Raw genomic sequence first — 115,343 nt, 5'->3', positions numbered from 1 at the left:
TCGGCCATGCGACGTAAAGGCTGGGGCAACCTCAGCGAAGAAGATTATCAACATTTCGTCCGCATCATGGATTCGATTTATACGAATATTAGTCAAGAATAAATGAGCGAAAGAGCGAAAAGTCATCCGGGAAATTCTCTCTTTCACCGCTCCGGCGGCCCGGTCATTCACTCTTTCGCTCTTTAAAAACATGTACGGTATTTTCAGTTATGACATCGGCTCGCCCCGCGTTGGGTTTAAACACGGCGATTATGTACTCGATCTCGACGTAGTGGCATTGCTGGGCTATTTCGCTGATGTTTCCGTCGATACGTCCATTTTTGCCCAGCCGTTTCTGAACGATTTTATAGCTTTAGGAGAACCCATCCATCAAGCCGTCTGGCAACGTATCACTACGTTACTAACTGACGAACAGGGTTTTGCCGAAGTACGTGATCAGGTTTTTATTCATAACTCCCGCGTGCAGATGCATTTGCCGATACGTATCGGCGATTACACCGATTTCTACGCAGGTATCCATCACGCCGAAAACGTAGGGCGTATGTTCCGGCCCGACGGCGACCCATTATTGCCAAATTACCGACATATGCCCGTTGCCTATCATGGTCGAGCGTCGTCCATTGTTGTGTCTGGAATGCCAATTCGTCGGCCAGAGGGGCAGTTTTTGGGACCAGATAAACAACCCGTTTTCGGACCGTCTCAGGCGTTGGATTTTGAACTGGAATTGGGGTTGATAATTGGTAAAAGCAGTACGTTGGGAGAACCAATTTCGGTTGAAGAAGCTGAGGATTATATTTTTGGCGTTACGTTGTTCAACGACTGGTCGGCGCGTGATATTCAGCGTTGGGAGTATCAGCCACTGGGGCCTTTTCTGGGAAAAAACTTCGCATCAAGTATATCAGCCTGGGTACTGCCGTTCGAAGCACTAGAGCCGTTTCGGATTAAAGGCCCAGTGCAGGAGCCAGTTCCCCTACCCTATCTGCAAGTTCAGGAGCCCGGTCATTTCTACCTGGCCTTGGAAGTCTGGCTGGAAACGGAGAACGGAGAACGCGTTTGCATCAGCACATCCAACGCACGGCATCTGTATTGGAATTTCGCCCAAATGATTGCCCATCACACCGTCAACGGCTGTAACCTGAACATTGGCGACGTAGTGGCGACTGGTACGATTTCGGGTACGGAACCTGATACGTTCGGTTCGTTGCTGGAACTTAGCTGGAACGGGCAACGTCCTTTGAACGTATCACCCACAGAAATACGAACGTTTCTGAACGACGGCGATACGATAACGCTACGTGGTTACGGCCTCAAAAATGGAGTTCGCACTGAGCTTGGCGACGTAACAGGAACGATTTATACAAAGAGCGAAAGCGCGAATTTGTGAAGGCTGCTCTTTCACTCATTCACTCGTTCACTCGTTCGCTCATTTACTCTTTCGCTTATTGAATGAAAACCGTCAATCCACAGGATTTACAGCCCAACGAGTTTTATCGGTACATGATTGGCAGCATCGGTCCGCGTCCGATAGCCTTTGCCAGTACGATTGATGCTCAGGGAATTGTAAATCTAAGTCCGTTTAGTTTTTTCAATATTGCCGGATACAACCCGCCCACCCTCATTTTCACGCCAACCATTAACCGACATGGGCAAAAAAAACACAGCCTGCTGAATCTGGAAGAAGTAGGCGAAGTGGTCATCAATATTGTGAACTACTCGATGGTGCAGCAGATGTCGCTGGCGAGCGCCGAATTTGAACGGGGGGTCAACGAGTTTGAAAAAGCGGGTTTCACAGCCGTACCTTCCGATCGTATTAAGCCGCCAAGAGTCGCCGAATCGCCCGCAGCGTATGAGTGCGTGGTGAAGCAAATTATCGCGACTAATACCACCAGTTTGGATTCGCCAGGCGCGGGCCATTTGGTCATTTGTGAGATCGTAATGGCGCATTTCCGTGATGATATTTTCGATACGTCTGGCGTGATTGACCCACATAAAATCGACCTCGTTGCTCGTATGGGAGCCGATTGGTACTGTCACGCCCAAGGCGATGCTTTGTTTGAAGTACCCCGGCCCCGCATTGGTATTGGTGTGGATCAGATTCCTGCCAACATTCGAAACAGCGCCATTTTAACCGGCAACGATTTAGGAAAACTAGGAAGTATTACTACGTTGCCAACTCTCGACGAAATCCGTGATTTTCGGACTTCGGGTGTACTCGATACGTTGTTTGAAGAAGCTGAGTACGGCTGTCAATACCTCCCCGATTTGCTGCACCTTCGCGCCAAGCAGTTACTAGCCGAAAACAACGTTCACGACGCCTGGTTAACGCTACTTCAGTCGGGAACGTAGCGGCCCTAACGTAGTGATAACCTGTCTTTCAGAACAAGGGTGGCCCGTTTGGGTTTCATATACATAACACAACAAACCTGTGGTATGAAAACCTATCTCCCCTCAGCGATTCTACTTATTGGTCTAATTTTCGCGGCTGGCTGTTCATCGAAAGACAGTACTGAAAACGCCAACAAGATCAATGAGGAACGTATTGATAAACAAGCAGTTGCTGTTGGCAGCGATGCCAAAGAAGAAGCGAAGGACGTAACGAAATACATGGTCATGCTGGCGAATACGAGCCTTACGGAATACGAATTCAGCAAAGTAGCGCTCAAAAAAGCCACCAACCCCGAAGTAAGAGCCCTTGCCCAGTCGACGATGAACGACCACCAGCAGGACGACCGTCAGCTTCAGACGCTGGCCAAGCAGATGAACGTAACGTTGCCCACTACCTTATCGAACAAAAGCAAAAATCATTTGGGTAAACTAACAGGCATGACAGCCGGTACAGAATTCGACATCCAGTACCTCGATTATATGGCAAGCACGAACGACGACGCCATCGATGTCGCCGACGATCTCAAAGACAGCGCCCCTACCGATGCAGCCAAAACGTTCGCCAAAAAAATTCTCGAAGACGATAAGAAGCACAAAGAACGAGCCCGAGAATTGAAGAACGTACTGAATTAAGAACCGGGATTTAGCAGATTTAGGGATTTGCCGGATTTTGTTTTTAATTATGCGCTTCAAAAAAGCGAAAACAAATCTGTTTTAATCCCTAAATCTGCTAAATCCCGGTTCTGATGACACGTATCGTTTTTCACTTGCTTCTCGTTCTTCAAACCGGATTCACAATAGCGCAAAACCGGCCAACACCCAATTTCGTACTGATTGTGGGCGACGACCATGATCGGACGGCGCTAGGCTGTTATGGGAATAAGCAAGTGAAAACGCCATATTTAGATCAGTTGGCGAAGGACGGTGTCCGGTTTACGCGGGCTTATGCCAGTACGTCGTCGTGCAGCCCGAGCCGTTCTACATTGCTGTCGGGGCGACATAACCACAATAACGGTCAGTACGGTCTTGCGCACGCTACACATCATTTTCGGTCGCATGAAGAATTGAAGTCGATGCCGGCTATGCTTCATGAGGCCGGCTACGTAACGACACGTATTGGCAAATACCACGTAGCACCCGCTACGTCCTATCCGTTCGACAATGCCCTTGACGAAGATGGTAGTAACCCTGTAAAGATGGCCAATCAATGCGCTGCTTTTCTGGAAGAAAACCGTCCGGGGAAAGCAGGAGCCAAGCCTTTTTTTCTTTATTTCTGCCCCACCGACCCACACCGGTCTGGCAACGGCGACAAACTGCCGTACAAGGCAAATCCACATGGGAATCTGCCAAACGGTCATGAGGGCGTACGCGAGACTGTCTATGGGCCAGACTCCCTCAACGTACCGTTTTTTCTACCCAATGCGCCTGAAACGAAGGCCGAACTAGCTCAATATTATCAATCCGTTTCGCGCATGGATCAGGGTATTGGTCGATTGCTGGATTTGCTGAAAGAAAAAGGGTTGGCCGAGAATACCATTGTTATCTACCTTTCCGACAACGGAATGCCCGTTCCCGGTGCCAAAACGACGCATTACGAACCCGGCGTTCGTTTGCCGCTCATCGTGCGTAATCCATTTTCCAAACAGAAAGGAACGGTTTGCAACGACTTGGTTTCGTGGGTCGACGTAGCACCGACACTTCTTGACTACGCGGGTCTAAACCCGGCAGTGTTAGCCAATTCCGAACGACCATCTGGCGGTGGTGAATTTGGCGAACGGGGTGTTACGTCGTTTTTTCACGGAAAATCCTGGAAACCCTATTTCGATGGAGCCGCGCTACGTAATGCCGATACGTTGTTTTTATCGCACACCTTTCACGAGGTCACTATGTATTATCCCATGCGGTCAATCGTAACGAAACGGTATAAGCTTATTCACAATCTGGCGCACCCACTGCCATTCCCGTTTGCTGCCGATTTATGGTCTTCCGCTACGTGGCAGGGCTTTATAAAATCAGGCAGAAGTCAGTATGGCCCACGGCCTCGTCAGGCGTATGAACACCGGCCCGCATACGAACTTTACGATTTAGAGAAAGACCCGCAGGAACGTAGCAATCTGGCGAAAAATGCTACGTATAAAACAGTTTTTGCTACGTTGCTGACTTCTCTGAAAAACGCGCAGGAAATGACGAACGACCCCTGGCGGGGGAAATGGAAACATGAATAATAGTCGATAGTCGTCAGTCGGCCGCCAGTTCGGTTCAGAAACCCTCAATATCCCCTCGCCGTATTGTCGGCTCGTGGATCGGAGGCTCCTTCGTAGGAACCATCGGGACGTATCAAAACGCAGTCCATTCGGCCTAACGTATTGGTCAGTTTTTCCAGAACATAAGAACGATTTTGTAAGGCCTGGATAGTCGCATCAGAAAAGGCTCCGTTCTCAAATATTGTTTTATCAGGTAGCCATTGGTGATGAAATTTGAGCGCATTTACAGCCTGCTGCATGGTCATGCCATGCTCGATTACGTTCAGAATGGTTTGATAAACCGACGTAATAATTGTAGAGCCGCCCGGTGTTCCGACCACCATAAAAAGTTTACCATTTTTCTCCAGAATTGTCGGCGTCATCGACGAGAGCATCCGTTTATTTGGCGCGATGGCATTTGCCTGATTTCCAATTAAGCCGAACATGTTGGGAACACCGGGCTTCACGCTGAAATCGTCCATTTCGTTGTTCATAAAAAAGCCAGCGCCACCCACAACAACCCGGCTGCCGTAGCCGCCATTCAACGTAGTGGTGATGCTAACGGCGTTCCCGTCTTTATCGACTACCGAAAAGTGAGTAGTTTCCAGACTTTCGTAGCCGGGAATGGAGCCACCTTTTACGTTACGACTGTCGGTGGCTTTAGCCCATGAAAAATCCGTCCAGCGGCTTTTCAGGTAATCAGGGCTGATGAGTTGACTGACAGGCACTTTCACAAAATCTGGATCGCCCAGAAATTTGGCACGATCGGCATAAACACGCCGTTCGGCTTCAATCATTACCTGCACCGTACTGTCGCGATTCCAACCCCAACGACGTAGTGGATACGGTTCCGTAAACCGCATCATCTGCAGCAATGCTACGCCCCCGCTGGAGGTTGGCGGCATCGTTATTACGTTGTATTCTTTGTATTTCGCCTGAATCGGTTCACGCCAGGCAGAATGGTAATTTTTTAAATCTTCCTCGGTTATCAGGCCGTTACCACGTACCATTTCTTCGGCCAGGAGTCGTGCGGTTTCGCCTTCGTAAAAACCGGCTCGTCCCTGTGACTGAATACGTTGCATCGTTTTCGCCAGATCGGCCTGTACAAACAAATCGCCTTTGTGCCAGGTGATTGTATCCGTCGGAACGGTACTTTTCAGGAAGTAGCTTTTCCCCGGATTAATCGTGTTAAGATCTGTTTTGATGCGGTTCAGGCCCAGCGCATCACGTTCGGTGAGTGCGAATCCTTTTGCCGCCAAATCGACGGCGGGTTGTACCACCTGCGCCCAGGTCAGTTTTCCAAATCGTTTATGCGCTTCCGCCATCCCATCGACCGAACCCGGTACGCCACTAGCCAGGTGCCCGCTCGTGCTCAAGCCTTGGCGAACGTTCCCTGCCGAATCGAGGTACATATTCTGGCTGGCCTTGCCCGGTGCTTTTTCCCGATAGTCGAGCGTGTAGGCTTTACCGGCATTATCGCGATAAACCATAAAACCGCCCCCGCCAATATTTCCCGCACCCGGATATACCACCGCCAACGCAAACTGTACTGCCACAGCTGCATCGACTGCATTGCCTCCTGCCTGTAAAATACTAAGCCCCACCTGAGAAGCTTCGGGATGTGCCGATGCGACCATTCCGTTACGTCCGGTAACGCCTACCCTATCGGAGAAGAACGGTTTAACGGTCGGGTCTTCATCGCGGTATTGATAAACGCCCTGGCTCTGGGTTACTGACGTACCCGACGTAGTAGGCGACTGCGTTTTACAGGCGTTGATTCCGGCAGCAAGCAGCAGAACGGAGAAGTAAAGAATAAAGCGTTGATTCATAGAAGTACATTTCAGGTAGGTGGTTGTATTTTGCTACGTACAAAAATAGCGCTATCTCGCTCATCGCCAAACCAACCACTTATCCGCCATAAACAGTCGCCCGTCCGAAAGGATTTGGCAATGAAAAGCCCATTTCGTACTTTCATAGACTAGAATTGCCGCGATAGATGCAGTTTTTTCGTCAGACTTTCGAAAGTTTCCGGTTTGCGTGGCAGGCGCTACGTTCCAATCTGCTACGTACTACGCTCTCACTCCTGGGCGTAACGGTGGGTATTTTCGCGATTATCGCCGTGTTTACGCTGGTCGATTCGCTCGAACGTAATATCAAGGATAGCCTTTCGTTCATCGGCGACAAAGTTATTTATATCCAGAAATGGCCCTGGGTATTCAGCAATGATTTTCCGTGGTGGCGGTATTTTCAGCGCCCCGTACCTACCTATAATGAATACCGTTTCCTGAGCGAGAAGCTCGAAAATGCGCAGGCAGTGGTCGCAATGGATTTCAAAGGGCGGGTTACTGTGAAATTTGCCAATAACAGCATGGCCTGTCTGATTCAGGGTACTACGTTGGACTACAACAAAATCTCGGAAGTGCCTATCGAACAGGGCCGTTACTTCACGCAGCAGGAAATCGACGTATCGCGCAACGTAGCGATTATCGGGGCCGACGTAGCAGAAAACCTGTTTCCGGGTCAGAGTCCTATTGGCGCTACGTTCAAAATCAACGGGTTAAACTTTGTGGTGATTGGCGTGCAGAAACGTAAAGGTGAAAGTATCCTTAACGTAGGCGGAAACCCCGACATCAAATGCCTGATTTCGTTTGGAGCTTTTGCCAAAATGTTTCATTCGGGCAAGCCTGATATCGATATCGCGATCAAGGGGTTCGATACTGACGAAGGACTGGGTGAATTAGAGAGCGAAGTTCGAGGTCTGCTACGTACCCGACGTGGATTACGCCCTTTGCAGGAAGATAATTTCGCCATTAACCGCCCTGAAGCCCTGGCCAAAGCCATAGGTGGTATTTTCGTTGTTCTGACCCTCGCCGGTTGGGTGATCGGTGGTTTTTCGATTCTGATTGGTGGATTTGGTATTGCCAACATCATGTTTGTCAGTGTAAAAGAACGTACCAACATTATTGGCATTCAGAAATCGCTGGGGGCGAAAAATTACTTTATCCTGTTTCAGTTTTTGTTCGAAGCCGTTCTGCTAAGCCTGGTTGGTGGGCTGGCGGGTATTTTCCTGGTTTATCTGCTGTCGTTCATGAATTTAGGTAGCCTCGATCTTCAATTATCCGCGGGAAATATCCTTCTTGGCCTGGGCGTGTCGAGCGTCATCGGTATCCTTTCCGGTATTATTCCGGCGTTCACGGCTTCCCGACTCGATCCGGTTATTGCTATCCGGGCAAAATGATTGTCTGAACCGGTTCAGACAATCATCGCTGGATAATGGCTTTGACGGGTATCTCCGAACGAACCCCTACGGTATGCTCCGAATCGACCGGTACGTTCAGGTAATCGCCCGCCTATAGTTGAACGAGTTCCCACCAATTGAGCATTCGCAGCGCCCTTCCAGAATCAGGAAACTCTCCCGTTCATCGTGATGGGCTTCGGGATCAATTTTCTGTTTCACCCAAATCAGCAGTTGTTCCACTTCGTCGTCCTGACGTAATACGTGGCCAAAAATGTTCCGATAATTGTCGGGTGGCTGGATAGGCGCAACCGTTCGCTTCCATTGTTCGGCATCAGAATAGGCGTTAATGAGTGGCAGATTATCCAGGTCGATAGCGGGCGACTCACCTAATCGATCCAGTGCGTTCATCACCCGATTTTTTAGCTGCGGACCAGGTGTAACCGGTTCAACGGTCGCATACGTAGCAAGATACTCACTTAGCCGGATCAACTCGGCACCAACAACCGGATGCACCTGAGCGATACGTTCTATCTCAGTCATTTCATCGGGACTCAGCAAACCGAGTAGGTATTGTTCGAGCTTACCCGAATTTAAATACTCTTCTAGTTACTATTAAACCAGTTTTTCGGTAAGGCCATTTGCTTTTTTGCCTATTTGAACGCTTCTTGTACGGATAACCTTTTCCTCATGGCCGAAAATCTATCGAATTCTGTTTCACCGGCAGAAAGCACCGCCGAACCGACCGAATTTAACCGTTCACTGAGTCTCCTCGACTCAACCCTTATCGTTTCCGGTTCCATGATTGGCTCCGGCGTTTTCATCGTCACCGCCGATATGGCACGTAACCTCGGCTCGTCGGGTTGGCTGCTGATGCTGTGGGTGTTAACTGGCGTCCTGACTGTAGCGGCTGCGCTCAGTTACGGCGAATTGGCGGGTATGATGCCGAAAGCAGGCGGACAATACATTTACATTCAACGAGCGTTCGGCCCGCTGACGGGTTTCGTCTACGGCTGGACCGTGTTCATGGTCATCCAAACCGGAACCATTGCGGCTGTGGCGGTTGCCTTTACCAAATATACAGCCGTTTTCATTCCGGCACTCGGCCCCGACAACGTATTGCTGGCACTCGGGCCGGTGAAAATTACGCTGGGATCGCTGTTTGCCATTTCGAGTCTGGTGCTGCTGACCTGGCTCAACAGCCGGGGCGTTCAAAGTGGAAAATTCATTCAGAACGTATTTACGTCGGCCAAACTGATTGCTTTGCTGGGCCTGATTGTCATCGGCATCACCATCGGATTAAGCACGGGCTTGCTGTCGAACAACCTGACCAACGCCTGGGAAGCCAGCACGACATCGGCTACAGGTGAGGTCATTCCGCTGGCGGGTATGGCACTGATTCTGGCGTTTGGTACGTCGATGATTGGTTCACTGTTTTCGGCCGATGCCTGGAACAACGTAACGTTCATTGCGGGCGAAATCAAAAATCCGCGACGTAATATCCCACTGGCTCTGTTCTTCGGGACGCTCATCGTTACCACGATTTACTTTTTGGCCAACGTATCGTATCTATCGTTACTTCCGCTGAAAGGCTTGCCAACCGCCACAGATATTGTTGGCCGAGGCATCCAATTTGCCGACGCTGACCGGGTGGCCACAGCCGCCGTCGAAACCGTTTTCGGGAACGTAGCAGTAGCAATTATGGCAGTGCTGATTATGGTATCGACGTTTGGCTGCAACAACGGCCTGATTCTGGCGGGGGCCCGTCTATACTACGCGATGGCCAAAGATGGCTTGTTTTTGAAACAGGCGTCGCACCTGAACGAAAATGCAGTACCGGGCCGTGCCTTATGGGTACAATGCATTTGGGCCTCAATCTTATGTCTTTCAGGACGATACGGTGATCTACTCGATTACTGTACGTTCGCGTCGCTGCTGTTTTACATGGTTACGATTGCCGGTCTGTTCCGACTCCGACGTACCGAACCGAATACGGAGCGCCCTTACCGCGCTTTCGGCTATCCCATTGTACCTGCCCTGTACATTGTTGCAGCCCTGACTATCTGCGCTATTCTCCTGTATACCAAAACCTTCAACACAGGCATGGGCCTCCTGATTGCCGGTTTAGGTATTCCTATTTATTACTTCACTAAACGGAGCCAGACGGCGTGACCTGTTACTTTCTGCAATTACTACGTCACAAACCTGTTATCTTTGTTACTAGTCAAATTACTTCGGCTTAAATGACTTATCTTCAACTATATCAGACCTTACCCCCTGCTTATCAGGCAGAAGTGGCTGATTTTGTTGAGTTTCTGATTTCTCGAAAAGTGCCGGCTACTCCCGTAGAGCGAAAGAAACCTGTCTTCGGTAGCGCTCGAGGGCAGTTCAAAATAGGCCCTGACTTTGAGGCTCCGCTAGATGACTTCGCCGATTACCAATAATGAACTTGCTCCTTGATACCCATACGCTTATCTGGTTTCTCAATGGCAATGAAACAGACTTTTCGTTAAAAGCCAGACAACTTATTACCGACCCAGCTAATATTTCTTTTGTGAGTCTTGCCTCACTGTGGGAGATGGCCATCAAAGTAAGGCTGGGGTAGTCTTACTTTCGAACCAGACTACGATAATTTGCCTTTCTTAATTGACCAGAATGGCTTTGAGTTGCTACCAGTAACGTTTCAGCATACCCGACGTTTGCTCACTTTACCCATGCATCACAGAGACCCGTTTGACCGACTTCTGATTGCTCAAAGCTTAACAGAAAATCTGACTTTCATTACTGCTGATAGAAATATTCATCTATACGACATTGATTGGGTTTGGTAAGTTGCAGGCAACGTAACACGGGCAGAAACCCGCAGTTGTAAAGCAAGAGTTGCGGATTTTCGCCCACGTTGTGTCCTCACCGAATCTGAAATCTCTTTTCTTTATACACCTGGAACGTAGTATCTGACTTATTTTGGGTAATGTCTCGGTCGAAGGGGCGGTTCAGGTTGTTACCAGCCAGATCTTCCAATCGCGATTCGATACGTAGCGTATAGTTTCCTGCCAGCCAGGGTTTTGCCGATGAGAATACAATTTTTTCTTCATCAAAACTCGTCCGCCACGTACCGCTCACCAGCGTACTATCCTCGCGACGTATACGAAATGTTTCAAGGAGCAAACTATAATCTAGTGGTTCCGGGAACGTAATAACTAACGGCTGTGACGTACCGGGCGGAGGATGGTTCATCGACCATTGCATAGGGTCAGGTGATACGCCGTCTCGCGCATCCGTCACAAAGGTTTTGCTCAATGTTTTTCCTAACGTAGCGCCTTGCGCATCAGGCCATTCCCCAGAAACCACCAGTCGATACGTAGTGCCAGCCTGCAACGGCGCACCTAATTGTTGATTTGGGTGAAGGTTACGTTTGATACGTCCGGGGTCGAGCCAGAGCGTGAGCATGGTCCGGTCGGCGTCCCATAATTCGGGCTGGAGATCAAGAAAGGTGCCTGACAACGTATCAGTGCCGTTTTTCAGCAACGTAACGTAGCGCAACGACTGACCTTCGCGCATGGGCCGGGAAAATTGCAGGTAAACTTTCAACAGATTCTCCGGCAACGTATCAGCCGACGGGTAAATACCTTTAAGAAAAGGGCGGTCTGAGTCAGCCAAAGCCGGTATCTCTATCTCGCTTAAGCGTTTGTTACGTAGCCATAACTCATACACCAGCCCTCGCGTAAAAGGGACTAATGGCTCGAACAACATCCCTTCATCGCTACGTTGAAATTGCCCCGCAATAGCCGTTTCTACGCCCTGTCGTCGCACAGACAGAAGTCTGGAGAGTGAATTGGGCGCAATACTAACAACGTAGCGTTCAGGAATAACCAGGCCCGTTGCCCGATTGTCGTTCCAGCAAATGACAAGACCGGTCTTATCGCCCGAACGACACGTAACGAGCAAACTGGCCGTAAAAAAAACCAGGCTATACAACGTGCATAGCCTGATACGTAGCAATTTGTAATTTTTAGAGATACCGTTCACTGGATGTCCACAAATCAAGGCTTCCGTTCGAACGACGCTGGAGCAATACCATCCGTGAGTCGTCCAGTTTGTCGAGCTGTATTACGTTCGTAACGGGCAACGATACGAAATCGACGCCAGCCGTCGCGAAACTTTCCGTCACTGGCGTGGTCAGTGCTCCCTGATAATCTTCCAGGCTTTTGTATTTCACCTTAAACACTGGCCGGTTCGAGTTGGCCATCAGCAGGAATGATTCGTTACCTTTCTTTAGTATCACCATATCCAGTGGCGAGTTGCCACTGCCCATCTCGGCAACAGTTCTGCCTTTCACATGTTTGCCCGCTTTCAGCTCGTCCAGTGGAAACAGTACTAATGGCGTGCAGGTATAGCTTGCCAGCAGGTATTTTTTGCCTTTTATTTCCGTCGTGGTGAAGGTTCGAATCGGCGACATGGTTTCATATTTGGCGTGGGCTGCGTGGTAAATCTCAAGCGACGCCTGATCCTGCGTATTCGTGAACGGAAACGGAATGCTACGGAACGTAGAGCCAAACTCCTGATTCGATAGCCCCGTAACCATTACTTTTCCATCGGAAAAGCCCATATCCGAAATCGAAGCTATACGTAACGATTCTCCCCGACTTCCTTTTGCATCCTCGGCGGGCGCATTCGCTAACGTAACGGTCGAAAAAGGAACTTCTTTGAGCGATACGGGCGTCAGTTTATCGCCTTCTACTTTCAGTAAAACTGGCGTACCATCACTGCTTTGAACGGCGCAATACACGTTTTTCGACTTTGGATTAACCGCAATATCCTGAATCGTAATGTTCTTTACGTCAGTGCCGAGCAGGGCCGCAATCTTCTCGTCGATGTTTTTCACTTCAACCGGACTGGCCTTTTCAACAGAATTGGCATCTTTCGTATCGACCGCAAACACAGCCGCATTTTTTCCATCGCCGATGAACAAGATGCCATCGGGTCCAAACGTCAGCGCGTTAATCGATTTGATAGCGGGTGTTCCTACTACCATTCCGTACTGATTGGCAACGGGCCGGGTTGTGGTCGCCAGCAGTGAAAGACCGGCAACGCCCAGCGCCAGCACGGCATATAGTTTTTTCATGTTATTGGAGGTTGGTTTGAAGAATACGTTGATAATCAAGTCGAATGTAGTTGTTTCATTCAGGATGTCAAAATGCTATTTATTATTGATTTATAAGTCAGTTGGTCACTCGCCTTACCTGTCAGATTCTTTGTAATTTTGAGTTATGTTTCTACTCGCTCAAAAGCCGCCCTTTGCCAATCTGCTTCCTTCGTTCGAAGGCGATTTATATTTCGATGAGTCACCCGAACACACAGCCCAGCGCGTTCTGTACGCCACCGATGCATCGGTATATCAGGAAATGCCGATTGCCGTGGCTCTTCCGAAATCGGTTGCCGATATAAAACAGTTGCTTCGATTTGCACAGCAACATAAACTGGGTTTGATTCCAAGAGCGGCTGGTACGTCGCTGGCGGGTCAGGTCGTGGGTAGCGGCATTGTGGTCGATATTTCCAAATACTTCGGACGTATTCTGGATATCAACTCTGACGAACGTTGGGTACGTGTACAACCGGGAGTGATCCGCGACGATTTGAACGCGTTTCTAAAACCCCACGGGCTGCTTTTCGGACCCGAAACATCAACGGCCAGCCGTGCTATGATTGGTGGCATGATTGGCAACAATTCCTGCGGTCTTCACTCCATCGTCTGGGGCACCACCCGCGACCATCTGCTCGAAGTGAAAGCCGTTTTGAGCGATGGCGCCGAAGTAACATTTGGCCCACTCACGCATGAACAATTCGACGCGAAGTGTCGTGGCGAGAACGTAGTAAGTCCACTCGAACAAAGGCTATACATCCAATTCCGCGACTGGCTTTCCCAGCCCTCCATCCAAAAACACATTGTCGACGGTTATCCCAAACCAACCGTCACCCGCCGAAACACCAGCTATGCGCTGGATGCGCTGGTTTCCTTTTTTGCAGGTAGTGGGGAGCAGGGAGCAAGGGGCGCGGAGCACTTCAACTTCGCCCATCTCATTGCGGGTTCTGAAGGCACATTGTGCTTTATTACGGAGGCTAAGTTGAATCTGCTGCCGCTGCCGCCTAAAGAAACGGCGTTGGTTTGCGCGCATTTCACGACAATCCGGCAATCGCTTGAGGCTAATCTGGTGGCACTCGAACATCACTGTTTTGCGTCGGAGTTGGTCGATGATTATATTCTCGAACTGACCAAAACAAATATCGAGCAAGCAAAAAACCGCACGTTTGTCGAAGGTGATCCGAAAGCCATTCTGATGGTGGAGTTTTTTGATGAAACGAGTGAACGTGTTTATCAGAAAGCGAAGGAGTTTGTTGCTGCGTTACGCCAGAAAAACCTCGGGTACGCCTACCCCATTTTGTTCGATGAGGAAACTAAAAAACCCTGGGCGCTACGTAAAGCGGGGCTGAGCATCATGTACAATATTCCCGGCGACGAAAAACCAGCGAACGTTATTGAAGATACGGCGGTCGACGTTCACGACCTGCCCGATTACATTGATGAACTTGATCAGATGGCGTGGGAGCAACACGGCTTAAAGCTTGAATATTCGGCTCATGCTGGTGCGGGCGAAATTCACGTATTGCCGCTTATCAATCTCAAATCCTCGGAAGGACGAACGAAGTTTCGGGCATTGCTGATGGACACGGCACAACTGGTTAAAAAATACGGCGGCTCGCTCTCGGGCGAACACGGCGACGGTCGACTACGTGGTGAGTGTATTGCGTTTATGCTCGGACCCGAAAATTACCAGTTGTGCAAGGAAGTCAAATCACTCTGGGACCCGAACAATACGTTCAACCCCGGCAAAGTGGTCGACACGCCACCGATGAACGAACACCTACGTAGTGAAGCCGACGTAGTGATTCCGCAGCCTAAAACCATATTTGATTTCTCAAAAGACGGTGGATTGCTCGAACTCGCAGAAAAATGCTCCGGCTCCGGCGACTGTCGGAAAACGGCCATCTCGGGCGGAACCATGTGTCCAAGCTACATGGCTACCCGGCGCGAACGCGATACGACCCGCGCACGAGCCAACATACTACGTCATTTTTACAGCCATACACAGCAACCTACCGACCACGATTACGAAACGGTGAGCGAGGTGCTCGATTTGTGTCTGTCATGCAAAGCCTGCAAAGCCGAATGTCCATCAAGCGTCGACATGACGCGCATGAAATCTGAATTTACCCAGCAGAAATATAAGGCAAACGGCATTCCGCTACGTGCCCGACTAGTCGGAAATTTCACCAAGCTGATGTCACTAGCGAGTGTCGCACCCTGGGCTTATAATGCTATTTACGACACCCCTGCGCTACGTCGGTTAGCTAACCAGACCGTTGGTTTTCATCCCGAACGTAGCATGCCTACACTCGCAAGCACTACATTACGGGCGTGGGCAAAAGGCAGAGGGCAACAAAGCAAGGGATTTGATGGTACGTCTTCCGCTACACCCTATGCCCAAACCCCTCTGCCCTCTGCTTTCTCCCCTACCCCAAACGCCTTACCCCCTACTCCTGAACCGCTATTTTTCGTGGATGAATTCACGAATTACAACGACGTAGCGGTGGGGCAGAAAGCGATTATGCTGCTGGAACGTTTAGGGTACAACGTAACGATTCCCGAACACGTAGAAAGTGGCCGGACGTATCTGTCAAAGGGACTGGTGGATGACGCCCGGAAACTTGCCATCCGGAACGTAACACTGCTTAAAGATCGTGTTTCCCTCTACACTCCACTAATTGGACTGGAGCCTTCAGCAATTCTGACCTTCCGCGACGAGTACCCTGATTTAGTACCAGCCGAGTTGAAAGATGACGCGCTACGTATCGCCCAAAATACGTTCCTGTTCGAAGAGTGGTTCGCCAGTGAAGCCGAGTCCGGACGTATCTACTCCGATTTATTTACCAAAGAAGCCCGGTTAGTGAAAGTACACGGACATTGTCATCAAAAAGCGCTGTCCTCAATGATTCCGGTAAAAAAGGCGCTGTCTCTGCCAAAAAATTACAACGTACAATTGATTCCGTCGGGTTGCTGCGGTATGGCGGGTTCATTTGGGTACGAAACCGAGCATTACGAGTTGTCGATGCAGATTGGCGAGCTTGTGCTGTTTCCGGCTGTTCGGCGAGCCGAAGAAGCAATTATTTCAGCGGCTGGGACCAGTTGCCGCCACCAGATTAAAGACGGCACAGGTCGTAAAGCCCAGCACCCCGCTGAGATTTTGTATGATGCACTGATTTAGCGCGGCCGGCCGCCAGGAAATCAGCAATAACACTTGCCCCTGGATAAGCTACGTATAACTGCCTGATTTTTAGAAGAATCATTGATGATTTCAGATAGTGCGCTGACCTTTGTATTCGTAAACCCAACTTCGTCATGAAATCCATACAAGCCATCATCGCTGCTTTTTTGCTGCTCTCGATTTTCACGTTTCAAGGCTGCAAACCCAAAGATGGTGAACCCGGCCCTGCGGGAACGGCCAATGTGCAATATTCAGACTGGATCACCGTCAACTTTACAAGTAGTATTAACGCGTATACAGCTTCGCTTACTGCTGCCCCCATTACGCAGGATGTGCTGGATAAAGCCGACATCCGGATATACTGGAAGAATGGCGATTATATCGTCGGACTGCCTTACGCCCAGAACATAAGTGGTACAGTATATACACTTCATCAGCGAATTTTTGTAGGTAAGATAGAATTAACTGCCTCGTATTCTTTAACTGCACAGCAATTCCGCTATGTGGTTATTCCCGGCGGTGCGCCAATCGGGGGTCGAAAAACGGCACTTGATCCTTCGGATTATGAGGCCGTTCGGAAGGCGTACAATATTCCCGATTAAGGTGAGATACGAGACGCCTATTTTGACAAATTCTGCGGGCATTTCCAGTGTATATGTCGAAACTATTCTTGGCTGAAACACTTTATGGTTCCCGGCAGTTTTCCATAGACCTTAAACACGTACAACAGTCATGGAAAACTCACATTCTTCAGCTCTTAGCGACGGCGCACAACAGGCGGATATGGTTTCGAACGAAAACGCAGAAACCAAATTCGGTGCCGACCAGGGCGAAACAAATATGGTTAAGCTCGTCGACGGAAAACTTACGCCAATCGGCGATACAGAAGACGACGTAGCAGATGAGCAGCTTCGCAATCGGTATAGTTCTGACGAGGAACGTACTGTGCAAGGGGAGCCTTCGCACGGAAAGACGTATGAAAATTCTGAAGCTTCGCTGCACGTAGGCACGGGCGTTGATGAAAATAACGTACCAAACGATCCGATTGCCGTAGCCGATATTACCGGAAATCCAGATGCTGGTTCGACCGTCAATACGGGCTTGCTTTCGGAAGATGAGCCGGATCAATCTAAAACCAAGTCGACGCCCACGAGTACGTTCGGAGGTTGGAATATCATTGGTAGCGCTCATCCGTCAGGCGACATGATTCCGCCGACACCCGGTACACCTGATCCGACGCAACCCGTTCCCGGCATTCCCGAAACGCCACCGACACCACCGGTTCCTGGTCCAGAAATCCCGGATTTGCCTGGAACACCCAAACCAGCCGTTCCTGAAATTCAGGAGCCAAGCGAACCCGACCGGTCACACGAGATTAATAGCCAGTTGAGTACGTTCACTACGTCCGGGCCCGGCGTAATTCCGACAAATGGGCCAAAGCCTGATGGCTACGTCCCAAACACAAACTACGAAGGTTTGGAAGAAGGATCTAAAGCCAAACCCGGTTCTGAAGAAGGCATGGAAGAGGAGCCAAATACAGGTGATTCGGCTCGTCCGTACGACGTAAACGCGAAAGATCAGGCGCAGAATCAACCCGGCGAACGTCCCGAAGAAGCACAGGAATCCCAGAAACTTCCCCGCGAGATGGCCGACGAAAGCAGTATGAAGGCGCAGGACATGATTTCTGGCCCTGACCGCTCCGACCAGAAATCGACCGAAGGACTGGATCGCAAATACAACGACCCCGAAGCCGCCCGTGAAATGGCCAGTTAGACAGGTAAACTAGCCAGACGAATAAATCAGTACATAACGCGATCGATGCTACGTTCATGCGGCAGCATTTATCGCGTTACGTTTTTTTATACCTTTACCCAAAACATTCTAAACTCTCATGAAACGATTTATTCAACTAGACGTACTAGGTCGTACATTGAAGCGATTATTTCAGATAGAAGTAGCGATCTATTTGATAGGCTTTGTTGCTTCTGGCTTCGCATTTGTATCCCCCCCTAAATGGACGTCTTTATTCGATGGCAAGACCATCAAAGGCTGGCACAGTTACCATAAAGAGGGCGTTGTAGGCTGGTACGTCGAAGATGGCGCCATGACTCCCGACGGCACCGGTGGAGATCTAGTGACTGATAAGGAATACGAAAACTTTGAGCTGGAATTTGAATTTAAAATTCCCAAAGGCAGCAACAGCGGAGTCGTCTATAAAATCATTGATAACCCGGATATTAAATCGACATATATGTCAGGGCCTGAATATCAGGTAATTGACGATAAGGGTTATATGACCGCCGATGGAAAGCCGTATAACTTAAAAGACTCGCAAATGACCGGCGCCAACTACGACATGATTGCGCCTTCGGACATGAGTGCGACAAAAGCTCCCGGCGAGTGGAACAAAGGACGTATCATCGTCAATAAGAACCACGTTGAGCACTACCTGAACGGCAAAAAAGTTGTCGATTACGAATACGGTTCCGACAACTGGAAAGCGTTGGTAGCAAAGAGCAAGTTTGCTAGCTGGCCGTATGCAACAGCACACGCTAAAGGTAAAATTGCTCTTCAGAATCACAGCCCCAAAGAGCGTGTCTGGTATAAGAATATCCAGATTCGGGAATTGTAAGGTGGAAACCTATAAAACGTAACAGCCCTGAACGTATCGTTCGTTCAGGGCTGTTACGTTTTATAGGTTTCCACCTTATTAAATCCGGCTGAAATTGTGCGGGTTTTTTGTCATTCTGAGGAACGAAGAATCTTAAACTTTCTTTATGAGATACTTTAAGATTCTTCGTTCCTCAGAATGACAAAATAATTAATTGGTGATACGTCCCGGCTCGCGAACGTTGGTACCGCTACGTCTCTGCAAATCGTCGCCCAGATCAGCGCGGGCTTCTTCGGCTAGTTTTTCCAGTTTGGTAACAATCTCCGGGTGCTGTTCCTTTACGTCGTAACGTTCGCCTGGGTCACGACGGAGGTCGTATAAACCACCTGCGATATCCTTCGTTTCAGTGCTTTGCCCTGGTTTACCGTTCTGACCGGGAAGAAATCCTTCATAGGTACGACCTGGATGCGGGAATATCAGTTTCCAATCACCTTCGCGAACCGCTTCCAGATTGTTTTTGCGGTAGTAATAGTAAAACCGATCACGAGGAGTTACAGAATTATCACCTTTTAATAAGGCAAGCCAATCAACCCCGTCGATACGTTGTTTAGGCAGACGAGCGCCACAAATTTTCGCTACGGTCGGCAAAATATCCATCGTTGTCAGGAGTTTGTTGCTAACCCGGCCAGCCGGTACAACACCCGGCCAACGTACCAGACATGGCACGCGATGGCCTCCTTCAAACGATGTTCCTTTCCCTTCCCGAAAACCACCCGACGAGCCGGCATGATCGCCATAATTCAACCAGGGGCCGTTGTCGCTGATGAAAATAACGAGCGTGTTTTTATCGACTCCCTGTTTCTTCAGTTCGCCTAAAATCTGCCCCACCGACCAATCCAGTTCCGTCATTACGTCGCCGAAAATACCGCGTCCGCTTTTACCTTTGAACGTAGCAGAAGTCGCCAGTGGTACGTGCGGCAGCGGGTGTGGTACGTAGAGAAAGAACGGTTTGCTCTTATGCCGCTGAATAAACGACACCGCTTTCTGGGTAACGATTTGAGTAATCTGGCCCGCATCGTTCAGGTCTTTGATTTCCTGCTTAGGCTCATTATTCTCAATCCAGTGCAGCGGTGGATAATGCGCCTGTGCCTGAGCCGGGTGCAAGGGCCACATGTCGTGCGAGTAGGGTACGCCGTAATACTCATCAAAACCCTGCTGAAGCGGCAAAAATTGCTTCTTGTCGCCTAAGTGCCATTTTCCAAAAATACCGGTCGCGTAACCTTTTTCTTTTAATAACTCAGCCAGCGTTTCTTCGTTTGGATTCAGTCCGACGAGCGAATTAGGCCCGAATGCGCCTGAAACACCCAGTCGGTTTGGGTAACAGCCCGTCATCAGAGCTGCCCTCGATGCACTGCATACAGCCTGAGCCGCCAGAAAATTAGAGAAACGCGACCCTTCGGCAGCCATCCGATCCAGATTAGGCGTTGCATAATCAAGTGCACCGGTAACGGACAAATCGCCATAACCCATATCATCCATAAAAAACAGGACGACATTGGGCGTAGCTGGAGCCGGTTTCTTGATCCAGGCGCTGGCCAGTAAACCCAGGCTTACCAACGTAGTAACACCAAGCAACAGGCGAAGTGAACGTTGAGAGAGACGTATCATAGAGAATGGTTTTAGAAATGTTTAGGAAACCCAGTTTGAGTTTTTTGTCATCCGTTTTTTGTCATCCTGACCGGTCCGCCGGTGCGGCAGGAAGGATCTTACGATTCCCTAATTCTCAAGTAAGGATACTTTAAGAGCCTTCCTGCCACACCGGCGGACCGGTCAGGATGACAAAAAACTACCAGCCCGGATTCTGCGAGAGTGTTGGTGTCAGATTCCGTTCTTTTTGCGGGATAGGCCAAAGATAATGACGCGATTTATCAAACGTGCGATTGACGCCAACTACCTGAAGCGTGGTTAGTTTCCCGTCTGCTGCCTTGTAGGTAATACCATAAATCGGACCGGGCAATACGGTCTCGGCGGTTTTCCAGCGACGAATATCAAACAAATGCTGCCCTTCAAAGGCCAACTCAACGGTACGTTCCCGACGAACAATTTCACGCAATTGCGCCTGATTCAACGTACTAACGATGGCTGGCTGCTTCACATCGGTACGTCCATTACGAACTGAATTGATCGCGTTGATCACGCTGGCATCGATCTGGTTCAACTCAATTTTTGCCTCCGCATACGTCAGCAGAATTTCGGCGTAACGTAGCAGGATAATATTGATACCATTATTGCCCGGATTGGCGTAATCATCGGTATTGATGTACTTTTTGAGATTGAAGCCAGTCGTAGAAGCAATGTACGTATTACCCACTGCATCAGCTGTACCGCTATTTGGCTCAGGCCGGAACGTAACACCGCTGGGTAATACGTCGCCTGTCAGGAAAATGGAAAACTTGAGTCGGGGGTCGCGGTTGGCGTATGGGGTTGCAGGATCATAACCACTGGTAGGATCAGTAATGAGCTTGCCTGCCGTGGTTTCATACGTATCGACCAGATTTTTTGTCGGAACGAACGTACTGTTGGCACTTTTCTGGCTATACGGCCCCATGTAAGCAAATACGTTGACCGGATAAGTGTCTTTAATAAACTGCCGATCCAGCAGCACTTCCTTGTTGTTTTCGGCCGCGTAGGAAAACAACTTTTCGTACGAATCATTCAATCCATAAATGCCTAGTTTTATGACCTGATCAGCCGCATCGGCAGCCTGCTGATAACGACCCGCCAGTAAATTAGCCCGCGCTCGAAGGCCAATCGCAGCGCCTTTTGTGATACGTCCTTTGTCAGCAGCGGCATAGGTTGTGGGCAACAGGCCAGCCGCATCGGTCAGCTCTTTATCCACAAAATCCCAGATCTGCGCCACCGGGGTACGTGCCAGTGCTCTGCTTTCATCCAGCGAAATAGCCGTCGTCACCAAAGGCACATCGCCAAATAAACTGGCCAGTTTCAGGTATTGATACGCCCGGAGCGCTCGTGCTTCGCCTTTAAACTGGTTGATCAGTGTCGTATTGGTCGATGACACTTTATCAATGTTTTCCAGCAAATAATTACACGCCCGAACACCCTTGTAGGCTTTGGCCCATTCGCCATATATGCGTGCGCTGGTCGCATCGTATTGCCCCTGCTCAATATACGCGTGCAGGTCGAACGGCTGGTTCACGTGGCCAATTTCGGTCAGGGCATCCCAGCTAAAAATATTGGTACTGTCGAGGTCAGTATAGAGCGAGTTCGTCGCCAGACGGGCGTCGTTTTCCGTTTTCCAGAATAACGATTCCGATAGTCGGTCGTTTGGAACCGTGTCTAACAATTCCCGGTCGCAGGACATGAGTGCCAACCCGACGGCGAGTGTCAGAAGAGTGGCTTGTATGGTATAACGAATTGATTTCATGAATTTTCTGTCTGAAAAAGACCGGATTAGAAGTTCAGATTAAGCCCAAGGGTGTACAGCGATGTTTGCGGATAATACACCGCCCGGCCCGAGCCAACTTCGGGGTCCAGATTCCACTCGTTCAATTTTGAAATGGTGAATACGTTGGTCGCCGACACATACGCCCGAATCCGATTAAGCCGAACTTTATTGGCAATCGCAACCGGTAAATTGTAGGCTAACTGAATGTTTTTCAGCCGGACATACGACCCGTCGATAATCAGTCGATCCGACGTAGCTACGTTCCGCAAGTCAAATTTCAACGGTCTGGGGAAGCGAGCATCTGTGTTAGTAGGCGTCCAGTAGTTATTGGTGTAAATCGAGTGCGTAAAGCCTTCCTGATTGCCCATTTCAGCCAGCGCACCTGCCAGACGCGTATCAACTTTGGCAGCGCCCTGGAACAGTAAATTCAACTCGAAATTCTTAAACGAGAAATTTGAATTAAGGCCAAACGTGAATTTGGGGAACGTATTACCAATGTTGGTCATGTCGTTGGCGTCGATCTTGCCATCGCCATTCGTATCGATGTATTTCACGTCACCGGGCTTGGTATTAGCTGCGTAGGTCGCTTTATAGCCATCAATCTCGGCCTGCGACTGAAATAATCCGGCGGTTTTATAGCCCCACAACGCATTGATCGGTAAGCCCACCGCAATGATATACCGTGGATCAATATCCGACCCAATGAGGTAAGGGCCCGTTCCTTTCAGATCGACAACTTTGTTTTCATTGATGCTAAAATTACCGCCCAGATTATACTGAAATCCGGACGAACTTTTTGCCCCCCGGTAGTTCAGACTAAACTCCCAGCCTTTGTTTTCGACCGAACCGGCATTTTGTGGAGAAGCGATCAGGCCAACCGTAGCCGGAATATCCAGATTCAGGAGAATGTCACTGGTCAGCTTCCGGTAATAATCGAGAGTCAGATTCAGGCGCCCGCGCAGGAAGGACGCGTCCAGCCCTAAATCCAGTTGCGTCGTCGATTCCCAACCCAGGTTGGTATTGGCCAGATTTGTTTGTCGATACCCCTGCACAGCCGCGCCATTGAAATCATACCCACTAGCCCTCAACGACGCATAATAGCTATACAGATCAACCGACTGGTTACCCGTTATGCCCCAGGAACCGCGCAGTTTCAGGTCACTAACTGTTGACTGTAAACCCTCCCAGAACGTTTCTTTCGATAGTCGCCAGCCCGCCGAAAACGAGGGGAAAAAGCTATACACTTTGTCACCCGTAAACTTGGACGAACCATCGTAACGCCCGTTTACCTCAACCAGATACTTACCATTGTAATCGTAGTTGATACGTCCGAAATACGACCGTAAACCATATACTGCGTCATTTCCAGAATTGCTTTTGGTACCATCGTTTGCGCCCTGTCCAATCGATTGAATATCGTTGTTAAAGAAACGTTCACGGTAGGCGGTAAGGAAGTTTTGTGTATTCCCAATCTGAGAATACCCGAGCAACCCTTTAAAATTGTGATCGCCCACGCTTTTGCTATACGTCAGCAAGCTGATCAGGGTGTATTCGCGTAACGTATTACGAACTTCGTTCAGCGTGTTGTTGGCTACAGTTTTGGTAACATTAGTATTCTTGTCGGTATTGACGTAGGAATTAGCAAAGTTTTTTTCCTGCGTAAAATACCCGCGACCGGCCAATTGCGTCGAGAACGTCAGCCCTTCGGCAATGTCCCATTCACCTTTTACCGACCCCGTCAGATAATCGGCAAATCGCCTGTTTAAACCGCTGATTTCAGAATACATGATCGGGTTATTTCCCTGCGTACTCAGGCCATACGTACCATCCGCATATTTCGGAACGGCCCACAGCGAACCATGTAAAATAAAATTGATCGGGTCGATATTCGGCGTCTGCGAATAATTATAGCGATAGTTAATGTCCCCACTCACGCGCAATCGGGGCGAAATGGTGTAATCGGTGTTCAAACGTATCTCACCAATTTTGCTATTATAGTTCGTGATAATCCCGCCCTGATCCTGATAGCGCAAACTCAGTCGGGTACGTATCGTTTCACCGCCACCTGCCACCGACAACGTATGGTTTTGCTGAGGTGCGGAGTGCAACACCGTTTGAAACCACGTATTAGGCAGCGGATATTTTTCACGGTCGGTAGCCGTTACGTATGCCTGAATCGATTGCTCAGTAAACCGGGCTGGCAATGGCGACCCCGCGTTCGTATAGGCCGCAACCTGCATACGCATGTAGTCTTCGATACCCATCATATGGGGCGTATTGATGGAATTCTGGATAGCGTAGTAGCCATTATAATCCACCTGAACTTTGCTGCCTTTCGCCCGCTTGGTTGTCACCAGCACTACGCCGTTCGTAGCCCGCGATCCGTAAATGGCCGTCGAAGCCGCATCTTTCAGGATCGAAATGGTCTCGATATCATCCGGGTTAATATCCTGCAAACGTTGCTCGATCCCATCGACAATCACCAGCGCATCGTTTTTGCTCATATCATAACCACCTGTGCCATTGTTACTTCCCGACGTATTACCAATGCCGTTGATATTGAACGTAGTGATTCCCCGTACACGAATGGCCGTCGTCGAACGCCCGGGCGAGCCTCCCTGATCGAGTATCGTTACACCCGGCATCTGCCCCTGCAACGACTGCTGAATATTTGAAACCGGGCGACGGGCAATTTCTTCGGCACCAATTTGAGACACTGAGTTAGTCAGGCTTTCGCGTTTTTGCGTACCATAACCGATGACTACGACTTCATCGAGTTGTTTGTTATCCGTTGCCAACGTAACATCCAGACGAGTACGATTATTTACAGAAATCTCCTGCGTCGCAAAGCCAATCCCCGAAAAAACGAGAACGGAATTAGCCGGCGCATCAATCGTAAACTTCCCGTTCGCATCCGTACTAGTGCCTCGAGTTGTATTCTTGATCACTACGTTGATTCCCGGCAACGTTTCGCCCGACTGACTTTTAACAGTACCCGTAATCGGGTCAGCCGCTACGTCGGTCCGAATACTCATTGAAGCTAATTCGGCCGGCGTTTTTATAGGAGACTCAGTTGACGTAGCAGGCTCCTGGCTCGCCGTAGATTCTAGTAGTTGACTGTCAAGAAGCGCTACTTTTTTAGCTTTTTTCTCAGCCAGAATCAAATACGAATTGCGATTTACTTTTTTGTAACGCAGGCCGAGCGGACGTAGCAAACTGGCCAGATTTTTTTCGAGGGAGGTTTTCGAATTCACTACGTCCGGCGAAACGGAGATACCTTCTACCGTTTTCAACTCAAACATAATCTCAGCGCTATACTGCGTTTTCAGCTCAGTAAGCACTTCCTTTAGCTGGCGACTGCTAGCGGTAACCTGCTTTTGCTGAAAATTACGGGCAAGTACAACCGACTGCGACCGTCCGGGTTGAAGTCCAACCAAAAACAGGAGCGACAATAAACCCGCACTTGGGATTTTTTGTAACGAATTAATCATACAATCATAAGGGATTTAAAAGTGGGTAGTCCATTCATCAGACTCAATCGAGCGCAATAATCAACTGGCTGCTAAAGCGAAACAGAACGTATCATTTCAGAAATAGCTATAGCAGTCAACACATTAGTCTTGTTAATTGGTGGGCAAAGTTTGGTATGCAAATTTTCTTTTCCAAGAAATTTGTAAATTTATGATAATCAGAGTTTTAATCTATAGTCTATCGAGAAATACGGTTAGTATTGATTTTGCCAAACCCATTTAATTGTAGTTCCGTGATGCTGAAAGGATTACGTATTCTGTGCTACTGATCCATAATCTGAACCTTATTCTCCTGCCGAACGACGGTGATGTCGAGCAGTTCAGAAATGGACTGCAAAAGCTGATCTACATTATCGGCGCGAAATGAACCCATCAGTACGCGCTCGGCCAGTTCCCGATTTTTAATCGAAACCTGCAATCCATAATTATCTTCCAGCATATAGGCGACTTCCTGCAAGGTCGTTTCGTCGAAGACGAATCGCTTTTCCTGCCAACTTATCTGTTTTTTGTGCTGGCTAATCGTCTTGATTGCCAGATGATTGTGCAGATCGAGCGTAAACAGATCACCCGGTTTCATAATTACCTGTTTGGCCATCAGTCCCTCCCGATACTGAAGTTGTACTTTTCCTTTATTCAGCGCGACCCTGGCTCCACGTTTCCGGGCAAAAACGGAAAACTCTGTACCCAATACCACTACGTTAAAATTGTTGGCCGTTTTCACGATAAACCGCTGTGCATCTGGCAAATGGGTTACCGAAAAAGTGGCTTCACCGGCCAGCGTTACTTCGCGCGTTTGCCGACCAAATCCCCAACGAGGAACCTCAAGACGAGAGTTTGCATTGATTAAAACCGAGCTTCCGTCGGACAGCCGAATTGATCGCGTTTCGCCATACGCTGTCTGGTACGTCTGGTAGAGAAGCTCATTCCGAAACAGGAACGTACTGATTCCCAGCAACAACAAAATAGAAGCAGCCAGCAGCCACTGGGTCCTGGTCCAGCGATTCGACAAAGGCAACTCAGACACGTGACCAGTTGTGTTCGCTACGTTCTCATGCGGATTCTCCACCAGAAACATACTGTATCGACGTAACGCTTCTTCAGATTTGGTCAGGTATTGAGGCTGTTTGTTCTCCCACTCTTCCAGCCATGCGTAGTATCGCTCTTCGTTGCTTTCTTCGCGAAGCCAATTGGCAATCAATTCGCGCTGAATTGGCGACGTTTTTCGCGAAAAATGATTGAATATCAATTCTTTATTAACAACTTCCATATCGCAGAGTCGTTTGGTGTGACTGTCACAATTTTGTTATCCGTTAAGGGTTATTGAAGGAATTGAAGGCACCAGATTCCCTATATCATCAGCCAATGATCTTTAAGCCCTTTCCGGACTATAGTTAGCGCTTTACCAATGTGGACTTCAACGGTTTTAATCGAAATACCTAATTCGGTAGCAATATCCTGGTACTTCAATCCCTCGAATCGGCTCAGCATGAACACTTTGCGGCATTGAGGTGGTAACGATTCGACCAGATCTTCGACCCGGTGAAATACTTCTTCAAACTGAAGAACCTGATCGGGGCGCTGGCTTAACGTGGTTTCGCGGCTTTCGGCATTTGCAATATCATCCAGTTCCTGAAATTCAAGCCGTAGGTAGTTGTAGGCTTCATTGCGGACGCTTCGGAACAGGTAAAAACGGAATGAGGAGCTTACGCTTTCGTAGGCTTTAGTTTTCCAGAGTTTGCAAAACACCTCACTGACTAAATCTTCGGCGATTTCTTTGGAATAGACGAATCGAATGGCATGGCTACACAACGCCTGATGATACCGTCGGAACAGCAGCTCGCAGCCCTTCTGAGGACTTTCGGCAAAAGCCCGTTGGATGAATAATTCAGTATTTGCTTCAACTAATTTTTCGTCCGACTGCTCGATTGCGTTATCGAGCAGTATCTGAACCTTCGATTGCTCAGTAGACGGATTTAGAGGGCGGGTTTGCATAGGCTGCGATTTCCCCAACGTAGCAGGTCAATCATTTACAATCAAGACAACTTTTAAAAAAAATCCCCTTAGTTGATTGTAAAAATTTCCAGAATTAACCCAAAAACAGCTCAAAAATCAACTTTTTTTCGGCCTGTTTTCACATCGCTTTTGCGTTTCTTTCCGGCGATACGTTCCTCGATGGAGGCTTTAGACGGCTTCGTAGCTTTTCGGGGCTTGGGTTTTTCGAACGCTTTCTCAATCAGTTTATAAAACTTTTTCGTGACCTTTTCTTTGTTGGCTAACTGCGTCCGCTCGGTCTGGTGAGTCAAAACCAATTCACCCTCAGTAGTGAGTTTACTAGCTAATTTTTCTTCCAGCACAGTCCGTTCATCATCGGTCAGCAACGACGAGTTGCGCAGGTCGAAACGTAGTTCAGCTTTTGTGGCAACTTTATTCACATTCTGTCCACCAGCCCCACCACTGCGGGCAAACTGGTAGCGAAGTTCAGGCTCTAAACGAGTGGCATCCATACTGGTAAATTAACTCCTTTAACCATGATACGTCCCATTGCCGAACAACTGTCAACAATGGAAGCGCTTGCCGGTTTACCCCAAAACTAATGGGAAACTATATTTAAAAACCCAAAATTACGTATGGCTATCGAACAGCACGCTTCAAATTTGATTGATATTACCGCGAAAGCCTTTAACGGCAATATAACCAACGTATCGCCTATAGATGCCTCATCGCTTATCGACAGTTGGCTCGAATTTCTTCAAACCGCCCCCGACCACGATCATTCACTGGACAATACGCTCAGCGATTTAAAAAAGGAACTGCAGAAAGGGCAACTCAACGGTGATACTATCGAACAGATAATGAGCAATTTAACTGATCAGGTGAAGCAACTCGTCGACTCAGCGGATGCCGACAGTAAGCCTAGATTGACAAAATTAGCTGAAGCGCTCAACGGTTTTAATCAACTTGTCACTGGCAAAGCAGGGGCAGCACCTACAGGTGGGCAGGCCCCTTTGACCAGCACAGTCGGCGGTGAGTCGACTAACAGCGGGGCAGGTGGCTCAACGCTACGTAGCGACGACGATGAGCTATCGAACCGCTCGGGAGGTACGCAACGTAACAAGTGATACGGCAGGAGAAACGGATGAAACTCCAGATAATCCCCGTTCTTCCGAAGAAACGGGCGATACCAGTTATTCCGAAACCAACTCCACTAATTCTGCTACGTCGGGGCGAAGTGATACGTCGCGTATTGACGGACCCGGCATTTCGGATGGTATGGGCGATACAGCAACTACACAGTCGGGTGGCAAAGTATTGATTCTTCAACGAAGCCTGTTACGTATGCCATTCCTACGAGAAATGGCATACGTAACAGGCTTCGTTGAAGAACATCAGTCAGTGGCGTACTAACGCCAAACAAACCGACTATTCGCCAAGTTATTTGACTAACAATAATCACTAGCAGATTTTACAATTTCCAATCATCAATTAATCTGTTTTAAACTCAACGGACTATGGCTTCTCATGCATTAGACCAACGGCTATTCGAAAAAATGGCTAGCCTCACTACGCCAAACGACTCGGTTTCCGACTCCACACCAGAACGGCTGGAGCTAATTGATGGCTGGCTGAAAGTTATCGAAGGCGACGAACGTACTGAACTGATCCAAGGTAAATTGATCGAGTTACGCGAAGCGTTAAAGCCCAATCATCCCGATGTCGACCAGGTTCAGACTTTACTATTTAGCCTGGCTGACCATACATCACAGGTGGCGCAGGGCTCGCAAACATCGGAGCAACTCGCCAGCAAACTCGAGCAGTTGGCAACAACATTACGTCAGCTTGCGGGTTTACAAATTGTCGATAGTCGGTCGTAACGTAACGGTTGCTACGTATCACAATAAGCCAAATTTGAATCGAATATGCTAAGCTCGAACACGTACGAACAAAATGTGCTTTCCGATACGCTCGCTCTGTTTCGCAACAGCGACGGATACATGCTGACGCCATCGCAGGGTGTTCTGCTTATCGATAGCTGGTTGCAGGTTCTTGAAGGTGACCCTAACATCGACGAGATTAAGGGGCAGCTTGACGAACTTCGTACTGCTATTCAGGCTGAACAACCTGACACGCTATACATCGGCAGCCTACTGAATAGTCTGGCCGAAAAATCCGAAAATATTGCCAGCGATGACAACTCAGAAGGCACCTGGACGGGCGGTTTGGTGAGTTTAGCGAGAATATTACGTAACGTCAGCGAAAAAATAAATGAATAGCTTGTAGGCCCTGTTTTTGTCATGCTGACGAAAACTCTTCTTTTCACATTAACCATTAATATCACTACATACCATGGAAGGAACCGGAACAACTCTTGAACATCGGATGCTCAATGATACGTTAGGTGCGTTGGGCGACGGTCATCAGGCAAGACTTACGGCCGAACAAGGCATTCTGTTGCTCGAAGGCTGGCTCAATGCGCTGCCGGGCGACGTAGGAGCTGAACGCATTCTGGCGGAAGTAGAAACCCTCCGCGATCATCTGAAAACGGGGGAATATGACAACGAAAAAATCCGTCATTTGCTTTTGAGTATGGCTAGTCATACACTGTCACTCTCGCATGAGCCGCATATCGAAAGTCACACGGCGCAGGATATCAGACTCTTAGCCAATGCATTACGTAACTTTACCAGCCAGATTTAATTATGCTCACTCACGAACAATCGACTACCCTCCTCGATATGACCATGGACGTACTGGAGGGCGAAGTTGCCGGCACAACCCCACAGAGCGGCAAAGGTGTTATCGATAGCTGGCTCGAACAACTCCGCCAGACGGAAAATGCCAAAGAGATTGCCAACACGCTGGAAAGCGTGAAAACACAACTGGAAAGCAATCAGATTCGAAAAGATGAACTGAGTGATTTACTGTCTAAGCTGGCAACCCAAACCGCCGAATTCAGCACACTTATGGGCTCGGAAGGCGACATTGCACCCCGGCTCGAAGGACTTTCTGCTGCGCTCAAATCAATGGCTGGCCAGTTGGGGCAGCACTAATTTTTTTATCATTCTGACCCAGCCGGGCCGCCGGAGCGGAAGGATCTTAAAACATCCAAACATTCTAATAAGGGTACTTTAAGGTCCTTCCGCTCCGGCGGCCCGGCTGCGTTAGGATGACAAAAAACTACCCTATCTTCCCTGAATTGACGTAAAAATCAGATAGCAATTCCAGAAACTCTTCTTTACGTCGGCGCGACACTTCGACTTCGGTATTATCGCTCAACCATACTTGCCCGCCATCGCCTTTAACGTAGCGTTTGATGTGTTCGAGGTTTACGATGTTTGATTGGTGAACGCGGAAAAAATAGTAGTTATCCAGAATTTCTTCGTATTCCTTCAGCAGCCTCGACACCACAATCGGCTTGCTGCCAACCAGATGGAACTTAGTATATGACCCCAGCGATTCGCACTGAATAATGTCGGTCATCTGCACGAAGTGAATTCCTTCGGCGGTTGGCAGGGCGATACGTTGGTTGTCGTTGCGGGTACGTTGTTTGAGCCCCGCCGGCTGCGGATTCTGGATGTGCTCCTGTAGAATTTTCAGCTGCTGCGGATTTACTGAATCGTGCTGTACTTTGAATTTCTCAACAGCTGCCTGAAGTTCGTCAGGATCAACAGGTTTCAGTAGGTAATCGATGGCGCTGAACCGAAACGCTTTCACAGCATATTCCTGGTAGGCCGTGGTGAAAACGACGCCAAAATCAATCGTATCAAAACTCGATAACAAGTCGAAACCTGTTTTACCGGGCATCTGAATGTCCAGAAAAACCAGGTTTGGCTTTTCTTTTCGAATGAGTTCGATTCCGGTATCGACGTTTTTTGCTTCACCACAAACCACTACGTCTGGGCAAAGGATTCGGAGCAGGCTGATGAGGGCCTGACGGGCATTAGCTTCATCGTCGATAACGGCGGCACGTAGCGTTTCCATACGGTTCTATACTTTTTCGATCGGTAGTATTAATTCGACCCGCGTTCCGGCGGGCTGATTTTGGTCATCAAACAAATCAATTATTTCAAGCCGCGCTTTGCTGCTTTTGTAACGTAGCGACTCAAAAATACCCTTCGTCATCTCCTGTCCACGCGAGATGTGCCCTTCGCGACGGGGCGTCAGTTTACGGCCTACGCCGTTGTCTTCGATGGTACAGATGATATGGTCGTTTTGTACACGTGCCGAAATTTTAATACGTTTCTCGCCTTCCTTTGGCATCAGTCCGTGCCAGATGGAATTTTCGACGTAGGGTTGCAGCAGCATGGGCGGGAGTTGCGCCGATAGTAATACGTCGTCGTCTTCGATGTCAAATTCATAGCTGAATTCGTGATTGAAGCGAAACGATTCGATCTCGACGTACATCTTCAGCGTTTCAATAATCTGCTCGAAACGTAGGTAGGGATAATTGGAGTTTTCCATAATCCGACGTACCAGTTTCGAGAATTTAGAAAGGTATTTTGCTCCTTCGACGCCCCGATTATTGAGGAGATAATTCTGAATGGAATTGAGCGAATTAAACAGAAAATGCGGGTTCATCTGCGATTGCAACGCCTTGAGCCGGAGTTCGGCAATCTGCAAATCCAGCCGGTTGCGCTCATTATGCGTACTAACCCGCCAGCGAATGATACCAAACACAGTTGCCGCCACAAACAAAGCAATCAATCCTTTAAACAACCAGGTTTCCCAAAAGTGAGGTTCAATTGTCAGTTTGACCGTTAATGGTTTTTGACTCCATAAACCAAAGCTATTGCCCGCCAATACGTTCAGTTGATACGTTTTGGGAGCCAGATTTGTAAACGAAACAGTGTTCTGGCTTCCCAGATCAATCCATTTATCATCAAAACCCGCTAGCTGATACCGATATACATTTCGTGACGTGGGTTCAAAATTCAGGGGCGAAAAGTGCAGCGTTATCGAATTCTCATCGGGCTGAATGGTAATTCCATGGGCAATATCCTGATTTAGCCGGCGCCCCTGAAACTCTACTGAACTGACAGCCACCCGCGGAGGTATTTTATTGAAATTTATTCGATTAATGTCAATGATATTCAGGGCATTCGTATAGCCAAGCACCAGCTCTTTCTGCTGGTTACAGAGAAAAGCCGAGGGTGAATTATTATACAATCCTTCAATGGTCGTCAACCGATTAATGCTGTTTTGCCGCGGGTTGGCAATGTGAATACCTTCGTTGGTGCTAAACCAGAAGTTACCCTTTTTGTCCTCGCAGATATTACTGCAATACGTATCGTTCATGCCTGTGTGATGGTAGTCGAACGCCCTGAGAATGCGGCCCGACGGGTCCACTTTAGTAATTCCACCCCAACTGGCAATTAGTATAGACTGATCGTCAGCTAGTTTCATGCCATTTATGCAAAGCCCGCCCAGATTTTTTCCTTTGTTAATGGGCATCCGCTCAACATCGACAAAATCGGCTTTAGCCGCATCGTAATAGAAGAGGCCTTTCGAGCAGGTAGCTACCCAAATTTTGCCGTCGGAGCCTTCCTGCAATACCTTCACCGCGTTATTCCTGAAGAATTTATCGCCGACCGTCTGGCTCCAGAGTTTTTGTTCCTGTCCGGTGTTTAGATCAAAAACCTTGATACCTTCTGTTACGTTGACTACCCAAAATCGCCCCTTTCGATCGAGTAGGCCATCCACAAATTCGGTCGATTTAAACGCTTTCATGATACGTATCAGGGGAACAAAGCGCGGATTCACTACGTCGGCGAGAAAAAGACCTTTATTGGCAAACGCGTACAGTTTATCTCCAATTAAGCGCAGGCCATTGGTGGAGGTTGATACCGGATACGGAAGTAGCGTAAACTGGCTGTTTACCATACTCCAACGTAACACACCTGTATGTGAAAGCCCTAGAAAATACGTATCAGCCGATTGCTGTACTACGTTGTTGATGCTCACTGGCAGTTGAATCACACTGGCCGGTATGTTTATGGTACGTATCCCCGGATTTCGGTAACGGTATTTGTAGAGACCGTTCAACGTACTTAACCATAAAATACCATTTTCGGTATCGTCCAGAATACGTTTTATGGGAATACCTTTATTATAAAATTCGGTCAGACGTATCAACTGATTTGTTTCGGGATAGAGCACAATTACGCCATTACCGGTTCCTACGAATAAAACCCGTTTACCATTTTCATCCCGCGACTCAACGCCACAAATAACATTCTGATTTTCAAATCCTTGTTTAAAATATGTGAATGTATTACTAGTAGGAATGTAGCGCACTAGTCCTCGATCAAAACTCCCCAGCCAGATGCTTCCATCAGCTCCTTCAAAGGCCTGATTAAAGAATATTTTCGTCCGGTTTACCGGATTTATGGCTTCTTCACCCAGCAGGCAGACGAGCCTGTCTTTTTCTCGGTCGTATTGATAAAATCCTACTTCAGAAATAATCCAGATGTTGTGGTGAGCGTCTTCCAGAAAACTAGCGTATTGATGTACTTCTTTCTTTGCCAGCGCGTAGCGGTGTAGCTTGCCCGTGGTCAAATCATAGCGTTTCACCTGGGTATAATCGCATAGCCAGGCCTGGTCGTTGGAGTCGATGTATACCTGTTCATGCAAATCATTGGCGGCATCGGTATCGGTGTAATCATTCGCCAGTATCGTCCTGACAGCTAAAGTGTTGGGGTCTATCGAACAAAAACCCCGCGTATCGAGTGATACGTAGATCATCCCTTTCGAATCGAGCGCGATACCCGAACAGTAACCCTGTTTGAGCGAATCTGACGTATCAAATCGGTAACCATCATATCGATACACCCCACGCGACGTACCAACCCAGAGAAATCCCTGTTTGTCTTTTGCCGTACACCAGACGTTATTGGAAGGCAGGCCTTCTCTGGTAGACAAATGTTCAAAACTAAAATTCGGCAGTTGTGCAGTTACTCTCCCGACAAGCGTGAAAAGCAACCCTATCAACAACAAAAATCTCATTGGCAGACGCTTAGGCGGGCAAGTTAATTAGATTTTTAGAAACCCACGATACGTCTCCTCAAGCACGGACTCAAAGGAATTTATCCAGTAAGGGTTCAGGATTTCCACCAGCTACCAACTCATTTCTACCACTTTTCTACCCAACCTAACCAAATATAAACCGGGTCTTTAAAGGATCAGTAAATAAGGCAAATTTGTCATGAGTTCAGCTTTTAGTGGTTGGTTCCGAAGTTGGTTTGTCCTTTGATTTCCTGATTACGTAGTGCAGCCCGGTTCTGGCTTAACCCGACACCCAGAAAGTGAGAATTGAGTGACTTGTGATAAGTGTCAACGTAAATTGAATAAATAGTATGAATTCCCTAACCTATATCTGTATTGGCGCTGGCTTAATGATTTATTATTATGTCGTGCTACGTCGCTTTAACTCGCTGGGTTTCCGCATGTTCAGCCTGTTCACGTTTATTACGTTGTGTGCCTGTTACTGGGTCTACCAGGATAGTCTGATTGAAAAGGCCGTTCAAAAAAGCAGCCAGGTTGTGAGGGGTACTATTACGTCCAAAAGGCAGGTAAAATCTAGTTCGTCGAGTAGCCTTGATAACGAGATTTCGGTTGCTCTGGCCACTACACCCCGTCGCATCGATACGCTCACGTCAGTCCGTTACATTTCAACCGACGAGTGGGCTTCCTGGAAATTGAACGACCAGATCGACCTGTACTACGTTGATAGTCAGCAGCTGGTAATTCCTAAAGTTTCGTTTGACCGTTATTTAAATGACCGCTGGGGTTTGTATATTGGGATAGGCATTTTCTTTTTGATCGGTGTAGCCTGCTGGTTTTTTCTGAAACGCTACAACATCGGCGTCGATCCGGATACAGGTCATGAGTGGCTGGAGAAAGACGGCAAAATTTATTTTGATGAGCGTCGGAGTAAGTTTTCTCAAACCATGAAACGAGTCAATATTCTATCGAAAATGATTCAATTGCTGGGGCGATAAAATAATGAATAATGGGTAATGAATTTGCCCAATTGACATCTTTACCAGGTCGTAGTGTCAGGTTATAAAATCTGACACTACGGCTACGCTGTTATTTATCAGACAGATAACTATTTGATAATAAGATTTTTACTCCCTAATCCATACAATTATGAAACCGTCACTACTGGTACCTCTGATTATAGTCGGATTTAGTATTTTCTTCGTCAGTCTGTGGTCGGGGATTGTTTATCTGCTGTCATATTTGAGCGGTTGGCAAACATTGGCTAGCCAGTATCGCGTTCAGCCGAGGCAAGAAGGCATTGAATCCAATGTGTACGGGCGTGTAGGTTTTGTCAACTACAATGGTGTCCTGAAAGTAGCCTGCACCGAACAGGGCCTTTATCTGTCTGTAATGAACGTTTTTAGTCTGGGACACCCACCCATCCTGATTCCCTGGAGCAGCGTCCACGACATCCGCGAACAGCATTTACTGTTCCAGGCCACCGTGGTTTTCAACGCCGACAGCACTCGCATTACGTTACCCTCTCGGTTTATGACCCCAATCCGGCAATATACTTCGGGTCGAATTCAGCCCTCTGGCTCACCTTATTCATGAATTGGAACGTAGCAACAAAATTGAGTGGCGACAGCTATCTAACTGATTTTTAGGTTAACGTAGTAACGTTTCACGTAAGTTAACGTAGATTCGCCTTGTCGTTTACTTTTAGATCGTAATAGCCGCAGAATCAGTAAGATTTATTATTTATGTGGTTAAAAAAATGGCTTGCTGAACGGCGGTTAAACCGTCAGATAGCAAATCTGTCAGAGAAGCAACGCCAGGAGATTCTCCAGCAATCGCCACTCGAAGCAGGCGCTTTTCAGGGTGAAGGTTTTCATATTTTTCGGAAAAATGAACCGGATTTTAACAAGGCTTATGTAACCTCACTCGGTGAAGTTTCGGGCCAAATGGCCGAAGACTGGATTATCCGCCAATACCTACAAAATAGTACCGACGATTCGCTTTATTCCCAACCGTAACGATACTCTTTCTTACTATGTTAACCTCCTTACTACTTTATCGACAATTTAAGTACCAAACCACCATCTCTCCCGCCGAAATTCAACAGAAACTCGACGCCAACGTGATTACGGGATTCAGCTTTATGAGCGCAAAACCGTATTACGGAGAAATTAGTCCGTACGATTTTTCGATACGGAAAACCGCCGGTACGTTAAAAAAAGAAAGCCTTTCTCCAACCCTGCATGGGTCATATCTGACTCAGGATGGCCAAACGTTGGTCAGTCTGACCCTCGTACCCCACTTGATCTTTATTATCGCCATTGCCCTATTTGGTTTTCCCTGCTTATTATTTGTTATTCGTGGTATTCAGGAAGCAATACGTTCCGGAGACGTCGTCATTTTACTAAACTGCTTCTTCCCGCTGATGATACTTTACGGCATTTTTTGGGCTATTTTTCAGGTTCAAAGCCAGGCCGACATCCGCTTCTGGGAATACACGCTGGGTCTGCGGAAATTACCGCAAGTGTAAGGAATGTAGGAAGTAGGATATGTGATATATCGGCTATTGATACTTCATATAACCTACATTCTTTTGCCGGTTTTCGATTTATTTCCTCCGCTTTTAAAGTCAAATCTACCGTACGCACAATCGTAGGTATATAGCTGTCTGGATGTATTAATTTTGGCGTGTTCAAAAGCTGGTAACGTAGCAGTCACTACGTTTCTGGTACCGCAAGCTCTAAACCAAAACCATCCAGTTATGGAAACTCCACAAGTCCCCAACCCCATACACCCAGAACTCGACGAACAACACCGACGTGTCACCGAAATGATTCACTGCTACGTCGAATCAATTGGTCTGCCACGTGATAAAGTCTACAATCCAGAACGCAAAAACTGGCTCTGGAAAAAAGGGTCGGCTGGCATTGAGGTGCTGATCGAAACCATCAATTTCAACAGCGGTGCCCGTCGTGATTACTTGCGGATTTTCTCTCCGTTGATGGACGTCCCCGTCAATAATATACTGGGTTTTTACCGACATCTGCTCGAACTCAACGACAAGAGGTTAGGCGTTAAATTGTCGATCATGCCCAATACACAAAAGGTATACGCTACGTTTGAGCGCGATATCAAAGGCATGGATTTCAACGAATTAAGCACCTGTATCTCTGACCTCGAAATCTGGGCCGACGCACTTGATGACGAATTGAAAGGACAGTTTCCGAATTGGTCAAACTAAAAAATGTAGGATATATGACGTATGGCTACTGATACGTCATATATCCTACATCATACATCTTTCCTCATGGCGCTTCGTGGTTTTCTTCTCTCGCTGGCATTGACTATGATCCTTGGTTACTCGCTGACCGAGGGCTTGACCAATCCTAACTCTCCGCTCAAAAAACTGCCTGAATGGACTGCTATACCGCTTCTTGGAGGGATTTTCATACTGTATCTGGTAGCCGTTTGGTGGACTATTCAGGGGTTTAGCCAGCACAAATTTCTGTCGATAATCAGTTTTGGATTCTGTCTGACGGGTCTTGGCGTGTATGCATTCGTGTTCACTATGGAAATGGGCAGAGGCAAAGCCAGTCCCGGTCAATATGACTATGATTATTCGACACTGGCTCCTGCTGAAAAAACAGTTTTGACTAAAATTGCGGAAAGCGCCAATCTTTCCCTTTCCGATGCTACGTTCACTGAACACTGGAATCTGGACGTACCGGATCGTGGTTTTCGTATCTGCCTACAGAAAGGGCACGTAACGGCGCTGAATCTGTCGGGCCATCCATTGAGCGATGTTTCTCTGCTATCACAGTTGCCTTACCTGGGTGAGTTATTTCTAAAAGATTGCGGTCTGCGTAACGTATCAGGACTCAGGAGCGATAAAATCGACCGGCTAGACCTCTCCAACAATCAACTGACCGATGTGCAATCGCTAACCGGTGTTCCGAACGTGCGCTGGTTATTTCTGGCTAATAATCAGATCACTACATTGGATGGCTTCGAGAAATTCCCTCAAAACATCGTGAAGGATCTAACGGGAAATCCCGTCGTGAAATAATTTCTGCTTTCTCAAACCTTTTCTACCATCAATCAACTACCGCTGTGAAAACGCTTTCGCTCTCACTGTTTATAACCATGCTCACTGCACAAACGCTTTTTGCCCAGAACGAAACCTGGAAAATCGAAACGGCTCAACTTCCTAATGGCGGGTCTTATGACGGCACCGTTCGCATCGCAAAAACAGGTAATACGTTTAATGTGGACTGGAAAACGACGGCTGGGAACTACAGTGGTGTAGGCGTTATGATCAACGGAAAATTGTTTGTTGGTTATGGTATCAACTCTGCTTATGGCGTCGCCGTTTATAAAGTAAACGCGAATGGCAATCAGATGGAAGGTGTTTGGACTGCGTCTCAATTCAACGGAGTAACGGGAACCGAAATGCTGACCGGTCAGGGTGGTCAATACGACGTATTAGGAACCAATCCGGATGGAGGCACTTATCGTGGAAAATTGATGATGCAGAAAACCGGACGTACCGTTCAGGTGCAATGGAACGTAGCGAATCAAACCTATAACGGGGTTGGTTTCCAGAGTGGTGATTATCTGGTTATTGGCTATGGATTTGGTCAGTCGTTTGGCGTAGTTGAATACGCCATGCAGAATAATCGGGCAAACGGGCGATGGGCTATGGGCGGAGGAGCAGACTTAGGTGCCGAGAATTTGGTACGTCAATAATTTTGGATTTTCATTACGTAGCAATCGCTACGTTAGGGCTTCCGTTGATTCCAGTAAATCAGTACGTTCAACGTAGCACGGCCCGACGCAATCAAATCCAGATCACCGTCGCCATCCAGATCAGCGGCCTGAATATCTTCGCAGGCCATCCTGACGCTGTTGTCGAGCACGTAACCGGCCATATTATCGTTTTCTTCGGGCTTAAATAATCGTACGCCAACCTTCTTTTCGGCATTTGGATTTCGCCAGCCTGCCACAATCTGGTCGCTGCCAAGCCCTAGAAAATCTCCGCAAACCAAGGCATGTCCCTGATTCATTACGTCGGTAATCAGCGTAATTTCTTTTTCTGAAACGGGTTTCCGGGGCTTTTGAAACGTATAAAATCCGGTTTCGAACTGTAGTAAATTTCCATGCATCGGTTGGATGGTAGCTACACTTTTCCCTTTGTTCATCCGACGAATTTCGCCGATTCCATCCACGTTTTTGTTCAACATCGGAAGCGCGTTTCTCACCGATTCATCATTCATTTGCTGCCACTTCATTTGTTTCCATTCAAAAATTTGCCCGCCCTCTTTCCCGGCCAGAACTAGTCCAGTCGCCGACCCGTTTTCACCGTCCTCCCAAATCTCGAAATTATGCGTCAGGTGCATGGTCGAATCAACCAGGTGGCGTTTCCAGGTGCTACGTGGATCTCTAGGGAACGCATAGCCCCACACTCGCACTCCCCTACCTTCACCATTTTTGTTACCCAAACCATGCAGAGGAACAACAATGAGTTGATAGTCAGTTTTACCAACTTTTGCCCAACGCATCCGGTGCGTCGTTACCTCGTGGTGCAAACGTATTGGTTCCCACTTTTGCGTCGGGTCCTGCGGCCGGACGAGGTAAAAAACGGCTCCTGATTTGGTACTATCGCCGGTTTCGGCGGGGTTCCAGCCTGCGCCCACGGCCACCTCCACACGACCGTCGCCATCGAGATCGCGGGCGGCAATACAGACGTTATCTTGTGGTGTTAGATTGGTCGCCATAACGTAGCGTTTCCAGGGCGACGTTTTATCGCCGGGATTTTTATACCAGACAAACTCCTTCTGATCGGCCAGCAGAATATCCTGCTTTTTATCGCCGTCTACATCGCCGATAGCCAATCCGTACCCAATAGCAATCTGATTATCAACCACCTGAATTTTAAAATTCAGCTTCTTCTGACTCGTAGAATCAGTTTGCGCCAGCAGCGGTGACGTAGCGAGCAGGCACAGGAAAAACAGTTTTTTCATGGCGGTTTGTCAAGATTGTTGAGATACGTTGTTTTGAAAAGCGGCCTTTATTGTTGTTCTACCGACTCACGCTAATGTGCTCTCCCAGTTGCATCACTCGATAGGGCGTACCATGTTCTTCACAGGCACGCACGAAGTCGGCTGGATCGGCAGTGTTGAACGCGAACATATCGTAATGATGTGGAATAACGAGTTTTGCGCCAATCGCAACGCCGAGTCGGGCAGCTTCGTCGACATCGAGATTTCCGGCCACGCGCCGTTCGGGTTTGTTACCGTTGATGGGCAGAAACGCTACGTCGACCGCGAATGGACGTAGTATATCGATAATGCCGTCGTACCAGAGCGTATCTCCGGAATGGTAAACCCGATATGGCCCAATTTCCACCACAAATCCCATAAACTTGCTACGTCCTTCGGCATCGCGTTCGATTTCGTTATGAGCCGCCGGAACACCGTGGAACGTAACACTGTCTACTTCAACCGTCTGACCATCGGTTAAGCCAATGGGCTGATGCCGAAAATCAAGATTCATTCGGTCGAGAACAAAGGCGCGGTTGGCCTCTGGAATAACAAATTTCATATCCCAATTAGCGGCAAACAGTGGACTAAGCGTATGATAATCCAGATGGTCGGTGTGGTTATGGCTGGACGTAACGATATCAACCATACCAAGGTGGCCCGGAAAAATGACCCGTTCGGATAAGCGAACGTGCGGTTTGTCAGTTGTCGCGTATTTTTCAGATAATGAGTCAGAAAGATATGGATCGAATAATACGTGTTTGCCGTTGTACTGCAACAAAAAACCACTCTGACCAAGCCACCAGAAGTGCAGTTTTTCGGGTTGGTGGCGAGCAGCTTCGATATCGGCCAGCAAGGTATCGTCTTTCTGAAAAGCAGGTTTAAGCATAAAGAATGACGGTATACTAACTTGAATAAAAGGATTCGATATGACATCTCCATTTTTGTCATCCTGACGAAGGAAGGATCTTAAAGTATCCTAATTCACTTGTCAGGAAAACTCAAGGTCCTTCCTTCGTCAGGATGACAAAAAATAGTACGTTCTTGGCTGTGTGTGATTTACTTCTATTTACCTCCTATTCGTGCCAGAATCCAGTCGAGCGCTCGGTGAGGTATCAGCTTAGGAAGTATCCAGCTTGTTAGCAGATTAGGCACCAGCGCATAACGTACCTGCGGGTTTCTGGTTTCGTAAATATCAACGATACGTTCTCCAATCGCATCGACCGAAAAACCTCTCTCCTCCGCTTTTTTCACCTGTCTCAGAAACTGCTTCATGGCCGGAAAATAAGGGGTATTCTCATAAGCCGACATGTCGGTCCCTTTCGTCCAGATCGGCGTTTTAACAGAACCCGGCCCCACAATAATCACCTTAATACCAAATAGAGCCAGCTCTCTCCGCAAACTATGCGACAGCCCTTCGAGCGCAAATTTTGAGCTGACATAAGCGCCCAAAAACGGAATGGCGATCTGCCCATTTACCGAACTGATAGTAAGGATTCGACCAGTCTGAACCGGGTGATTCTCGCGCGCGCCCAACAGCGGCAGAAATGCCTGCGTTACCTGAACTACACCTACTACGTTCACATCCAGATGTTTCCGAAACGTATCGACTGACTGATATTGCACCGGTCCGCCGATAGCCATACCGGCATTATTAATAAGCCCGCCCAGCCCGCTCCCAGCTAGTTTTTCGGTCAGTTGCTGAGCCGCCAACGTAACGGCTGCTACGTCGGTTACGTCGAACAGCAGTGGGGTAAAAGAAGGGCCTAACTCCGTCTGCAAGCGGTCGGCATCAGCCTGATTTCTGACACTTCCGTAAACGCTGAATCCTCGCCCAACAAACTGTTTTGCAGCCCCGTAGCCAATGCCTGTCGAGACGCCTGTAATCAGAATATGCTTACTGACTGGTTTCATGGCGTAAACATACCATTATCCCGTTCAACAATCACCGCTACGTTAGCGTTATAAAGAGCGAAATGAAAGAGCGAAACCGGGCCGCCGGTGCGAAGCGAATACCATCCGGCAGGCCTTTTCACTCTTTCGCTTTTTCACCCCGCTTCGGCGGTCCGATTTCACTATTTGATTATGCAGGACATTGAACCTTTTTACGGCTGGGAGAAGTACTATACGGCGTCGGAGGATGAGCAGTCGCCTTTTTACGAACGGGAGTACAACATGCAGCAGTACGAAAACACCATCTACGGCTACTACATTCACCCACTCTGGGACGAAATTGGCTCAGAAACGCTGTATTGCAAGATTCTCTTCGCCAATTACGACCGGCAGTTTGTGGTAATTGAGCTTTTTGGAGAATGGAACGATACGTTGCATAACGACATCATGTTCCTCAAACGGCAGGTAATCGAGCCGCTAATTGACCAGGGTATTAAATACTTTATTCTGATTGCAGAAAACGTCCTGAATTTTCACGGTTCCGACGACAGCTATTATGAGGAGTGGTTTGAAGATGTAGAAGACGGTTGGATTGCCGCCATTCACTCGCCGGAATTTGTAGAACGTGAATGGAAAAAATACCACCTCGATTATTACATCAACTTTGGTGGAACACTCGATATTGCCAACTGGCGAACTTTGAAACCGGCGAACTTATTTGAATTGGTTAATAGCCTGATTATCCGAAGACTGAGTTAGCCTTGAAAAGACAGTTGATACGTGGCAGGCCACTTTTTTACCTTTCTTCCCGATTATTGATCCCTTCTTCCAAATGTGTGGGCCATTTGCACTAATTTTCTCAACTTTACCCGAAACCCCACAAGCAATCTGATGGAAAACAACGCCAAAACAAATGCCACCGAACAGGCACAGGCCGCTAAAGCTACTGCCGCCGAAAAACTCGAATCGTTCAAAACTCAGGCCAGCCAGCACCTTGATGCGGCTGCTACGCAACTCGATGAATTGAAGGATAAGTTGGTAGCGCAGGCTAAAGAAGTTGGTAAAGACATTGACATTGACGGGCTACAAGCAAAAGCTACAGAGCATTTCGAAGCGGCCAAAGCATCGACGGCTTCTAACCTCGCCAGTTTACAGGCGCAGGCCGAAACCGTATTCGCGGCTGCGGCTGCCAAAGCTGACGAGCTTTCCGACGTAGCAGAAGATAAATTCGACGACCTCAAAGCCGAAGCAACCGTACAGCTCGAAGCTGCTCAAGTGAAGCTCGATGAACTGAAAGCCGAAGCCGCTCTCCAGATCGAAGAAGCCAAAGAAAGAGCAAAAGGTATCTGGAATCAGCTATTCGGGGAGTAAAATTGATACGTAGTAAAAGCCAATAGCCCGACATTATGCAGCGTCGGGCTATTGGCTTTTACTACGTATTCTTATTAATGTTTTGGCTTCCGCCCTGGAGGTGTTTCGGTTCCGCTATGCGGAGGTGTAGCTGTGCCCGTATGTGGGCCGGTAGCCGTGCCACTATGCGGAGTAGCCGTACCACTATGTGGAGGAGTTCCGGTGCCACTATGCGGTCTGGTAGCTGTACCGGAATGGGGACCAGTAGCGCTTCCGCTGCCTGGTACTGCGCTACGTGCCGACGCCGTGGCATCGTCAGGCGTTAAATCTATGGTTTTTGTACAGGCGTAGCCACTCAATAAAGCAGTAACGACGCATCCGGCAACAATTAGTTTTTTCATCGGATGATTTATTCGAGAACAGATAAGAATAAGTTTGTATACGTAACAGGATACGACGAGGCCCCTGAGAACGTTGCACCTTTAACTAAAATTTAACGCGCGTTAAATTTTCAACAAATCACTGATAATTAGCGATATACAAAATAGTCTAATAAGTAATAATACGTATACGAATCATGCGGTTTTCAACTATAGTTTTCACTACGTTTAGTCTAGCAAAAGGTACCCTCAGACAAGGCTTCACTCCGGAATTAAATAGACGTAGTACGCTCATTTTGAGTGGATATTATCTGTAATTTCTATAACAAAGTAGAGAACACGCTTCGTAACCTGTCCAATGATTTCCGATTCAAATCATTACCTTTGCGGCCTGTTTCTCTTTTTTCACTGTGGATTCAATACGTGTATTTGCTCCTGCTACGGTTGCCAACGTAGCCTGTGGATTCGATATTTTTGGCTTTGCGGTTGATAATCCTGGCGACCAAGTTACCCTCACGATCAGCGATGAACCTGGTGTTCGCATTACCGATATCATCGGTGATGAAGGCCGACTTCCGCGCGAAGCCGCACGTAACACGGCTGGGATTGCCATTCAAACGTACCTCAAGCAAATTAACCGAACCGATCTCGGCCTCGACGTAGTGCTGCACAAGCAAATGCCGCTCGGAAGTGGGCTGGGATCAAGTGCAGCCAGTGCAGTAGCTGGGGTTTATGCGGTGAATGAATTGCTAGGACGACCTCTGCCCGTTATAAAGCTGCTACCCTTTGCCATGGAAGGTGAGCGAATCGCCTGTGGTTCGGCCCATGCCGATAACGTGGGGCCGTCTTTGCTCGGCGGTTTCGTAGTGGTTCGGAGTTACAGCCCGCTGGACGTTATTAAAATTGAGACTTCGGCTAAGCTCTATTGTACACTGGTCCACCCCGACATTGAAGTCAATACAAAAGATGCCCGGTTTATCCTGAAAAATGAAGTTTCGCTGAAGAATACCATTACTCAGATGGGCAACGTAGCGGGTCTAATTGCGGGTTTGATGACACCCGATTACGACCTCATTAGTCGCTCACTGGTCGATGTAATAATCGAACCGGTACGTTCCATTCTGATACCTGAATTTAATGAGGCCAAACAGGCGGCTTTAGATAATGGTGCGCTGGGGTGCAGCATTTCGGGTTCAGGCCCATCGATGTTCGCCCTAAGCCGCAATGTGCAGACTGCCGAGCAGGTAGGTGCCGCAATGCAGCAGGCCTTTCTATCCGTAGGCATCACCAGCGAAGCTTACGTATCACAAATCAACCGCCAGGGACCGAAGGTGATCTAATTTTAAAGAGCGAATAACTGCCGGCAGTTATTCGCTCTTTCACTCTTTTAAAATTATAACGCTTCCCAGGAGAGTTGCCAGCCTTCTAGTCGAGAGGGTTTTGCTACGCCGGGCTGTCGGGGTTGCTCGGTGGCGACCAGTCGAAGCGGGATTGTTTCGCGCGTTTGGGCGGTTGTCAATTGGTCGGTACGTAAGAATACGCGCCCCGAACCTGCGTCAACGATTTCGATATGTGCCTGAATCATATCGCCCACGGAAAAGTTTCGCCCATTAATGGTAATGGGCTGAACAACCTGAAAAATACAGAGTTTCCCTTCGGTCAAATTGCCTTCACTCATACTACGTGTCAACAGCCGATTGGACGGTAGGACTGCTGCGGGGGCAACCGACGTAGCAACAGTCTTCTCATTTTTTTCTGGCTCATCGTCAATTATCACAGTTTCAGTAGCCTTATCTTGATCTTCCACAATGAGTACTACGTTTGTTGTGGAGTCTGCCACAAAAACCGGCTCCGCTTCGCTTTCGTCAACTTTAGCAGCCACTTTGGCGAATGTCGCTTCGTCCATATCGAACGAAGCCAGAATAGCGGCACGTTCGGTCGAAAGCACAGAAACATCATTACTTAAGGTCGCCAGAGCCCCTCCGAGCTCCGCCCGATATATCTGCGGACGGGTTAGCAACTCCTTAATGGCTACCGTCTGAAACAAATACGCTTTGGTTTCAGCTGCCCGATACGGCAAAGCCATCGGGTGACGATCGGGATATTGGCGAGCCAGTTTCTGAATATAGTTTGGACCGGCGTTATAAGCCGTTGCCACCAGCATCCAGGAGCCTAGCTGGTCATGAAGTTCATTGATGTAACGGCATGCAGCATGTGTGGCTTTGAGCAGGTTGAAACGATCGTCGCGCCGACGTGATACGCTTAGCCCCAGTGATTGAGCCGTTTGCGGCATAAGTTGCCAGAAACCAGCCGCTCCCTTACGCGACACAGCATGGTTTGTTACGGCGCTTTCCAGTAAGGGCAAAAATTTAAAATCGGACGGAATCCGGTATTGTTGCAAAATTGGCTCGATGATGGGGAACACCACCGATGCCCGACGTTTCAGTACGTTTAAATCGTTGGCCCAGGATGCCTGCTGATGAAGGGTTCGCGTCCACCGGCCAGTGATGGCAGGATCATGAATGGGTACCATTTCCCCACAAAAATGGATAGGACTTTCATCGATCTTAGGCGAAGTAGCCCATTTGATAAGCGGTTTCACAACCGAGGCTGCATTGAGAGCAAAAAACGGGCTGGTTTGGGCAACGGCCAGTGAGCTGGAGAAGATAGTCAGGCCAAGAACGGCTGTTACCGTCAGGTATAGTTTGGTCATCAGCAACAATTGTTACGGTGGGTACGCTACTCCGCCGTTCACCCTGAACGGCGCCTGATACTCAGCGGCTTCACTCGCTACGTTGCTCTCTGATCACTACTCTAACAGCCGCAAAAAAATATTCTCTACTGAATTGTATTTTACTACGTTTGCCAGTCAGAAGACCAGTCGTTTTAACACAGTATAATTCGTGCTGGGAGCACAATAAATTGAATCTGGAAGAGTCGCTAAAACACACTGCGAAATCCTCCATATATTTACGGGTTTGTAAAAGTACAATATTCAACTTGAAAAAACAACATTCTACAGATCAATTGGCAACCCGTTACCTCATCTTTCATCCATTAGCAAAGGAAATCTCGCATCAATAACGTAGCAAAATTGCTGCCAATGAGCGGATTATATTTTATATATACCCAACGACTCGATACATTAAAAAACCAATCATCTCCCGAATAAGATAATACGCATCGAAGAACGATTCTTCGTGTGGCAGAAGCCATTCTCCAGGCGAAAATGATCGGCGATTACCAATAAAGCTGGTCGGATATGGTGTTACGTTGACGCCCGCTTTTTGAAAGCAACCCACGGCCCGACGCACATGCCAAGCCGACGTAACGAGTATGCACTGGTTTGTCCGGAATCGTTGTCGAAGCATGGGAGCCGAAAAAAGCGCATTTTCGCGGGTATTTCTGGATTTACTTTCCAGCACAATATCATACATAGATACGCCGGCCATGGTCAGGAACGTAGCAGTCATCTGGCCTTCATCGCTCACGACTTTGGGTTGGAACGGCAGTGAACCGTTACCGCCACTAATTAGGATTTTTTGAACAACTCCGGTTTTGTATAGATACAAGGCCTGCGCAGCACGATCGGCCTCTCGTCCCAGTAGAAAACGATGGTTATTTTTTGAATCGTTGGGTGGTACTTCTATCATCGTGTTGATGATGCCACCTGTCAGCACAACAGCCACGCGATCGGTTGAATCATTACGCACGATGTTATACTGCTGAATGGGGTATTCCCACAAAAGGGCCAGTTCGTTAGTGAGAAAAGAATTGCCAGACAAAACAAAAATACCTAGTGCGACGCCAATGAACCGTCTACGGTAGCGGAGATTTTTCGTAAAAAAGGCTACTAATAAAGCAGTTACAAGCCATCCTGCCGGTGTTAGAAGATACGTAAGCGTTTTGGAAAAGAAATAAAACATAGACTAGATCAGGTATGGCAAGCGTTTTGTATACGGAAAATCATGAACAAAGAGCGAAAGAATGAAAGAGTGAAAGAGTGAAAGAGCGTATTCTCTGCGCCATCGCTCTTTCGCTCCTTCATTCTTCTGCTCTTTATACACCAAACAATACTTAACTTTGCGAAGATACGTACCCTCTTGTATGAAAAATCTCCTCCTGACGGTTCTACTTGGTTGCTTGCTTACTCCCCATGTATGGGCACAATCCGCCACCGACGGCTATAAAATCACTGGACACATTAAAGGTATAAAAGACACGACCTGTGTATTGGCGCACTATTTTGGCTCAACGCAGTACATTCCGAAAGACACTGCCCGCGTCGACGGCAATGGTAATATGACGTTCGAAGGCAAAAAAGCGCTGCCCGAAGGGCTGTACATGGTTGTGGTGCCTACCAAAAATCCTTACGTTCAGTTTTTGATGACCGACGATCAGCAGTTTGCGTTCGATTCTGACACGGCCAGCCTCGTCGCGAACATGAAAATAACCGGTTCAAAAGAGAATGAGTTATTTTATACGTATCAGCAGGGCCTGGCTAAATTTTACGATGAAGCGCAGGCTATACAAGCCGAGAAAAAACTACGTAACGACCCGGCTTCGACCGCCCTCGTGAACAAAAAAATGGCTGATTTGCAGCAGAAGGCGAATGATTACCGCCTTCAGTTCATGAAAGAAAACCCCACTACGTTTGCCGTCAAATTGTTTAAAGCCAGTGCCGACCCGGAGGTTCCGCCTGCGCCTAAAGCGGCTAATGGTCGGGCAGATTCGACATGGACGTTCAATTATTATAAAAAACATTATTGGGACGACTTTGACTTTGGTGATGAGCGCTTCGTTCGGACGCAGCTTTTGCAATCTAAAATCGAGCGGTACATCAAAGAGCTGACGGTTCAGGTGCCCGACTCACTGATTAAAGAAGCTGATTATCTGGTAAATAAAGCCATTGCCGGTAAAAACAAAGAGGTGAAGTATTACACCATCTATTACATCACCAGCCAGTACGAACAACCTAAAGTAATGGGCACTGACGGTCTGTTTGTACACATGTTTGAGAAATATTATAAGACAGGCGTTATGACCGTTTCGGATTCGTCGACGCTGAAAAGCATTGGCGAACGGGTTGCTACGTTGAAACCCAATCTGGTTGGTAAAACACTGGTTACGCCTGTTGTGAGTGATTCACTAAAACGGCCGCTCAATCTTCAGGCGATTCTCAAGAGCGATTACACAGTTTATGTATTCTACTCCCCTACCTGCGGACACTGCCGCGAGAGTGCGCCCAAGCTTCAGAAATTCACTGATACGTATAAAGGAAAAGGTATCGACGTAGTGGCCATCGCCATCGACCAGAGCCCGGAAGAGTGGAAGAAGTTCGTGAAGGAATTTAAACTGAAGAATGCTATCAACGGCTACGACTTCACGTATCGCACCGATTATCGTCACAAATACGACGTCTGGACTACACCTACTACGTATATCCTCGACAAGAATAAAAAAATCATTGCCCGCAAGCTTCCTATCGAGCAAATCGAAGATTTTATTGGGTTTCACAAGCGGCAAAACGCAACGGCCAAGGCTGCAACGGCTCCCGCTAATGCGAAAGCGAGTGTGAAGAAATAAGCGTGGAGTTTCGGCGATTCGATACGTTCGAAACCCAGAATAAAAAGGCTACGTAGTGATACGTAGCCTTTTTATTCTAATAAATTAGATGATTATCAGCTAATCTATACGTTAATCTCATACTGATTCGAAGCAGTCAGGATGATCAGTTACGACAATCGTTTGTTCTTGCTGTACGGCAAAACTATTCTTGGCAATCAGTGTCTAACTATTCTCCTTTTCCTGGTCATTTCGCTGGCTGCGCGATAATAACAATATCTTGTGAGGGCGGAGTAGGCGGAATTGAGGAACCTAACGGTGGGATGTAGAATCCACCATCTACCACTCGCTCGTAAAAAAGCCCTGAAAATCTTCCTACTCTTCCTTCGTAAAAAGTAGTAGTGTTGGTTTCTGGAAGCGAAAATTTATAATCATTGTTGGTTAGCTGAACGCTAACCTCTTTGCTGAACGTAGATTGGATGTTATTTCGCCAATAAGTGGTTTTCATAGCGAGCTGATCTAGCCCTGTAGCAGTAAGCTCTACGGTAAAATTACTAACCCCAATCTTGTTAATTCCAGGCTTATATCCTGTCGAGCCTGGTAATAACGAAAACAGAGTGTCACCAGACTCCATGTAGGCCGTAACAATATACCGACCAACAGCCCCGGCAGATACCCCGGTAAATTTATTGTCGGGTTGACAGGAAAGAAACCCAACGAGATTACAAAGGAGAATTAACTTGTTTGTCAATTGGAAATGTTCATTAAGGCCATTTAACAACTTCCTTTTTATCAGAAACTTACAAGCCAATCGCGGCTTTAATTCCATAGTTGGTTCGCAGCTGTCAGGATAATCGGATGTTTATCGGTAACAACAATCGTTTGTTCATGCTGCACGGCAAAACTATCCTTGGCGATTAGTGTCCAACCATCTCCTTTTTCCTGAGCATACGTGGCTTTGGTGGATAAAAACGTCTCGATTGCAACAACGGAATGCTTTCGAAAACGAGTTTTATTGGACCGATCATAGTAGCATAGAATATCATGCGGTTCTTCATGAAGGCTCCGGCCTATGCCGTGTCCAGCCAGATTCTTGATGACTCGATAACCACTTCGCCTGGCTTCCGTTTCAATGATGCGACCAATCTCAGCTATTTGTACTCCGCTCCGAATGTGCCTAATGGCTTTGGCCAGAATTCGCTTTGAGGCTTCCACTAAAGCACTATGCTGATGAATATCTTGCCCCAGAACAAACGATCCGCCATTGTCTGACCAATAGCCATTGAGTTCGGCCGATACGTCAATATTGATTAAATCTCCTTCCTGCAGAAACCGTTTCGCAGACGGGATACCGTGACAAACTTCCTCATTTAAACTAATACACGTCCAACCTGGAAAGCCATAGGTGAGCTTTGGTGCTGATCGGGCGCCTTGTTGCTCCAGCAACTGTTGTCCATATTGATCTAATTCAAAAGTCGACATCCCTGGTCGGGCATATTGTTGCATGCGCTTAAGGGTTGAGCCAACAATTCGACTAATCTGCTGCATACCGATCAAGTCCTGCTCAGATGTCAATGACATAGCTTTATGGTTCTGGTTGTATGATGATACGTTGACTGGCAACAGTCAAACGATTTCTTAACGAATTCAACTTCCGCTACTTCATCTTCGTGCGCTTTACCAGATAAGCGGTTAGAATCTGGTCGAAACCTTGGGCAATGTCGGCTTCGATGAAATCGATTTTGTATTGACCGCAACGCATTTTTAATTCCTGAAAATACGACTTCACCGCCTGCTGATACGTTTCGCGAACCTGCCCCGGCTGGAGTTTCACTTTTTCACCAGTTTCGAGGTCGATAAATTCATAGGGGCGTTCATCAAAGGCAAATTCTTCTTCGGTTTTTTTGTCTGTTACGTGGAAAACCAATACCTCGTGCAGGTTGTGGCGCAGGTGTTGCAGAGCCGAAAACAAAGCATCTGCTTTATCGGAATTGTCGAACATATCGCTGAAAATCACCACCAGCGACCGCTTGTTGATTTTCTCGGCAACCTGGTGAATAATATCAGCGGCTGCCGTCCGACGTAGCGGTTTGGGTTGCTGCATCAACAGATCTAATTGCGTGAACAGTTTGTGTACGTGTGACGGCGTCGATTTTACGGGCGTCTGCACATCAATAGCGTCAGCGAAGGTCGTTAGGCTCACTGCATCTTTCTGACGCTGAAGCATATAGGCCAGACAGGCAGCCGCCATCACGCTGAATGTCATCTTCCCATAATTTGCCTCCGGGTAGTACATCGACGACGACGTATCGACCAGGAGATGGCATCGTAAGTTGGTTTCTTCTTCGTACCGTTTTACGAACAGCTTCTCCGTTTTGCCGAAAACTTTCCAGTCGATGTGCCGCGTTGTTTCGCCGGTATTGTAGAGCCGATGTTCGGCAAATTCCACCGAAAAACCATGAAACGGCGATTTATGAAGACCCGTAATGAATCCTTCGACCAGTTGACGAGCCAGAAATTCAACATTACCAAACGAACGTACCTGACCAAGATTAAGAGGCTGTTTCATGCGAATGAGTGAAAGTATGAAAGAGTGAAAGAGTGAATAATTTCGCGGCAGCTATTCGTTCCGCTTCGGCGGTCCGATTTCGCTCTTTCATTCTTTCACTCATTGAACATAACGCAAAAAGCGCACCGTTCGACATTTCAGGCAGGAATTGCACATTGAAATTTCGAACGGTGCGCGGTCGTATTCTGTACAAGCAGATTACAGGATGGGTTCCAGCATTGGCTGATAATCAGCGGGTGTGTTGAAAGGCGCCAAAGCGATTGCCTGTCCTTTGCCAACTACACGTAGTGATACGTTGGCAATTCCTCTCGAAACCATGCCAAGTGCCTGAGCTGCTGCATGTGTAAGATCAATGATACGTCCTTTCGAAAACGGGCCTCTATCATTGATTCGTACAATTACTGATCGATGGTTGTCGAGATTCGTTACTTCAACCAACGTATTGAGTGGGAAATGACGGTGTGCCCCCGCCAGGGATTCAGCGCTAACGCGCTCGCCATAAGCGGTCTTACGACCATTGAACTTCTTGGAATAAAAAGACGCTTTGCCTTTCTGTATGAGGCCTGGAAGGGCCTCCGCCGGTTTTATGTTGGCGAAAAACAACATAATGGACACGATTAAACTCATACAGCTCTTGGTTACGTGAAAAAAATAAACGGAGAGTATGCCAATTGACATCATGCATACTGTCCGCCCCCAAAAAGTGCAATTCCTGAAAAACAAATATAAACCGCAGCAGGCTCATTGCCAAACAATTATTCGAAAAACTGTAGAATAACTTCCACAAACGTCTGAACTACTTGAGGAAAAACTACCCTAAAATATATTTATACACTTTCTTTTTGAACTTTCACTAATGCCCGTACTTTAGCGGTTCAGAATAGCTAAACCAATTTAACTGTGGACGAAAGAGACCGGGAGAAAATCTATTCAAAACGCGTTCGGGCGGGCAAACGAACCTACTTTTTTGACGTCAAATCAACCCGAACCAACGATTATTACCTAACCATTACCGAAAGCCGACGACACCCGCAGGGAGAAGGATTCATTTATGAGAAACACAAAATGTTTCTCTACAAAGAAGACTTCGATAAGTTCGTTGAAGCCCTGCAGGAAACCGTGGATCATGTGAAAACGGAACTGATGCCGGATGTGGATTTTGCTCAGTTCGGCCAGCGCGAGCGCGACGAGCAAGACGATTTCGCCAGCGAATTGAAATGGGAATAACAACACATTAGAACGTACTGAATGAGCTAGACTTTACTTCTCTACATGTTTCTAAACGCAGTGGGCATTCGCCCCACTCACCAATTGCCTTCGGTGCAGAGCCGAAGGCTTTTTTTGTGGTCCGCCGTTGGGGTTGTACTTTTGTAGAAAAACTATAGAGTGAAAGAGCGAAAGACCGGGCCGCCGGAGCGGTGAAAGAGCGAAATCCGTCCGACAGATTCACACTTTCACCGCTCCGGCGGCCCGGTCTTTCACTCTTTCGCATTTAATCTTATGGGTTTACAATGTGGAATCGTGGGTTTGCCGAATGTGGGCAAATCGACGCTGTTTAATGCCATTTCGAGCGGGAAGGCCGAAGCCGCCAATTACCCGTTCTGTACAATAGAACCAAACGTTGGTGTGGTAACCGTACCTGACGAGCGTTTAAACGCCCTTGAAGGGCTGGTGAAACCGCAAAAAGTGGTGCCTACCATTATCGAGTTTGTAGATATTGCCGGGCTCGTGAAAGGCGCTAGTCAGGGTGCTGGGCTGGGCAATAAGTTTCTGGCCAATATCCGCGAGGTCGACGCCATTGTCCACGTGATACGTTGCTTCGAAGACGATAACATCGTTCACGTAGAAGGCAAAGTGAATCCGGTGTCGGACAAAGAAATCATCGACGCCGAACTTCAGTTGAAAGATCTGGAATCAGTCGACAAGAAAATCCAGCGGATTGCAAAAGCCGCTCAAGTCGGCGACGCCAAAGCGAAGGCTGAGCTCGCTACGTTGAAGATTTATAAAACGGCGCTTGAAGCAGGCAAAAGTGCACGTACCGTACAGGTATCGCCCGAAGAACAGGAAGCCGCTCTTGGCGATATTTCGTTACTGACGGTTAAGCCTGTTATCTACGTAGCGAACGTCGATGAGGGTTCTCTGCCCAACGGAAACGCCTACTCCGATGCACTTCGGGAAGCGGTGAAAGACGAAGGTGCTGAAGTGATCGTGATCAGCGCCAGCATCGAATCGCAGATTGCCGAGATGGAAGACCCCGACGAGCGCGAGCTATTTCTGGGCGAATACGGCCTGACTGAATCAGGTTTGAGCAAACTCATCAAAGCATCCTACAAGCTGCTGGGACTCATTACGTATTTCACGGCGGGTGTTAAAGAGGTACGTGCCTGGACAATCCATCGGGGCTGGAAAGCGCCACAAGCCGCAGGTGTCATCCACTCCGATTTCGAGAAGAAATTCATTCGGGCACAGGTCATGAAATTACCGGACTTCCAGCAGTTCAAAACCGAATCCGCCGTTCGGGAAGCCGGAAAATTGGCCGTTGAAGGTAAAGAATACGTCGTACAGGACGGCGATATTATGGAATTCCTGCACAGTGCGTAGGCTGTCCCAGATTAAATGTTTCAGGTTCCATGTTGGTTCACGTACGAGTTTGCGAACGCGTCAGCCAACATGGAACTTTGAACTTGAAACCTGAGACAATCTTTACCTCCGTTTGTTCAACCCGATACGTCGATACGAGATCAATTGGTCGGCGCGGGAAGCGGGTGGGCGATGATAGATAAATACTTCGTAATCATTTTCGGTGGAAGAATAGCTTCCCTCAATGTAATACTCATCCACTTTCGGTGGCGAGCCGGTTGTCTGCACTACGTAGTCGTAATTATAAACGCCCTGTTTCAGCATAACCGAAGTCCGGTAGGCGTTTAGAATTGGATCGTACGTCATTCGATTGCGGTCGTTCAGTTGCCAGAAATTGAAGGCGCCGTTCACGTAAACCGCTACGTTTGGTATTTCGGGAGTACGTAGCGTAAACACCGTTTCAATGTAATCGCCATACGTAGCACCGTCGCCGGTTTCGCGGTGGTCGATAACGTATTGACCATTGAAATCATCGCTTTGTAGATAAGCTCCTCGGGCACGTGGCTGATCCGACTGCACATAAGCAATGTTATGATCGGCGGGGCGGTCAATACGTTCGATGTAGTTAGCGCGGGAAAGTATCGTTCGCGTATCGAAAAACCGAAATTCATTACTCCCCGGCATGGTATTACTCAGGTCAATCAGTCGATAATCCAGCACCTGATCAAACGCCTGTACATTCGTAGGCCGCAGGTTTTGAATCACTCGATCGTCGCGGTAGTTCTGACGTATCACTACCTTAAAATCGTCTTGGGGGGAGATGACCTGGTAGCCTTTGTAATTAATATTGAAGTCGATTTGCTGGTCAACAAACTGCCGGTCGGGGGCCGCAGAGAACCGCGCCAGAGCTGATACTAACACCCGGTTCTGATACGTCATGAATCGCCGGGTGAACGTGATGTTGTTCCGATTTCGTTCGTCGTAAACTACCAAAATGTAGTTCCCCGGTAATTTCACGCGCGGTAATGTGTACCGATAGTGGTAATACGGGACTTTCGTGTTTATCGAAATCTGGTATTCGGTTAGGGGGTTGTCGTTGTATTCGTAGGTGAATTCAATGTCATTCAGCACCGACTTTTGCCAATCAGAATTACAGTGAATAAGTTTGGCCCGGAATGAACGATAATTGGCCGATAACTCGTCGAATTCGAGCTGGAGCGGCACCTGTTCATCCAGCGAAACGATGGGCGGGTTTAACGTACGAGTTGGATCGTTTGGATTCGCGTTGAGTTGTGGAAACAGCAGCACCGTCTGCACCCTCGGATCGTAAATGTGGTCGATAGTCTGAATCTGTTGCGCCGTAACGAACGTAGCGATTGTCCAGAAAAAAAGAAAAGCGACTAATCGGGCAGAAGCCTGCATGAAATCAGATTTTTAAAGCTTTGCTGTTAGCAAAGTTATTATTAACGTATTAAAGCTAACGTAGTGGAATCAACGCAAGTATACAAGTGATACAAACGAAACGTTGCTATTTTTGCCGACAGCATACTCAACCCAACGTCTATGGTCAATTACAACCCGAAAGAGTGGATTCGGTTTATCCTTACGTTCAACCGGGCCGACACCGTTCGCCAGTTAACACCCGCGCTGCTGGGCATCGCTGTTTACTCATTCATTATTGTTCACATCATCGAGTTGATGGGCTTGAGCGAAAATCCGCATCTGAAAAACTTTTCGCTCATGCACACGCTGCTGAGTTTCGTGATTTCGATGCTGCTCGTATTTCGAACCAACACAGCGTACGACCGTTGGTGGGAAGGGCGAAAATTATGGGGAAGTCTGGTCAATAATACCCGCAACATGGCCCTGAAACTAGATCAACTACTTGATCCAACTCAGGCAGAAGCCAGGGCGTTTTTTCGGGCTATGATTCCCAATTTTGCGTTTGCGCTCAAAAACCACCTCCGCTCAAATGACATTGAACGCGAGTTTACAGAAACCGCTACGTTTGAAAAGAGTAGTCTGCGCATGAACGAACACGTCCCCCAACAAATAGCACTCGCTATTTTTGGGAAGATCCATGAGTTGCAACGTCAGAAAATCCTGCTTCCCGAACATCTGATTATTCTGAACGATGAAGTTCAATCGCTGATGGACGTTTGTGGCGCCTGCGAACGTATCAAGAACACGCCAATTCCGTTTTCTTATAGTTCGTTCATCAAGAAATTCATCGTCATGTACTGTCTTACGTTACCGATCGGCTACGTATCAAATCTTCACTATCTGGTGATTCCGCTGGTAATTTTCGTGTTCTACGTACTGGCCAGTCTGGAAGTAATTGCCGAAGAAATTGAGAACCCTTTTGGCACCGACGAAAACGACCTTCCGCTAGATACCATCTGCAAGGGCATCCATAAAACCGTCACCCAGTCCTTCGACCACATGCTCACTCTCGAGAAAGCCGAATCCGTCGAAGGCCCCAGGAGAGGCTTTAAAAATGAGTTATAAAATTGCAGGGTTGTAAAGTTGGCTGACACATCAACAACTTTACAACCCTGCAATTTTATAACTATCAACTCCCTTAATACCCAGGGTTTTGCTTTATCTTACCCGGATTGATGTCGATCTGGCTCTGTGGAATTGGAAATACCAGCAGGTTTTCGCTCAGCGCCGTTTTGATACCGATGGCTGTTGCTTTGGCCTGCAAAACCGGCAAAGCGCGACTGGTACGTACCAGATCGAACCAGCGATGTCCCTCAAAGGCCAGCTCTATACGACGTTCCTGTTCAATCGCCAACCGCATATCGGCCTGCGACGTAACGGCTTTATCAGCCAGTCCAACCCGTTTGCGAATCTGATTCAGATACGGCAGGGCTTCGGCGGTTTTTGCCGTTTCGTTTAGGGCTTCGGCATACATCAGCAGTACGTCGGCGTAGCGTAATACGTACCAGTTATCATCCGCATCATTAACCACAGTTGGTGGGTCGAGGTATTTGCGGATGTAATTGTAATCCACTCGCACACCGCTGCTATTCGTGTAACTGGTTGCCATCGATACAGCTCTGCGTGGGTCGTTGGCTTCGTAGCTGTTTACCAGATCGGTTGTTGGCTGGTTGTTGCCTCCGCCCCCAAACTGGATCACCGCATTGCCGGAGTTTTCGGGCGCGTAGGCATTGGCAAATGGGCTCCCTTCACCCAAATTGCCTTTTTTGTACTGCACCTCAAATATCGATTCCTTATTGTTTTTATTGGCCGCTTTAAACAAATCAGCGTAGCTCGGCAGCAGCGAATACGTATTGGCGTCAACCACTTCTTTCAGTTTTGTAGCCGCTTCGGCGTATTTCTTTTGAGTCAGATACACCTTCCCTAACAAGCTTTTGGCGGCACCTCTCGTCGCGCGGCCTACATCGGTGCCGGTGTAACTGACTGACAAAGAAGCCTCTGCATCGGCCAGATCTTTTACAATCTGGGTATACACATCCGCCACTGGGGCGCGCGCATAATCGTACCCTTGCAATGGATCGGTGATTTCGGTCAGTACGAGTGGTACGTCGCCGAAAACACGTACCATGTTGAAATACATCAACGCCCGCAGAAATTTCGCTTCGCCAATGATACGAGCCTTCAAAGTTTCATTCATCGGAACGCCACCAGCGCGCTCAATAATGGCGTTGCAGCGATAAATTCCCCGATAGCCATCGTTCCAGCGGCCTAATGTATAAGGATTTGTCGTTCGAATGTAAAATTTGTCGAATTCGTCCTGATCCGTAACCGAGCCCGACAACACCGGGCGCGTATCGTCGGAAGGAATTTCAGACACTACGTAAAACTGACCGTATTGCCCGTTGGATTGAAGCGCTCCGTAAGCACCATTCAGCGCCGTCAATACGTCGGACTGCGACTTATAGAAGGACGTAGTACCAACCGCCGAGATTGGATTTAAGTCCAGAAATTTTTCTTTACAGGCAGTCAGGCTTAGCGCCACTAACCCAACAAGAATATGAATACGTTTCATGAGAATCGAGAGAAAGATTAGAAGCCCAGATTTAAACCAATCGTGTAGGTACGTGCCAGCGGATACGAACCATAGTCGACACCACCTGTCAGAGGACCTTCGTAGCCACTCACTTCGGGGTTATAGCCCAGATATTTCGAAACAGTGACCGGGTTCTGCACACCGGCGTAGATACGTACCGACTGCACTTTTATTTTCTGCGTCAGCGTGTTCGGTACGTTATAGCCTAACGTAATGTTTCGGATGCGGAAATACGAGCCATCTTCAACCCAGCGAGTCGATACTACGTTGTTGCTACCCGTTGTGCGTGAGTTGGCGCGGGGTGTTGTTCCGTCGCCGGGGTCTTGTGGCGACCGCCAGCGGGTAAGAATCGTGCTCAACTGATTGGCGTTCCCTTCCAGATTTTCGTAGAAACGACGCGACAGGTTCAGGATTTTGCCGCCCTGCACGCCCTGAATCACTACGTTCAGATCGAAACCTTTGAACGAGAACGAATTGGTGATTCCATAGGTGAAATTGGGTTGGTTGTTACCAATAAGCGTCCGGTCGTCGGCGGTAATTTTCCCATCGTTATTGATGTCAGCATACTTAACATCACCGGGGCGGCTATCGGCCCAGTGCGGATAACTGTCCAGTTCCGCCTGATCGCGGAAAACGCCCAATTGCTGGTAGCCATAAAAGCTACCTAAGGGCTGGCCGATTACCGAAATGTTGGTTTCGCCTACGCCCGTTCCACTCCGGATAGGGTCGCCCGTGGGGCCGAGTGCGAGTACTTTGTTCCGGTTAAACGACAGGTTCAGGTCGGTTGTCCAGCCAAAGCCTTTTGTACCCGATGCCTCAAGATTCCGAGTCGACAGCGCAAATTCCCAGCCTTTGTTTTCGACCTGCCCGATGTTACGTACTGCCGAAGTGAAACCTGTTAACGAAGGCACCTGCACCGAAAGCAGCAAATCGGTAGTGATACGTTGATAATAATCGACAGTCAGGAAAATCCGATTCTGGAATAATCCCAGATCAACGCCAACGTCGGTCTGGCGGCTTTTTTCCCAGCTCAGTCGTTCATTACTAATACTGGTAGTTGCCAAACCATTCGCCAATCCATTGCCCAATACGTAGTTATCTTTGCTTAACACGCCAATAGCCGGATAGTTATTTGGCGTACCATCGCTATTCTGGAAGGCATTGTTCCCCGACAAACCGTAGCTGGCCCGTACTTTCAGTTCAGAAACAGCCGGAACCGATTTCATAAACGATTCTTCGCTCACACGCCAGCCAACCGAAGCCGAGGGAAACGTACCGAAACGGCTCGTCATACCAAAACGCGACGAGCCATCACGCCGAACCGACGCATTGAACAGGTAACGATCTTTGAAATTATACGTAACGCGGGCAAAATACGAAGCCAGCGACCAGGTCGTCTGACCTGATGTACTTAGCTGTGGCGCTGTGCCTGTAATAATCGTTCCAGCACTAATGGTACGTACCAAGTCATTCGGGAAGTTATTGGCGTTGACACGGCTTTCCTGAAAATCGTTATTTTGGGCTTCCATACCGATCAGGGCATCCAGATGATGTTCAGTACCGATGTCGTGCGTATAATTCAGCGTGTGGTTCGTTACCCAGTTGATATTCTGCGACGTATAAGCCGAACCAGTCGATACGTTCGGGGGCAAAAGCTGGTTGAGCGGCATGGCCGAAGTCTGATACTGATTCTGGCGGAGGTAGTTCAGATCGGCGCCAATTGTTCCACGATAACGTAGTGTTTTCCAGATCGCAAACTCAGCATACGCGTTACCCAGCAAACGGAGCTGGCTTACCTTGTTATCGGCTTCCGTGATGTTCGCAACGGGGTTAGTAATACCAGGCCAATCGTAGGGAGCCGCGTAAAACGCCTGTGAATTATACGTAATGCCATCAGCCTGATAAATCGGAATAAACGGCGGCAGCGACAGGGCCGCATTAATAATGCCGTTACTCGCCCAGTGACCGTCGGTAGCAGTCCGGTTTTCATCCATGTACGACGGGCTGAAATTCACCCCAACTTTTAACTTGGACGATAATTGAGCGTCAATATTGGTACGTACTGTATACCGATTGATGCCCGACCGCTTAATAATTCCATCCTGTTTCAGGTAATTTCCCGACACAAAATATTGCACCTTCTCAGATCCGCCCGATGCCGAAAGTTGGTAGTTACTAATAGGCGCTTTCTGGAAAATCATGTCCTGATAATCGTAATAAGCCAGACTATTCGGATCGTCGAAGTTTACCCCGGCAAACTCCCCTCTCGGATACCGATACCGCTGACCAGCTGCCCGAGCACTGTTCGGATCGTTGATCGAAGAACCCGGAACCCGTTCGAGATAAGCCGCATTGAACCCATCTTTCACAAATTCGGCAAATTGCTGCGAATTGAGCAGGTTCATTTTTTTGCTAACCTGCTGCGTACCGGTATAATAATCGAAATTAATCCGACTCTGCCCCGATTTGCCGCGCTTGGTCGTTACCATGACAACGCCGTTCGCTCCACGCGACCCGTAGATTGCCGTTGCTGAGGCATCTTTCAGGATGTCGATTTTGTCAATATCGTTGGGATTGAGTTGGTTCAAACCACCGGCATTCGTTAAACTACCGGAATTCAGCGGCTGCCCATCAATGACGATCAACGGCCCATTACCAGCACTGATCGAACCCAACCCACGTACTTTGATGGAAGGCGCATTACCGGGAGCGCCCGTATTCTGCTGAATCACTACGCCCGGCATCCGTCCGGTCAGGCCTTCTACTACGTTCGTAACGGGCTGATCTTTAATCGTCTGCGCCTTTAACGAAGAAATCGAACCGGTCAGATCACGACGATTTTGCTGACCATACCCAACTACCACAATTTCATCCAGCGTTTTATTGTCGCCAGCGAGTGTTACGTTCACCGTGGTCCGATTACCTACCACAACTTCCTGCGTAGCGTAACCAATGAATGAAAACACCAGCGTCAGATTGGCCGATTGGTCGGGAACGCTAACCCGGAAGTTACCATCTGAATCGGTGGTTGTACCACGAGTTGTGCCTTTAACCACGACGCTTACACCGGGTAATCCACTGCCGTTTGCACCATCGGTAACGCGCCCGCTAATGGTCTGGTCAACCGTCGTTTGCATCTCTCGCGAAGCCATCTGGTTTAACGTAGCGGTTTCGAGTGGTTCGGCTCCAACGGGGGTTGGCAACGTACTGGCACCTTCCAGCAGCGTTAGCTTCTGTGTTTTGTTCGCCGACAGCACTACGTACACACCTGTTTTCACTTTTGCATAACGTAGCCCCTGTGGCTTAAGGACTTTCGTCAGATTTTTTTCCAGCGAAACACTCGGATCTATCATTGCCGGGCTCACCAGATGATCGCTCACCAATCGATCTTCAAATAAAATATCGACTTGATAACGGGTTTTCAACTGACTCAATACGTCCCGTAACTGGAGCATTTGAGCCGAAGATGTCTGATAGGCCATTCGGGGGTGCGCTTTGGCCACAGCCAGAAACTGCGCCAGACTGGGGTGCCCTCCTAACAGCGGCAGAACCACCAGTCCAAAACGAAAAATACGTATAGCGTACATCATGAGGGGTTTTATTGTAGTATTCGTTAATAGTTAATCTGTGAACGTAACGCGATTATCCTCGCGGCTGTAGTTGATTTGAAGTAACTGCGCTACCAATTGCAGCACTTCGTTGGCATCTCGGGCAGGGAAAGAACCCGAAATCGTGCGGTCGGCCAGTTGGTCGTGCTTAATTGTGATCTGCAAACCGTAATTTTCGTGAAGCATATCGGCAATTTCACGTAGCGACGTCAGTTCGAACGTAAAGCGGTGTTGTTTCCAGGAAGCCATCGCTTCAGGATGCACGGTCTTGACCAGCGCCAGTTGCCCTTTTCGGTCGAGGGTGGCTAAATCGCCGGGTTTCATGAGCAAAGGCCGTTGGTGAACTCGTGGCAACGTGAGCTGCACTCGCCCGGAACGTAGCACTACTCGTGTGTTACGTTCGCGACTGAACACGGTGAACTGCGTACCTAAAACTGTTACGTTCAGACCTTTAGGCGTCAGTACAACAAAGCGTTGCTGATCGGGTAAATGACGTACTGAAAAATCAGCCTCGCCAATTAATTCGACGGTACGTACCCGTTGCTTACCTCCCAGCGTCCATTGCCCGAAGCTAATTTGGCGGCCAAACCACCGCGCATAACGTAGCGAGGAATTGGCGTTGAGCGTAACCTCTGAGCCGTCGGGTAAGGTGACGCTACGTGTCTCACCAAAGCCAGTTTGTACCGTTTCATAGAGAAGCTTATCCCGAAATAGCCAGCTTCCAAATCCAAGAAACAACAGCACAGATGCCACTGCCAGCCAGATTTGACCGATTCTTCGCTGCCGAACAAGGGGAGGTGGCTCATCAACCAGTGACTGACCCACTACGTCGCTGGCCACCTTGTCGAAGGCGATCTGCCAGTTGGCGTCCATCTGTAACTGACTTAGCTCCCATTCATGGAGCCATTCATAGTAGCGTTCACGATTGTCTGGTTCGGCCAGCCATTGTTCAACTGCTTTCTTCTGTAACGGACTAACCCGACCCGAAAAATAGTCGAACAGCACCGTTTTGTTGACGATATTTTCCATAACTGACATTTGCAGGGTGGACACAAGTCTACGCTTTTACCCTTAGTGGATTACTAAAAAAAAGAGTGGAGCAAGCCCAATAAAAACCTTGCGTAACTGCTGAAGCGCTCGCGCCATATGAGCTTCAACCGTCTTGAGCGCCAGCCCTAATTCATCGGCGATTTCCTGATTTTTTCGGTTTTCAAACCGGCTCATCAGAAAAACCCGCTGGCATTGTGGAGGTAATTCCTGAATGGTTTTTTCGAGCCGCTGATACGTTTCATCATATTCAACCAGCGTTTGCGGAGTTTCGGAGAGTAGTAACTCCGGTACGTTATCAAGCGACACAGGCGTTCGATTTCCGGTTAATTCATCACGCAGATAGTTGAAAGCCCGATGACGTACTGCCGCGTAGAGATAAGTTCGATACGTGTATTGAACTGCTACGTATCCGCCGGTTTTCCAGAGTTGATAAAACACTTCGCCAACCAAGTCTTCCGCTACTTCGCGCGTATAGACGAAACGTAGCGCATGACTGCAAAGTGGACGGTAATAGAGCCGGAACAACGTTTCAAAACCCTGCTCAGGTGAGTTGGCAAAGGCTTTCCGGACAATGTGTTCGTTATCGACAATAGCTACGGGCGTATCCGTCGGGTGGAGCGGTCGGAGACGGTTTTCCGGATTCTGTAATGGTAGACCTTCAGCTTCATTCATCGGGCGGGCGTTCAGATACCGGAATGACACGGATAAGTTGATTTACCCTTAGTGTCTACTGAGGAATTATGAAGAAATTTCCTGTTAAAATTAAATCTTAACGTAATGATTTGACTACGCAATTATACTAAATCAATAGATTTACATTTTCTATTAACTAATCTAAACACCTCCGTGGCTCGTACTTCTATTTTCCTTTCAAAAATAGTCATTGTCCTTCTCTGCTTATTGCTTCGTCCGGCTTAAGCACAAGTTATAACTACCATTGCGTCTGGTACCAATATAGGAGACGGTCAAACGGCGCTAAATGCTGGCTTTTGCACCCCCACGGGTGTTGCCTTTGACCAGGCTGGCAACATGTTCGTCATGGATATGGATGACAACCGGGTTCGAAAAGTTAATACGAACGGTATTATTTCCACTGTAGCCGGTAATGGAAGCAGCGGTGCATCGACAGAGAACGTCCTAGCCGTCAACACGACCTTTAATCATGCTAAGGGTATCGCCGTTGATGCCATAGGCAGAATATACATAGCCGACACTGGGAACAATCGTATCCGACGGATTGAGACCAACGGAACGATTATAACCGTGGCTGGAAATGGTAATCAAGGTTACAGCGGAGACGGTGTACTAGCAACTAACGCCAGCCTGGCCCAACCAACCGATATAGCCTTGGACAATGCGGGGAATTTATACATTGTAGACTATTCTACTCATCGTATTCGAAAAGTAGGTGTTGATGGGATTATTACGACTGTTGCGGGAAACGGTGGTAGTGGATATAATGGCGATGTGATATCCGCAACCAGTGCCTATTTATATTTTCCGAATGCCATTACTATCGATAATGCTGGAAATCTGTATATCGCCGATTCATACAACAACCGTGTGCGTAAAGTTGATGTAAATGGTATAATTACGACAGTGGCAGGTACTGGAGGTCTTTATTCTGGTGATGATGGTGGAATAGCGATTTATACCCCTATACTACAAGCTATGGATGTCGCTGTAGATGGAGCAGGAAACTTATACATAGCTCAATCCGATGCACGTGTTCGAAAAGTAGATAGTAACGGAATCATTACGACCATAGCCGGGAATGGTACCAATGGGTTTAATGGAGATATTGGGCCATCTATAAGTTTGTTAATCGGGACAAACTCGGGCGTTGATGTAGACGCATCGGGCAATGTTTACATTTCAGATAAGGAAAATGGTCGGATACGACGTATCACCAGCAATGGGATTATGACTACGGTAGCTGGCGGGTTCAGTGGTGATGGCGGTCTGGCTACGAATGCCTTTTTCCGGAAACGATTTGTCGTCAATAGACCTGCAAACGTAACAGTCGATACCAAGGGAAACGTATATGTTGTCGATCAATTTAATGACCGGATCCGTAAGATCACCCTTGATGGTATCATTACCTCTATCGCCGGGAACGGAGGCAAAGGATATACCGGAGACGGAGGTCCGGCTATTGCAGCTCAATTGCAACATCCGCGGGATATTGCAATTGATTCTGTCGGTAATTTATACTTTGCTGATCAATACAATAGGCGTTTACGCCGAATTGACCTAAATGGTATCATCACAACTACTGCCGGTAGCGGAGCGACTGATTTTATAGGTCCTGAAGCGTATATAAGCACCTCTGGCTATTATGGCGCTACCACTATGGCCCTTACAAAAGACGGTACCGCTTTTGTGACGTCCAATAATTGTATTCTGAAGATCACAACATCTGGCATTATTACCAGAGTAGCGGGCACTACTGATCTAACTGGTGAGTCTACTGGGGATGGTGGCCCAGCTCTTAACGCCCGGCTAGCAAGTCCAACGAGCGTAAGTCTGGATAAAGACGGAAACCTATACATTGCTGAAGCTTATCGAGTACGGAAAGTCGATACTAACGGCATCATCACCACCGTGGCAGGCAATGGTACGTTTAATTATGGTGGAGAGTATATTTTGGCAACCAATAGTGCTTTGGTTTTTCCTTTCAAAGTAGATTTTGCTGCCGATGGAACAATGTATATTTCAGAATCATACCATAATCGAATTCGTCGGGTTGATCGGAATGGAATAATATCTACTGTAGCCGAGACGGGTACTTTAGTAGCCCCAGCTGGTTTTACATTCGATGTCGCTGGCAACCTGTATATAGCCGAACCAGGCAATCGGCGTATAAAAAAAGTTACGTATCCAATTCGTCCTACCCTGGCCATCAACCGAACTGCCAACTGCTCACCCACATCACTTACGATTACGGCTCAACCGTCCGGTGAAGGATTCTCGTATCAATTTAGCCCCGGCGCTACCCAAATAGGAACATCAAACCAGGCCGTCGTCACTACGTCGGGGGTGTACTCCGTCACCGTTGCTACGTCTATTTTTGGTTCGCCAGCTGGCTCAATCTCACTGCCTGTATTAACCGAGCATATGTTTACTGTTAAAGCCGGTAACTGGAACGATCCAACCGTGTGGTCATGCGGGTCGGTTCCGAATTCAACCCGAAACGTGCAGCTTTTACACGTAGTGAATTTGCCCGCGAGCTATCAGGCGGAAGCACAACGTATCAAATACGAAACAGGAAGCAAACTGAACATAGCACCAGGAGCTAAACTCCAGCTTTCCACCGCCCCTTGATAAACACGATCCTTTTAGTGCCCACTACGTATCAAACAACCCAATCTGTCCGGCGGGGCGAAATAGACTCGTTGTTAACGTAGCGGGTGCGCGGCCAGCGAGGTATTTCTGGCAGGCAATCCGGTGAAGCTGTGCGATGTGCTGGGCATAAATTCCCTCGCCCGCCATGCGCGTTCGGAAGCGGGAATCGTTCAATTGACCACCGTGACAATCCGCAATCTGATTTAGGATTCGCTCGGCGCGTTCAGGGAAGGTTTGCTGCACCCAATCGGTGAAAAGTGGGGCCAACGCTCCGTTCAGACGTACCACGGTATAGGCCGCCCAACTGGCTCCCGAATTAGCAGCCTGTTCAATAAGTTTGGGGATTTCGTGGTCGTTCAGGCTGGGAATAATCGGTGCCGTCATAATGCCGACAGGCACTCCCGCTTTGTGTAACGTAGCCATTGTTTTGAACCGTTGCGCAGCCGTAACAGTACGTGGTTCCATGAGCAGCCGAAGGTTTTCGTCGAGGGTTGTGATGGAAATGGCGACGCTCACCAGATTCAGTTTAGCCAGCGGTTCAAGAATGTCTAAATCACGTAGTATAAGGGCATTTTTGGTGATAATTCCAACAGGATTTCGGTAGCGTAGACAAAGGGCGAGCATCTGCCGCGTCAGCTGATACGTTCGTTCGGCGGGTTGGTAGCAATCGGTGTTTCCCGAAAAATGAATGACGACAGGTTTGTAGGTACGCGACTGGAATTGCTTTTCAAGCAGGGATGGCGCATTTTTCTTCACCATGATTTTACTCTCGAAATCAAGCCCCGCCGAAAATCCCCAGTATTCGTGCGAAGGCCGGGCGTAGCAGTAAATACAGCCGTGTTCGCACCCCTGATACGGATTGACAGACGCCACAAATCCGATATCCGGACTTTTTGGGTAGCTAATAATCTGCTTAGGCGTTTCCTCGAAAAACTGCGTTTTTACGGTCGGGGGTGGGAAGTCGTCATCAGGCGCAGATTCCTGTTCGTCTGGTTCGTATTGGTGCCGCGCAAATTTGTTATTCGTATTAAACTGCGCTCCTCGCCCTTTTTTATAGTCGCCCACAATCATACAAGTAAAATGCAATTATATTTTACTTGTATTGCAATAGCAAAATTTTTCGCTGGCTTTTATTCATTATGAGCCGATGAAACGCATTGACTAACTCATTAATTTCTCGCAGTTTGCAGTAAATTTTGGGTTTATAAGCTTATTCTTACCGTTTTATGGAAAAGTGCCCGAATTGCTCAACCAAACTGGAGAGTCAGTTTTTACACTGTCCAACCTGCGGCCAAACCACCGATTTACCACGTTTCCAGATTCGTCATATTCTTGATGAGTTTTCTCAGGCTATTTTTAGTGTTGACCGGGGAGTTTTGTTTCTCATCAAAAACCTTATAACACAACCAGGAACTACGGCCCGCGAATACATACTGGAAAAGAAGCGCAAAAAATATTTTAATCCTTTCTCTTTTCTCCTGCTTGTATTAGGCCTCAATCTGTCGGTAAATGTGCTTGTGAAACCATACACTATTCGGTTTTCGGGAACGAAAAATCCCAGCCAACACGTAACGCCCAATATCTCCAAAGACATGTTACCTTACGTTGAGCGCCGACGAGAAGCGACGCTTTTCATCGAAGAAAACATCAATATTGTTGGGCTGGCGGCTATTCCGATTTTCGCATTTATCTTCTGGCTCTGCTTCCGCCGAAGTGGTATCAACTACGCCGAACATCTGGTGGCGCAGGTATTCTTTTCGAGTTTTTTCTCGTTAGTCAGCATTCTTCTAACGCTGATACTGGGGTTAGTGCTGAAACAATATCTATCGTTTCTGAACAGATCTCTTCTCCTTTTTCAACTGGTTTACCTGACGATTTCTTATTATCAGTTTCTGGATTACAACCGGCCCATCAATTATCTTAAAACCAGTGGCGCTACTGTACTGGCGCTGCTAGGATGGATAGCCGTATCGGGCAGCGCAATTTTTCTATACGTATTCTTAAGCGTATAAACGGACGCTAAAAAGCCGGAACATTACTGCTCCGGCTTCCTGATTAAAAACGATACGTTGGTGCTAAGCCAATTTCTTTTCCCATTTTTCAGCTTCGAGCATGGCCGTTTCCCACTCATCCTGAAGCTGGTCAATTTCCGTTTTGACGCGATGGTATTCGTCATTTTTCGCCTGCATCAGTTTACTGTCGCCGTAGGTAGTTGGGTCGGCGAGTTCGGCTTCAAGTCGTTTTTTACGTTCCTCCAATAAGCCAATTTTAGTCTCCGACTCTTCGGCCTGCTGCGTCAGTTTTTTCAGCGTACGTTGCCACTCCTTCCGCTCGTCGTCTGAAGCAGGGGGCACGGAGCGCGGAACAGGGAGCGTAACGACAGTAGCAGTTTTGGGGTTTCCCTGCTCTTTGCTCCCTGCTCCCTGCTTTTTCTCTTCCATCCACCATTCGTATTCATCATACGTACCGGGGTATTCCTTGATTTGCTCATCCTCGATATACCAGATTTTGTTGGCAATCTGCGACACGAAATACCGGTCGTGGGAAACCACTACGTAGGTGCCTTCGTACTGTTCCAGCGCCTGAATCAGAATATTCACCGACTGCATGTCGAGGTGGTTTGTCGGCTCATCGAGCAGCAGGAAGTTAGCTTGTGAAAGCAGCACTTTCGCCAGCGCTACCCGCGATTTTTCACCACCAGAGAGCACTTTAATCTTCTTGAAAACCTCGTCGTTGGAGAACAGGAAGCAGCCCAAAACGCCACGTAGTTCGCCTTCGGTTTTGGTCGGATTGGCATGTTTTAGTTCGTCGAGCAACGTATCATCTACGCTCAAGGACTCAAGTTGGTGCTGGGCGTAGAAGCTAAACGATACGTTATGCCCCAACTGGCGCTTACCGTCGTTCAGTGGTTCGGAACCCGAAATGATACGTAGCAGCGTCGATTTACCGCGTCCGTTGGCGCCAATCAGGGCCACTTTATCACCCCGCTCCAGCCGGATGTCGGCATGAGTCAGGATTTTTTTAGGACCGTAGTGTTTGGTAATATCGTCGAGATGCAGAATATGGCGGCCCGGCTGGGTCGAGAACTGAAACTTGAAGTTTACCCGCGCCGATTCATCAATCACAGCATCGACCAACTCCATACGAGCGAGTTGTTTCACCCGGCTCTGGGCCTGCTTGGCTTTGGTGGCTTTCGCTTTGAAACGTTCGATGAAACGTTCGGTCTGTCGGATCTTTGCCTGCTGATTTTCGTACGCGCCCTTCTGAATTTCGTTACGTAACGCTTTCTCCTCCAGATAGAACGAATAATTACCGGCGTAATAATTCAGCTTTGCGTTCGCTACTTCCACCGTTACGTCGATAACGTTATCCAGAAATTCGCGGTCGTGTGATACTACGATAACAGCGCCTTCGTAGGTCTGAATGTATTTTTCCACCCACTGAATCGATGGCAGGTCAAGGTGGTTGGTTGGCTCATCGAGCATCAGCAGAGATGGCTTCTGTAACAGCAGTTTAGCCAGCATCACCCGCATCCGCCAGCCACCCGAAAAGGTACGTAGCGGTTTTTGCAGGTCCTCGGTCGAGAAGCCGAGACCTTCCATAATTTCTTCCGCCCTCGACTGAACCGTATACCCGTCGAGCGCGTCGAATTCTTCCTGAACCTTACCAAGTTTGTCCACGAGTTCGTCCCGATAATTGGTTTCCATTTCGTGGAGCAACTCGTCAATCTGTACTTGCAGTTGATTTACCCGTTCAAAGGCTTGCATGGCCACCGACAGAATCGAATCGTCGGTCTGATACGAGAGCAAATCCTGATTGAGAAAACCGAGTGTTACGTCGCCAGCCTTGGAGATGGTTCCGCCGTCGGCCTGATATTCGCCATTGATGATACGTAGCAGGGTTGATTTGCCCGTTCCGTTCAGCCCAATGAGCCCTATTTTCTGATTTGGTTTGATGTGGAGCGAGGCATTTTCATAAAGTGCCCGGCTACCGAGGTAGTACGAGAGATTGGTAATCGAAATCATGGGTACAAATTTACGAAGTACGCGTTACGAAATACGATTTCTCTCGTTAACAAGCGTTACGTTCGCTAAATCGTGCTGCGTAAGACGTATTAGGTAAACCCTGAACTTGCACACTAGTGTCGAAATGAGTGGCTTTGTCATGCTGAGGCACGAAGCATCTTAAAATATCTAAACCGGGGAGTAAGGATACCTTAAGATGCTTCGTGCCTCAGCATGACAAAAAACCTAGATAAGCTTCTTAATATCGTTCGTTGCCTTCGTCTTCCTCCTCGGCCAACTCCGTGATTTCTTCGTCTATTTCATCATCCGACAGATCGCTATTGGCCAGATCGTTCGTGAATTCGTCGGGTTCTTCATCGTTCGACAACTCATCGGTGGCGTGACGCGCCGTTACGTTATCGGTATAAAGCAACGTATCAGAAGCTTCTTCGCTGCCTGGATTCATGATATCGGGATCGTTTTTTACGCCCAGTCCCGAATAGACAGTTATGTCTTCTTCGTCATTGTTAGGCGGTAAATTATCATTCTGTGGAGACAAGCCTTTCAGCGAATCACCGAACGATTGGTCGGGGCTTTGGTTATCGGCGTTTGATGTATTTTCCATGATTACGTATTAGTTAGATGGCCGAAAAAGTCATTTGCCGCGACGTATCAAATCAGGACGAACACTACCTTTTTGGCTAGTTTATTGCTACGTAAAGTAACCCTCACTAGGGCAAAGTGTTTTCAGCTCGAAACCCCTAAATCCCCTGAAGGGGACTTTGTCTGCTAATGAACAAAGTCCCCTTCAGGGGATTTAGGGGTTTTAAGACTACGCGAAAGCCATTTTCTCACTTCCAGACCACCACTTTCTGTACCAACGGCGTACGGCTGTCGGAGAGCAGACGTAGCAGATACGTAGCGTCGGGCAGGTTGCCCAGATCGATGGTGGTTTCTACACCCGCCTGAACGGATTGATCTTCCAGCATGCGCTGACCCGATATCGAGAGTAATTCGATACGTCCGTCGTGAGGTGCACGGATGGTCAGGTAGCGGTCAGTTGGGTTAGGAAACGCCCAGGGTCCGATGGGTTCTTCGATTGGACCAGTACTTGTTATGATGCGCTGCGACGTATTTTTCAGGTAACGAAGTCCTCCACTGGCACTGCCGAGCATTAAATCGGGCAATTGGTCACCGTCAAGGTCAGCGGTTGCTGCAATAAGTCTTGAGCCTGGGGTACCAATAGATGGGAGCGAATCGAGCAGGACGAATGACTGATTAATTGGGTCCGGGAATTGATATACGTAAACAGTTCCATTGTCGGCAGCCGCTATCAGTTCATTTTTCTGGTCACCGTTCAGGTCTACTACTACCAGCGAACGAGCCTGGGCGTATATATAATCGTCAGTAACAATGCCACCAAATGTCTGATTTTGAAGCTGTAACACCGGATTAGTGGCCGTGCCGGTATTACGGAAATAAAAAATTGTCCCAAATTTATCCCGGCCAATAAGCGCGTCTGGTTTACCATCGTGGTCAACGTCGGTAATGGTCAGTAAATCACCTACTATCATTTTATCAGGCGTGGGCCAGCGCACAGCTTTAGTCAGGTCATATTGTACAGCCGCGCCTTTGGCCGCCGAATTGATAAATAACCGGATATCTACATCCCCAGCTATGGCGCTGGTCAGCACCAGATCCATGCTGCCATTGTTATCGACATCCGTAAATGAAGGCACCGTATTACTCATCGCCAGCGATTTATTCAACCCCAGGTAATCAGTCGTAACAAGAACGAAGGCCGGATTTTGGAGCGTGCCTTTATTTTCGAACTGCCACAGCCCGGCCCGGTAATCTTTTCCGACGCCAACACCACCGTAACCAACCAGCATGTCCATGTCGCCGTCGCCATCCAGATCGGCCAGAGCAGGTGCAGCCCGTTCGCCCAGATCGAGCATGTCGTTTTGCAGAAAATCTTTCTGAACAAGCTGAAAGTCAGGCTTCTGATTCGTGCCTTTGTTTTTATAAAACCAACCCGACGCCCGGAAATCAAAAACCAGTCCATCGTTCAGGCTCACGTTGGGCGATGCCAGCAAATCTTTATTTCCGTCGCCGTCAACATCTTCCCAGAACGTAGCGGGAAAGGCCGGAAATGCAATCGGATTTTGAGCCGGATATAAACTGTCGTAGCTCGTATAATCAACTTTGGCGGTGTTTGGACCCGCACTACGTAGTCGTGCTACGTTCTCGCAGCTCACGAAACCGAACAGCAAATCTTTATTGCCGTCACCATCGGTATCGATTACCGTCAACGTATTACCGACGTGCATTGGGCGGGCTCCCGACGGATTTTTACTGGCTATTTTTGGCTCCGTAATGCTCAGGTCCTGATCGCACTGGATACCGAAAACGAAGTCGTTACAGTATTCTTTCTGAAAATGCCCCCAGCAGAAACCACCGGTACGTTTAAAGTCCAGTCCGTCTTTTTTGCCGGTACGTTCCACGCTCATATTCTGCTGATAGGCCACTACGTTCCCGCCCGAATCGAACGTAATGATATCAATATCACCGTCGTCATCGAAGTCGGTGATGGCTGGAATATCCGTTGATGACACAAAGAGCGAAAAGCGACCACTGAATCCTTCGGTCTGTACGGGATCGGCTACTACGGTGAATTTTACCTGCCCATTCTGCGAATCGTTGTGAAATATCCGAACGCCCGACCGATACGTAAACAAGTCTTTCCGACCATCCTGATCGTAATCGACCAGCAGCAGCCAGCTCGCCAGTTTGGCCGGAAAAGCGGCTTCGTATTCGGGTGCGTAACGCCAGGACGTGCCCGTACCAGTCGGATTATCGATGGCTACGAACGTACTGACTTTGCTGGTCATTCGGTCGAACACCACCAGGTCTTCGCGGGTATCGTCATTGAGCCGCATGGTTGAATACTGCGTGGAATTAAGCCCACCCGTCCAGGGGTTCAACAACGTGCGACCATTGACCGTAACCATTGGTGTCTGGTCGTAGCGAAACGAAATTTTTCCGCCCGATTGAGCGAATACGCCCAGAGCAGTAAAACAGAACAGAAGCGTAAACGCCTTTTTCATCTAATTTTGGGCTTCACAATTCGGCGCCGTCATCCATTGCCCCGGCGATTCAGAAAGAAGAACGAACAGACTCTTCATTTATGTCTATGGACGTACTGTCAACTACCCAACTCTATCAGAAATTTCAGGAATGCACTAGTGTTTCGACCGATACACGACGTATCACGCCCGATTGTCTGTTCGTAGCGCTCAAAGGAGACAGTTTCGATGGCAATCAGTTTGCGACTCAGGCGCTGGCATCCGGCGCGCGTTACGCCCTCATCGACGACGTAGCAGTTCTGGAACAGAGCCAGCCCGCTGACTCAAATCGGCTCCTGCTCGTAAAGGATTCTCTAACCGTCCTTCAGGATTTGGCCCGCCATCATAGACAAACCTTTACGTTTCCAGTGATTGGACTGACGGGTTCTAACGGCAAAACGACCACTAAAGAGTTAATTGCGGCTGTTCTTTCCAAAAAATACCGAACCTACGCTACGGTTGGCAATCTCAATAATCACATCGGCGTACCTCTCACCCTGCTGGCGATACGTAGCGATTCGCCCGGCGTGGATTCGCCGACCGAGCCTTACGAAATGGCCGTTGTGGAAATGGGTGCCAATCACCAGAAGGAGATTGAATTGCTTTGCTCGATTGCGCAACCCACGCATGGCCTGATTACGAACGTTGGGAAAGCGCATCTGGAAGGGTTTGGGGGTATTGAGGGCGTTCGGAAAGGGAAAGGCGAATTGTTTGATTATCTGATCCAAAACGGACGTACCGCGTTCATCAATTCGCGCGACAAAACCCTGACGGCCATGTACCGGGAACGGCTGAAGACGTATCGACCTGATGAACAGACGGGTGAAGTTGTTTTCTACCCCGCCGTTACGTCGGACGAACAACCGATTGAACTGCTTCAGGAATCGCCCGTGGTAACGTATCGTGCTACGTTGGGCGAAACCATCACGACGCATTTGCCCGGTCAGTACAATTTTGAGAACATGCTGGCCGCCCTGGCCATCGGCGATTATTTTGGTGTTACGTCTGTTGAAGCTAACCGCGCTGTCGCTGATTACAATCCGACTAACAACCGGTCGCAGGTGGTTATCAAAGGCACGAATACGGTGTTGCTCGATGCGTACAACGCCAACCCAAGTTCGATGGCAGCGGCTGTCCGGCAGTTTGCGACTATGTCGGCCAAACGCAAAGCCGTGATCCTGGGCGATATGTACGAACTCGGTCCCGAAAGCGAAGCCGAACATGCCGCGCTGGGGAAGTTAATCGCCGATGGCCGGTTCGATCTAGTAATTCTGGCAGGAAAAGACATGAAATACGCCTTGACATCATTGCCCAAAGCCTACTACTTCCCCGACAAGTTTTCGCTGCACAACTGGCTCATGGACAACCCCATGACCGACACACACGTACTGGTAAAAGGCTCGCGCGGCATGAGTCTGGAATCGGTGGTGCCGTTTATTTAGACCGGTTTTTCACAGGATGCTACCTTGTTTTGCACAAACGAATAAGTTTGTAACTATTTTCAGATAATCTTATATCTTTGGTGGTTTTGTAAAATTACTGGTAGGGCTTTTCGGTCTGAACCATACTTTATTTTCCTATTTCGAATCTTCTCTTTTTATGTTCTTTCCTTTACGTAACTCTTTTCGTTTAAATCTACTCGCCCATCTTTTTCTAAGCGTACTTTTCCTGTCACTGGCAATTCCGCTACATGGTCAAGTTATCCAAACAGTGGCAGGGGATAATCTGAAAGGAGATGGCGGCCCAGCTATCAATGCTAATTTATTAACTCCCTTTAGCCTTGCGGTTGACAGCGACGGAAATTTATTTATTTCCGATCCATTTAGTTATCGCGTTCGTAAAGTATCGCCTGCAGGTATTATTACTACCGTAGCCGGCAATGGAATGAGTGGGAGTAGTGACAGTAACGATGGAGGGCCAGCTGTTAATACAAGTTTAATAGCATTTAATATAGCAGTAGACAACTACAATAATCTCTACATGTCTACTATCTCTAGTTCCATTCGGAAGGTAACTCCAGCGGGTATTATCACGACCATAGCAGGTAATGGTACTTCTGGTTTTAGTGGAGATGGTGGCCCAGCTACCAGTGCTAGTTTAAGCGTACCTTATGGCGTGACTATGGATAAGAATGGTAATTTATTTATTGGAGATGTTGGTAATCGTCGCGTTCGTAAAATAGATACTAATGGCATCATCACTACGATAGTTGGTAATGGCGTACAAGGGTTTAGTGGCGATGCGGGTCCGGCTATCTTCGCCCGGTTTAGGGCACCTTCTGGAATAGCCATAACAAGCAGTGGTAATTTATATATCGCCGATTCCGAAAATCGGCGAATTCGCAAAGTGTCTCCTACTGGTATCATCAATACTATAGCCGGTAACGGAGTGTTTGAATTTAGCGGGGATGGTGGGCCAGCAATTAATGCTAATCTATACAATCCTAACGGTGTAGCAGTAGATAAGGACAACAATTTTTACATTGCAGATCGTTCTAATCACCGCATTCGAAAAGTATCGTCTGCAGGAGTTATTACAACAGTAGCGGGTAGTGGTAGACAAGTTTTTAGTGGTGACGGGGGACCTGCTACTAATGCGAATATCAATTCCCCAACATCTGTAGCATTAGATAAAAATAACAATCTTTACATTGCTGATCTTCTAAATAACCGAGTTCGTAAAGTATCGTCAACAGGCATTATCACCACCATAGCAGGCAACGGCACTGCTGGTTATGGTGGCGACGGGGGTCTTGCTGTTAATGCGCAACTGAACTACCCAATTGGTATAGCGGTAGATAGTAGCAGTAATTTATTCATAGTAGATCAAAATAATCATTGTATTCGAAGGGTAGATACAAATGGTACCATAACGACCATAGCAGGCACTGGTGTGTCCGGTTTCAGTGGTGACGAAGGTTTGGCTACGAATGCCCAATTAAATCGTCCTTTCAGTGTTGCGGTAGATAATAGTGGAAATATTTATATAGCTGATGGGAATAACCGTCGTATCCGTAAAGTGTCTGCTACAGGCATTATCACTACTATTGCAGGTACTGGTACGTTCGGTTTTAGTGGTGATGGCGGACCCGCTATTAATGCCAATATGAAAACACCCATAGGTCTGGCCATCAGTAGTAATGGTAACCTGTATTTTGGAGATTTTGGTAATTATCGAGTTCGTATGATAGACTCTAATGGCATAATCAATACAATAGCAGGCAATGGTTTTAAAAGTTTTAGTGGCGATAGCGGACTAGCAGTTAACGCTAGCTTGACTAATGTTAGAGATGTAGCTATTGATAGTGTTGGTAATCTATTCATTGTAGACTCAGATAATCAACGAATTCGAAAAGTTATTCTTAGCCCTATAGCTAGCGCCCAGACCGGCAACTGGTCGAATAGCAGCACTTGGAATTGCAACTGCCTACCAACCATTTACGACACTGTTACAATCTCAGCCAACCACAACGTAACGGTTAGTGAAGCTGTTCAGGCTAAAGGATTGAGGCAACTTGGCAATCTGATATTTTCTGCAAGCGGCAGGCTTTCCTTTTAAAATAGAGCTTAGGGTTTTAGCGCATTCTAACCCGAATAAATGCTTCAATCTTCATTCCGGAAGATAATTGACGTAGTAGTCTCCCAACTTTAGGTACATCTACTTACGTACCGTATTATCATTATTTTGATTTCGATGTGACTTTTTGTCTTAAAGAAAATCTGAACTAGATACGGCTAAACAATTGACCATTAGGCAGGTCTGCTCTAAAATGCGTCAGAGTTTTTGTCAGGAAACAAACCTTCAATAGATTCCCAGTAACTGTGTGCGTACTCTAGATTTCTCCGCTTTATCCACTTGTCTATGAAACAGATGCTACGTATTAACTCTATCCTGGGACGCTCACTGAGCGTTATTTTTCTGTTTATATGGCTCGTCATACCCGCTTCGGCTCAACTCATTACGACGGCGGTCGGCTCAAATTCACGAGGAGATGGTGGACCGGCTACCAACGCCAGTCTGGCCTATCCGATCAGTGTAGCAATCGATACGTCAGGTAACCAGTATATTGTCGATTCTGATAACAACCGTATCCGCAAGGTCACTACGTCAGGTATTATCACGACCGTAGCGGGGACTGGTACGCCGGGCTTCAGTGGCGATGGCGGACCAGCCACAGCGGCCAGCCTCGATAACCCCAACAGCGTAGCGGTCGATAGTCTGGGCAATCTGTACATTGCTGATTTCAACAATCATCGCATTCGCAAAGTTGCTACGTCGGGGGTCATCACGACCGTAGCGGGCAGTGGTACGTTCGGTTTCGGGGGCGATGGCGGCCCCGCCACCAGTGCCAAGCTTTGGTATCCCAGAGGGGTAGCGGTCGATGGAAAAGGCAATTTGTACATCGCCGATTTTTATAATTATCGCATCCGCAAAGTCGATACGTTGGGGATCATTACGACCGTAGCAGGCAATGGTACGTTTGGATTTGCGGGTGATGGGGGCCCCGCTACCAGCGCCAGCCTGAGTTATCCCTACGGCGTATCGACAGATCATGCTGGCAATTTGTATCTGGCTGACCGTGATAATCAACGGATTCGCAAAGTTGCTACGTCGGGTATTATTACGACGGTGGCGGGGAATGGTTCGACTGGCTTTAGTGGTGATGGCGGACCAGCCACAGCCGCCAGCATGTCCTATCCCACCGACGTAGTGGCCGATAGTCTGGGGAATCTCTACATCGCTGATCCCAATAATCAGCGCATTCGCAAAGTCAATACGTTAGGAGTTATTACGACAGTAGCCGGAACAGGGTCGCCAAACTTTGGGGGCGATGGCGGTCCAGCTACGGCTGCTACTATGGCTTACCCAAGCGGAGTAGCAATCGATAAACTTGGCAACTTATTCATTGCCGATCAGGGCAATAACCGAATTCGGAAAGTTAATACGTCTGCTATCATCAGTACCGTAGCGGGCAATGGCACCCTCGGTTTTAGTGGCGATGGCGGCCCGGCACCCAACGCCGATCTGTATTATCCTATCGACGTAGTAGTAGATAAAGCGGGTAATCTGTTCATTGCCGACCAGGGAAACAATCGTATTCGTAAAGTTGCTACGTCGGGCGTTATTACTACTGTAGCAGGCAATGGTACGTTCGGTTTTGGGGGCGATGGCGGGCTCGCGACTAGTGCCAATCTGGCGAACCCAACCGGCGTAGTAGTCGACGGGAGCGGCAACCTGTTCATCGCCGATCAGAAAAATCATCGTATCCGTAAGGTAACTCCAGCCGGTAGTATCACGACTGTAGCGGGCAATGGTATCCTCGGATTCAGCGGAGATGGTGGTCTGGCGATCAATGCCAGTCTGGACAATCCCAGTGGCGTGGCCGTTGATGCGAGTGGTAATTTATTCATCATCGATACTGGTAATAATCGCATCCGCAAGGTGTCTCCAGCCGGTAGTATCACCACAGTGGCTGGCAATGGCACGGCGGGTTTTGGTGGCGATGGCGGACCAGCCACAGCGGCCAGTTTGAATAATCCCAGTGGTATTGCTATTGACACAGCAAAAAATCTATACATCGCCGACCGATATAATCACCGCATTCGCAAGGTTACGGCATCCGGTAGCATCACGACGGTAGCAGGCAATGGTTTTGCGGGGTTCACTGGCGATGGCGGCCCCGCTCTTAACGCTCGTTTAAACAACCCTAATGACGTATCGGTCGATTCGAGTGGTACGTTGTACATCGCTGATCTACTGAATAATCGGATTCGCAGGGTCACTACGTCCGGTATCATCAGGACGGTGGCGGGCAGCAGCTACGGTTTTGCGGGTGACGGAGGCAGCGCCCTTAGTGCCAAACTAGCCAATCCCAGTGGCGTAGCTACCGATAGTCTGGGCAACGTGTATATTGCCGATCTGCTGAACAATCGAATCCGTAAAGTGCGCGGTGCAATTGTCAGCAAACAAACCGGCAACTGGTCGAACGTTACTACGTGGACATGCAACTGCTTACCGACGGTTTATGACACCGTAACGATTTCTGCAGGTCATACCGTCACTGTAAACCAGATTGTGCGGGCCCATCTGCTGAGGCAGTTCGGTCGACTTCTGTTCACGGCAGGTGGCAAAGTGTCTTTTTAGTACGAAAGATTAATATATGGTTACTGTTATACATCGACTAGTAAGTAAACTTACAACAGATGCTAGTTAAGTTAACTAGGCATGTGGTCACTAAGCATATACAGTAAATCATGTGTAAAAACAGCTCAAGGCGCATAGTTTAAAAAATGTACCGTTAGATAATATAAAAATTAAATTAACTATATTTTCCTAATATGACATTGTATTAATTATACATTTGTTCATCCTATAAATGCAGTATATTAATAGCCATGAGCAAGAACTACTCTTCTTTTCTAACAATTCAGTTACACCGCTATCCTACTATTTCTTCCGGGATAGCTGATTCTGACTCCATCAAATTCCCTGAAATTTATCTGACGTAGACTCGCTCTGTCAGACTATTTACTGTTCAGGCATTTCCTTCTGTATACAAAGCTGTTTGCTTTACACAACCTGTGGAACCAACCATAGATTGTGGTAGCCCTTCGTCGGCTTTAGTGACTACCACTTCGTGAATTCTCAATTATTACCAATTCAATTTCAATCAATTATCTCTTAATCCATGAATGCAGTTCTACAACGTTCATTGAGGGAGATGCTATCGATTATTCGGTGGCTCGTTTCCCCGACGCTAAAGGCGCCTTCAGATTCACCAGATCTGAAGCTCAGAAAATCCAGCGTCTATGCCCTTACATCACCGGCCTATAGGCGGTCATTTGCCGTACTCGCTGTTCTGATTGGCTGGTTAAGCAGTCAGGCGGCCTGGGCGCAAATCACGATCAACGGGGGTGGTACGTATCCTACGATTCAGGCTGCTGTGGATGCTGCCAATACGAACGATGTCATTGCCGTACCTGCTGGTATGTACACCGAACAGTTGCTCATCACAAAGGCGCTGACTATTAATGGGGCCGGTGCTGGTAGTACTATTGTGCAGGCGCCAGCCGTTATGACTGCAGGTCAACTGGCGACTGATCATCGCAACATTATCGAGATACGTAATGGCGTAACGGTAATAATAACAGGTATAAGGGTCAATGGGCCTTTAGCGCCTACCAGTGGATGTGGTGATTTGTTTTATGGTATAAATATTAACCAGGGAGCAGGATTAAATCTGAGCTCGTCATCGGTAACGAATATTTATCTGGACCCAATGGCATCATTCTTTGGTTGCCAATCGGGTTTTGGTATTCGGGCTGGTTTCAATGCACTCAGTTCGCCAGGTAGTTTGACCGCGACCAACGTAACGGTTTCCAATTATCAGAAAGCAGGAATTATTATCGATGGTGCTGGCTCGAACGGTGTTATTCAAAATGCCATCGTTTCAGGAATCGGTCCTACGCCGAGTATTGCACAGAACGGAATTCAGATTAGCCGGGGCGCAACCGGTGATGTACAGAGTTCGACCATCACGGGTAACAACTACATCCCTCCTTCGGGCACGACTACGGCGGCAGGGCTGCTAACCTTCGGTGCAGGCCCTGTTACAGCTACTGGCAATACGTTTACAGGGAACGATGTTGGTATCAGTGTGGCTCCAGATCCTGCTGCTGTAACACCACCAGGATTACTGACCGCAAATAACAATACGTTCAGCAACAACGATGTTGCGGGGACGCAAGTTACTCCACCTGCTACGTTTAGCGGTTCAGGAAACTCGTTCGACAAATCGGTTACGAACAACAATAAGCCGGGTACTACGTATGCCACAATTCAGAGCGCAGTAAATGCAGCGTCGGCGGGCGATATACTCACGGCCAGCGCAGGTACTTTCGATGAACAGGTACTGGTTAACAAAGGGGTGACCATCGTGGGTCAGGGAGCCAGCACTATTGTTAACTTCTCCGGTACAGTTGCTGGCAAACCTACGCTTTTCGACGTATCGGCTAATAACGTTACGATTCAGGGAATCCATTTTATAGTCGATCTTTCCAGGCTTAGTAGTGCCATCCTTGCCACTAATGCCAGCATCAACGCTATTACTGTTAAAGACAACATTGTTGATCCCACCGGTACCCCTCCCAGCGGTCTTCCCCCTGGTAGTCCACCTAGCGCATTACCTTATGGTACTCGAAACGCCATCAGCATCAACTATGGTGATTATCGTGTTAATGGTAGTGTAATAACCGTCACCGCTACCGGTAACACGGTCAATGGGGTTGGCCTGACGAATTCCTTCCGGGCGGGCATCTGTACTGATGAAGCCGGTGGTACGTTCACTGGCAACAGCATCCAGTCAATTAATCAGGATATTCAGGTACGCTTCGGTTCCAATGGTGATGTCAATATCTCCAACAACAACCTGCGGGGTGGCGGTATCGAACTGGCTGAGCATAACGCTGGGGCAGGCACCTTTACGGTGAGCAACAATATCTTCGACGGTACCTTCAGCAACGGCTACACCTCCCTGCTACGTCTGAAGAACAACGCCAGCGCCAAGCTGACCAACGTATCGAGCAACACCTTCGCCAGTCACAATTGGGGTATCAGTCTGGAAAACTACCAGAACGTCAATGTGACCAACAACCGGTTCGATCCGTTTGCTTCTTCGGGTTCGTATCGCCACGTTACGTTCGACACCAAGGAGTTTAGTTCATCGAGTGGCCTTCCAACCGTACCGGCTCCGGTGGTTTCGCTGACCCTGACGGGCAATACGTTCAATGGTTCTTCTGTACCAAACAGCGGCACAGCCGTGATTTTCCTGAATCAGGACAATGACAACCCAACCTTCGGGCCGATTGTGCTGGGAACGGCAGGTAGTGCGAACAACTTCGCTGGCAGTCTGGGCACTTTCATCGCCCTGGACGGCAACACGGGTCTGGTTGCTCCTAACAACACCCAGGCAGCGCCATTCGCGGTAAACCTGAATGCAGCGAATAATATATTTGATGTGGGTACCGGGCCGAAGCTTCCTGCAGCCATGAATACGTCGGAACGGATTGCTCTGGAAAACAAACTGACTCACAAACCCGACAACGCAGCTTTGGGATTGATTAGCTTCTTCAACCCAGTGCTGAACGTTTCTCAGGGTACCTCCTACAGCACCATCCAGGCTGCTATCGATGCCGCCAGCGATGGCAACATCATCCAACTGGCCGAATACACCTTTAATGAGCGAGCTACTGTAACCAAGCCTTTGACCATTACAGGCGTCAGTCAGACCGGCACCATTATCGATGGTACTGGCCTGGTTCCAGGAAACGGCTTTAACTTACCTACTGGCGTATCGGGCATCACTATCGGGAATCTGACGATCAAGAATCAGCAGGGTGCGGGTGACCCCAACAACGTTGGTAATGGTATTTATGGTCGAACGAATAGTAACCTGACTATTTCGGGCGTGATTGTTACCAATAACGGAAAGCACGGTATTATTCTGGAAGCTCTGGCAACGTTAACCGACGTATCGGTAACTAACTCTACGCTAGCCAGCAACGGTGTTGGAGCTGGTGGACGAGGATTCATTATTTTCAACCAACTCAAGCAGAACATCACGCTGACCAATAACACGGTTATCAATAATGGTCTGACCGGTATTGATATCAACGAAGGAACGGCTACGGGCGTTACGATTTCGGGCAATACAGTATCGGGTAACGGGGATGCGGGTATTTCCTTACTGGGCGCCTTAGCTACTGGGAATGCGAACCTGATTTCGGGCAATACCATTTCCAGTAACGGTCGTTACGGAATGGAGGTTAAATCGTCAATCGGTACCGGTGCTACGTCGGGGCCAGGAAGTCTGGTTATTGAAGGCAACAACATTAGCGGAGCCACTAACGTATCGGGTACTCGCGACATAGCAGGTATCGCGGTAATACGTCGGGCGGCTGCTTTTAGTGTGAACAACCAGGAAACGCCGAAGGGAGCCGTGGTACGCAATAACAACGTATCGGGTTTTGCCCATCCTGGTGCCGGCGAAGGTTTCGGTATTGTTGTTGAAGGCGTTAATTATCTGGTAACGGGCAACACCGTATCGTTAAACGATATTGGTATCCAGGAGCAGCAAACTCCTATAAACCCTTCGGACCCGAACCGCAATCGGACATCAGGTACTCCGGCAGATGGCGATTCGCAATATGACGTAAGTGACTATTTTGACCGGGGTAACTCGATTTATGCGTGTGGTGTAGTAAATGGCAATACCCTTGACAACAATAACGTTGCCTCCCGTACAGTAGGAACCGTAGGCGCCCCATTCCTTTCGCTGACTGCCAGCAGTCCGCTGAGCTGCACTGCCCCCACCGTTACGTTGGAGGCTTCTGCCGGTTTCGCCAGCTATACGTTCAGTACCGGAGCTTCACAAGTGGGTGCAGTAACCAGTAACAGCGCTACGGTCGACGCAACTGGTACGTACTCGGTGACAGCTACAGCTATGAGTGGATGCGTATCGACCACGAACGTAACGGTAGTAGGCAGCACGACGGCTACCCCAGTTGACCTGACGGTTAGCAGCGGAATCAGTTGTACAGCCACCAGCGTTACGTTGACAGCTTCTGCCGGTTTTGATAGTTACACCTTTAGCACCGGCGCTTCGCAAGTGGGTGGTTCTACCGGAAACACGGCGACAGTAATTGCAGCCGGTACGTATTCCGTGAGCGCCGTCAATGCATCGGGCTGTCTATCGACCACCACAATTACAGTTGTAGGCAGCACGACGGCTACTCCGGTTGATTTAGTGGCAAGTGGAGCCCTGAGTTGTTCCACTACCAGCGTTACGTTGACAGCCTCCGCCGGTTTCACCAGTTATACCTTCAGCACGGGCGCTTCGCAGGTAGGTGGTTCGACAGGTAACACGGCAACGGTTATTGCTACTGGTACGTATTCGGTAACAGCGGCTAATGCATCAGGGTGCCTCTCAACTTCCAACGTAACAGTCGTAGGAAGTACAACCGCTACACCGGTTGATTTACTGGTTAGTGGAGCCCTGAGCTGTTCCACTACCAGCGTTACGTTGACGGCCTCAGCTGGCTTCACCAGCTATACCTTCAGCACCGGCGCTTCGCAGGTAGGTGGTTCGACAGGTAACACCGCTACAGTAAATACATCGGGTACCTACTCGGTAACAGCCGCTAATGCATCGGGTTGTCTCTCAACCTCAACGGTGACAGTGACCGGCAGCACGACGGCTACTCCGGTTGATCTGACGGTCAGCGGTGCGATAAGCTGTACGACCACCAGCGTTACGTTGACAGCCTCAGCTGGCTTCACCAGTTATACATTCAGCACCGGCGCTACCCAAGTGGGTGGTTCAGCGGGTAACACGGCTACGGTTATCACAGCCGGTACGTATTCAGTGACCGCTGTCAATGCATCGGGTTGCCTCTCAACGTCAACTGTGACAGTAACCGGCAGCACGACGGCTACTCCGGTTGATTTGACATCGAGTGGTCCGTTAAGTTGCTCGGCACCGAGTGTTACGTTGACGGCAAGCCCTGGCTTTAGCAGCTATACCTTCAGTACTGGTGCATCGCAAGTAGGCGGTTTGGGTGGTAACACGGCTACGGTCAACACGGCCGGTACGTATTCGGTAACGGCTGCTAATGCGTCAGGTTGTCTCTCGACTTCCAACGTAACAGTGACCGGCAGCACGACGGCTACTGCCGTTAATTTGACAGCAAGTGGTCCATTGAGCTGTTCCGCTCCTAGTGTAACTCTGACCGCTACGCCAGGCTTCACCAGTTACGTCTTCAGTACTGGTGCTGCCCAACAAGGTGGCTCGGGTGGTAATACGGCCACGGTGAATGCAGCCGGTACGTATTCGGTGACGGCTATTAATGCATCAGGTTGTCAGTCGACTTCCAACGTAACAGTAACCGGCAGCACGACCGCTTCGCCTGTGAACCTAGTGGCTAGTGGAGCCCTGAGCTGTTCCACTACCAGCGTTACGTTGACGGCCTCAGCTGGCTTCACCAGTTATACATTCAGCACCGGCGCTACCCAAGTGGGTGGTTCAGCGGGTAACACGGCTACGGTTATCACAGCCGGTACGTATTCAGTGACCGCTGCTAACGCATCGGGTTGTCTCTCGACTTCCAACGTAACGGTAACCGGTAGTACAACCGCCACTCCGGTTGATTTGACATCGAGTGGTCCGTTAAGTTGCTCGGCACCGAGTGTTACGTTGACGGCAAGCCCTGGCTTTAGCAGCTATACCTTCAGTACTGGTGCATCGCAAGTAGGCGGTTTGGGTGGTAACACGGCTACGGTCAACACGGCCGGTACGTATTCGGTAACGGCTGCTAATGCGTCAGGTTGTCTCTCGACTTCCAACGTAACAGTGACCGGCAGCACGACGGCTACTGCCGTTAATTTGACAGCAAGTGGTCCATTGAGCTGTTCCGCTCCTAGTGTAACTCTGACCGCTACGCCAGGCTTCACCAGTTACGTCTTCAGTACTGGTGCTGCCCAACAAGGTGGCTCGGGTGGTAATACGGCCACGGTGAATGCAGCCGGTACGTATTCGGTGACGGCTATTAATGCATCAGGTTGTCAGTCGACTTCCAACGTAACAGTAACCGGCAGCACGACCGCTTCGCCTGTGAACCTAGTGGCTAGTGGGCCGCTGAGCTGCTCTTCCACAACAGTTACCCTGACGGCTACACCGGGCTTCACGAGTTATGTCTTCAGCACGGGAGCAGCTCAACAAGGCGGTTCGGGTGGTAACACGGCTACGGTCAACGCGGCTGGTACGTATTCGGTAACGGCTATTAACCCATCGGGTTGTCAGTCGACCACTAACGTAACAGTAGTTGGTAGCACCACAGCCACTCCGGTGAGCCTCACATCCAGTGGACCTCTGAGTTGCTCTTCTACAACGGTTACCCTGACGGCTACGCCAGGTTTCACCAGCTACGTCTTCAGCACGGGAGCCAATCAGCAGGGCGGAGGTAACACGGCTACCGTCAGCACCACCGGTGTTTACTCAGTCACTGCTATCAATGCTGACGCCTGCACGTCATTTGCCAGCACACCGGTAACGTACCAGGAGTGCCCTCCTCCGGGTAGCTTCACGATCGTCAGTGTGACCATGTTGGGCTGTAGCCCAGCGGGGCCAAACCTGCGGCACTTCAGCTTCACTCCCGTGTACAGTGGTCTGACGGGTCAGCCCATCAGCTTCTCGGTAGTGAATGAATTGCCACCGACAACGCTGGCGGGTCCCTATAGCCTGGATAAGTATACCGATAGTCCGGTGATTGTCCTGAAGGCGACTCAGCAGGGTACTCCCGGCGAAGCAACATTCAGCTACAACTGGCTGAACGCCTGTGTAGGTATGCAACCTACCAATACAGCGCCATCGGTGGTCGCGCCTGTCCCTCCACAGTCAGCCACGGTCAATCAGACCTACAGCTACGTGATTTCTGCAGGTACGTTCACCGACGCAGAAACGCCTAACAGCCTGACGTATTCGGTAACGGGTCTGCCTCCGGGAATTAGCTTCTCTGCGCCGAACTTTATTTCGGGTACACCGTCGACCACTGTAGGTTCGCCCTTCTCGGTAACGGTAACGGCTACGGATCCAGGTGGTTTAACGGCCAGCACGGTCTTCCCGCTGACGGTAAATCCAGCCGCTACGACCGCTACGTTTGGTATCACGAGCGTTAACCTGCTGAACTGTACGACGTTGACTCCGAACCGCCGGTCTATCAGCTTTAACCCGGTTTACAGTGGCACGACGGGTCAACAAATCACCTTCTCAGTGGTGAATGAACTGGCGCCCACAACGAATGCAGGGCCTTATCAACTGGATCTGTACACAGATAATCCAGTGATTGTCCTGAAAGCAACTCAGCAGAATACGCCGGGTGAAGCGTCGTTCAATTACAACTGGTTAGAAGCCTGCAACAACACGCCGTCGACCAATACACCGCCAACGGTGGCCAATCCGATCGGTCCGCAGTCGGCGACGGTTAATCAGGGTTATAGCTTCGTGATTCCTGGTAATACGTTCACTGATGCGCAGACGCCCAATAATCTGGCCTTGTCAGTAAGTGGGTTGCCAGCTGGACTGGGCTTCACGCCACCGGCCACCATCTCAGGTACGCCTTCCACTTCGGCAGGCTCGCCCTTCTCGGTGACGGTAACGGCTACGGATCCAGGAGGATTGTCGACCTTCACGGTCTTCCAGCTGACGGTAAATCCGCAAAGCACGACTCCGCCGACCAACTTCGCCATCACGGGTGCTACGCTGGTCAACTGTAGCTCGTTGACACCGAACCGCCGATCCATCAGCTTTAACCCGATTTACAGTGGTACGAACGGTCAGCAAATTACCTTCTCAGTGGTGAATGAACTGGCGCCCACAACGAATGCAGGGCCTTATCAGCTGAACCTGTACACGGATAATCCAGTGATTGTTCTGAAAGCAACTCAGCAAGGAACACCTGGTGAAGCGTCCTTCAACTACAATTGGCTGGATGCCTGTAACAACGTACCGTCGACCAACACGCCACCCACAGTGGCAAACCCGATTGGTCCGCAATCGGCAACGGTTAACGTGGGTTACAACTTCAATATTCCGGCCAACACTTTCAATGACGCTGAGACGCCTGGAAGTCTGGTTCTGTCAGTAAGCGGGTTGCCAACTGGTCTGAACTTCAATCCTCCGGCTAACATCTCGGGTACACCTTCCACCTCAGCAGGCTCGCCCTACACAGTGACGGTAACCGCTACCGATCCGGGTGGTTTGTCGACGAACACGACCTTCCAGTTGACGGTTAATCCGAACACTAGTAACGGTACGTTCTCGATTGCCAGTGTGAATACGCTGAACTGTACGACGTTGACTCCGAACCGTAAATCCATTAGCTTCCAGCCGGTGTATACCGGAACGACGGGTCAGCCCATCAGTTTCTCGGTGGTCAATGAACTGGCTCCAACGACATCCTCGGGTCCTTATAGCCTGACGCTGTATACGGATAATCCATCGATTACGCTGAAAGCCGTTCAGACAGGTACACCTGGTGAAGCTACATTCAACTACAACTGGTTGAACGCCTGCAACAGCATGGCTCGTCTGGGCGCACCTGAAGTTCCGCTACAAGTCGTCGTACTGGGGAACCCGGTCATTGGCGAAAGTGTGGACGTCAGCGTGAAAGGCGCCGAAGGTAGTGCGTTACGTCTACGTGTAGTAAATGCACAAGGACGACCAGTGCACGAACAAACGGTTGAACAGGCTGGTGCCAATGAACGCGTTCGGATGAATGTTGGTCACACCAGTGGCATCTATCTGTTGGATGTCAGTATTCCGGGGCAACACCAAACGATTAAGTTACTCAAGCCCTAGGTAGAGACGTACGATTAAGTTAGTCAGAACCGGGATTTAGCTGATTTTAGGATTTAACGATTTTGTAGAAAAGCGCTTCAACGAAGCGAAAAACAAAATCCGGAAAATCCTAAAATCAGCTAAATCCCGGTTCTGATTTATATTGACCATGAGTTTTCGGTTGCTTATTGCCTTTTACCTAAAACAATATTTCGGTACTCATGCTACGCTACGTATTACTGTTCCTATTGCCCATTTTCGCCTTCGCTCAGGAGAACAAATTTGAAGGTGAAATTCAGGCATTTGAAAAAGCCGATAAGACATCACCCCCACCCCAGCGACCTATTGTGTTTACGGGCAGCTCGTCGATTCGGCTCTGGGAAAATCTGGGCAATTATTTTCCGAATAAAAACGTATTGAATCGAGGATTTGGTGGATCGACGCTGACTGATGTTATTCACTTCGCCGACCGGGCAATCGTTGCCTATGCACCCAAACAGATTGTTTTGTATGCAGGTGAAAATGACGCAGCAACCGGTGCGACCGGCCAGCAAATCTATGAGCGCTTTGTAACGCTCTTCGAAAAAGTTCGAAAGAAACTTCCCGACGCTACGTTCACCTTTATCTCCATAAAGCCAAGTCCATCTCGCCGGAAATATTTTCCTGAAATCGACGCAGGAAATCGACTCATTCAAGAGTTTCTGGCGAAGCAAAAAAAGACGCAATTCGTTGATATTCGTCCCGTTATGCTGCTAAAAAATGGACAGCCCGTTCCCGAATTATTTAAATCTGATAGTTTGCACATGCTTCCGGCCGGTTACGAGCGTTGGGCAAAAGTGTTGGGACCTTATCTACAGTAATGGTTCCGACTAAAAAAATATTGAAAATGTGCAAACGTTTTCGCACTCAATGCCCCAAACTATAATTTAGGGCTATTCTGCCTGTATAACCGTGTTTTTGTCCTGAATCCAGATTCTACCAGAGCCAACCGGAGAAAATATAGAAGGACTTTTGAGGAACAGGCTTTGATTTGACGAAGGCCCGATTCGAACATCTCGTAGTTTTGTGGGATAAATCCGATACTTCTTTTCCATGAAAAAACTGACTGTCTGCTTAGTTGTAGTTGGGTTGGCGGTAAAGACGCTCTACGCACAAACGGCAACCTTCGCCATCCTACCTAAACCTACAAGCCTGGAAACACGTAGCGGTGCATACGTACTGCCCGCCAAACCAGTCATTAACGTAGCGGCTACCGACCCGGAAGTACGTCGGATTGCGCAGGTTCTGGCCGACCAACTGGCGAAATCAACCGGTACGTTGCCAACCGTCAATGCGGGTAAGTCATCGAAAGGCATTTCGTTTGTTCCAGCCAGTGGTGGAAAATTAGGTGAGGAAGGATACACGCTGACCGTTTCGCCTAAACAAATCGTGATTTCGGCCGAAAAACCACAAGGTTATTTCTACGCCGTACAAACGCTGATGCAACTAATGCCAGCGACAGTTTTCAGTCCGACAAAAGTAGATGGTGTTACTTGGTCGGTGCCCGCCTGCGCCATTGAAGACCGTCCCCGCTACGGGTATCGCGGGTCGATGCTCGATGCAGGTCGTCAGTTTTATCCGGTCGCTTTCATCAAAAAATACATCGACCTGCTGGCCCTTCACAAAATGAATGTATTTCACTGGCATTTGACCGAAGACCAAGGCTGGCGCATCGAAATCAAGAAATATCCCAAGTTGACTGAACAGGCTTCCATTCGGCAGTCGACAATGGTAGGGCACTACCGCGACCGCAAATACGACGACAAACCGTATGGCGGTTTTTACACACAAAACGACGTGCGCGACGTAGTGAAATACGCCCAGGATCGGTTCATTACAGTAATTCCCGAGATTGAAATGCCGGGACATTCAGTAGCGGTGTTGTCGGTCTATCCCGAACTCGGCGCTAATCCCGATCAGGTTATGCCAGTGTCGGGTACATGGGGGGTTCATGACCACGTGCTGTTTCCACGTGAAGAAACCTTTACATTCCTGGAAAACGTACTGACCGAAGTAATGGACTTGTTTCCAAGCAAATATATTCACATCGGTGGCGATGAGTGCCCGAAAAAAGAATGGAAACAAAGCAAATTCTGTCAGGAACTGATGAAGAAAGAGGGCCTGAAAGACGAGCACGAACTCCAGAGTTATTTCATCCGACGTATCGACAAATTCGTCACGTCGAAAGGCCGACGTATTATCGGTTGGGATGAAATTCTGGAAGGGGGCCTCTCGCCGAATGCTACGGTAATGAGTTGGCGGGGTATCAGTGGCGGTATTGCAGCCGCCCGGCAAAACCACGACGTAGTAATGAGTCCCACTACGTATTGCTACCTCGATTATTACCAGGCTGATCCGAAAACCCAGCCCGTTGCCATTGGTGGGCTGCTGACACTGGATAAAGTTTACAGCTTTAATCCGTCGGTGACCGATAGTTTAACCGCGGAGCAAGCCAAACACGTACTGGGTGTTCAGGCCAACGTCTGGTCGGAGTATTTGCCAACTACCCACTACGTTGAATACATGGCATTTCCCCGCCTGATTGCCGTTGCCGAAACCGCCTGGACACCTATGGAAAGCAAAAATCTGGACGATTTCAAACAACGGTTGGCTACACACAATAAGCGATTAGACTACCTGAAAGTCAATTATTTCGAAGCCCCCATTAATAATACGTTCGAGTATGTAATGCCGAAAGAAATAACGAAAAAGTGATGCCTATAGCTCCATCTCCATGCGAATATCGGCACGGGCGTAGGGAGTCGGTACACTCGGTACTTCGCGAAAACCAACGCTGGCATACATGGTCAGGGCCGGCGTGAGTCGGCGGTTTGATTCGAGCCAGAGTGTTTTTACACCTTTTTTACGTGCGTAGTCGATGGCGGCTACGCACAATTTTTTTCCGATTCCCTTACCCCGCGCTTCGGGCGAAACAGCCATTTTGGCGAGTTCAAAACCCGTTTCGCCCATATTTACAATCGCTACGCAGCCAAGAATAGTATCACCTTCTTTGGCGAAAAGAATCTGACCATCATTTGGAAGTATATATTTCTCAGGCTCATCCAGTTGTTCGAGATCATGTTTTTCGACCGTGAAATAATGCGAAATCCAGTCAACATTCAGACGTTTAAAGTCGGGTTGATAGGCAGGTTCATAAGGGATGATAGAAATCTCGTTCATAGTGGTGTTTATTGATGGGGATTTTTCTATTTGACTTAACAGAAGCCTATAACGTGGCGTTCCCAAATCTGAGCGGGGATTTGGTAAATGTATGCGTTACTTTTCTGAGAGTATAGTGGTGAAAACTCTATTTTTGTCATGCTGAGGCACGAAGCATCTTAAAATATCCCAACTCGTTTGTAGGGATACAGTAAGATGCTTCGTACCTCAGCATGACAAAACAGACCCCTGAACTGATTGAAAGCCTTTCTCAACGACATGTCTAAATTCATTACGTTTCTTTTTCTCCTGCTGATTGGCTACGTAGCACTAGCCCAACCCATCCGGTTTGCTTTTGTGACCGATACGCACGTTGGTGCTCCCGAAACGGCCGCCGAAGACCTGCAACGTACCGTCAACGATATCAACGCTTTACCTGACATCGACTTCATTATTTTCACCGGCGACGTAACAGACTTCGGCTCAGACGCAGAATTTGCGCAGGCAAAAAAAATCATGGATGGACTTACCCGAAAGTGGTACGTCTTCCCCGGAAACCACGATACCAAGTGGTCGGAAAACGGCTGTAACAGCTTTCGGAAAGTATTTGGTGCCGAACATTTTGCGTTCGATTTTGGAAAATACCGGTTCATCGGCTGCGGCAGCGGTCCCAACATGCGGATGTCGCCGGGACTGGTGAGCCGCGAGGACGTGCTGTGGCTACGTAGCGAAGTCGATAAACTGAAAGGCTCCGACAAACCGGTTATTTTCCTGAACCACTATCCACTTGATAACTCGCTGGCGAACTGGAATTTAATTATCGACGAAATTAAAAAGACCAACGTACAGGCTGCTTTCTGCGGACACGGCCACGCCAATAAAGCGATGGATTTCGAAGGTATTCCGGGAACGATGGGGCGTTCGAATCTGCGCGCCAAAGATGCGGTTGGCGGCTATAATCTCGTCACGATCCAAAATGATACGTTGTCATTCGCGGTACGTACGCCTACCGTTAGCGATACGCCCGGTCAGACGGCTGCGCCCTGGCGGGTTGTTCCGCTTGTAAATCACCATTTTGCGCAGTCGAACGCTACGTATGAACGGCCCTCTTATCAGGTCAATCAGCAGCACGCCAATGTGAAAGCCGTCTGGGAAAAGCAAGACAGCAGTGACATCGGTGCAGGTATCATTGCCAATAAAGAAATGGCTATTTATCCTAACACAAATGGACAGATAGTAGCTCTGTCGCTGGCCGACGGTTCCGTAAAATGGCGATTCGCGACGGGTGGAAAAATCTATTCGACGCCAGCCATGCAAAAAAATCGTATTGTCTTCGCATCGACCGACGGAACCATTTATTGCCTGGACAAACGTAGCGGCAAACCGTTGTGGAACGTAGCAACGGGCAAACCGATTGTGGCCTGTCCGCTCATCGACGGGAAGTCCGTATACATTGGTAGTTCGGAAGGAAAATTTCGGGCGTTGTCGTTGAAAAATGGGGCTGAACAGTGGACATTCGACGGTGTAAAAGGATTTATCGAATCGGTACCGGTGGCCGATAAAAAACGAGTTTTTATTGGCTCGTGGGGGTCGTCGCTTTATGCATTTAACCGAAAAACTGGCCAACTCGACTGGACCTGGACTAATGGGAAAGGGCGCAATTTCTCACCCGCAGCCGGCGTACCGATTCTGACCGATGGCCGTATTTTTCTTCAGACTCCCGACCGAACCGTAACTGCAATTGACGCCGAAACAGGAAAAGAAATCTGGAAAACGAATGAACATAAAGGTTTCGAATCCAGCGGTTTATCAGAAGATAAAACACTGTTCTACGTTAAATGTATGAACGATACGTTGTGGGCTTTATCCACTCGTTCCAGCCAGCCGCAGCCCGCGTGGTACGTTAATTGTAAGTTCGGCTACGAGATTAGTCCGTCGCCCATCACCGAGCGAAATGGCAGGATATTTGTTCCAACTGACGATGGCGTTGTCTTGGCCGTTGATCGCCCGAAACGACAGGTCATCTGGGCGCACAAATTATCGAACGCAATGGTTAACCGGATTTGTGTACTGAATGACCACGACGTATTGGTGACCACCATGGACGGCAAAGTAGCTCGATTGCAGGCAGTTGAAAATTGATCATTAACGTAGTACATACCATCATTCAGAATGGGTTAGTCGAAACTTGTTACGGGCTACCTATCAGCGTTCATCCGCGAAAGTATTTCAATTCGGGTAGGGATTCTGCGTCTTAGCACTTATTTTTGCACTTTACTAAGAAATCAACCGTGGAGTGAGTGGCCGATATTAGGTGCAAATGGAGCTTCACTTGTATTTAAACACTATGCAAACGTCAACCTACGTCCCCTACAAGGTTAAGGACATCGCGCTGGCCGAATGGGGCCGCAAGGAAATTCGTCTGGCCGAAGCTGAAATGCCGGGCCTGATGGCTCTTCGGGCTGAATATGGCCCATCAAAACCACTACAGGGAGCCCGCGTCGCCGGGTGCCTGCACATGACCATCCAAACCGCCGTGCTGATTGAAACGCTGGTTGAATTGGGTGCTGATGTAACCTGGTCGTCTTGTAACATTTTCTCGACACAGGATCACGCTGCGGCTGCTATCGCTGCGGCCGGTATTCCGGTGTACGCATGGAAAGGCATGAACGAAGAAGAGTTCAACTGGTGCATCGAGCAAACGCTGTTTTTCGGCGAAGATCGTAAGCCATTGAACATGATTCTCGACGACGGTGGCGACCTGACCAACATGGTTTTCGACGTCTATCCTGAACTGATTCAGGGCATTAAAGGGCTTTCGGAAGAAACCACGACGGGTGTTCACCGCCTGTATGAGCGGATGAAAAACGGTACGTTGCATCTGCCATCAATCAACGTAAACGATTCGGTAACGAAGTCGAAATTCGATAACAAATACGGCTGCCGCGAATCGCTGGTCGACGCTATCCGTCGGGCAACCGATTTGATGCTGGCTGGTAAAGTAGCCGTTGTGGCTGGTTATGGCGACGTAGGTAAAGGTTCAGCTGAGTCGCTACGTGGCGCAGGCTGTCGCGTACTGGTAACCGAAATCGACCCAATCTGCGCGCTGCAAGCGGCTATGGATGGTTATGAAGTGGTTACGATGGATGAGGCTGCTACCCGCGCTCAGATTTTCGTAACGGCAACTGGTAATGTTAACATTATTAAGGGTCGGCATTTCAAAGCCATGAAAGATAAAGCCGTTGTCTGCAACATCGGTCACTTCGACAATGAGATTGACATGGCCTGGTTGAACGAAAATTACGGTCATGGCAAAAGCCAGATCAAACCACAGGTCGACATGTACGAAATTGATGGCAAGGAAATTATCGTACTGGCCGAAGGTCGTTTGGTAAACCTTGGTTGTGCAATGGGGCACCCCAGCTTTGTGATGTCGTGCTCGTTCTCGAACCAGACGCTGGCGCAACTTGAGCTTTGGGCTAATGCAGACAAGTACGAAAACAAAGTATACGTACTACCGAAAAAACTGGACGAGAAAGTAGCCGCTCTGCACTTGGCGCACGTTGGCGCAAAACTGGAGCCGCTGGAGCAGGAACAGGCTGACTACATCGGCGTATCGGTTGAAGGTCCGTTCAAGTCGGAGATGTATCGGTATTAAGTCCGAACCGGGATTTAACAGATTTGGGGATTTTCAGGATTTTGTTTCTGATGATTGCGATTCAACGAAGCGAAAACAAAATCCTGAAAATTCTCAAATCTGTTAAATCCCGGTTCAGATGTGAGCGCGGTCTCGGTAACGGGATCGCGCTTTTTTGCATACTTTTTGTTACTATTGACACCAGGTAACGACTAATACAACGATATTCTCTTTTATCTTACCCTACTCTTGGATGAATGGTTCTCAGGTGAGTTTATTTTACCCGGATTCGAATTAAGGCTAAGTGACTTGCTATAAATAACTTAACTGCTATTTTTACACTCCATATTTAGCGACACCTGCTATGGCCCGCTTACTCCTTGTACTACTTTTGTTGCCTTACCTCGGCTCTGCCCAGGCAACAATTGATACGTTACACTGGAGTGCGACACGTAGACTTCAACTTTCCGATTTTCGGTCGCCTACACAACCGGGCTTGGGTGGCTCCGAATTTTATTATCAGATTGGTTATGAAGCCCGTACGTTATCGACCTGGGGTGCCCCGGCCATTGAGTCGTTCTGTCTGATGTTCCGCAACCTGTCGTGGGTATCCGAAACGGCTCGTCATGAGCGGACGCTGGCCTACAACCAGGTCCTGTTCGATCTGGTCGAGGTGCACACACGCCTGATGAAAGCCAAACTGGTTGCGCTGGGAGCCGACCGACGATTTAAACAGCAGGCCAAACAGATTGAATACATGACCAACTCGGAGCTGGGGGGTGAAGTCAATCGGTTTCGGGCCGAAACGGGTGGCGGAGATGACGTAACGGAATTAAAACGCTGGCAACAGCAGGTTGTGCAACGGCTCTACGATACGCCCGATCTGGTCACTACGTATCATACGTCAAAAGTTGGCTACGGCTTCTTTTTTGGTGGAGGATTAATGCAACCTATGGGCCCTATCTCTCAAGCATTTACACCATCGGGGGGCGTTGTATTTGGCATTGACGTTGCCCTTCGTCGAACCATTATCATGCTCCATCCTACCCTTTATAACGGCAGTATCCGGGCAGGATTTGATTATCAGAACCACACTTGGGAAAGCGGCATGGCGGTTACGCCTATGCTGTTTGAAGCGGGAATTGGGCAAATTGTGAGCGATGCACCCCGTATCCGCGTTATACCCTATCTCGGCTACCGATTACTCGCCCTGGCGCCAACAGACCGTAAAGACGAACGATACAAAGGCTTCTCGCTCACCGACTATGCCCCTACCGGCGGACTTGTACTTGACATTAAGCTAGGCGACAATACGCCTAAATATGATCGGGCAGAAGCCAATTTCTGGTTTATACGTACCAAATTATCATACAGCCCGATGCTGGACACCAAGCCCTTTGCGGGTGGTTTTATTAATTTACAGATTGGTCTGGGTGGTTTCGGACGTATTCGTCGGGTTGGTTATCGGCCAGAACCAACGACAATCACATTGCCAGATGGCCAGATTTAATTCACCTGTGCTACGTCGGTAATCTTTCTCAAGTATATTAAATTTCATTAACAAGCTGTTCCTGCGGTCTTATCTCTTTATTTTTGGAGAAGGTTGTAAACATTTTCTCTACTTTTCTTAGTGCACGACTACGTAACGTTTCCGAACTTACCGATACGTATGAAGAAATCGTTGTTATATCTGGCCTTAATCGGCCTTTTGGCTTGCAATCCAGGCGGCTATCATCTGGCATCGAGGAAGGCGAACCGAATTGGCGTTGATTCGTTATCAGCATCAACCGACAGCAGCGTCGCCCGTTTCCTACAGCCCTATCGGGAGAAGCTCGATAAAACCATGAACGAAGTGCTGGCTCAATCGACCGGACCTATTGATAAAGGATTACCCGATGCTCCGTTAAACGATATTCTCACCGACGCGATGCTCAAACAGGCTACTCAACGATATGGCAAACCGATTGATTGTTCACATCTGAATTACGGCGGCATTCGGACAAACTTACCGAAAGGGAATATTACCATCGGCTCGATTTTCGAGGTAATGCCATTTGATAATCAACTGGTTGTGTTGACTGTTACGGGCGATATGCTCCAGAAAATGCTCAATCATTTTGTGCAGGGCAGTGGATTGGTCGTTGGGGGCATTCGAGCAAAAATTCACGATAAGCAGGTGCAGGCTGTTACGTTCACCAACGGGCGAACGCTTCAGCCAAACGAGAATTATACCGTATTGATGAGTGACTATGTAGCGAACGGTGGCGACGATGCGGGCTTCCTCAAGAATCCCGTAAAACGGGAAGATCTCAATTATCTGGTGCGCGACGTACTTATCGATTATTTCCGGCAACAAGGCAAATCCGGCCAACCTATAAATCCAACTTCCGATGGACGTATCAGCATCGAATAGACGTCAATTTCTGAAACTGTTTGGCACTGCCGCCGTTATTGGTTCGGTAGCTCCCGACGTATTGGCCCATTCTGGACGTAGCATTGGGCGAAAAACTACATCGCTGACCATTCTGCACACCAACGACGTACACAGCCGACTCGACCCGTTCCCAATGGATGGCAGTCGGAACGCCGGTAAAGGTGGCGTCGCCCGCCGTGCTACACTCATCCGAAAAATTCGTCAGGAACAGGCTAATGTCCTTCTGTTCGATGCAGGTGATATTTTTCAGGGAACGCCCTATTTCAATCTGTATAAAGGAGAGCCTGAAATTCTGGCGATGAACCAGCTTGGCTACGATGCAGGCACTATCGGCAATCATGATTTCGACGGCGGTCTAGACAATATGGTGACTCAATTTGGTAAGGCAAGTTTTCCAATATTGATTGCCAATTACGACTTTAAAAATACAGCAATGGATGGCCGGTCGAAGCCCTACAAGGTGTTCTATAAGGATGGCATTCGGGTTGGCGTATTCGGGCTGGGTATCAAGCCGGAAGGGCTTATTCCGAGGAGTGCGTATCTGGAAACAAAATACCTCGATCCTGTCGAAATTGCTAACAATACGGCGACACAACTACGGGCGAAAGAAAAGTGTGATTACGTAATCTGCCTATCGCATTTGGGTTTTAAATACAACGATTCAACTGTATCTGACAACGTACTGGCTGCTCAGACACGTAACATTGACCTGATTATCGGCGGCCATACACATACATTTCTGGATGCACCCGTAGCTATCAATAATCGGGATGGACAACCCGTCTGGATTAATCAGGTTGGATTTGCGGGTATAAACCTGGGACGTATTGACCTGACGTTTGAACCGGGAAAAGCCGTTTACAGCAGCGGGAAATCCGTTGAGGTGTCGTAACTTTGTTCCAAAGAGTAAAAGAGCGAAAGAATGCAAGAGCGAAAGCCATCCGGCAGGCGCCTTCACTCTTGCATTCTTTCGCTCTTTCACTCTTTCGTTCTTTATCTATGAAATTTGGCGTTGTTGTTTTCCCCGGCTCTAACTGCGATCAGGACGCTGTCGATACACTCGAACTAATGGGTCAGGAAGTGGTTAAGCTTTGGCATAAAGACCACGACTTACAGGGCTGTGACTTCATTATTCTGCCCGGTGGTTTTTCGTATGGAGACTACCTACGTACTGGTGCTGTGGCGCGCTTCTCTCCCATCATGAACGAAGTGATTGCGCATGCCAACCGGGGTGGTTATCTGATGGGTATCTGCAATGGATTTCAGGTGCTGGCCGAAGCTCGATTGGTTCCGGGCGTTTTGCTACGTAACGCCAATCAGCAGTACGTCTGTAAGAATATTTACCTCACTCCACAGTCGCCCGATGCGTTGCTAACGGCTGATTTAGACCGGGCAGCTTACAAAATTCCGATGGCCCACGGCGAGGGTCGCTATTTTGCCGACGCCGATACGTTGAAAGCCTTAAATGATAACGGCCAGGTTTTATTCCGCTACTGCGACGAAACTGGTGCCATTACGGAAGCCGCCAATCCAAACGGAAGTCTCGAAAATATTGCGGGCGTAACAAACAAAGGCAAAAACGTTTTCGGTATGATGCCTCACCCCGAACGTGCTGCCGACCCTGCGCTTGGCAACACCGACGGTCGGCTTATTCTGGATCAGATTCTGAAAGCAGTTTTGGTTTGATGTAGGATACATAGCGTATTAGCCGAAGTCATACATCAATTCTATTTCCACGCTTTTCGCAGGAAACGAAGCCAGTTTTTGTGGAAGATGTTATCAATATCACTGGCCGAATAACCCCGTTTGGCTAACAGGCCGGTCAGTTTCTGCAAATCTGCTATCGTATCTAAATCACTCGGCGACTGTTCGGTGCCATACGTACCGTCTAAATCACTGCCAATAGCAATGTGTTCACTATTGCCCGTAAGCTGGCAAATGTGGTCGTAGTGATCAATGATAGTTTCGATGGTGATACCGAAAGCGGCTGGGCTGCTAATACGTTGAGTAAATCCGGGTTTCATCATCCAGGCATCGAAGCAGCCACCAATTACTCCACCCCGCTCCGTTAATTGACGAATTTGATCGTCGGTGAGTTGCCGCTGGTGCGGTGCCAACGCCCGGCAGTTATGGTGGCTGGCCCAAACTGGCCCTTTGAAGAGGCTTAAGGCTTCGTCAAAACCTTCATCAGTCAAGTGAGTCGCATCCAGTATCATTCCCAATCGATCCATTTCACGTACCAGTTCGCGGCCAAGTGGTGTCAGTGGTCCGCTTAAACCTGTACCGGGAGCGTATCGACCTGTGCTGTAGTGCGCCGGTCCCATTGCGCGTAGTCCATAAGAGTAGGCTTTTTCAAGATACGAAAGATTGACTAGCGAATCGGCTCCTTCCAGACTCAGAATGTACCCAATTGGTTTATTCTCATTTGGTTTATTCTCATCAAGCCAAAGTGATACGTGCTTTTCCAGCCCTTCGCGATCTCGAATTTGTATCATATCCCCAGCATCCTGCATGGTTTCGTACCAGATACGTTGCGCCTGCGTCATAGCCCATGCCTGCTCTGGTGAATTCCATCCAGCACCGGGTAAATTGCCATTACTTTGGTTGAATCGGGCAATTTGCGTAGCGACAACGAGGCCAATATTTCCACGCCGAAGTTCGGGAAACGCGACAGTGCCCCGACCCCGGTCAATTTTATCATTCATTCCCTGCTCCTGCGCCCGAATCTGATTGACCGTAAGGCGTAAATCACGATTCCATTCAATTGCATTTAACGACATGTCTAAATGGGCATCAATGAGCAGGGGATTTGGTACGTTCATAAAGCGCTACGTGTTTGTTTTGATTTTACAATGCAATAATCGCTCGAAAATAGGTGAGTATCCGTGAAAAATAGACACGGTTTTTGCACACATAGTTACGAACCCATATATTTGCACCCTCAAACAGCGCAAAAGCCTCCTTAGCTCAGCTGGTAGAGCGACGCATTCGTAATGCGTAGGTCGCAGGTTCGAATCCCGTAGGAGGCTCTTTTTTCGTACAAAGGTTAATTCGCAAAGGTGTTAAATACACTAAAAATCAGCGAGTTAACCTTTTTTCTTTATCATACTTTATCAAAAGAAATACGAGAAAGTAAAGTAAATCCGTCCCCTATTCCGTCCCCTCGTATTGATATTATTCGTGAACCTGTTTAAGGTTTAACAAAATACCCCGATGAAGTACGAACTTTGTTTTGCCAAACGAATTCATACTGACTCATGGGGGTACTTAGCAAACTTACTATCGAAACTTGGATTGTCCCACACCTACCCATCAATAAACGGGGGCCACAGCCATCTGTGTCTCGCCACCAGCTCGTTGCCTCTATGCTGTATCGACTCAAAACAGGCTGTCAATGGCGTGAACTGCCCATCATTGAACACTTTGGGCGAGAAGACGCCATTAGCTGGAATACAGTATTCTATCATTTCAATAACTGGTCATTAGCGGGTTGCTGGCAAGCCGGTTGGCTTAACCTGCTGAAGACATTCCGCCACTGTTTGGATCTGTCAAGTGCGGAGTTTGACGGTAGTCACACACCAGCCAAAAACGGTGGCGATGCGGTTGGCTACCAAGGGCGTAAAGCGGCTAATACAACCAATGCCTTGTTTATTACGGATCGTCAGGGTGTTGTACTGGCCATGTCTACTCCCCAAGCGGGTGAGCATCATGATTTGTTCGAGATCCAGACTTTATTTGAGGAAATCTGCAAGCTCTTGAAGGAAGCGGGTATCTGTCTAAAAGGCTTGTTTCTCAACGCCGATGCTGGGTTTGATGCTGATGGCTTCCGAGCTGCCTGTGAGGCAGAGGAAATCATTTTAAATGTGCGCCCCAATCCACGGAACGGTTCATCCGTCAGCTATGAGTCGGGTCAGCACGTATTTGATGAAGTCTTGTATGCTGACCGAGTGGCGGTTGAAGGCTCGAATGCGTGGCTGGACGGCTTTAAAGCCTTACTGGTACGCTTTGAGTTTTCAGTTCGTAACTGGAAGGCTTTGCATTTCATGGCCTTCTTTATAATTTTCTTTCGTAAAATCCCTGAAAACAGGAAACCCTAAACAGCTTCCAGCTAATAACAGAATGGTTGTCTCGAGAAACGCCCATTTTCTGAAGCAGATACATGAATGTTCTAATCGTTTCAAGCAAGAGTATTACATGAACCCTGCTTAAACTGGCTAATTAGCCGAGTTATATCCTCAAATTTGCCTTTACGCCAAATGGCGTATATATTCGTGCCAAATAGCACTTATTATGGAGTTAGTTATTGAAACAGGTAGTGAGGATAGCGGCTTTGGGTTAGTCGAGCAGGCGCGCGCTGGTCTTAGTCGGCATAAGGCCGACGAAGTCGCTCAGTTGATTGGACTAACCGACAAAGAGATGGCCCGTATCCTTAATCTCTCGGAACGGACCCTGCACCGACTACGCCCCGAGGTGCGGCTAGACAGCAATGCCTCTGAGCGGCTATTATTGCTGGAAGCTCTGATTCGCCATGGCCTGGACGTCTTCGATGAGCGAGCGGAGGTGTTGAGCCGCTGGTTACGAGTGCCCCTGGCCGAACTCCACCGGCAAACCCCACTGGCTTTGCTAGACACATTGGTTGGCTTTGGGATGGTCCATACCGTGCTGGGCCGGATTGAACACGGCATCTACGCCTAAAGTCAACGATGAGCTATACCGTTTATCGCTTGATTAAAGAGCGGTTTCTAAGCACGCCCTTGTCGGCAGAAGGTGCCCGTTTGCATAGTGGCCGCTGGCACCCCGCTGGTCGGGGTATTCTCTACACTTCAGCCAGTCCCGAGTTGGCCTTGCTCGAACAACTGGTTCACTTGCCAACGCTGCCTTATGGGGACCTGCCCCGGCTGATGCTACTAACGCTATCTGTTCCAGATAATCGACGGGTGCTCAGCCTGGAAGAGCTACCGGTTAACTGGCGCGATGAAGCTAGCTTTACAGACAATCACCGATTCATGGCTAACTGGCTAACTAACCCAGATGTGCTGGCTATAGGCGTACCCTCGGCCGTAGTCGCCGAATCCTACAACTACCTCTTACATCCAGCTCATGGGTCGTTTGCTGAAATTGATGTTGTCAGCGCTAAGCCTTTCCCTATTGATCCTCGGCTCTGGCGCACCCCGTAACGCCGTAGGATTATTAAAGCTGCCCACTCATGAACATTTCTGCGTCTCACTTGGGAGGGTTTTATGAGAATGAACCTAGTTGGTGTTTTTAATATCTGACAACTTTACGTAGTAATATACTCCTGACTGTAATACACTCAATTAGTGTATTACACACGCTCGCACTGACTGGAGACAGTTTGCTGAAAGCGGGATTTAACTGTCAAGCGCTCACCTACCGGCAACCTGCCTATAACAAGCAATAAACTTTGATAGCTGTAGGTGACTTTGCGTATCTACTTCTAAAGCCACGATGAAAATAGTAGAAATAGTGCCGGAGCGTAGAATGTCGCTTAGGGTAGACGTTACGACCATACTATGGCTTTTCGGTCGCTCGGGTATACTCAGGCCCAAAATGACCGGTTCACTAGAAATAGCGTTTTCGGGGTCCATACACTGCGATTGTAAGTGATGTAACACTTTCCATTTAACCATCCCCAGACGATCTGACACTTTGATCGTTTTTCCACCATTCTCTATACTGGCAAGTGACCATTAGGCTATAAGTAAAGCCCAAAGGTTGGCGTTATACAACTGGCATGCAAGATTTGTTACCCGGGAAATAACTTACTTAACGTGAGCTATGGATAATGGCGGCGATAAGTGATTGATTAAGAGTGCATAGAGAGCAAAAGTTGTAGAGATTTGTACGGCCAAGTATCATTTCTCATCCTTCTGCTCCTATGCTCCGCGAAGATAAAGTAAACAAGCTCATCGAAATATTCATCACCGCCCCGGCGGCCCGGCTGCGATGATTTCTGTAACGCCCTGACTCAATGGCAAACTCAGCATAATTGCCTACCCACCTCAAGGCAATCAACCCTGAGTGACAGCGAGATGCTAACTATCACCATTTTCTATCAGCACTCCGGAGCCAAATGTTTTCAGTATTACTATCAGCACTGGATTGAAACTCAGATGCAGACCTACTTTCCTCATCTGATCAGCTACGAGCGGTTCGTGGCTCGCATGCCCCGCTTGCTGCCAGGCCTATTTCTACTCCTGAAATGGCTTTGCGCCCAGGGGCGCCGAACCGGTTTCTACATCGTCGATAGCAAATCGTTAGCCGTTTGCGATAATCACCGCATCAACTCGAACAAGGTCTTTGCCGGTATAGCTGCTCGCGGTAAATCATCGATGGGCTGGTTCTACGGCCTCAAAGCCCATTTAGTCATCAATCAGTACGGGGAATTAGTCAACTTTATGCTTACACCGGGTAATGTGGCCGATAACAACAAAAACCTGTTGCCTCAGCTCTTAGCTGATTTACAAGGCTATTGTTTTGGTGATCGGGGTTATCTGACCAGTCTGTTTGCTGACTTCTACGCCCGGGGTTTGCAGCTAGTCACGAAGCTTCGGCGCTGGATGAAAAATACGTTGATGCCCTTAGGTAACAAACTGAATCTGCGTAAACGGGGGCTTATCGAGTCGGTCAATGACTTACTAACATCGGTTTTTGATACAGAGCATACGCGGCATCGCAGTGGCATGAATGGTCAGCTCAACGTATTGGCAGGTTTGGTTGCCTACTGCTTTTACGATCAGAAACCTTCTATTGTCGTGCCTGTCCAAAAACGTCTTTATCCATAACTCACGTTACGTTAGCAACAGCATGACCGTGTCAACGAAACTCAACAGATAGGCGAATATTTGTTAAAGATCATCAATCCTGCTTGAGCTAAGCTGCTGTTAGCGACAGTATTTTTACTCTTCTCTTTCGGCTCCGTGGTTAAGCATGATTATTTACAGGAAACTTGGTAACATATCAGTAGTTCACTAAATCTCTAGGTGGGTTTCCAAGGTACAGAAACATGTGAAATAATCTGTGGTATAGGCCAAATCGTTTGCTCTTCAATCCAATGATTTTTGGCAATTAATCTTTCGATTAAGGCAATTTGGCTTGGTGAAAAAACGACCCGATTTAAGCCTGAGAACTCGTCCTGTAGCCATTTGCTTTGATGTTGGCCAGATTTGATGGGTTTATAAATGGCCGTATTTGGATCAGGAGTGATGAGCTGTATATTCTTACCTTTCTCCTTAAGAATATGCTGAATGCGGCAGTAAATATCTAGCCCATGATAATCCCAATCACCAATGTAAAAAAGGGGTAGGTCTAGGTGCCGCTGCGAGATACGTTCAATGACAGGGGTATTATTACCTCCTGCATACCACAATTCGATGTTATTAGCGTGAAATTCCCACCAAGCTTTGAGGTAATCGATATTTTCGCAGAGCAGAATGTATTTTGGATCAGGACAGTCTACCACAAAGCGCCATTGGTTTTCCTTTGCTGATCTGGCTGGGAAATCATCGACTCCAAGCAGAAACAGTACATCACTCATTAGTCCGGGCCGGTTCTCCAAATATTTGGAATCTTTTAGCTTAAAAACGTTGGAGCTGAAAATACGAGCTGTAGTCAGATTTTGTCGCAACTCCTCTCGGTTGTTGAAAATGAACATTAACGTATGAATGTCATAACTATCGTACTGCTTTAGCCCACTAGCCCCTAGCTCCGACTCATCGAAGAATTTTTTATAGTAGAAGTACTGTGGCAGTAATTCCTTTTTAAAGTAAGCCTTGTAACCTTCCTTTGCGACAATGATGTTCTTATTTCCCGCTTTGAAGTCCAGTAACCGTTTACGATGGCAGAGCACATTTTTGATGTATGCGTTCTCCATCAGCTTTAAGGTCACACTGTCTTCCATATACAGTTTATACAATCCTTTCAAGTTCCGCCAGTTGAGCGAATTTCTCATACTTCGTTACTGAAAATGGCTACCGGGTGCTTGTTGATGAATTCTTCCCCATCTGCCTTGTAAAGTCGATAAATATGTTGCTCCCCTTCGTTAACATGGTTTAGCGGAATAGAAAGCGAGAAGACTTGGTAGCCGTATTGTTTCGCGATCTTTTCCAGCATTTCTAGGTTAGAGCCGATGCCCGCAGCCTCATCGATGCTCATGAACCGTAGACCTTCACTTTTGAGTGCCTGATCTTTTTTCATCATGGATAGCTTAGCGATACATAGCAAAGCCATGGACGTGTAGGTTTGGCCTGTGCTGCCTGAGTTTGTGATGCCGCTAGCGGTGTGAATCTTGTAATTTGGCGTGTAATACGAAAATGGCGAAAGTAGGTCATCGATAGTGATCTGGGGCAGCGGATGATCTGTGTAGCGTTTGTACTCATCAATGATTAGTTCATCTATAGACACCTTCTGCCGCTGCTCCCGGGCACTTAGGTATTCTTGTATAGCGTTGTGCCATAACCCCTCGTTGATTGCGGGCATGTCGTCGAGGAATTGAGTAATCCATTGTACCCTGATGCGACTGTTTGGCTCGCCTTTGAGCGAAGCCTTCAGCCCCCCGCTGATTTCTGCTTCTCGTCTGTTCAGCATGTTTCCCACTTCCCGCAATATGTTAGTTTGTCGGCCGATCTCAGTGTGCAGTTCCTGCATTAGGTCACGCACCTTTACCAACTTGTTTTTATTGATCTCTGCGTTCCTATGTATAATATCATCCATATACTCAGTAATCTTCTGCCAAACGTCTTCTTCCTTAAAATCGATTTTTTGAAAAATGGCGGGGAGTACATGTCGTACTAGTATTTTAAAATCTTCCGTTTGTTCAAGTCGACTCCGGTCGTTCTGCACTATATCAGGGTTTGCAATCACCTCTCCATAGGCACGAATGTATTTATTTTGGTAGTCATCCTTTGCCTTCTTAGCCTCAGCCAGTTTATCTTTTGAATAGTCAACCGGAAGGCCTTTTTCCAAATTTTCACTTTCCAGCTCTAACACCGTCAGTTCTTTTTCTGTCTCCTTTAGCTGTTGATGCAACCGAGTCACTTCCTGTTTCACATTCTGCCCCGCTCCCGCCCTGTTGTGACATTCCTTAAAATCGGCATAATATGTATCTTCGCTTAGCTGAGGTTCATCTTTCTCGTTCACTTCCAGTCCATATTCGACTTTTAGTTCCGTCAACAGCGAATCCACTGCTTCCAATTGCGTTATGGCAAACGTTTCTAGTTGCTTCTTCAACATTTCTTTGGCACTGAGCTGTGCGATAAATGTATCTCTTTCTTCTTCCGCTTTACGATGATCCGCTATGATCTGTTCTCGATTCGTATAGTCATTCAACGCCGAATTCAACTGCGTTTCCAGCCAATTCAATACTTCATTATTCAAGTCTGATTCCTGATAATTCAGTGTTTCCCGTTGCGGCCATGCTTCAAAAAAAGATTGAGGCTGTTCTAACTCCCCAAAAAAATCCTGGAGTTTTTTCCCGGTTTCGATACTTTTTTCGATCTCAGCCATGCTGTGTTTTAACACATCCCGATTAGCCCGAAACCGCACTTTGATGGCCTCTTCGTCCTTACCGTCGAAAAGCCGTTCTTCGGTGTATTCGAAAAACGAATGTACCCCACCTAAATCTGCCCAAAAACCATTTCCCGATTGCCGTGTAGTTGCCTGAAGTACTATGGCCGGTTCTGGAATGTATCGATGGCCAACATGAGCGTTATCCGATGTCACCGTTAACACATTTCCCTGCTGGAAATATAGCACCATACTTTCCCTCTCTGGGGTAAGTTTAGGCTGATTGTTTAAGGCCCAATATACCAGCGAATGTTCGTTGTCAATGTCATTGCAAGTTAACAAGGCCTTTTTAGTAGTTAATTCCTGTTTCCAGGTGGTAATATCCGATTGGAGACTTTGGTTTATACTTAGCAGTCCCAATGAATGATCCAGTTCATCGAAAGCAATGATCAACCCTCTTTGTTCTAGCTTGGCTTTACCACTTTGCAATGCGGTATACAATACACGTTCAGTGTTGAATTTCCGGTGAAATTTCTGCACTGCCTGTATATCCTCAAGTCCATGTATGGCTATGAATTGCTCGATTGCATCGACATGATCTACCGGTTTTTTCAATCGGTCTGATTCCTTCGACTGAGTTTGCTTTCTCTTCTCCAGTATCGGAATGTCCTTGGCCAATTCCTTGATTTTTTCGTCTTTTACCCGTTGCAAAACCACCAGCATTGCCCGGCTCCCGAAATGTTTGCTCAGCACCTTTTGAATTTCTGTTTGCTGTTCCTGCTTCTGCTGTAAAAGGTGGTAGTGCTGCAAGCGTTCCCAGGTGCTGCGGGCATTGTCCAGCTTACTTTTCAGGTCGAACAGACTTTTCAATGCTTTTTGTTTTCGCTCAATCTTATCGAGTTGCTCGCGGTTGTTGCGAAACGTGGACATATCATCCTCCATGGAGGATACTACTTTCTCAAACGCTTTCTTAAAATGTGTGCGCCATTGTCGACCAAACAGGAAATCCTGTAAGTCTACACCGTCTTTGATGTTGATGTTTTTCCGAGCAAACGTTTGCAGGATCTTGGCATAGTCCTGTAGCGCATTCTCAACGGTCACATCCAGCGGCAACAACTGATTGACGTGCAACGTTTTGTGATACTCGCTAAATCGTCTGAACTTTTTAAAACCCAAGTCTCTCTCCTCGTTAAAATGCTGATCCAGTTCATCGATTGGCAACCATTTACCCTTACTTTCAAACGCATCAACTTGGATTGGTTCGTTCAACGGTATTAAATTGTCTGCATCAAAATCGAGACTTTGCTGAATAATGAAAGCCTGCGTCTGGTTTTGGTTACGGGCAATGTAGGTACCCAGCACGAGGTACTGTCCCGAAGCGGTTTCTACATTGATGTATGCGTAACCAAAATCCGTATTATCTGTAGTTTTCAAGACCAGCGTTTGGAAAGGCCGGTCCTCTTTGCTCTGGGTAGACGAACTGTATTCGGTAGAACCGATAAGGATGAGCTGCAATAAGTCTGTTATAATGCTTTTGCCCACGCCACTATCGCCCACAAAATCGGTACGAAATGAATGAAACTTGTAGAAAAATTCTTGGTGGTGAATAATGTTTACTTTGCCAAGGCTGTGTATGCGCGGAAAAGGATTCATTAGTAGCGGGCAATAATTTGATCAATATTTTGAATCACATCTTCATACACATATAGCAATCGCTGGAATGAAGGCAGCGGTTCAAAGTAATCGCTATTACGTTCCATCCAACCTAACCGGACGAATTGATTCAAGGCAGAATCTACCATATTATCAATTTCAACATCATCTGCCTGTAGCTTAGCTTTCTCCGAAGATTTGGCAATGAGTCTGAGCAAGCCATTTTCGTATTCTTCGTAATCCAGCGTGATCTTTTTCTTGAGTTCCGACACGGAGCTGAGCTCCAGGTTCCCAGCAAAATAGATTATTTTGTATACAATCAGCCCTATAATAATGTACTCGTTTTTAACCTGACGTTTGTGGTTTTCTGGGATACTCGACTGGTCTGCTGAATGGTAGTCCAAGTAATAATACAATTGGTCGTCTTCACCCCGTTTTTCCAGCCTTACGCCGAACAGGTTGCGGTAATATCTTTGTAATGAGTCCTCATACTTTTTCAGATAAGCATACAGCTCTGGGTCAGAACCTTGCCGTTGGATATGAATCCCATCTTTTAAGGCATAATCAAGCTTGCTGAATACTTGCTGGCTATGGTCGCTTTCTAAAAAGGAATAGCCTACATTTTCTGTATTGTCATTTTCCATAATGCGTTTTTTGAAAGGGGATACGTCACCATTTCGTATGTCGAAATATGCACGTCATACCCCACTGTGTGATATACCCGGTCCATTAGCCCGAACAACACCTGACAGGCCAGCACAAAATCCTTATCCGCTTCCATCACCTCGAAAAACGACCGCGAAGCATCCAGTTCACCATCCTTCGCCAGTTGCGCCATCAACTGGTTAATCCAACCGTCCACCCGGTTGATCTTTTTCATTTCCTCGCGGAGTTGCTTTTTGCCTTCTTCCTGAAAATCTTCGTCTACCGGGTAGCTTTTCCGCGGACGTGCGGGAGTTGGAAAAAGGTATTCTTCGCGTTTAAAGGTGAGCAACTGAGACCGCAGACCACTGAAGAAAAAAGGCCGCATCTCGTCCGGAAATATCACCTTTTTCTCATTACCGTTACCCTGCACCTTCGAGCGTTGGAGCAAAAAGTGAATGAAACGCTCCGTATTCGCTGTCCACTCTGATTGTCTCAGTATAGCAAACAATTGTTTGATCTTCGGCTGAATGCGGTCGAGCCGCCTATCGGTGCTTCGCAACTTGCCCTGTATGCGACTAAAGAAAGCCTGACTGTTGCGAATGTGGTTGATCACGACCTCATTTTCTGTATCAATCCCAATCAGCAACGACACAATCTTGTTCGTATCCTCAAAAGCAATGCGCAGTTCCTGGTTCTTGTTCTGGATGTCTGTCAGATCATCACGCACTTGTTTCAACAATTCCAACGGCTTCTTTTCCTGATCTAGTACATCCCTGCGCAACTGACGCACAGCCCCGTCGATCTGTTGGTGCAAAAAATCCGTTTGTTGAGCCAACCGCGTTTGATACGCGTCCAGATTAATGTCAAACCAATTAATTAATTTCTCTTCATTCTCCCTTGCATCATTCAGTTCTTCCTTCAGGTTGCGGCAAATCACCTCGATCTCTGTGGGCGTCAATGCTCCCTTCAATGTTTTCTTCGACAAGTCGCAAAACGCATATGCATATTCTTGAAAAGAGTATAGCCGCTTCTCTTCATCATAGCTTAGAAAAAACCGCAGCAGTTTCTTGATGCGGTCCTTATTTCGCGACTTTGGGTAGTATTTTTCGTCTTTTTCTTTCCCTTTTTGGAAATTCACAAATAATCGGTGAATTTCCTCCTCGCTGAAAAAATCATTTTCATAGTACCCTGCCTTCAATCGTTCATACAGCGCGATAATTACCATAACCTCCATCTCCTCAGGAAACAGTTGACTAAATGTTTCAGGCCGCTGAACGGCTTTTAAGAAGTTGAAGGGTAGAGATGTTGAAGAGCCTATCACTGAAAATACATTTGTAATTGTCTTTAAATACTTACTTTCATTTACTCTCAAGTTTATCTTTTCAGCCAAAAGTTGAAAATGAAACCCTAAACCTGACGAACAAGGGCGTTTCCGATGTCCACGGGAGCTAAAAATGGAAGCTTAGAAACCATAAACGAGCCGGGCGGCTTGTCAACCAAAGGCTGACTTTCACTCCCGACTTTGGCGGATCACCCAACGCCCGCGAGGGCTGATGGATGAGGACACTACCTGCCTGAACAACCGAAGCGTCAACCTTTGCACCCTCGTTTGGTTGGGCTGCCGACTCTCCTTTGAGACGTGCTCCCTGTCGCAGGGGAGCGACAATCTAAACGGATAGAAATAGCCAAACCCGAAACCCAGCAAGCAGACAAAAGCCGTAAACAAAAATCTTCTTATTGTAGGATTCAGTTGACCTGTACATGAGAAAGCCAATAAGCAAGGTCACGCAGGACAGAGAATAAAAAGTCCAATGCTTCCCAAATTCAGATTGTTCACTTTCACCCCAGCTACCATCATCCATTGTATACCACTTAGTCCAGAGTACTGGTTTGAGATTTTGTCGCTCAAGTTGGGTTAACCACTCTGTTTCTGAATGTGTTGTGTACACACTATCTCGAATATTTGATTCATTTAGAATGAAGTATCCTGAATCACTTGTACCAATGATTCGATCTTTGTAAAAATACCACTTACCCAGTTCGCCCACAGATGCATTCACACAACTGCTTACTTCATGTTCGTCACAGATGATATTTCCGTTCGGAGTTTTAAAATAACTCGACACGCCATTCATGAACTGTCCATAAACTATAGATAGACACACAAAAGCTAAAAACAAAGTCAACGGTGCTGCTCTAATTATTTTAAAACACATTGGTAAATACTTCGACGTAATAGGATCTTGTATTGTCAACCGGAACCTGCCTGATAAGCCAAACCGCTCGCCATGAAGACGTGTTTACTGTCGCCCGGAGCCGCCGAATAAGCACTACTTTGACATTCCACCCAACACCCACAGGGGCTGATGGTGAACAAAATAATCAAAAAAACGAACGTACTTTCGACCTTTACACCCCTGTTTTAGTTGGGCTGAAAACTCTCCGCCGGGACGGGCTCCCTGTCGCCCGACAAACCGCTAATGAACTATAGATAGCAAAGAAAGCTAAAAAGTCGTAGCTTCGTGAAACGTTCATTCATGATGGAAAATCTTCTGGCTCGTGTCACACTCAATCCAGCTGTTAGTCAAGGCAAGCCAACCCTGCGCAATATGCGTTTCACAGTGGCCCAACTGCTCGAACTGCTGGCTGCGGGTATGACCCATCAAGAAATCTTAGCTGATTATCCTTACCTGGAAGAAGCTGATATTCAAGCCGCTTTACTCTATGCGGCTCATATTGCCAACGCCCGTAGTATCGTGGCGTTGCCATTAGCATCTTAATTACCCGTGTTCAAGTTTCTGGTCGATACCCAGCTACCGCCCATGCTGGCAACTTATCTGCGCTGGAAGGGCGCGGACGCTATTCACACGACCCACTTTCCCGAAGGTCATCTGTTGCAGGATGCGGACATTGCCAAAATAGCTCTGCAAGAAGATCGTATTATTGTGACTAAAGACTCCGACTTTCCCGATGCGTTTTTTCTCAAAGGGGCACCGCCCCGGCTGGTTTATCTGCGCTTAGGCAACATGCGTAATCGGGAGTTGACCGCTTTTCTTGAAACTCGCTGGGCTTTAGTGGAAGAATTGTTAGCTCAAGATGTCGGTATGCTGGTCGTGAGTCAGCAGCAACTAATCAGTTATTAATGAAAGCTGACCCATATGGGGCGATTCTTGTGTCAACCGAAACTGGCCAACGAACCTAAACCGTCCTGACCGGGGCGTTTGCTCTGTCGGCGGAGATCCACAAATGGAAGCCCAAAGTGCCCTGTCGAGCCGTGCTGGCTGTCGCACACAAGCCAACCGCTACGTTATTGCTTATTGTGTTCACCCAACGCCAACGAGGGTTGATGGTGCTCAAATTAGTCTACTTCGGGCAAAGACCTTTGACCTTTACACCCTCATTTAGTTGGGCTGCCGAGTTTCCCAACCAGCGAGCCACCTGTCGCCCGGCAGGGTGACAGGTGCGAAGCAACAATTCACGGTCCGATTATCACCATGTTTGAAAACTAACTTGAATCCATCGCTACATAGAGTGTCCAACAATGTAGGATGCTCTTTCATACAGTTCATCAAATGTGATAATCTCTGGATTTTGTGTATTTCTTCTAAACATTTCAAAAGACGAATATTTAGCTTCATTCACACCACTACTCGTAGTGAACTCATTTAAACTGCCAATAATTACGTAAGATTTGGGCTTATATAAGTAAGCAGTTTCTTCTGTTAAATTATCTTCATTATCTGTTATACGTAGACAAGTTCTAATATTAAGTATTGATTGGTGTACTGTTCTTTGAGACTGAGTTATGCTTCCGGCTAGTTCCTCTGAAATCACCCAGCAACTTGGTCTATAGGGAGCTGATACTTGTTTTAATAAGCTAGTTCTGTGCGTTTTAATCTCACAGAAACCTAACGCACTGACTATCCCCTTAGTTTTCAATAAAGCGTCTGCTCTTTTTCCACTTGAACTTATTGAATATCCACTTACAACTTGTTCTAGTTTTTTATCATCTAATGGTGCATTAATTATATAATCCAACCCATAACCTAGAATCCAAGTATTTTTCTCAAAGAAATTTTGCCATACGGTTTCGTCTCCCCTTTTTAACTTATCCTTCTCAGTGTTAAAGAAAGCTTCGTCGTCAAGTAAGCGTTTGAAAATATTAAGCTGTAATTTTCTGTAACCTAGAGCTACAATATCTGTCTTTGTTACATTATTTTTCAACGCATCAGCAACTAAATCCTGATTTTCAATCGCTATTCGTGTTGCTTGTTCGTTATCAATAAGCAATTTCTTTAATGTAGAGTCATCTATCTTATATCCATTCTCGTTTTCTAAATCTAATTCTTTTAACCCTTTTAAGAAAAGATAGAGATTCTGTACCTCATGACCCGTAAAAGAATATGCACTTTTATGCGGATTGCCAGTCTCTGACGAGAAAGTTTGTATTGAAGCTGTTTAAACTTTCCGTTTTCGGTTGATTTTTCGTAGAAAAATGACCGAGAATGCGATAAAATGCAGGCTCA

General features: G+C 48.0%; 97 protein-coding genes and 1 tRNA gene (1 of these 98 running past the window's edge). 56 read left to right on the top strand and 42 right to left on the bottom strand.

The features are described 5' to 3' along the window. From IC229_RS20225 to IC229_RS20205, 5 genes are all read left to right on the top strand, one after another. Positions 1-102: the final stretch of a MarR family winged helix-turn-helix transcriptional regulator gene (locus tag IC229_RS20225; protein WP_190888828.1), read on the top strand. Its footprint begins 339 nt before the window's first position; 102 of the gene's 441 nt are visible here — the last part of the coding sequence; its start codon lies beyond the left edge, outside the window; the stop codon is at positions 100-102. Positions 103-133: 31 nt separating this feature from the next. Beyond that, positions 134-1,384: a fumarylacetoacetase gene (gene fahA, locus IC229_RS20220; RefSeq protein ID WP_394355967.1), complete on the top strand. Its 1,251-nt coding sequence runs from the start codon at positions 134-136 to the stop codon at positions 1,382-1,384. A 62-nt stretch (positions 1,385-1,446) separates the two neighbouring features. After that, a complete protein-coding gene (locus IC229_RS20215) occupies positions 1,447-2,346 on the top strand; it encodes a flavin reductase family protein (RefSeq protein ID WP_190888826.1) in 900 nt (299 codons plus the stop codon). A gap of 84 nt (positions 2,347-2,430) precedes the next feature. Continuing rightward, positions 2,431-3,018, top strand: coding sequence for a DUF4142 domain-containing protein (locus IC229_RS20210; RefSeq protein ID WP_190888825.1), 588 nt, complete (start codon positions 2,431-2,433; stop codon positions 3,016-3,018). A gap of 113 nt (positions 3,019-3,131) precedes the next feature. After that, entirely contained in the window at positions 3,132-4,610 is a 1,479-nt protein-coding gene (locus IC229_RS20205) for a sulfatase family protein (protein WP_190888824.1), read from the top strand. Between the two features lie 44 nt (positions 4,611-4,654). Here the strand turns inward: IC229_RS20205 and ggt are convergent, their stop codons facing one another. After that, positions 4,655-6,457: a gamma-glutamyltransferase gene (gene ggt / locus IC229_RS20200; protein ID WP_190888823.1), complete on the bottom strand. Its 1,803-nt coding sequence runs from the start codon at positions 6,455-6,457 to the stop codon at positions 4,655-4,657. 11 nt (positions 6,458-6,468) lie between these two features. Next, on the bottom strand, positions 6,469-6,603 hold the full coding sequence (locus IC229_RS35770; RefSeq protein ID WP_262893399.1) for a hypothetical protein: 135 nt from the start codon (positions 6,601-6,603) through the stop codon (positions 6,469-6,471). 21 nt (positions 6,604-6,624) lie between these two features. Between IC229_RS35770 and IC229_RS20195 the strand changes: the two genes are divergently transcribed. Next, a complete protein-coding gene (locus IC229_RS20195; RefSeq protein ID WP_190888822.1) occupies positions 6,625-7,866 on the top strand; it encodes an ABC transporter permease in 1,242 nt (413 codons plus the stop codon). Between the two features lie 96 nt (positions 7,867-7,962). Here IC229_RS20195 and IC229_RS20190 read toward each other — a convergent pair whose 3' ends face one another. Further along, positions 7,963-8,406, bottom strand: coding sequence for a hypothetical protein (locus IC229_RS20190; RefSeq protein ID WP_190888821.1), 444 nt, complete (start codon positions 8,404-8,406; stop codon positions 7,963-7,965). A 147-nt stretch (positions 8,407-8,553) separates the two neighbouring features. Between IC229_RS20190 and IC229_RS20185 the strand changes: the two genes are divergently transcribed. The 4 genes from IC229_RS20185 (at position 8,554) to IC229_RS36145 (ending at position 10,694) form a co-directional block, all read left to right on the top strand. Next, positions 8,554-10,035: an APC family permease gene (locus tag IC229_RS20185; protein ID WP_190888820.1), complete on the top strand. Its 1,482-nt coding sequence runs from the start codon at positions 8,554-8,556 to the stop codon at positions 10,033-10,035. Positions 10,036-10,106: 71 nt separating this feature from the next. Beyond that, positions 10,107-10,307 carry a type II toxin-antitoxin system VapB family antitoxin gene (gene vapB / locus IC229_RS20180; protein WP_190888819.1) on the top strand — a complete coding sequence of 67 codons (201 nt, stop codon included), beginning with the start codon at positions 10,107-10,109 and terminating at the stop codon, positions 10,305-10,307. Beyond that, positions 10,307-10,468 (top strand): type II toxin-antitoxin system VapC family toxin, encoded by a 162-nt coding sequence (locus IC229_RS35365; protein ID WP_223834094.1) that lies wholly within the window; start codon positions 10,307-10,309, stop codon positions 10,466-10,468. The genes vapB and IC229_RS35365 overlap by 1 nt, the downstream gene beginning before the upstream one ends. Positions 10,469-10,496: 28 nt before the next feature. Then, entirely contained in the window at positions 10,497-10,694 is a 198-nt protein-coding gene (locus IC229_RS36145; protein ID WP_223834093.1) for a type II toxin-antitoxin system VapC family toxin, read from the top strand. Between the two features lie 76 nt (positions 10,695-10,770). On the opposite strand, the gene IC229_RS20170 is transcribed toward IC229_RS36145, so the two are convergent. Next, on the bottom strand, positions 10,771-11,892 hold the full coding sequence (locus IC229_RS20170) for an Ig-like domain-containing protein (protein ID WP_190888818.1): 1,122 nt from the start codon (positions 11,890-11,892) through the stop codon (positions 10,771-10,773). Continuing rightward, complete coding sequence (locus IC229_RS20165) at positions 11,876-12,988, bottom strand: hypothetical protein (protein WP_190888817.1); 1,113 nt, start codon at positions 12,986-12,988, stop codon at positions 11,876-11,878. Before IC229_RS20165 ends, IC229_RS20170 begins: the two co-directional genes overlap by 17 nt. Before the next feature lie 145 nt (positions 12,989-13,133). Here IC229_RS20165 and IC229_RS20160 point away from each other — a divergent pair, with 145 nt between their 5' ends. The 4 genes from IC229_RS20160 (at position 13,134) to IC229_RS20145 (ending at position 18,819) form a co-directional block, all read left to right on the top strand. Beyond that, positions 13,134-16,187: an FAD-binding and (Fe-S)-binding domain-containing protein gene (locus IC229_RS20160; RefSeq protein WP_190888816.1), complete on the top strand. Its 3,054-nt coding sequence runs from the start codon at positions 13,134-13,136 to the stop codon at positions 16,185-16,187. 134 nt (positions 16,188-16,321) lie between these two features. Further along, positions 16,322-16,789, top strand: a complete 468-nt coding sequence (locus IC229_RS20155) for a collagen-like protein (RefSeq protein WP_190888815.1) — start codon at positions 16,322-16,324, stop codon at positions 16,787-16,789. A gap of 130 nt (positions 16,790-16,919) precedes the next feature. Beyond that, positions 16,920-17,960, top strand: a complete 1,041-nt coding sequence (locus IC229_RS20150; RefSeq protein ID WP_190888814.1) for a hypothetical protein — start codon at positions 16,920-16,922, stop codon at positions 17,958-17,960. 118 nt (positions 17,961-18,078) lie between these two features. Then, positions 18,079-18,819 (top strand): 3-keto-disaccharide hydrolase, encoded by a 741-nt coding sequence (locus IC229_RS20145; RefSeq protein ID WP_223834092.1) that lies wholly within the window; start codon positions 18,079-18,081, stop codon positions 18,817-18,819. Between the two features lie 189 nt (positions 18,820-19,008). On the opposite strand, the gene IC229_RS20140 is transcribed toward IC229_RS20145, so the two are convergent. The 6 genes from IC229_RS20140 to arfB form a co-directional block, all read right to left on the bottom strand. Then, complete coding sequence (locus tag IC229_RS20140) at positions 19,009-20,466, bottom strand: sulfatase family protein (RefSeq protein ID WP_190888813.1); 1,458 nt, start codon at positions 20,464-20,466, stop codon at positions 19,009-19,011. Positions 20,467-20,644: 178 nt separating this feature from the next. Then, positions 20,645-22,243, bottom strand: a complete 1,599-nt coding sequence (locus IC229_RS20135) for a RagB/SusD family nutrient uptake outer membrane protein (RefSeq protein ID WP_190888812.1) — start codon at positions 22,241-22,243, stop codon at positions 20,645-20,647. 26 nt (positions 22,244-22,269) lie between these two features. Next, positions 22,270-25,755 carry a SusC/RagA family TonB-linked outer membrane protein gene (locus tag IC229_RS20130; protein ID WP_190888811.1) on the bottom strand — a complete coding sequence of 1,162 codons (3,486 nt, stop codon included), beginning with the start codon at positions 25,753-25,755 and terminating at the stop codon, positions 22,270-22,272. Positions 25,756-26,056: 301 nt separating this feature from the next. After that, on the bottom strand, positions 26,057-27,061 hold the full coding sequence (locus tag IC229_RS20125; RefSeq protein ID WP_190888810.1) for a FecR family protein: 1,005 nt from the start codon (positions 27,059-27,061) through the stop codon (positions 26,057-26,059). Positions 27,062-27,141: 80 nt separating this feature from the next. Next, a complete protein-coding gene (locus IC229_RS20120) occupies positions 27,142-27,786 on the bottom strand; it encodes an RNA polymerase sigma-70 factor (RefSeq protein ID WP_190888809.1) in 645 nt (214 codons plus the stop codon). 110 nt (positions 27,787-27,896) lie between these two features. Next, positions 27,897-28,298, bottom strand: a complete 402-nt coding sequence (arfB, locus tag IC229_RS20115) for an alternative ribosome rescue aminoacyl-tRNA hydrolase ArfB (protein WP_190888808.1) — start codon at positions 28,296-28,298, stop codon at positions 27,897-27,899. Positions 28,299-28,421: 123 nt separating this feature from the next. Between arfB and IC229_RS20110 the strand changes: the two genes are divergently transcribed. The 6 genes from IC229_RS20110 to IC229_RS20085 all read left to right on the top strand — a co-directional run bounded on the left by IC229_RS20110 (position 28,422) and on the right by IC229_RS20085 (position 30,842). Next, positions 28,422-28,913: a hypothetical protein gene (locus tag IC229_RS20110; RefSeq protein WP_190888807.1), complete on the top strand. Its 492-nt coding sequence runs from the start codon at positions 28,422-28,424 to the stop codon at positions 28,911-28,913. Continuing rightward, the gene (locus IC229_RS20105; RefSeq protein ID WP_190888806.1) at positions 28,870-29,199 is read left to right on the top strand and encodes a hypothetical protein; all 330 of its coding nucleotides are present in this window, start codon (positions 28,870-28,872) and stop codon (positions 29,197-29,199) included. Before IC229_RS20110 ends, IC229_RS20105 begins: the two co-directional genes overlap by 44 nt. Before the next feature lie 104 nt (positions 29,200-29,303). After that, a complete protein-coding gene (locus IC229_RS20100; RefSeq protein ID WP_190888805.1) occupies positions 29,304-29,666 on the top strand; it encodes a hypothetical protein in 363 nt (120 codons plus the stop codon). Between the two features lie 45 nt (positions 29,667-29,711). Further along, positions 29,712-30,065: a hypothetical protein gene (locus IC229_RS20095; protein WP_190888804.1), complete on the top strand. Its 354-nt coding sequence runs from the start codon at positions 29,712-29,714 to the stop codon at positions 30,063-30,065. A 73-nt stretch (positions 30,066-30,138) separates the two neighbouring features. Further along, on the top strand, positions 30,139-30,489 hold the full coding sequence (locus IC229_RS20090; RefSeq protein ID WP_190888803.1) for a hypothetical protein: 351 nt from the start codon (positions 30,139-30,141) through the stop codon (positions 30,487-30,489). Between the two features lie 2 nt (positions 30,490-30,491). After that, complete coding sequence (locus IC229_RS20085) at positions 30,492-30,842, top strand: hypothetical protein (protein WP_190888802.1); 351 nt, start codon at positions 30,492-30,494, stop codon at positions 30,840-30,842. Between the two features lie 127 nt (positions 30,843-30,969). Here IC229_RS20085 and IC229_RS20080 read toward each other — a convergent pair whose 3' ends face one another. Both IC229_RS20080 and IC229_RS20075 read right to left on the bottom strand, forming a co-directional pair. Next, positions 30,970-31,773 (bottom strand): LytR/AlgR family response regulator transcription factor, encoded by an 804-nt coding sequence (locus IC229_RS20080; RefSeq protein ID WP_190888801.1) that lies wholly within the window; start codon positions 31,771-31,773, stop codon positions 30,970-30,972. 6 nt (positions 31,774-31,779) lie between these two features. After that, positions 31,780-34,710 carry a sensor histidine kinase gene (locus IC229_RS20075; RefSeq protein WP_190888800.1) on the bottom strand — a complete coding sequence of 977 codons (2,931 nt, stop codon included), beginning with the start codon at positions 34,708-34,710 and terminating at the stop codon, positions 31,780-31,782. A gap of 434 nt (positions 34,711-35,144) precedes the next feature. On the opposite strand from IC229_RS20075, the gene IC229_RS20070 reads away from it, so the two are divergent. From IC229_RS20070 to IC229_RS20040, 7 genes are all read left to right on the top strand, one after another. Then, the gene (locus IC229_RS20070) at positions 35,145-35,789 is read left to right on the top strand and encodes a hypothetical protein (protein ID WP_190888799.1); all 645 of its coding nucleotides are present in this window, start codon (positions 35,145-35,147) and stop codon (positions 35,787-35,789) included. A gap of 151 nt (positions 35,790-35,940) precedes the next feature. Further along, positions 35,941-36,387, top strand: coding sequence for a hypothetical protein (locus tag IC229_RS20065; RefSeq protein ID WP_190888798.1), 447 nt, complete (start codon positions 35,941-35,943; stop codon positions 36,385-36,387). A gap of 149 nt (positions 36,388-36,536) precedes the next feature. Next, positions 36,537-36,809, top strand: coding sequence for a hypothetical protein (locus IC229_RS20060; RefSeq protein WP_190888797.1), 273 nt, complete (start codon positions 36,537-36,539; stop codon positions 36,807-36,809). A 17-nt stretch (positions 36,810-36,826) separates the two neighbouring features. After that, complete coding sequence (locus IC229_RS20055; RefSeq protein ID WP_190888796.1) at positions 36,827-37,321, top strand: hypothetical protein; 495 nt, start codon at positions 36,827-36,829, stop codon at positions 37,319-37,321. Between the two features lie 231 nt (positions 37,322-37,552). Further along, complete coding sequence (locus IC229_RS20050; RefSeq protein ID WP_190888795.1) at positions 37,553-38,032, top strand: YbjN domain-containing protein; 480 nt, start codon at positions 37,553-37,555, stop codon at positions 38,030-38,032. 66 nt (positions 38,033-38,098) lie between these two features. Further along, positions 38,099-38,857 carry a leucine-rich repeat domain-containing protein gene (locus IC229_RS20045; protein WP_190888794.1) on the top strand — a complete coding sequence of 253 codons (759 nt, stop codon included), beginning with the start codon at positions 38,099-38,101 and terminating at the stop codon, positions 38,855-38,857. Positions 38,858-38,901: 44 nt separating this feature from the next. Beyond that, positions 38,902-39,537 (top strand): hypothetical protein, encoded by a 636-nt coding sequence (locus tag IC229_RS20040; RefSeq protein ID WP_190888793.1) that lies wholly within the window; start codon positions 38,902-38,904, stop codon positions 39,535-39,537. A gap of 32 nt (positions 39,538-39,569) precedes the next feature. On the opposite strand, the gene IC229_RS20035 is transcribed toward IC229_RS20040, so the two are convergent. The 4 genes from IC229_RS20035 to IC229_RS35765 all read right to left on the bottom strand — a co-directional run bounded on the left by IC229_RS20035 (position 39,570) and on the right by IC229_RS35765 (position 42,865). Beyond that, the gene (locus tag IC229_RS20035) at positions 39,570-40,811 is read right to left on the bottom strand and encodes an FG-GAP and VCBS repeat-containing protein (protein ID WP_190888792.1); all 1,242 of its coding nucleotides are present in this window, start codon (positions 40,809-40,811) and stop codon (positions 39,570-39,572) included. Positions 40,812-40,869: 58 nt separating this feature from the next. Continuing rightward, on the bottom strand, positions 40,870-41,718 hold the full coding sequence (locus IC229_RS20030; protein ID WP_190888791.1) for an MBL fold metallo-hydrolase: 849 nt from the start codon (positions 41,716-41,718) through the stop codon (positions 40,870-40,872). Between the two features lie 176 nt (positions 41,719-41,894). Next, a complete protein-coding gene (locus IC229_RS20025; protein ID WP_190888790.1) occupies positions 41,895-42,743 on the bottom strand; it encodes an SDR family NAD(P)-dependent oxidoreductase in 849 nt (282 codons plus the stop codon). After that, positions 42,740-42,865 carry a hypothetical protein gene (locus tag IC229_RS35765; RefSeq protein ID WP_262893398.1) on the bottom strand — a complete coding sequence of 42 codons (126 nt, stop codon included), beginning with the start codon at positions 42,863-42,865 and terminating at the stop codon, positions 42,740-42,742. The genes IC229_RS20025 and IC229_RS35765 overlap by 4 nt, the downstream gene beginning before the upstream one ends. A gap of 49 nt (positions 42,866-42,914) precedes the next feature. Here IC229_RS35765 and IC229_RS20020 point away from each other — a divergent pair, with 49 nt between their 5' ends. Both IC229_RS20020 and IC229_RS20015 read left to right on the top strand, forming a co-directional pair. Further along, positions 42,915-43,481: a hypothetical protein gene (locus IC229_RS20020; protein WP_190888789.1), complete on the top strand. Its 567-nt coding sequence runs from the start codon at positions 42,915-42,917 to the stop codon at positions 43,479-43,481. 132 nt (positions 43,482-43,613) lie between these two features. Continuing rightward, on the top strand, positions 43,614-44,093 hold the full coding sequence (locus tag IC229_RS20015; RefSeq protein WP_190888788.1) for a hypothetical protein: 480 nt from the start codon (positions 43,614-43,616) through the stop codon (positions 44,091-44,093). Positions 44,094-44,167: 74 nt separating this feature from the next. Here the strand turns inward: IC229_RS20015 and IC229_RS20010 are convergent, their stop codons facing one another. Next, positions 44,168-44,473 carry a hypothetical protein gene (locus IC229_RS20010; RefSeq protein WP_190888787.1) on the bottom strand — a complete coding sequence of 102 codons (306 nt, stop codon included), beginning with the start codon at positions 44,471-44,473 and terminating at the stop codon, positions 44,168-44,170. Between the two features lie 389 nt (positions 44,474-44,862). On the opposite strand from IC229_RS20010, the gene IC229_RS20005 reads away from it, so the two are divergent. Continuing rightward, positions 44,863-45,792 carry a homoserine kinase gene (locus IC229_RS20005; protein WP_190888786.1) on the top strand — a complete coding sequence of 310 codons (930 nt, stop codon included), beginning with the start codon at positions 44,863-44,865 and terminating at the stop codon, positions 45,790-45,792. Between the two features lie 53 nt (positions 45,793-45,845). Here IC229_RS20005 and IC229_RS20000 read toward each other — a convergent pair whose 3' ends face one another. Continuing rightward, a complete protein-coding gene (locus IC229_RS20000; protein ID WP_190888785.1) occupies positions 45,846-47,165 on the bottom strand; it encodes a lytic transglycosylase domain-containing protein in 1,320 nt (439 codons plus the stop codon). A gap of 406 nt (positions 47,166-47,571) precedes the next feature. Then, the gene (locus tag IC229_RS19995; protein WP_190888784.1) at positions 47,572-48,378 is read right to left on the bottom strand and encodes a YdcF family protein; all 807 of its coding nucleotides are present in this window, start codon (positions 48,376-48,378) and stop codon (positions 47,572-47,574) included. A gap of 181 nt (positions 48,379-48,559) precedes the next feature. Here IC229_RS19995 and IC229_RS19990 point away from each other — a divergent pair, with 181 nt between their 5' ends. Continuing rightward, entirely contained in the window at positions 48,560-50,038 is a 1,479-nt protein-coding gene (locus IC229_RS19990) for a TlpA family protein disulfide reductase (protein WP_190888783.1), read from the top strand. Between the two features lie 226 nt (positions 50,039-50,264). On the opposite strand, the gene IC229_RS19985 is transcribed toward IC229_RS19990, so the two are convergent. From IC229_RS19985 to IC229_RS19970, 4 genes are all read right to left on the bottom strand, one after another. After that, positions 50,265-50,846, bottom strand: coding sequence for a hypothetical protein (locus IC229_RS19985; protein ID WP_223834091.1), 582 nt, complete (start codon positions 50,844-50,846; stop codon positions 50,265-50,267). After that, positions 50,837-51,598 carry a type I methionyl aminopeptidase gene (gene map, locus IC229_RS19980; protein WP_190888782.1) on the bottom strand — a complete coding sequence of 254 codons (762 nt, stop codon included), beginning with the start codon at positions 51,596-51,598 and terminating at the stop codon, positions 50,837-50,839. Before map ends, IC229_RS19985 begins: the two co-directional genes overlap by 10 nt. A gap of 76 nt (positions 51,599-51,674) precedes the next feature. Beyond that, positions 51,675-52,586, bottom strand: coding sequence for a DUF58 domain-containing protein (locus tag IC229_RS19975; RefSeq protein ID WP_190888781.1), 912 nt, complete (start codon positions 52,584-52,586; stop codon positions 51,675-51,677). A gap of 198 nt (positions 52,587-52,784) precedes the next feature. Next, the gene (locus IC229_RS19970) at positions 52,785-53,213 is read right to left on the bottom strand and encodes a septal ring lytic transglycosylase RlpA family protein (RefSeq protein WP_190888780.1); all 429 of its coding nucleotides are present in this window, start codon (positions 53,211-53,213) and stop codon (positions 52,785-52,787) included. Between the two features lie 273 nt (positions 53,214-53,486). On the opposite strand from IC229_RS19970, the gene IC229_RS19965 reads away from it, so the two are divergent. Further along, entirely contained in the window at positions 53,487-53,813 is a 327-nt protein-coding gene (locus IC229_RS19965) for a DUF3276 family protein (RefSeq protein WP_190888779.1), read from the top strand. A gap of 7 nt (positions 53,814-53,820) precedes the next feature. On the opposite strand, the gene IC229_RS19960 is transcribed toward IC229_RS19965, so the two are convergent. After that, positions 53,821-54,078 carry a hypothetical protein gene (locus IC229_RS19960; RefSeq protein ID WP_190888778.1) on the bottom strand — a complete coding sequence of 86 codons (258 nt, stop codon included), beginning with the start codon at positions 54,076-54,078 and terminating at the stop codon, positions 53,821-53,823. Positions 54,079-54,086: 8 nt separating this feature from the next. Here IC229_RS19960 and ychF point away from each other — a divergent pair, with 8 nt between their 5' ends. Next, the gene (gene ychF, locus IC229_RS19955) at positions 54,087-55,187 is read left to right on the top strand and encodes a redox-regulated ATPase YchF (RefSeq protein WP_190888777.1); all 1,101 of its coding nucleotides are present in this window, start codon (positions 54,087-54,089) and stop codon (positions 55,185-55,187) included. A 102-nt stretch (positions 55,188-55,289) separates the two neighbouring features. Here ychF and IC229_RS19950 read toward each other — a convergent pair whose 3' ends face one another. Beyond that, on the bottom strand, positions 55,290-56,588 hold the full coding sequence (locus IC229_RS19950) for a type IX secretion system plug protein (RefSeq protein ID WP_190888776.1): 1,299 nt from the start codon (positions 56,586-56,588) through the stop codon (positions 55,290-55,292). Positions 56,589-56,729: 141 nt separating this feature from the next. On the opposite strand from IC229_RS19950, the gene IC229_RS19945 reads away from it, so the two are divergent. Continuing rightward, complete coding sequence (locus IC229_RS19945) at positions 56,730-57,674, top strand: bestrophin family protein (protein ID WP_190888775.1); 945 nt, start codon at positions 56,730-56,732, stop codon at positions 57,672-57,674. 73 nt (positions 57,675-57,747) lie between these two features. On the opposite strand, the gene IC229_RS19940 is transcribed toward IC229_RS19945, so the two are convergent. From IC229_RS19940 to IC229_RS19925, 4 genes are read right to left on the bottom strand one after another with little or no spacing between them, the layout of a single operon-like run. Then, positions 57,748-59,181: a RagB/SusD family nutrient uptake outer membrane protein gene (locus IC229_RS19940; protein WP_190888774.1), complete on the bottom strand. Its 1,434-nt coding sequence runs from the start codon at positions 59,179-59,181 to the stop codon at positions 57,748-57,750. Between the two features lie 17 nt (positions 59,182-59,198). Continuing rightward, a complete protein-coding gene (locus tag IC229_RS19935; RefSeq protein WP_190888773.1) occupies positions 59,199-62,792 on the bottom strand; it encodes a SusC/RagA family TonB-linked outer membrane protein in 3,594 nt (1,197 codons plus the stop codon). 30 nt (positions 62,793-62,822) lie between these two features. Then, complete coding sequence (locus IC229_RS19930) at positions 62,823-63,839, bottom strand: FecR family protein (protein ID WP_190888772.1); 1,017 nt, start codon at positions 63,837-63,839, stop codon at positions 62,823-62,825. 42 nt (positions 63,840-63,881) lie between these two features. Continuing rightward, entirely contained in the window at positions 63,882-64,562 is a 681-nt protein-coding gene (locus IC229_RS19925) for an RNA polymerase sigma-70 factor (protein ID WP_317171603.1), read from the bottom strand. A gap of 225 nt (positions 64,563-64,787) precedes the next feature. Between IC229_RS19925 and IC229_RS19920 the strand changes: the two genes are divergently transcribed. Beyond that, positions 64,788-67,184: an NHL domain-containing protein gene (locus IC229_RS19920; RefSeq protein WP_449451360.1), complete on the top strand. Its 2,397-nt coding sequence runs from the start codon at positions 64,788-64,790 to the stop codon at positions 67,182-67,184. Positions 67,185-67,208: 24 nt separating this feature from the next. Here the strand turns inward: IC229_RS19920 and IC229_RS19915 are convergent, their stop codons facing one another. Next, entirely contained in the window at positions 67,209-68,270 is a 1,062-nt protein-coding gene (locus IC229_RS19915) for a PA0069 family radical SAM protein (RefSeq protein WP_190888875.1), read from the bottom strand. 161 nt (positions 68,271-68,431) lie between these two features. On the opposite strand from IC229_RS19915, the gene IC229_RS19910 reads away from it, so the two are divergent. Next, positions 68,432-69,217, top strand: a complete 786-nt coding sequence (locus IC229_RS19910) for a DUF3667 domain-containing protein (protein ID WP_190888770.1) — start codon at positions 68,432-68,434, stop codon at positions 69,215-69,217. 63 nt (positions 69,218-69,280) lie between these two features. Here the strand turns inward: IC229_RS19910 and IC229_RS19905 are convergent, their stop codons facing one another. The 3 genes from IC229_RS19905 to IC229_RS19895 all read right to left on the bottom strand — a co-directional run bounded on the left by IC229_RS19905 (position 69,281) and on the right by IC229_RS19895 (position 74,316). Next, a complete protein-coding gene (locus tag IC229_RS19905; RefSeq protein ID WP_190888769.1) occupies positions 69,281-71,230 on the bottom strand; it encodes an ABC-F family ATP-binding cassette domain-containing protein in 1,950 nt (649 codons plus the stop codon). A gap of 238 nt (positions 71,231-71,468) precedes the next feature. Continuing rightward, entirely contained in the window at positions 71,469-71,834 is a 366-nt protein-coding gene (locus tag IC229_RS19900; protein ID WP_190888768.1) for a hypothetical protein, read from the bottom strand. A 226-nt stretch (positions 71,835-72,060) separates the two neighbouring features. Beyond that, positions 72,061-74,316: an FG-GAP-like repeat-containing protein gene (locus tag IC229_RS19895; protein ID WP_190888767.1), complete on the bottom strand. Its 2,256-nt coding sequence runs from the start codon at positions 74,314-74,316 to the stop codon at positions 72,061-72,063. 80 nt (positions 74,317-74,396) lie between these two features. Here IC229_RS19895 and IC229_RS19890 point away from each other — a divergent pair, with 80 nt between their 5' ends. The 6 genes from IC229_RS19890 to IC229_RS19865 all read left to right on the top strand — a co-directional run bounded on the left by IC229_RS19890 (position 74,397) and on the right by IC229_RS19865 (position 92,479). Beyond that, a complete protein-coding gene (locus IC229_RS19890) occupies positions 74,397-75,776 on the top strand; it encodes a UDP-N-acetylmuramoyl-tripeptide--D-alanyl-D-alanine ligase (RefSeq protein ID WP_190888766.1) in 1,380 nt (459 codons plus the stop codon). A 157-nt stretch (positions 75,777-75,933) separates the two neighbouring features. Next, entirely contained in the window at positions 75,934-77,892 is a 1,959-nt protein-coding gene (locus IC229_RS19885; protein WP_190888765.1) for an NHL domain-containing protein, read from the top strand. Positions 77,893-78,195: 303 nt separating this feature from the next. Further along, positions 78,196-80,478, top strand: coding sequence for an NHL repeat-containing protein (locus IC229_RS19880; protein ID WP_190888764.1), 2,283 nt, complete (start codon positions 78,196-78,198; stop codon positions 80,476-80,478). Between the two features lie 544 nt (positions 80,479-81,022). After that, on the top strand, positions 81,023-89,746 hold the full coding sequence (locus IC229_RS19875) for a putative Ig domain-containing protein (protein ID WP_190888763.1): 8,724 nt from the start codon (positions 81,023-81,025) through the stop codon (positions 89,744-89,746). 200 nt (positions 89,747-89,946) lie between these two features. Then, positions 89,947-90,585 (top strand): GDSL-type esterase/lipase family protein, encoded by a 639-nt coding sequence (locus tag IC229_RS19870; protein ID WP_190888762.1) that lies wholly within the window; start codon positions 89,947-89,949, stop codon positions 90,583-90,585. 232 nt (positions 90,586-90,817) lie between these two features. Beyond that, positions 90,818-92,479, top strand: a complete 1,662-nt coding sequence (locus IC229_RS19865; RefSeq protein WP_190888761.1) for a beta-N-acetylhexosaminidase — start codon at positions 90,818-90,820, stop codon at positions 92,477-92,479. A 3-nt stretch (positions 92,480-92,482) separates the two neighbouring features. Here the strand turns inward: IC229_RS19865 and IC229_RS19860 are convergent, their stop codons facing one another. Next, on the bottom strand, positions 92,483-92,944 hold the full coding sequence (locus tag IC229_RS19860) for a GNAT family N-acetyltransferase (protein ID WP_190888760.1): 462 nt from the start codon (positions 92,942-92,944) through the stop codon (positions 92,483-92,485). Positions 92,945-93,202: 258 nt separating this feature from the next. On the opposite strand from IC229_RS19860, the gene IC229_RS19855 reads away from it, so the two are divergent. From IC229_RS19855 to purQ, 6 genes are all read left to right on the top strand, one after another. Further along, a complete protein-coding gene (locus IC229_RS19855) occupies positions 93,203-95,065 on the top strand; it encodes an outer membrane protein assembly factor BamB family protein (RefSeq protein ID WP_190888759.1) in 1,863 nt (620 codons plus the stop codon). A gap of 205 nt (positions 95,066-95,270) precedes the next feature. Then, positions 95,271-96,581 (top strand): adenosylhomocysteinase, encoded by a 1,311-nt coding sequence (gene ahcY / locus IC229_RS19850; RefSeq protein WP_190888758.1) that lies wholly within the window; start codon positions 95,271-95,273, stop codon positions 96,579-96,581. Between the two features lie 343 nt (positions 96,582-96,924). Further along, positions 96,925-98,070 carry a hypothetical protein gene (locus IC229_RS19845; RefSeq protein WP_190888757.1) on the top strand — a complete coding sequence of 382 codons (1,146 nt, stop codon included), beginning with the start codon at positions 96,925-96,927 and terminating at the stop codon, positions 98,068-98,070. A gap of 159 nt (positions 98,071-98,229) precedes the next feature. Continuing rightward, positions 98,230-98,973: a 5'-nucleotidase C-terminal domain-containing protein gene (locus IC229_RS19840; protein WP_190888756.1), complete on the top strand. Its 744-nt coding sequence runs from the start codon at positions 98,230-98,232 to the stop codon at positions 98,971-98,973. Continuing rightward, positions 98,951-99,886, top strand: a complete 936-nt coding sequence (locus IC229_RS19835; protein ID WP_190888755.1) for a bifunctional metallophosphatase/5'-nucleotidase — start codon at positions 98,951-98,953, stop codon at positions 99,884-99,886. Before IC229_RS19840 ends, IC229_RS19835 begins: the two co-directional genes overlap by 23 nt. Before the next feature lie 107 nt (positions 99,887-99,993). Continuing rightward, on the top strand, positions 99,994-100,680 hold the full coding sequence (gene purQ, locus IC229_RS19830) for a phosphoribosylformylglycinamidine synthase subunit PurQ (RefSeq protein WP_190888754.1): 687 nt from the start codon (positions 99,994-99,996) through the stop codon (positions 100,678-100,680). A gap of 41 nt (positions 100,681-100,721) precedes the next feature. Here purQ and IC229_RS19825 read toward each other — a convergent pair whose 3' ends face one another. Further along, positions 100,722-101,816: a dipeptidase gene (locus IC229_RS19825; RefSeq protein ID WP_190888753.1), complete on the bottom strand. Its 1,095-nt coding sequence runs from the start codon at positions 101,814-101,816 to the stop codon at positions 100,722-100,724. Between the two features lie 134 nt (positions 101,817-101,950). On the opposite strand from IC229_RS19825, the gene IC229_RS19820 reads away from it, so the two are divergent. From IC229_RS19820 to IC229_RS19800, 5 genes are all read left to right on the top strand, one after another. After that, positions 101,951-102,023 (top strand) — tRNA-Thr (locus IC229_RS19820). A gap of 228 nt (positions 102,024-102,251) precedes the next feature. Then, positions 102,252-103,091 carry an IS5 family transposase gene (locus IC229_RS19815; protein WP_190888752.1) on the top strand — a complete coding sequence of 280 codons (840 nt, stop codon included), beginning with the start codon at positions 102,252-102,254 and terminating at the stop codon, positions 103,089-103,091. 193 nt (positions 103,092-103,284) lie between these two features. Continuing rightward, positions 103,285-103,689 carry a type II RES/Xre toxin-antitoxin system antitoxin gene (gene parS / locus IC229_RS19810; protein WP_190888751.1) on the top strand — a complete coding sequence of 135 codons (405 nt, stop codon included), beginning with the start codon at positions 103,285-103,287 and terminating at the stop codon, positions 103,687-103,689. 8 nt (positions 103,690-103,697) lie between these two features. After that, entirely contained in the window at positions 103,698-104,171 is a 474-nt protein-coding gene (locus tag IC229_RS19805; RefSeq protein WP_190888750.1) for an RES family NAD+ phosphorylase, read from the top strand. A gap of 807 nt (positions 104,172-104,978) precedes the next feature. Continuing rightward, a complete protein-coding gene (locus IC229_RS19800; RefSeq protein ID WP_449451359.1) occupies positions 104,979-105,800 on the top strand; it encodes an IS982 family transposase in 822 nt (273 codons plus the stop codon). Positions 105,801-105,994: 194 nt separating this feature from the next. Here the strand turns inward: IC229_RS19800 and IC229_RS19795 are convergent, their stop codons facing one another. From IC229_RS19795 to IC229_RS19775, 5 genes are all read right to left on the bottom strand, one after another. Beyond that, the gene (locus IC229_RS19795) at positions 105,995-106,966 is read right to left on the bottom strand and encodes a hypothetical protein (protein ID WP_190888748.1); all 972 of its coding nucleotides are present in this window, start codon (positions 106,964-106,966) and stop codon (positions 105,995-105,997) included. Next, positions 106,963-110,172, bottom strand: coding sequence for a hypothetical protein (locus tag IC229_RS19790; RefSeq protein WP_190888747.1), 3,210 nt, complete (start codon positions 110,170-110,172; stop codon positions 106,963-106,965). The genes IC229_RS19795 and IC229_RS19790 overlap by 4 nt, the downstream gene beginning before the upstream one ends. Beyond that, on the bottom strand, positions 110,172-110,816 hold the full coding sequence (locus IC229_RS19785; RefSeq protein ID WP_190888746.1) for a condensin complex protein MksE: 645 nt from the start codon (positions 110,814-110,816) through the stop codon (positions 110,172-110,174). The genes IC229_RS19790 and IC229_RS19785 overlap by 1 nt, the downstream gene beginning before the upstream one ends. Continuing rightward, positions 110,789-112,207 carry a hypothetical protein gene (locus IC229_RS19780; RefSeq protein ID WP_190888745.1) on the bottom strand — a complete coding sequence of 473 codons (1,419 nt, stop codon included), beginning with the start codon at positions 112,205-112,207 and terminating at the stop codon, positions 110,789-110,791. Before IC229_RS19780 ends, IC229_RS19785 begins: the two co-directional genes overlap by 28 nt. A gap of 277 nt (positions 112,208-112,484) precedes the next feature. Next, on the bottom strand, positions 112,485-113,033 hold the full coding sequence (locus tag IC229_RS19775; RefSeq protein WP_190888744.1) for a hypothetical protein: 549 nt from the start codon (positions 113,031-113,033) through the stop codon (positions 112,485-112,487). Between the two features lie 306 nt (positions 113,034-113,339). On the opposite strand from IC229_RS19775, the gene IC229_RS19770 reads away from it, so the two are divergent. From IC229_RS19770 to IC229_RS19760, 3 genes are all read left to right on the top strand, one after another. Beyond that, complete coding sequence (locus IC229_RS19770; protein WP_317171602.1) at positions 113,340-113,597, top strand: DUF433 domain-containing protein; 258 nt, start codon at positions 113,340-113,342, stop codon at positions 113,595-113,597. Positions 113,598-113,603: 6 nt separating this feature from the next. Further along, complete coding sequence (locus tag IC229_RS19765) at positions 113,604-113,960, top strand: DUF5615 family PIN-like protein (protein ID WP_190888743.1); 357 nt, start codon at positions 113,604-113,606, stop codon at positions 113,958-113,960. A gap of 116 nt (positions 113,961-114,076) precedes the next feature. Then, positions 114,077-114,274, top strand: a complete 198-nt coding sequence (locus tag IC229_RS19760; RefSeq protein ID WP_190888742.1) for a hypothetical protein — start codon at positions 114,077-114,079, stop codon at positions 114,272-114,274. 65 nt (positions 114,275-114,339) lie between these two features. Here the strand turns inward: IC229_RS19760 and IC229_RS19755 are convergent, their stop codons facing one another. After that, a complete protein-coding gene (locus tag IC229_RS19755) occupies positions 114,340-115,107 on the bottom strand; it encodes a Shedu immune nuclease family protein (protein WP_190888741.1) in 768 nt (255 codons plus the stop codon). Between the last annotated feature and the right edge of the window lie 236 nt (positions 115,108-115,343).

It is taken from the genome of Spirosoma profusum (genome assembly GCF_014699005.1).
GTDB classification, from domain to species: domain Bacteria; phylum Bacteroidota; class Bacteroidia; order Cytophagales; family Spirosomataceae; genus Spirosoma; species Spirosoma profusum.
This window is presented reverse-complemented; position numbering and strand designations above follow the sequence as displayed.

Bases quoted from the DNA above. Each gene is read 5' to 3' on its own strand.
- IC229_RS20215 (WP_190888826.1), top strand. From the start codon at position 1,447: ATGAAAACCGTCAATCCACAGGATTTACAGCCCAACGAGTTTTATCGG.
- IC229_RS20210 (WP_190888825.1), top strand. From the start codon at position 2,431: ATGAAAACCTATCTCCCCTCAGCGATTCTACTTATTGGTCTAATTTTC.
- IC229_RS20205 (WP_190888824.1), top strand. From the start codon at position 3,132: ATGACACGTATCGTTTTTCACTTGCTTCTCGTTCTTCAAACCGGATTC.
- ggt (WP_190888823.1), bottom strand. From the start codon at position 6,457: ATGAATCAACGCTTTATTCTTTACTTCTCCGTTCTGCTGCTTGCTGCC.
- IC229_RS35770 (WP_262893399.1), bottom strand. From the start codon at position 6,603: ATGAAAGTACGAAATGGGCTTTTCATTGCCAAATCCTTTCGGACGGGC.
- IC229_RS20195 (WP_190888822.1), top strand. From the start codon at position 6,625: ATGCAGTTTTTTCGTCAGACTTTCGAAAGTTTCCGGTTTGCGTGGCAG.
- IC229_RS20190 (WP_190888821.1), bottom strand. From the start codon at position 8,406: ATGACTGAGATAGAACGTATCGCTCAGGTGCATCCGGTTGTTGGTGCC.
- IC229_RS20185 (WP_190888820.1), top strand. From the start codon at position 8,554: ATGGCCGAAAATCTATCGAATTCTGTTTCACCGGCAGAAAGCACCGCC.
- vapB (WP_190888819.1), top strand. From the start codon at position 10,107: ATGACTTATCTTCAACTATATCAGACCTTACCCCCTGCTTATCAGGCA.
- IC229_RS35365 (WP_223834094.1), top strand. From the start codon at position 10,307: ATGAACTTGCTCCTTGATACCCATACGCTTATCTGGTTTCTCAATGGC.
- IC229_RS20165 (WP_190888817.1), bottom strand. From the start codon at position 12,988: ATGAAAAAACTATATGCCGTGCTGGCGCTGGGCGTTGCCGGTCTTTCA.
- IC229_RS20160 (WP_190888816.1), top strand. From the start codon at position 13,134: ATGTTTCTACTCGCTCAAAAGCCGCCCTTTGCCAATCTGCTTCCTTCG.
- IC229_RS20155 (WP_190888815.1), top strand. From the start codon at position 16,322: ATGAAATCCATACAAGCCATCATCGCTGCTTTTTTGCTGCTCTCGATT.
- IC229_RS20150 (WP_190888814.1), top strand. From the start codon at position 16,920: ATGGAAAACTCACATTCTTCAGCTCTTAGCGACGGCGCACAACAGGCG.
- IC229_RS20145 (WP_223834092.1), top strand. From the start codon at position 18,079: ATGAAACGATTTATTCAACTAGACGTACTAGGTCGTACATTGAAGCGA.
- IC229_RS20140 (WP_190888813.1), bottom strand. From the start codon at position 20,466: ATGATACGTCTCTCTCAACGTTCACTTCGCCTGTTGCTTGGTGTTACT.
- IC229_RS20135 (WP_190888812.1), bottom strand. From the start codon at position 22,243: ATGAAATCAATTCGTTATACCATACAAGCCACTCTTCTGACACTCGCC.
- IC229_RS20130 (WP_190888811.1), bottom strand. From the start codon at position 25,755: ATGATTAATTCGTTACAAAAAATCCCAAGTGCGGGTTTATTGTCGCTC.
- IC229_RS20125 (WP_190888810.1), bottom strand. From the start codon at position 27,061: ATGGAAGTTGTTAATAAAGAATTGATATTCAATCATTTTTCGCGAAAA.
- IC229_RS20120 (WP_190888809.1), bottom strand. From the start codon at position 27,786: ATGCAAACCCGCCCTCTAAATCCGTCTACTGAGCAATCGAAGGTTCAG.
- arfB (WP_190888808.1), bottom strand. From the start codon at position 28,298: ATGGATGCCACTCGTTTAGAGCCTGAACTTCGCTACCAGTTTGCCCGC.
- IC229_RS20110 (WP_190888807.1), top strand. From the start codon at position 28,422: ATGGCTATCGAACAGCACGCTTCAAATTTGATTGATATTACCGCGAAA.
- IC229_RS20105 (WP_190888806.1), top strand. From the start codon at position 28,870: ATGAGCTATCGAACCGCTCGGGAGGTACGCAACGTAACAAGTGATACG.
- IC229_RS20100 (WP_190888805.1), top strand. From the start codon at position 29,304: ATGGCTTCTCATGCATTAGACCAACGGCTATTCGAAAAAATGGCTAGC.
- IC229_RS20095 (WP_190888804.1), top strand. From the start codon at position 29,712: ATGCTAAGCTCGAACACGTACGAACAAAATGTGCTTTCCGATACGCTC.
- IC229_RS20090 (WP_190888803.1), top strand. From the start codon at position 30,139: ATGGAAGGAACCGGAACAACTCTTGAACATCGGATGCTCAATGATACG.
- IC229_RS20085 (WP_190888802.1), top strand. From the start codon at position 30,492: ATGCTCACTCACGAACAATCGACTACCCTCCTCGATATGACCATGGAC.
- IC229_RS20080 (WP_190888801.1), bottom strand. From the start codon at position 31,773: ATGGAAACGCTACGTGCCGCCGTTATCGACGATGAAGCTAATGCCCGT.
- IC229_RS20070 (WP_190888799.1), top strand. From the start codon at position 35,145: ATGAATTCCCTAACCTATATCTGTATTGGCGCTGGCTTAATGATTTAT.
- IC229_RS20065 (WP_190888798.1), top strand. From the start codon at position 35,941: ATGAAACCGTCACTACTGGTACCTCTGATTATAGTCGGATTTAGTATT.
- IC229_RS20060 (WP_190888797.1), top strand. From the start codon at position 36,537: ATGTGGTTAAAAAAATGGCTTGCTGAACGGCGGTTAAACCGTCAGATA.
- IC229_RS20055 (WP_190888796.1), top strand. From the start codon at position 36,827: ATGTTAACCTCCTTACTACTTTATCGACAATTTAAGTACCAAACCACC.
- IC229_RS20050 (WP_190888795.1), top strand. From the start codon at position 37,553: ATGGAAACTCCACAAGTCCCCAACCCCATACACCCAGAACTCGACGAA.
- IC229_RS20045 (WP_190888794.1), top strand. From the start codon at position 38,099: ATGGCGCTTCGTGGTTTTCTTCTCTCGCTGGCATTGACTATGATCCTT.
- IC229_RS20035 (WP_190888792.1), bottom strand. From the start codon at position 40,811: ATGAAAAAACTGTTTTTCCTGTGCCTGCTCGCTACGTCACCGCTGCTG.
- IC229_RS20030 (WP_190888791.1), bottom strand. From the start codon at position 41,718: ATGCTTAAACCTGCTTTTCAGAAAGACGATACCTTGCTGGCCGATATC.
- IC229_RS20025 (WP_190888790.1), bottom strand. From the start codon at position 42,743: ATGAAACCAGTCAGTAAGCATATTCTGATTACAGGCGTCTCGACAGGC.
- IC229_RS20020 (WP_190888789.1), top strand. From the start codon at position 42,915: ATGCAGGACATTGAACCTTTTTACGGCTGGGAGAAGTACTATACGGCG.
- IC229_RS20015 (WP_190888788.1), top strand. From the start codon at position 43,614: ATGGAAAACAACGCCAAAACAAATGCCACCGAACAGGCACAGGCCGCT.
- IC229_RS20010 (WP_190888787.1), bottom strand. From the start codon at position 44,473: ATGAAAAAACTAATTGTTGCCGGATGCGTCGTTACTGCTTTATTGAGT.
- IC229_RS20000 (WP_190888785.1), bottom strand. From the start codon at position 47,165: ATGACCAAACTATACCTGACGGTAACAGCCGTTCTTGGCCTGACTATC.
- IC229_RS19995 (WP_190888784.1), bottom strand. From the start codon at position 48,378: ATGTTTTATTTCTTTTCCAAAACGCTTACGTATCTTCTAACACCGGCA.
- IC229_RS19990 (WP_190888783.1), top strand. From the start codon at position 48,560: ATGAAAAATCTCCTCCTGACGGTTCTACTTGGTTGCTTGCTTACTCCC.
- IC229_RS19985 (WP_223834091.1), bottom strand. From the start codon at position 50,846: ATGGAATTAAAGCCGCGATTGGCTTGTAAGTTTCTGATAAAAAGGAAG.
- map (WP_190888782.1), bottom strand. From the start codon at position 51,598: ATGTCATTGACATCTGAGCAGGACTTGATCGGTATGCAGCAGATTAGT.
- IC229_RS19975 (WP_190888781.1), bottom strand. From the start codon at position 52,586: ATGAAACAGCCTCTTAATCTTGGTCAGGTACGTTCGTTTGGTAATGTT.
- IC229_RS19970 (WP_190888780.1), bottom strand. From the start codon at position 53,213: ATGAGTTTAATCGTGTCCATTATGTTGTTTTTCGCCAACATAAAACCG.
- IC229_RS19960 (WP_190888778.1), bottom strand. From the start codon at position 54,078: ATGCGAAAGAGTGAAAGACCGGGCCGCCGGAGCGGTGAAAGTGTGAAT.
- ychF (WP_190888777.1), top strand. From the start codon at position 54,087: ATGGGTTTACAATGTGGAATCGTGGGTTTGCCGAATGTGGGCAAATCG.
- IC229_RS19950 (WP_190888776.1), bottom strand. From the start codon at position 56,588: ATGCAGGCTTCTGCCCGATTAGTCGCTTTTCTTTTTTTCTGGACAATC.
- IC229_RS19945 (WP_190888775.1), top strand. From the start codon at position 56,730: ATGGTCAATTACAACCCGAAAGAGTGGATTCGGTTTATCCTTACGTTC.
- IC229_RS19940 (WP_190888774.1), bottom strand. From the start codon at position 59,181: ATGAAACGTATTCATATTCTTGTTGGGTTAGTGGCGCTAAGCCTGACT.
- IC229_RS19935 (WP_190888773.1), bottom strand. From the start codon at position 62,792: ATGATGTACGCTATACGTATTTTTCGTTTTGGACTGGTGGTTCTGCCG.
- IC229_RS19930 (WP_190888772.1), bottom strand. From the start codon at position 63,839: ATGGAAAATATCGTCAACAAAACGGTGCTGTTCGACTATTTTTCGGGT.
- IC229_RS19910 (WP_190888770.1), top strand. From the start codon at position 68,432: ATGGAAAAGTGCCCGAATTGCTCAACCAAACTGGAGAGTCAGTTTTTA.
- IC229_RS19905 (WP_190888769.1), bottom strand. From the start codon at position 71,230: ATGATTTCGATTACCAATCTCTCGTACTACCTCGGTAGCCGGGCACTT.
- IC229_RS19900 (WP_190888768.1), bottom strand. From the start codon at position 71,834: ATGGAAAATACATCAAACGCCGATAACCAAAGCCCCGACCAATCGTTC.
- IC229_RS19895 (WP_190888767.1), bottom strand. From the start codon at position 74,316: ATGAAAAAGGCGTTTACGCTTCTGTTCTGTTTTACTGCTCTGGGCGTA.
- IC229_RS19890 (WP_190888766.1), top strand. From the start codon at position 74,397: ATGTCTATGGACGTACTGTCAACTACCCAACTCTATCAGAAATTTCAG.
- IC229_RS19885 (WP_190888765.1), top strand. From the start codon at position 75,934: ATGTTCTTTCCTTTACGTAACTCTTTTCGTTTAAATCTACTCGCCCAT.
- IC229_RS19880 (WP_190888764.1), top strand. From the start codon at position 78,196: ATGAAACAGATGCTACGTATTAACTCTATCCTGGGACGCTCACTGAGC.
- IC229_RS19875 (WP_190888763.1), top strand. From the start codon at position 81,023: ATGAATGCAGTTCTACAACGTTCATTGAGGGAGATGCTATCGATTATT.
- IC229_RS19870 (WP_190888762.1), top strand. From the start codon at position 89,947: ATGCTACGCTACGTATTACTGTTCCTATTGCCCATTTTCGCCTTCGCT.
- IC229_RS19865 (WP_190888761.1), top strand. From the start codon at position 90,818: ATGAAAAAACTGACTGTCTGCTTAGTTGTAGTTGGGTTGGCGGTAAAG.
- IC229_RS19860 (WP_190888760.1), bottom strand. From the start codon at position 92,944: ATGAACGAGATTTCTATCATCCCTTATGAACCTGCCTATCAACCCGAC.
- IC229_RS19855 (WP_190888759.1), top strand. From the start codon at position 93,203: ATGTCTAAATTCATTACGTTTCTTTTTCTCCTGCTGATTGGCTACGTA.
- ahcY (WP_190888758.1), top strand. From the start codon at position 95,271: ATGCAAACGTCAACCTACGTCCCCTACAAGGTTAAGGACATCGCGCTG.
- IC229_RS19845 (WP_190888757.1), top strand. From the start codon at position 96,925: ATGGCCCGCTTACTCCTTGTACTACTTTTGTTGCCTTACCTCGGCTCT.
- IC229_RS19840 (WP_190888756.1), top strand. From the start codon at position 98,230: ATGAAGAAATCGTTGTTATATCTGGCCTTAATCGGCCTTTTGGCTTGC.
- IC229_RS19835 (WP_190888755.1), top strand. From the start codon at position 98,951: ATGGACGTATCAGCATCGAATAGACGTCAATTTCTGAAACTGTTTGGC.
- purQ (WP_190888754.1), top strand. From the start codon at position 99,994: ATGAAATTTGGCGTTGTTGTTTTCCCCGGCTCTAACTGCGATCAGGAC.
- IC229_RS19825 (WP_190888753.1), bottom strand. From the start codon at position 101,816: ATGAACGTACCAAATCCCCTGCTCATTGATGCCCATTTAGACATGTCG.
- IC229_RS19815 (WP_190888752.1), top strand. From the start codon at position 102,252: ATGGGGGTACTTAGCAAACTTACTATCGAAACTTGGATTGTCCCACAC.
- parS (WP_190888751.1), top strand. From the start codon at position 103,285: ATGGAGTTAGTTATTGAAACAGGTAGTGAGGATAGCGGCTTTGGGTTA.
- IC229_RS19805 (WP_190888750.1), top strand. From the start codon at position 103,698: ATGAGCTATACCGTTTATCGCTTGATTAAAGAGCGGTTTCTAAGCACG.
- IC229_RS19795 (WP_190888748.1), bottom strand. From the start codon at position 106,966: ATGAGAAATTCGCTCAACTGGCGGAACTTGAAAGGATTGTATAAACTG.
- IC229_RS19790 (WP_190888747.1), bottom strand. From the start codon at position 110,172: ATGAATCCTTTTCCGCGCATACACAGCCTTGGCAAAGTAAACATTATT.
- IC229_RS19785 (WP_190888746.1), bottom strand. From the start codon at position 110,816: ATGGAAAATGACAATACAGAAAATGTAGGCTATTCCTTTTTAGAAAGC.
- IC229_RS19775 (WP_190888744.1), bottom strand. From the start codon at position 113,033: ATGTGTTTTAAAATAATTAGAGCAGCACCGTTGACTTTGTTTTTAGCT.